The following is a 115,343-nucleotide window of genomic DNA, read 5'->3' as shown; positions in this document are numbered from 1 at the left end:
ATTTAGAAGTGTATTTTCACGGAGGCGTAAACTTTAATCCGTATCGAGAACAATACAAGAAAATCATTCCTAAATCAACTTTTAAATACTACGAAATTTACAATGCATCGGAAGGTTTTTTCGCGATTCAAGATAGAAACCATTCCAAAGAATTATTGTTAATGTTAGATTACGGAATTTTCTATGAGTTTATTCCTATGAGCGCATATCATGGTGAAGATTCTAAAACAATAACACTTGCAGCTGTTAAAAAAGATACAGATTATGCTTTGATAATTACTACAAATGGCGGATTGTGGCGTTATTTAATTGGAGATACCATTCGTTTTACTTCGCTAGATCCTTATCGAATTAAAATTACAGGACGTACAAAACATTATATAAACGTTTTTGGCGAAGAGTTAAATATAGAAAACGTAGAAGATGCTTTAAAACTTGCGTGTGAGAAAGCTTCTGCTGCCATCTCCGATTATACCGTTGGCCCTATTTTTATGCAAGGAAAAGAAAAAGGCGGACATGAATGGATTATAGAGTTTAGTAAAAAACCAGATTCTATAGGGTATTTTTCTGAAGTTTTAGACAATGCTTTAAAGTCTATCAATTCAGATTATGAAGCTAAACGTTATTTGAATATTACTTTAATGGCACCGAAAGTACACCAAGCAAAAGATGGTTTGTTTTATAGCTGGTTAAAGAAAAAGAACAAATTAGGTGGCCAGCATAAAGTACCAAGATTATCTAATTCTAGAGAGTTTGTAGAGGAATTACTAGAGTTGTAAACTCATTCTACTCAATTTGAAAAACGTACTCAAAATATTAATGCTAACTTTAATTTTGGCTTCTTGTAAAAAAAGAACTGAAAAAAGAATGGAATTTCCTAAAGCTGAATTTAATCTAAAAACGGACCTAATAGATTTCAAGAAAAAAATGTCGGAACTGGATACCATCAACGTTTGGTTTGATCATTCAGTTTGTACATATAAAGGAGCAGAAAGAATTGAAATAACAAAAAAATCTAATTTAATTAAGATTCGAACAGCATATAAAGACGAAACTTTCGACAATAATACTGAATGGAAACTCGTGTACGAAAAAGAAATCGCTCAAACAGACACCATTTGGAAAATTGAGGAATTTTTTAAGCGGAATATTAACCGACAAAAATCTGAAAATAAAGATTATGGAACGCTACAAATTTCCCACAATAAAGACAAAATCCATTACTTTACAGATGGTTTAGTCGATTTAAACAACTTTATGAAAGACTATTTTGAAACAATGAAAACATTACATCCAGAAAACATTGATACTATTTATGGTGTAGCAATTGTTTATGAATAAGAAATTAAAACTGACTAAAAACTGCGCAGCGAATCGCATAAAACAATCGCTAAATTAGTTCTTAACTAAAGTCGATTCTATTTATCTCCTTCCAAATTTCCTTGCCCTCTATGCTTTGACTTTCAATTCATAAAAAACATTACTCTTTCACACAATTCTCACAATAAGTTGCTTTCAAATATTTGTTTTCTAATAATTGAAAAGTTACCCCTTTCTCTAAAGAAGAATTAAATAATTTACAGAATCGCTCTTTATTCATTTCAATTGCATTCAGCATAATCGTCCTATAATACTCAGTTTCTACAGCATATTTATCTACAATCGTTAGATTGAGATAGTAAAAGAGCAAATCTTCATCTACCGTAATTGTTCTTACTTTATCATCTAAAACTTCTGTTGCTTCATCTGTATTAGAATAATATGTTAAAAACTGTGCCAAACTCAAATAATCATAATTAGACAGCTTAAAATTTTCATACGTATCCAGAATAAATTCTACCGATGCATCTTTAGCGTCGTATTTTCTTGCACGCATGTTTTTTTCTGCTTTTACAATATGAAAATTCACCAACATTCTATCAATTAAGTTTTGTGTAATGCCGTATGTTTTTAATTTTACAATCTCTTTTCTAAAGTCGTTTTCAATGATTTTTTCCCAGTTATTTTTCCAGATAATAAACTTCACAACGACCAAATTGTACTTGATGTTTTTATTTTTAGGAGCTAATTTTTCTAACTTCTTTAATTCTTCGTAAGAAATTTTGGCATAACTTAAATTTAATACATATTTAAAAATGCTGTTTTTATTTAGAATAGGGACAAACTTTACTTGTTTTGGTACATTTAAACCTTGCAATAAATCGGGAGAACTCTCTAGCTTTAGTTTCTCGAAAATAGAATTCTGTACCACCAAAGCTTCTTTAATATCTTCTTTTGAAACAAGATCATTAAAAGTGTTTACCAACTTTTCTTTAGACATGTTTTGATACTTGTCTTTCTTCTCTAAATCTAAAGTAATTACAGCTTTTCTATGGTTTTTTAAATACGGTTCTAATTCTTTAGAAACGTTACCAACCACTTTTTGTTTGATCATTTTCTTCGGTAATTTTTTAAAGTTCTTGTACGGCGTTTTAGAAACATCATTTAAAAATTCTACCCAGTTTTCTGAAGATGAAATTTCGGTAACCATATTTGGTTGCTGAAAAGTTTGCAACGACGTTACAATACTATTAGCTCGCTTTTCTTGCAACTCTAAATTTATTTCTAAGCTGCCTTCTATAGAAGCATACGCTTTGATGTTTATTTTTTTAATATTGAAATCTGTTAATTTTAAACTGTCGTACAAAGGTTTTATATCTTCAGACGAGTATTCATATTTATTTTTTTCAAACGGAATAACAAATTTTAAGGTCTTGTATTTGGTAATAAATTTATCTGAAGTACTTATTTTTTTATCTTTATAGGTAAGTGAATCTAAATAAACGCCCATATCTAGCAGATCCCAAGGATAGGATTCTAGATTATAAATCCGTTGATACCTGCACAGTATCTTATTGCTTAGAAATAAAATATTAAATTCTAATTCTTCATTTTGTAGCGCTGCAGGAATTGTACCAACCAACGTTTGAAAACTGTTAGAGGTTGTCGCTTTTTTAAAACCTCGCATTAGTTTTTGTGCAAAAACAGGTTTTAAAAGAGTTCCTTTAATTTGAGAAGCTTCTAGTTCTTTATCACACGCATACCTAGCTTTAGACACCACATCGATTGCAACACCGTCTCCAGATTTTTTAAAAACATTTGAAAACCATTTCTTATCATTCGTACTAAAAAAAAGTTTATTCCCTTCTCTTTTTATACTAAAACCAACTTCTTTAGGTTTCTGCTTAAAAGCGTTTGAAAAATAGTTGCATTTCTGTGTTCTTTCTGCATTTGAAGTAGGCATATTAAAACCCAAATTATTTTGTGAACACAAAGCGTTCGAAAAAAATAAGACAACGAAAGGTACTAAATAGTAATTGTTTTTCATAGAAGTTTTCAATTTTGATCGCAATGGTATCAAAAATAGAAAAACTTACCGGTTTCACAAATTAAATCTTACGTTCTACCACGTAATCTATCATTGTTTTTAGAGACCTCTTATATTCAGATTCGGGGAAATCTTCTAAAATTGACAAAGCTTTGTCTTTATAATCGTTCATTTTAGTGGTTGTATATTGGATGCCACCACTATCCTTCACAAAAGCAATTACTTCTTTTACTCTTTTTTTGTCTTTGTTATGTTTCTTAATCGAATTAATTAACCAAGACTTCTCTTTTTTAGAGCAATTATTTAGGGTATAAATTAAAGGCAAGGTCATTTTTTGTTCTTTAATGTCGATACCGGTTGGTTTTCCTATTTTTTCATCAGAATAATCAAATAAGTCATCTTTAATTTGAAAAGCAACTCCAATATACTCCCCAAATTTCCTCATTTTCCGAACACAATCTTGGTTTGCACCAACAGAAGCTGCTCCAATACCGCAACAAGCGGCAATTAAAGTTGCTGTTTTTTTTCTAATAATATCAAAATAAATATCTTCTGTAATGTCTAATTTTCTTGCTTTTTCTATTTGAAGTAATTCGCCTTCGCTCATTTCGCGAACAGCAATAGAAATCAATTTTAGCAAATCGAAATCTTCATTATCTATGGATAATAATAATCCTTTAGACAATAAAAAATCACCTACTAAAACGGCAATCTTATTTTTCCAGAGGGCATTTACAGAGAAAAAACCTCTACGTCTGTTACTATCATCTACCACATCATCATGTACCAACGTTGCAGTATGAATTAACTCTACCACAGCTGCACCTCTGTAGGTTCTTTCATCGAAACCACCATTAGAAACCATTTTTGCAACTAGAAAAACAAACATTGGTCGCATTTGTTTTCCTTTTCTACGCACAATATAATAGGTAATTCTATTTAAAAGCGGAACTTTAGAAAGCATGGAATCTTTGAACTTTTCTTCAAAGAGTTCCATTTCATTTTTAATGGGAAGTTTAATTATTTCTACGGGTCTCATGCTTTACAAAAATAAGAAATATAAACAAGACTTTAACGTTTTTGCCTGCTCCTGAGGTCTAAAAATCTGTTAAGATTTATTTGCCAATTGGCCGCAAGCAGCATCAATATCTTTTCCTCTACTTCTTCTTACATTTACAGTAATGTCATGCATTTCTAAATTAGAAATATAATTATTTATTGCAGAGGAATGTGCTTGTTGAAACTCGCCATCATCAATAGGATTGTATTCTATTAAATTCACTTTACAAGGCACTGCTTTACAAAATGCAACCAAAGCCTTTATATCTTCTTTTTTATCGTTAATTCCGTCCCAAACAATGTATTCATAGGTAATTGCTCTACCTGTTTTTTCATACCAATATTCTAAAGACTCTTTTAAATCTTTTAACGGAAACGTAGCATTAAATGGCATGATCGAAGTTCTCACTTCATCTATTGCAGAATGTAAAGAAACCGCTAAGTTAAATTTCACTTCTTCATCTGCCATCATTTTTATCATTTTTGGCACACCAGAAGTAGAAACGGTAATTCTTTTAGAAGACATTCCTAAACCTTCAGGAGATGTAATCATTTCTATAGACTTCATCATGTTTTTATAGTTCATTAGGGGCTCTCCCATTCCCATAAAAACAATATTTGATAATTTATGATTGAAATATAATCTACTTTGTTTGTCTATAACTACAACTTGATCGTAAATCTCATCCGGATTTAGATTCCGCATTCTTTTTAAACGTGACGTTGCGCAGAATTTACAATCTAAACTACAACCAACCTGACTAGAAACACAGGCTGTTGTTCTTTTTTCTGTTGGAATTAATACAGATTCAACAATTAAGCCATCGTGTAATTTAATTCCGTTTTTAATAGTTCCATCCTTACTTTTTTGCATGGAATCTACTTTAATATGATTGATAACAAAATTTGCCGCCAACATCTCTCTAGTTTCTTTAGAAATATTTGTCATGGCTTCAAACGTATGCAAAGACTTGCTCCAAAGCCATTCATACACCTGATTCCCACGAAAAGCTTTGTCATTATTTTCAACAAAGAAGAATCTTAATTCTTCTTTTGTTAATGCTCTTATGTCTCTTTTTTTAACTTCCATTATTTTGCAAAAATACAAAACCTCGCATTAAAAATGCGAGGTTTTAATGTTTCAATAAAAAATTGAATTATATAATTAGCATAGCATCTCCGTACGTAGAGAATTTATAACCTTCTTTAATTGCTACTTTGTACGCATCCATTACAAAATCAAATCCACCAAAAGCTGCAGCTTGCATAAGCAACGTAGATTTTGGTTCGTGAAAATTAGTAATCATTGCAGTGGCAATACTAAATTCATGCGGAGGAAAAATAAATTTATTTGTCCACCCTTCAAATGCATTTAATTCATGCTTAGAAGAAACAGAAGATTCTACAGTTCTCATTACAGTAGTACCTACAGCACAAATTCTTCTTTTTTCTTTCTTCGCTTTGTTAATCATTGTCGCAGTTGCTTCAGGAATTACAATTTGCTCAGAATCCATTTTATGCTTCGATAAATCTTCTACCTCAACAGCGCTAAATGTACCTAAACCAACATGTAAAGTCATTTCTGCAAAATCTACTCCTTTAATTTCTAAACGTTTTAATAAATGTTTAGAAAAATGCAAACCTGCACTTGGTGCTGCTACAGCCCCTTCATGCTTTGCAAAAATAGTTTGATATCTTTCTTTGTCTGATGCTTCTACCTCTCTATCAATAGCTTTAGGCAATGGTGTTTGCCCCAATTCTAATAATTTTGCTCTAAATTCTTCATAAGAACCATCATATAAAAAACGTAAAGTTCTACCTCTAGAAGTTGTATTGTCTATTACTTCTGCTACTAAACTATCATCTTCACCAAAGAATAATTTGTTTCCGATTCTAATTTTCCTTGCAGGATCTACTAAAACGTCCCACAATCTATTTTCTGCATTTAATTCTCTTAGTAAGAAAACTTCAATTCTTGCACCTGTTTTTTCTTTGTTTCCAAACATTCTTGCAGGAAACACTTTGGTGTTATTCAACATCATCACATCACCTTCATCAAAGTAATCTATAACGTCTTTAAATTGTTTGTGTTCAATAGTTTGTTCTGCCCTATTTAATACCATCAAACGAGATTCATCTCTATGTTCAGCAGGATAAATTGCTAACAATTCTTCTGGTAACTCAAATTCAAAATGCGATAATTTCATATATATGTATCTTCTAAAAGCTGCAAAGATACGATATCGGAATAGGCGTTGTCAAGTGTTTCGCCTTTTAATTTAAACTTCTTCTAACTTAATACCAATTTGTTGCATGTCTTCCCAAAATTTTTGGTATGACTTTGTAACCACTTCTGCATTTAATATTTTAATAGGAACTCTTAATGCCAAAGGTGCAAAAGCCATTGCCATTCGATGATCGTTGTACGTTTTAATCGCAATATTCTTGTTTATTTCTGATGATTTACCTAAGTGTAAACTTTCATTTGTTACAGAAATCGATGCTCCTAAATTTGTTAATTCTTCCTTTAGAGCCTCTAACCTGTCTGTTTCTTTAATTTTTAACGTGTGCAAACCTGTTAAATCACAAGAAATTCCTTCAGAAAAGCAAGTTACTGCAATTGTTTGTGCAATATCTGGCGCATTTTTAAGAGCAATTACTAAGGTTTCTTTCTTTGTAGGTTTCTCTTTTGTTAAGGTAACAAAATTCTGACCAAAAGTAGTTCTTACACCAAAATGTTGATAAATTTCTGCCAAGCAAGAATCTCCTTGTAAACTTTCTTTCTTATATGCCGTTAATTTTATTTCTGAACCAATTTCTGCAGATGCGATTATGGAATAAAAATAACTTGCAGAAGACCAATCTGACTCTACAACAACAGTTTGTTTTTGTATCGATTTCTTCGCAAGTACTTTAATTTTATTTCCTTCGAAACTCGTTTCAATTCCTAATTGATTCAATAAACTTAACGTCATATTGATATACGGAATCGAAGTAATTTTACCTAATAATTCAATTTCGAGTCCGTTTTCTAATTTAGAAGCAACCAGTAACATTGATGAAATATATTGACTACTTACATTTCCGTTAATTTGCACTTTAGCAGTTGTAATATTTTTTCCTTTGATTCTAATTGGCGGATACCCAACTTTGTCTTCATAAGAAATTTCTGCCCCCAAATCTTTTAATGCATTTACCAAAATTTCAATCGGTCTGTTTTGCATTCTTTCTGAACCCGTTAATACCACTTCTCTTCCACTTTTTACAGCAAAATAAGAGGTTAAGAAACGCATTGCTGTTCCTGCATGCCCAATATCTACAATTTCATCTTTGGTAGAAAGTGCGTGTTGCATGTGAATAGAATCGTCTGAATCTGACAAGTTTTCGATTGTAATTTCTGGAAATAAGTTTTGTAAAATCAGTAATCTGTTCGATTCACTTTTAGAACCAGAAATTGTAATTTCTTCCTGTATTTTTTTATCCGCAGTAACATTTAATAATATGTCCATTCTAAAAACTGATTTTATTTCTTATTTTTAAACCTTAAAACAACTAACCAACATGAAAAAATATCTTTTTCTGGCCATTTGCATACTTATATCTGTAAGTGCCAAAGTTAATGCACAAAAAAATAGTACCAAAGTTTCTAGCGAATATTTTAGTGCCACAGAATGGAGAAATATTGGTCCTTTTAGAGGCGGAAGAAGCGCAGCAGTTACTGGCGTTTCTGGTAAAGCCAATCTTTTTTACATGGGTGCTACCGGTGGTGGCGTATGGGAAACCAATGATGCTGGTAATACCTGGCAGAATATTTCTGATGGTTTTTTTGGTGGTTCTGTTGGTGCAGTTGCCGTTTCTGAATCTGACACTAATGTTATTTATGTTGGAATGGGAGAAAAAACTGTTCGTGGCAATGTTTCTTCTGGAGACGGAGTCTGGAAATCTGAAAATGCAGGAAAAACTTGGAGACATGTTGGCTTAAAAAACTCTCGTCACATTCCAAGAATGAGAATTCATCCTAAAAATTCGAATATAGTTTTTGCTGGTGTTATGGGAGATTTATACAAACCAACACAAGAAAGAGGTGTTTATAAGTCTATTGATGGTGGCGAAAACTGGAAAAAAGTATTATTCTCAAATGAAAATTCTGGAGTGATCGATTTAATTATAGACCCAAATAATCCTCGAATTTTATATGCAACTACCTGGAATGTTAGAAGAACGCCGTATAGTTTGTCTTCTGGCGGCGATGGTTCTGCACTATGGAAAAGCACGGATGAAGGTGAAACTTGGACAAACATTTCTACCCATAAAGGTTTGCCAGAAGGAACCTGGGGAATTAGTGGTGTTACCGTTTCACCCGTAAACTCTAATATTGTTTGGGCATTAATAGAAAATAAAAAAGGAGGCGTTTACAAGTCTACAGATGCTGGTAAAACTTGGAAGTTGATCAATTCTGAAAGAAAATTAAGACAAAGAGCTTGGTATTACACGCGTTTATATGCAGATACACAAGATGAAAATATTTTATATGTACTAAATGTTCGCTATCATAAATCTACCGATGGCGGAAAAACATATACGACCTATAATGCTCCTCACGGAGATCATCACGATTTATGGATTGCACCTGAAGACAACCAAAGAATGATTATTGGTGACGATGGTGGTGCACAAGTTTCTTTTGATGCAGGAGAAAATTGGAGTACAATGCATAATCAGCCAACATCACAATTTTATAGAGTTACCACAGACAATCATTTTCCGTACAGAATTTTAGCAGCGCAACAAGATAATTCTACTGTTAGAATATCTCACAGAACTGCCGGTAGATTTATTACAACGTCAGACTGGACTTCTACTGCAGGTGGAGAAAGCGCACATATTGCTGTAGACCCTTTAAATGACGATATTGTGTATGGTGGAAGTTATGGCGGTTTGTTAACTAGAATGAATCATAAAACGGGAGAAACGAGAGCCGTTAATGTTTGGCCAGATGACCCAATGGGACATGGAGCAGAGGATTTTAAATATCGTTTTCAATGGAATTTTCCAATTTTCTTTTCACCGAATAATAAAAAGAAATTATATGCGGCTTCCAATCACTTGCACATTACCGAAAATGAAGGACAATCTTGGACGTTGATTAGTCCGGATTTAACAAGAAACGACCCGAAAACCTTAGGTTCTTCTGGCGGACCAATAACCAAAGACAACACGGGTGTAGAATACTACGGAACTATCTTTGCTGCAACAGAATCTGCTTTAGAACCAGGTTTAATTTGGACGGGTTCTGATGATGGTTTGGTGCATGTTTCAAAAAACAATGGTGAAACTTGGAGCAATGTAACTCCTAAAAAAATGCCAGAATGGATGATGATTAATTGTATAGAAGTGAATCCGTTTATAAAAGGAAGTGCTTATGTGGTAGGTACTAAATACAAGTCTGGAGATTATAAACCATACATCTACAAAACAGAAAACTATGGAAAATCTTGGACTTTAATTGTCGACGGAATTGAAGAAGAAAGTTTTTCAAGAGCATTAAGAGCAGATCCTAAGCGAAAAGGGTTGTTATACGCGGGAACAGAAAAAGGAATGTATATTTCTTTTGATGATGGAGATCATTGGGAATCTTTTCAACAAAATTTACCAATTGTACCTATCACAGATTTGGCAATTAAAAATGATAATTTAATTGCAGCAACGCAAGGAAGATCTCTTTGGATTATTGACGATTTAACACCGTTACACCAATTAAATGCTGCAACTTTAAAAGAAGATATCGTTTTATACAAACCAAAAGATGCGTATAATATGAGTGGCGGAAATGGGAACATTTCTAGAACTGCTGGTACAAATCATGCAGGTGGCGTTGCCGTAAGTTATTTCATCAAAAAAGAAAATGAAAAGGATACCATTTCTTTATCTTTTTATGATTTGAAAAAGAACCTCATCAAAAAATATAGCACAAAACCAGACAAAGAGAAAAAAGAAGAAGAATTAAAAATTGAAGATGGAAATAATATTTTCAATTGGAATATGATGTATACTGGCGCAGAGTCTGTAGAAGGAATGATTCTTTGGTGGGCTTCTTTAAGCGGACCTATGGCATTACCAGGCACTTACAGAGTTGAGTTATCCGTGAATGCTGAAAAATTGAATCAGAATTTTAATATTTTGAGAAACCCAACTTCAGAAGCAACTGAAAGTGATATGAAAGCACAGTTTGATTTTATTAACGACATCAATAAAAAAATGACTGAGATTCATAAAGCATTAAAAAATGTGAAAAAAGTTAGAAATCAGGTTGGTGTATTAAAGAAATCTATAAAAGACTCAAAAAAATATAAGGATTTGTTAGCCTTGGCAGATGATTTGGTAAAAGATCTAACTACAATTGAAGAAACCTTATATCAAACAAAATCTAAAAGCGGACAAGATCCCTTAAATTTTCCAATAAGACTGAATAATAAATTAGCGCATTTAAACTCGTTAACCAGGATAGGAAACTATGCACCAACACAGCAAGCAATCGATTTTAAAAATGAAATTACAAAAGAAATTGATGTTGAACTTGCAAAACTAAACGGCTTGTTTGCAAACGGAGTAAAAGAGTTAAATAGAAAAGTGAAAGAAAGTGATATTGATTTGATTCAGTTAGACTAAATAACTTGTAAAATCTTAAAAATAAAAAAGCGACTTTTCAGTCGCTTTTTTATTTTTACTTCATTTTTTTATTGGTTACATAAAAGCCATAAAAAGCACTTAAAAAAACTTTCAATCCCCAAAAGCTCATCCATTTTCCGTCGGCAAAATTCACTTCATTTACTTTTGCAAAATCGCCAGCAAAAATAGCATTCCAGCTATTCATAAATAAGGAAATTAAAGTTACCATGATAAAGAAAGGAATTGCAACTTTTGCAAAGTTATTCCAAAAAAGTGGTTGTTTTGTTTTTTCTAAAAAAGTCATTCTATTTTAATTTTTGATTGTTATGATGGCGATCGTGATCGCGTTTTGTTTTAATATCTAATTTCTTTTCGAAAGCATCTTGTAAATCGATGCCTGTTTGATTTGCCAAACATAAGACAACGAACATAACATCTGCCAATTCTTCGCCTAAATCTTTATTTTTATCCGATTCTTTTTCACTTTGCTCGCCATAACGTCTTGCAATAATACGTGCAACCTCCCCAACTTCTTCTGTTAATTGCGCCATGTTGGTTAATTCGTTAAAATAACGAACTCCGTGATTTTTAATCCAATCGTCTACTTGTTTCTGTGCGTTTTCTATGTTCATATTTCTTGTCTTGAAGCCTTAAAGGTTTTAAAACTCAAAGATAGTTTTTCTACAATAGTTTGTTTTGTTTCTAAACCTAAAAAATGATAACTTAGCTAACGCCGATTATAGGTCATTAAAACGTCACATAATCGTCTAAAGTTGTACATAATTATGAAAAAGACATTCTACACATTCATTATAACTTTGATTTCATATAATATTTATGCGCAAAACAAAATTGTGAATGAGAGTGATATTCCTAAACTCAATTCAATTATTAAATCATTAGAAAAAACATATCTAGAGAATGAAATTCCATCATTCAAATCCTTACCTCAAACAACAGCTAACTATTTTAAAATAATCACAAAAAAACCAAATGATTTTTTACACTCATTAAACAATGCTGAAGATTTTGAACAACTGGTTAAGGAAAACCCAAGCCTTCAAATTGATCGAGAATTATTAATCATCAAAAATATAGGAGTCAATTATAAAAAAGAAAAAAAAATAGAAATTAAATCTTTTGAAATAGGTCAAAATCAAAGTCATCTAATTAAAATAAACTATAACGATTCCATAAATAATAGTAACATTAAATTTCTCTATTCAATACATAAAGAAACTTGGAGCAAATATAAAGATGCTTCAATCATTCAAGGGTTTTATCTAATCAATAAATTTAAATCTATTAATATTCCTGAAGAATACGCAAATTGGCTATACTACACAGACATTATTGTAAAACCAGAAACATCGATTTTTTACGATAAGAACAAAAAATCGAATAGTTATAGTCCCTACAAAAAAACAGTTATTGACTCATTGGTTAGTTATTACCAAACAAAGACTAACAAACCTCCTTATAGAAAAGAGCAAGATTATACTTCTAGAAGAAAGGAATTAAACGATTGGCAATCAAAAAAAGAAAAATTTTCTGACAGCTTATTTAGAAATGATAAACATTTTAAAAAACTTTTACTTGAAACTTTAACTTATGCTGAAGAAAACAAAGTTTCAAATGGGGATTTAGAAGACTTTACTGCTCAATTAATTTCTAAAAAAAGAGCGTTGAACTTAATGAGACAAAATCAACAAGTTGGTTCTTGCAGTTTTGATAATGGTCCAATAATCCAACAAAAAAGAATTGCCTCAATTTCATCTCAAACTCAAAATTGGGGAGTTTTTATAAAATCATTCTTAAATGTTATGAATGATAATGTTTCTAGAAATGCTAATAGTAATATTGCATCCAATGCTAGAAAAACATACATAAATGAACTTGCAAAATTAAATCTAAGTTTAAACAAAATTTTATTAGGTTCTAATTTAAGGGTTCAAAACACCAACCAGAAACACTATTTTTCTAATGGTAGTAAAATAGCAAAAGCTTATGCAAATTTAGAATCAAAATATCAGAAGTATTTCGAAAATATAATTCTTGAAATAATTAGCAACAAATCAATGGATGCATTTAATAAGCTACATTTTTATAACACTTATAAGAACTATCAATATTTTTTAAAAGACAGTCTTAAAATAAAAAATGTAGAAAATAATATTATAAAATTAATTCCGTTTCTTCCAACTGAAATAAAATCAAGAATAGAATATCCAAATAAACAACTTTATGATTTACTGCATAAAGAGAAAAAAGATTTAGATAATTTTGAAATTATTTCTTCTTATGTAGCTAATATTAGTTCGTATAGCTATAGTGGTGATTGTTGGACAGCAGAATTGGTTGAAAAAGATTCTAATAACAAAATAATATATGACTTAACAATGTCTAATGGAAAGAAAACAACACCTCTTAAAAATTTTATATACAAAAAAGAGAAATTAAAATCGCGTGTTGAAAACCATCCATTCTTACAAGAAATCCTCAATAAAAACCTCGAAAATAAATTATATATAAAGTTTACAAACAATAAGTCATTTGCTAATCATAGAAATAGAATAACAGAAGAAATGCCAAAAGAATTAACATCAACGTTGGATTTTAATAATGCGATTTCTTTGTACATATCATTTCCGAATCGAAAACATGTACGTTTCATTTTACTAAACAGTGACAAATTATTGACTTTAGAAATTCCTAAAGGGTTTGAGTTGTTAGGTTATAAATTCGAGGAATTAATGACTGAAGAAAAGAAATCATTCTTATCAACTTCATATAAAAGTTATAAATTGTTTGACAATAAAGGAAAAATGTTGAATTAAAAAATAACTATGTACAACACCGTGTATAATTAATGGCTTGTTCACTGCCGACTTACGAACATTCCTGCGGAATATTCTATCTGTGATTTATTTACTAATTTAGTTGCTTAACCACGCAACTAATCATACACAAACCGTTAGCGAAAACGAAACCCTACCTCCATTTAATACCACAACCAACACTCGGTTTCTGGTTTTCTAAAATAGCTTTATTCTCCAATAAATTATCCAAAGCACTTCTAATATCTTTTCCGGTAACCGGTTTTCCATTCCCTGGTCTAGAGTTGTCTAATTGTCCGTGATAAACTGCTTTTAAATCAGCATCAAAAACATAAAAATCGGGTGTACAAGCGGCATCATATTCTTTTGCTACTACTTGTGTTTCATCAAACAAATACGGAAAAGGATAGTTTAAATTCTCCGCAACTTGCTTCATGAAATTTGGTGCATCTTGTGGGTAATTTTCAATTTCATTAGAACTAATCGCAATAAAACCAATTCCTTTGGTTTGGTATTCATTTGCCATTTTTATCAATTCAGAATTTACGTGAATTACAAACGGACAATGGTTACAGATAAACATAATTACCGTTCCTTTTTCTCCTTTAGCTTCAGATAAAGAAAGGTTTGTATTATTTACTGTGTTTATTAACCTAAAATCTGGTGCTTTTTTTCCTATTGGAAATTCATTTGATTCTGCTCTTGCCATTTTTTTTTATTTTTCTAAAATTAATGAACACATGTCATTCCGAAATGAGCCTTTTTAGGCGATTGAGGAAGCTCTTCTTAATGATTGGAATTATCTAAAATTTAGACTCCTCCTCATTCTTCGTTCGGAATGACATTTTTAACGATAATTAAACTTTTTAATCCTCTGCCAAAGCTTTCGCACAAATAAAACCACCTGTCCATGCATTCTGAAAGTTGAATCCGCCAGTTACTGCATCAATATTTAAAACTTCCCCCACAAAGAACAAGTTCTTGTGTTTTTTACTTTCAAAACGTTTAAAATTAATTTCTTTTAAATCGATTCCACCAGCCGTTACAAATTCATCTTTAAAAGTAGTTCTACCATTTGCATTGTAAATTCCTTTTGTTAATTGAGTTGCTAATTTGTCTAACTGCGCACTATTTAAATCTGCCCAATTCTGCGTTTTATCAATATCTGAAAACAATACAAAACGCTCCCATAATCTTCTTGTAACCTCTGTAAAAGGAGATTTTAAAATCACAGTTTTTCTAGGTTCTTTCTTTTTTAAATTCAGTAAAACATTTAAAACTTTGTCTGTTGGTCTCGACAACCAATTTACCTCTACGTTGTATTGGTAATTCTTGTCGGCTAGAATTCGTGCACCAAAAGCAGATAATTTTAAAATAGCAGGTCCGCTCATTCCCCAATGTGTAATTAACAAAGGTCCGGATGCTTCTAATTTTGTACCAGAAATATTTACTGTTGCATTCGGCACAGAAGTTCCTAATAAATCTACCAACCTTTTGTCATTGATATTAAACGTGAATAAAGAAGGAACGGGTTCTATGATAGAGTGATCTAATGTTTCGCACAATTCCCATACTTTTTTAGAGCTTCCTGCAGCAATCACTAATTGATCTGCTACAAAATTTTGCTCTTTGGTGTTGACAATCCATTTATCACCTTCTTGATAAACAGAGTTTACACCACAATTTGTTAGTACTTTAATTCCTAAATTATCAACAGATTTTTGAAAACAATCTATAATTGCCTGACTTGTATTTGCTTCCGGAAAAACACGATTATCGTTTTCTATTTTTAACGGAACTCCGCGATCGTCAAACCATTCGAAAGTATCGCCCGTCATAAACTGATGAAAAGGTCCTAACAACTCTTTTTCTCCTCTTGGATAAAACTTCACCAACTCTTTAGGCTCAAAACACGCATGTGTAACATTACATCTTCCGCCACCAGAAATCTTCACTTTTTGTAAGACATCTTTTCCTTTTTCAAGAATAGTAATCTCTAAATCAGGATTATTTTCTTTCGCATTAATTGCTGTAAAATACCCTGCTGCTCCACCTCCAATAATTACTATTTTCTTCATGTTATTTTGTTCTAAAACCTCTCGACTGCGCTCGAGGAGACATTTAATATATTCATTCTCAGGTCGAGCGCAGTCGAGACCTAAATTAGCTACTATAAAATCATTTCTGAATACGAAAGAATGGTTTCATATCCTTTATTTTTAAAATATGCAGGTGATTCCTCGTTTCCTGTGACAAGTACAAAATCGCCCCCCCAAGCACCCAAACTTTTTATTTCTCCAAAATAATTAGAGAATAACGTTTCTTTTACTGGTTTTAATTTGATAATCGAACTAATAATCTGTTCGTGTTCTACAATTAATTTATTAAAATCTATGATTGAATTTGCTTTTAAAAACGCCTCAGAAATACTAGAAACTGCGGCTATTTCTTTATCGAAATTACGTCCGCTTTCTCTAAACTTCGCAATGCCTTCCTTAGAATCTTGTTTCTGATTCAAATGCACAAAAAACAAATTTTCTTTAAAATTAGGATTGAATTCAACCTCTTTTACAATAGGTTTTTTATCTTGAATTTGATAAAATATTGGCTCCTTATTCTGTGCACAAGCAATATCATAACCACTTCCTTTAAAAGAGTTCCATAATAATTGAAACGCATCTACATTTGCCCAAATTGCTATTGAATTTACTAAAGTTGATGATGTTCCTAAACCCCAATTTCTGGGAAATGTAAGATTTGTTTTTACAACAAAACCGTTTTCTGAACTTAAAAAAGCAGGATTTACCCTTTTTGCTTCCTCTAAAATTGCTAACAACGTTTCTGCAATAAACTCGGCATTTCCTTCTTTCTCTGATTTAAAAGTACAATTCACCAAACGTAATTTTGGCAAATCGAAAACTGCTTCGAACCAACATTCGCCAGTGTGTGTAAAACTACCCCAAATTAATTGTGGCTCTTTTATTTTTTCCACCACTAAATCTTGACCAAATTTTGTAGGTATTGCTAAAGATTTTGCACCGTCTAAGACCAAATATTCTCCCGTTAATAAAAGTTTTCCGTTTGAGTAGTAATTCATTAGACCAAGCCAAATTGTTTAAAGTGATGCGTAAAATGTTTTACATGAAATTTCTGCCAATATTCAAAATCTAATTCACCAAAAAATGGGTGATTTTCTGATTGCACTGTTTTAAAGTGTTTTTCAAAATCATTCACTTGTAAAACTAAATCGTCTATGGATTCTTTTATTGTTGCAAATTTTACTGGGTAAGGTTCTTCCGATAACATGGCTGGTTTAAATCCAATTTGCAATTCACCATCGGTCTTTAAGAAAGCCTTTCTCCTTGCAGATTTTTCATCTTCTACAAAATAATCTGCAGGCACCTTTCCGTTAGAAATCTTCATTAAAAAACTTACATGTTCTACCATTTGTTGTCCGTTCATTTTACCAAAAATAGGTTTTGAATCTATTTTTAGATTTGATAATAGACTTCTCACTTCACTTTCATTTGTAAAATCTACCCAATGTACTTTCGCTTTTCTCAATGTTTCAAACTTCGAAACTACAGCAGCATGTGAAACTGTTTTTCCATCGAAAAAAGTTGTTATTTTTTCTTTCTCTATTTTATTTGCACCTAACTGATTTATAATATTCTGTAAATGCATTTTCATGTGTCCATGCTGAATTCCTTTGGTTGTTAATGCTCTTAAGGCTGCAAAATTCTGCGCCAAACCAGCGGTTGCTATAATTGCCATTAACTCTTTAGCAGAAGGATTCTGTAACATTTCTAAAGATAATTTTGCCAAAGGATGCAAAGCAGTAATACCGCCAACAGTTCCTAACGCCAAAGGTACATCTAACCAAAATTTAAAAATACCGTTATCAATAGTGCAATGAGACAGACTTGTGTAGCTTCCTGAACGAGATGCGTATGCATGAACGCCAGCTTCCACAGCTCTAAAATCATTTCCTGTTGCTAAAACTACCGCATCAATGCCGTTCATAATTCCTTTATTATGCGTCACTGCTCTGTAAGGTTCTATTTCTGCAATTTTTACTGCTTGGTAGAATTTTTCTGCAAATTTTTGCGGATTTTTAACGCCTAAGTCTTCAATCTTACAGCTCACTTCTGCCCTTACCAAACATTCTGGCACGTAATTAGACAAAATACTCATGACAATTTCTATTTCATCATTTCTAAATTCAGTCGCAATTGCTTCTAAGCAAGAATTAATAAAATTCGCACCCATAGAATCTTTCGTTTCAAAGGTGATGTGTAATTGATAGTAATTTTCTAGCTTCTCTGTTTTATCAACTAATTTTATATCTAAAATTCCGCCACCACGTTTTTCCATATTTTTAGTGATGGAAGCCGTTGCAGCATATAATGCTATTTTATTTTTATTGAAATACTTTTCTAAGTCTGCTTTTTCACCTGCAAACATAAAATGGACTTGCCCTATTTTCGTGGTCCCAAAAACGGTGGTTTTAAAACCACCTTTTGTACTCCAAAACTTAGCAACCAAAGAAGCTGCAGCAACTACAGAACTTTCTTCGGTAACCATTGGTATTGCATATGCTTCACCATTTATTAAAAAATTTGGCGCAACGCCCATTGGTAGATAGAAATTAGAGATGGTATTTTCTATGAAATCGTCATGCAATTGTTGCAATTTCTCATCAGCATTCCAATATTGCTTTATAATATCGATTGCAGTTGAATTATTCTTTAAATAATTTTCTGCCAACCAATTTATTTTTTCTTCTTTTGTAAACTTAGAAAAACCCGTTATTATCTTACTCATTTCTTATCCTATAATCTATCAACAACAAATATAAATCAATCCATTAAAACTGAACACAATATTCAAGATTTCTCATTTTTTAAAACATATTTTGCGGATTTTTGCGTAAACTTGACAAACTTTTATTAAAACAATTTCTGTAATGAAAAAAACCTTCATTTTAGCAACGATAACATTACTTATGAGTTGTAAAGAAAACACTCCAATAACATCTAATGACACACCAGCAACTAAAGAAGTTACTTTAGAAGAGATTTGGGACGGTACTTTTTCTCCGGAAGGAATGAATGCTTTAAACTCGATGAACGGTGATTTCTATTCTTTGTTAAACACTGATACTTCGGGAAATACAACCGTAGATAAATATAGTTATAAAACTTTAGAAAAGGTAGAAACGATTGTAAACAGCAACAATTTAAAAGAATTAGAGGCTTTTTCTTCTTATAATTTTAGTGCAGAAGAATCTTCTTTAATCTTAGGAACAGATTTTAAAAAATTATACAGACGCTCTTTTACAGGTACTTTCTATTACTATAATATCGGTTCTAAAAAGATAACCTTAATAGGAGAAGATATTCAGGAACCTACTTTTTCTCCTGATAGTAAAAAAATAGCCTACGCTAAAAACAACAATATTTACATTTTAGATGTAACCAACGGTAATAAATTAACGCAGGTTACTAAAGATGGTAAATTAAATTACATTATAAACGGAATTACAGATTGGGTTTATGAGGAAGAATTTGGATTTGTGCAAGCTTTTGAGTGGAGTAAAAATAGCAATTATTTAGCTTTTCTACGTTTTGATGAAACCAACGTTCCTACTTTTTCTATGGATATGGTTGGAAACAAAAATTACCCTGATCAGCAAGTTTTTAAATACCCAAAAGCTGGAGAGAAAAATGCAGATGTTACGCTACACATGTACACCGTTTCTTCTAAAAACACCAAAAAAGTTTCTTTAGGTGATTACGAATATATTCCTAGAATTAAATGGTCTAATGATGCGAATACTTTAGTAGCAACAACTTTAAACCGTCATCAGAATAATTTAAAATTACATAAAGTAAATGCACTTAACAATAACGCAACTCTATTATTAGACGAAACTGACAAGGCATATGTAGATGTTACAGATAATCTTACTTTTTTAAATGACAATAGCTTTATTTGGACCAGCGAAAAAGATGGATTCAATCATATTTATCATTATGATTTCTCTGGGAAATTAATCAATCAGATTACCAAAGGAAAATGGGAAGTAACCAATTACTACGGTTATAATAAAGACAAAAAAACTATTTATTATCAATCTGTAGAAAATGGCTCTACAAATAGAGGTGTGTATTCTATTGATTTAGATGGAAATAACAAAAAATCTTTAAGTGCTAAAGAAGGAACAAATACCGCTTCTTTTAGTAAAAACTTAAATTACTTTATCAATACTTTTTCTTCTTCTGAAATTCCGCCAGTTTATTCTCTATATACTGCTGAAGGCGAAATGCTGAAAGTTATAAAAGACAATGCTGAATTAAAAGAACAGTTGGCATCATATAAAATGAGTAAGAAAGAATTTTCTACCATTTCTATTAATGGAAACGAATTAAATATGTGGATGGTGAAACCCGCAGATTTTGATGAACGCAAGAAATACCCATTATTGATGTTTCAGTATTCTGGCCCAGGATCTCAGCAAGTGGCGAATACATGGAATGCAAGTAATGATTATTGGCACAATATGTTGGCGCAAAAAGGAATGATTATAGTTTGTGTAGACGGACGTGGAACTGGTTTTAAAGGAAGTGATTTTAAGAAATCTACCTATTTAAACTTGGTAAAATATGAAACTGAAGATCAAATTGCTGCTGCGAAAAAATTAGCAGAACGTTCTTATATCGACGAAAACAATATTGGTATTTGGGGTTGGTCTTTTGGCGGACACATGAGTACCAATTCACTTTTAAAAGGAAGTGATATCTTTACAACCGCAATTGCAGTTGCACCAGTTACTTCTTGGCGTTTTTATGATTCTGTTTACACAGAACGTTTTTTAAGAACTCCGCAAGAAAACCCTGGGGGTTATGATGAGAATTCACCTGTAAATTATGCAGACAAGTTAGAAGGAAATTTCTTGTTAGTTCATGGTACTGGAGACGACAATGTACATGTGCAAAATAGTTACCGAATGATAAACTCTTTAATTGAAGCCAACAAACAATTCGACATGTTTATTGTACCAGATAGAACACACGGAATTTACAAAGGAAAAAATATGCGTTTAAATTTATATACAAAAATGACTAATTTTGTAGAAACGCACTTAATAAATAATTAAAATACAACAACAAAAATTAAAGTATAATTATGTTAGACAAAGGAGTTAGTACTACTGTAGAAGATCCGCAATTATTTGGACACCCGAAAGGATTGTTCTATTTATTCTTTGCAGAATTATGGGAACGTTTTAGTTTCTATGGAATGCGAGCGTTGTTAACGCTTTACATGGTAAATGAAATTTTTAAAGCGATTGCCGAAAGAGATACAGCAACTGCCGTAGTGTATGCTTCATACGGTTCTTTAGTATATGCATCAACCGTTATTGGAGGTCAAATTTCTGATAAAATATTAGGAATGCGTAGTTCTATATTCTTAGGAGGAATCTTAATGGCTATTGGTCATTTTGTTTTAGCAATAGAAAATGACCTTGCTTTTTTCTTAGCACTGGCATTAATTGTTGTTGGTAATGGTTTCTTTAAACCTAATATTTCAACATTTGTAGGAGCCTTATACAAAGAAGGAGACGTAAGAAAAGATTCTGGTTTTACCATCTTTTACATGGGTATTAACATTGGTGGCTTTGTCGCACCTCTTTTATGTGGTTGGTTAGCTGCTGAATATGGATGGCATTATGGTTTTGGTTTAGCTGGAATTGGAATGATGGCTGGTTTAATTGCCTTTTGGAGTGGCATCAAAAAGAATGTTTTTGGAGACAAAGGATTACCACCTAGCCAAGAAATATATGAGAAAAAAGTACTTGGTATTCCTCAGAAAACATTAATACCAATTATTGCCGTTTTATTTGTTCCTGTGATTGCCTATTTACTTTCTTCTTGGCAAGCAAATTATGTAAGTGGCATTTTTAAATTTATTGGTTTTGCTGTTTTAGCATATTTAGGTTATATAATGTATAAGTTAGATGTTGTTGCTCGTAAGAAATTATTTATGGCAGTATTAATTACGTTTTTTATGACATTATTCTGGGGTTTCCATGAATTGTCTGGAAGTGTAATTACATTATTTGCTTCTAGAAATGTTGCCTTAGAAGGAATCATGTCGGCAAGTCAAACAAACGCCTTAAACTCTATGTTTATTATTCTTTTAGCAATTCCTATTTCTCTTCTTTGGGGATATTTAGCTAAAAACAAATTAAACCCAAGAACGCCTTATAAATTTGGTTTAGGTCTTCTTTTAGCTGGGGCAAGTTTCTATATACTTTCTATGAGTGGAGCGAGCGCAGATGAAAACGGAATGGTTCCTTTTGCTTATTTATTAGTAATGTACTTTATTATTTCTGTTGGAGAATTATTTATGTCTCCGGTAGGTTTGTCTAAAATAACAGATTTATCTCCAAAAAACATTGTTGCTTTTATGATGGGAGTCTGGTTCTTATCTTCTGCTTTTGCTTTTCAAATAGTAGGTTTTATTTCTGGACAGCTAGCAGTTGAAAGTACAGATGCAAATGTTGGTGGTTTAGACACCTTAAGTGTTTATACAGATGGTTTCCATTTAATTTCACTTTATGCAATTGGTGCAGGTGTAATTGTATTATTACTTTCTCCTTTGATGAAAAAATTAATGGGTAACATACATTAATATAGAAAAATATCATAAAACCTCATAAACTAAAATTTATGAGGTTTTTTTATGTCTTAAAAATAGGTGCTTAAAAAAGTTTATTAGTAAATTTGGCATTACAATTGCACATTATATTCCATGAAAAAATTAGCCTTCCTTTTAATAATTATTGTTTCGATAACAAACCTAAATGCACAAGACACCATTAAATGGTTGTCTTTTGAAGATGCAATCGCACTAAATAAGAAAACACCAAAACCAATTTTAATTGATGTGTACACAGACTGGTGTGGCTATTGTAAAAAAATGGATATGGAAACGTATTCTAATAGCAGAATCATAAAAGTTATAAATAATAATTTTTACGCTGTTAAGCTAGATGGTGAAGAGAAAAAAGACATTGTTTACAATGAACATACTTTTAAATTTCAGAAAAATGGTAGAAGAGGATTTCATCAATTACCTGCAACGTTGTTAAATGGGAAATTGTCTTACCCAACCACTATATTTTTAACCGAAACAGAAGAATTGATACAGAGTATTCCTGGGTATTTAGACAAAAAAACGTTCGAAAAAATAGTAGGTTATTTCTCATCAGACAATTACAAAACTACTAATTGGAAAGACTTTGAGAAAGATTTTAAAAGTAATCTGTAAAGCTACTGTTTCAAACTAAAAGCTCCTTTTTGTCCGGTATAATGAAACGGAATTTCTTCTCTTATTGAAGTAATTTCCCATTTTGTTACAGAACTTTTATAATTAGAACCGTCTGCAATTATGAAACTTGGGTTTAACGTTTTAATCAATCTTGCTAGGTTTATTTTTGGCGAATATTGTAAAACTACAATTGGGGTCTTTAAATTATTTAACTGATAAATTCCTAAACTATCAATTATCAAAACGTCTTGTTCATTAAAATTGAGGTAATTTTTAAAATCTGTTTTCTGTAGATGCTGAATATATTCAGCAATTCTATATGATTTTACCGCTTTAATTTCTTTCGTTTTTACAGTATCTAAATCATGCTGTATTTCTAACTTAGTCCCTTTTCTTTTCCCTATTACAGAAAATCTGCTTTTATGAAATACAATAAAAGCTTCTTGCTCTTTTGAAGTTTTATTTTCATAAAAATACACGCCTTGTAATACTAATATTGACATTATAAAATAAAGCAATTTTTTTATTTTTTTATCAATTAAGAATAAAATTCCAGAAAAAATAAAGAAATAACATCCCAACATCATTAAAAAAGGAATTGCTATTTCTTTAAATAAAAACTGCTCTTGTTGTGAAATCCAACTTACAAACCCGTTCATTAAAGAAATGATAAAACCGTAAATATCTGCTAAAAATTGTGGTAAGATATTTAGTAAAGACATGCATATAATTAAAATTCCGCCAATTAAAACAGCACCTAAAAAAGGAATGATTATTAAATTAGACAACACAAATAACCCAGGAAACTGCTGAAAATAATAAATACTTAAAGGAAGAATACCAACTTGTGCAGCGATAGAAACCGTAAATAATTGCCATATTTTTTTATCTAGCAAAAATCTTGGTTTGTAAATAGCTGCTAATTTTGGTTGTACCCAAACAATACCAAAAACAGCAAGGTAACTTAACTGAAAACCAACATCGAACAGAAACATTGGTTTTACTATTAATAGAAATAACATCGATGAAATTAGCGAAAATTCTACTACTTTTTTTCGTTGAAAAGATTGGCCGATTGCTAAAAAAGTAAACATGGTTACCGCTCTTACTACAGAGGCGGATAAACCGGCTATAAAAGCAAACATCCACAAGAATAAAACAATACAAAAAGCTTTTAAATAAGCGCCGTTTTTAAGTATTTCTAAAGGTTTGAAGAGGAACGATAAAATCAATAAAATAATCCCCACATGCAACCCAGAAACTGCCAAAATATGAATTGCACCTGCATTTGCGTAGTCTGCTAAGAGTCCTTTTGAAATATCTTGTCTTTGTCCTAATAACAGCGCACTAATTACTGCAAATTCATCATTTTTAAAGTTATATTTTAATAAGGATTCTTGAATTTTATCTCGAAATTTTTCTGAAATGCCAATTAAAGAAAAGGACGTATTCGATAGTTTTAAAAACTGAGAATTCTCTAAAAATATTTGATGATGAATACCTTGTTTTGCCAAATAGGATTTATAATCGAATTGATGAGGATTTAAAGGCGGAATTAAGCTTTTAAAAACAGGATTTACAAACAGTTTATCATCAATTTTAAGCCGGAGGTTTAAGCTGTCTTTTTGAATATTTAATAAAATTTCTCCCCTCGTTTCCTCTTCATTTAATTGAACAACCTCGCCTACATATTTCTCATAATAAAAACCAGGTTTTAAAACTTTAGAAATTCTTAAAACTACTTTAGCTTCTTGCTTCGAAAAGTTATTGTAATGGTTTTGATAGTTTCTAGCATCTTGAATATAAACAGCAGAAATGCCTATAAAAAGGTATACAATAAATGCAATAAAAGTGGTGCCTTTTTTCTTCCGAAGGACAAAAAGAAAAACGATTAAAATAGCTATAACAGCGAACAACTTCAGGAAACTGAAAGTCCAAATTTGAGTATAAAATTGAATTCCGATTCCTAAAATTAAAAACACTAAAAAGTGTAAAGGCACATATTTTAATAACCTTTTCATAGCAACGTGAAGTTACTAAAAATAAACTACAGTATTCTATTTACTTTTACGAAGGAGTTTTTCCAGTATTTCTCTGACAATGAAGAAGTAATTACGCCTCTAGAAGTGGTAGAATGTATAAAATGAATTTGATTATTTTTAACGGAAACAACCAACCCAACATGATTAATTCCTCTGCCTTTTTTAGATGTTTTAAAGAAAAGAAGATCTCCTTTTTGGGCATTCTTTAGCAGAATTTTAGTTCCACTTTTTGCCATATTTCTAGAAATTCTTGGCAATTGTACATTTTCTTCTAAATAAGAAATGTAAATAATACCAGAGCAATCCATCCCTCTTTTGGTAGTTCCGCCAAATCGATATTTTACACCTTTGTATTTTAAAGCATTTGAAACTATTTTATCAATTTTAGTTACAGGTACTTTTCTAGTTTTTCTAACTGTTTTTGTCGATGAGCAAGAGGTACATCCCAAAGAAATTAAAAACAACAAAAAAAACCACTTTTTCATTTTTATATACTCGATTTTAAACCTGCTACAATTTGTGTTGCTACATTTTTAGAAGCTCCTTTTCCTCCTAATTTTTTTTCTAAATCAAAATAATTTAAAAACATTTTTTGTCTGTAGGTCGCATCAAGAATGTTTGTCAATTCGCTTTTTAAATTTCTGGTATTAAAATCATCCTGAATTAATTCTTTCACAACTTCTTTATCCATGATTAAATTCACCAAAGAAATAAACTTTAAAGTAATAATTCTTTTTGCTATTTGGTACGAAATGTAACCTCCTTTATAACAAACAACTTGTGGAATTTTAAACAAAGCCGTTTCTAAAGTTGCTGTACCAGAAGCCACCAAAGCAGCGTAAGAAACACTTAATAAATCGTAGGTTTTATTATTGATAAATGCCACTTCTCTCTGACCAATAATTTCTTGGTAAAAAGAAAAATCTTGACTTGGTGCACCTGCAATGACAAATTGATAGTCAGAAAAATCATCTACCAAAGACAACATTACCGACAGCATTTTTGTAATTTCTTGCTTTCTACTTCCTGGTAATAAAGCAATTATTTTTTTATTACTTAGTTGGTGTTCTTTTCTAAAACCAGCTTCAGAAACCTGTATTCTATCTGCAATTGCATCAATTAAAGGATGCCCAACAAAAGTTACTTCGTAGTTGTACTTCTTGTAGAAATCTTTCTCAAAAGGAAGAATTACAAATAATTTATCTACATCTCTTTTAATATCTTTTACTCTACTTGCTCTACTTGCCCAAACTTGGGGAGAAATATAATAATTAGTTTTAAATCCTTTTTCTTTTGCCCATTTAGCAATACGTAAATTAAAACCCGAGTTGTCTATAAAAATGATGACATCTGGGTTAAATGCTGTGATATCTTTTTTACAAAACTTGATAAATCCTAAAACTTTAGGCAGATTTTTTAAAACCTCAAAAAAGCCCATAAAGGCTCTTTCTTTATAATGACTCACTAAATTACCGCCAACAGCTTGCATTAAATCGCCTCCCCAAAAACGAATATCTGCAGTTTTATCTTGCACATATAATTCTTTCATTAAGTTGGCACCATGCAAATCTCCTGAAGCTTCACCGGCAATTATATAATATTTCATAAGTAGTAAGCTTTGTCTCTTTTAAATAAATTTTAAAATCAGCGTTGTTAGCGCAATTAAAATAGTTGCTAATAAAACTCCTTTTGCTTTATTGTCTTCTTTCTTTTTAATGAATATAAAAAATACAAATAAATTAGGAATAGCTGCTAAAGCAAGTACTTTTCCGTACAATTCACCTTCACTTATCATCTGTAAAGTATCATTAAAACTATACTTAGAAAAATATTCTAAATATAAGAAAACACCTCCAAAAGTGGCAAAGAGAGCAACTAAAACTCCTATTAAAAGATCTTTTTTTACAGTTCCCAAGAATTTAATTTTTGAATCATGTGATGAGCTGTCATATCAAATTGAACAGGAACTACAGAAATATAGCCATTTTCTAAAGCATAAATATCTGTGTCTTGTCCTTTGTCTTTATTCACAAACTCACCAGAGAGCCAGTAATATTCTTTTCCTAAAGGATTTTTTCGTTTATCGAAAATTTCTTTCCAATACCCATTTGCTTGTCTGCAAATCTTCACACCTTTGATCTCTTCTTTCTTTAATTTAGGAATATTTACATTTAAAACAATTCCTTCAGGAATACCATTTAACAAGGCATTTAAAGTAATGTTTTTTACAAATTCTTCTGATGCTTTAAAATCTGCATGCCATTTAAAATCAAGCAAAGAAAAACCAATTGCAGGTACACCTTCTATTCCTGCTTCTACAGCAGCACTCATTGTACCAGAATAAATTACGCTAATCGAAGAATTTGCACCGTGATTAATACCAGAAACACATAAATCTGGTTTTCTATTTAGAATTTCATTCACAGCCATTTTTACACAATCTGCGGGGGTACCAGAACACGTGTATTCTAACTGGGGACCATCATCAATAGTTATAGGGTTGCAAGTTAACACATTATCTACCGTAATTGCATGTCCCATTCCGCTTTGCGGGCTATCGGGTGCAACCACAACAACATCTCCTATTTTATTCATTATTTTTATTAAGGCTCTAATTCCGGGAGCAGTAATTCCATCATCATTTGTAACTAAGATTAACGGTTTTTCTTGCATATTTTTTTAATTATATAGATTAAGGGGTTAAAAGATTTCATTGAAATACTAATTTGTAATAGTTCAATTATTTAATCTCTCAACAATACTCACAAATGTAATTCATTTAAACTATTTTCTTTTTAACAATTTGTAAAGAATATAACCATGTATTTTTCTGTAAGTTTGTTAGCAAGCCTGATGAATTTTTATAAAAAAAATCAAAAACAGGCATTATTTTAAAAAAATTGGCATTATTTTAGTATTTCAAGCAATACTAGTACGTAATTTCACACCAAAAATCACGACAAAATATTTATGAAAATCACAAATAAAATTAGCATTACCTTCATCGCATTTTTAATGCTCTTTACTTCTATCAATGCAAATAACGATATAGAAAACTCAGACCCTGAGAAAGATAAGATCTTGGTTTATGTGCTAAAAAACATTTTAACAAGAGGTCATTTTGTTGTAAAAGACATGAATGACGATTTTTCTGAACAGGTTTTTAAAAGTTTTATTGAGGGGTTAGATCCTAGTAAACGTTATTTTACCCAAAAGGATATTAAAGAATTTTCTAAATTTAAGTATGAGATTGACAATCAATTATTAAGAGATGACGTCTCTTTTTACAACCTAGTCTATACTAATTTTACACATAAAATTAAGAATGCCAAATCTTATTACGGCGAATTACTTGCGCAACCTTTCAATTTTAAAAAAAATGAAACCATAGATATCGACTATGACAAGGTTCCGTTTGCTAAAAATGAGAATGAATTAATTAACTACTGGCGCAAACAATTAAAATTAAATGTACTAAGTAGAGTTCAAGACAAGTTAGATAAACAAGAAACAAGAGCTAAAAAAGACAAAGATTTTAAAGAAAAGTCTTTTGACGCATTAGAAAAAGCGGCAAGAGCAGAAGTCTTAAAAAATATGGATGAACTGTATTTACGAATTGAAGAATTAGAGCACGAAGATTGGTTTTCTACTTTTTTAAATAGTGTTGTTGGCGCTTTTGACCCTCACACAACCTATATGGCACCAAGAACAAAAGAACGTTTTGACCAAGATATGTCTGGTAAACTAGAAGGAATTGGAGCGCGTTTGTTAAAAAAAGGAATTTATACAGAAATCTTTGAATTGGTTTCTGGTGGACCTGCATGGAAACAAGGAGACTTAAAAGCAGGTGATATTATTTTAGAAGTTGCACAAGGAGACGAAGAGCCCTTAGATATTGTAGGAATGCGTTTAGATGATGCTATTAAATTTATCAAAGGAAAAAAAGGAACGGAAGTACGATTAACCGTTAAGAAAAAATTAGACGGTTCTACCAAAATAATTTCTATAATGAGAGATGTTGTAGAGCTAGAAGAAACTTTTGTAAAATCTACTATTGTAGAAAAAGACGGTAAAAAATATGGTTTAATTGATTTACCAAGATTCTATATTGACTTTTCTGATACTGACTCTAGAGATTCTGCAAAAGACATGGAAAAGGAAATTGAGCGTTTAAAAACCGAAAATGTATCTGGTTTATTAATCGATTTGAGGAATAATGGCGGTGGCTCTCTAAAAACAGCTATTGAAATTGCTGGTTTATTTATCACAAAAGGTCCTATTGTTCAAGTAAAATATAGAGGGCAAGATCCTGTAGTAAAAAATGACGTAGATCCTAAAATGCAATGGGATGGTGCTGTGGTAGTTTTGGTTAATGAATTATCTGCATCCGCATCTGAAATTTTTGCTGCAGCAATGCAAGATTATGGACGTGCTGTAATTATTGGGGGTAATCAAACCTACGGTAAAGGAACTGTGCAAAGTGTAATTCCTATCAATAATTTTTACCCGAAGTATGAAGAAGATTTAGGTGCAATAAAAATGACAATTCAGAAATTCTATCGCGTAAACGGTGGTTCTACACAAATTGAAGGGGTGTATTCTGATATTGCAATGCCAGATAGATATAGCTATATGAAGTATGGAGAAAGAGATTTAGACGGTGCTTTAATTTGGGATAAAGTTCCGCAAGCAAATTATACAAAAACAAATTCTTATGAAAATTTTGAAGATGTTGTGAATCAAAGTAAAAATAGAATCGCTTCAGACTCTAAGTTTAAGTTGATCAACAATTACGCAAAATGGTTGAAAGAAAAGCAAGCATCCACTTCTTATTCTCTTAATTATAGAGAATTCTCTAAGGAAAGTAAAGCATTAGAAAAAGATTCAAAAAAATACACAGATGCTTTTAAATATGAATCTAATCTTAGTTTTCAATCTCCTAAATACGAATTTCCATTAATGGAAATAGATAGTGTTTTGGCGGATAAAAGAAATGCATGGCATAAGAATTTAGCCAAAGATATTTATGTTGCTGAGGCATTGAACGTTTTAAAAGAATTGAAGCTAAAAAATTCTAGAGAAATAGTAAAGCATTAATTAATAAACAATTTATACTACCTGATGAAATTTCATTTCATCAGGTATTTTTATATTCTAAAATATGAGTTTTAAAGTAACCTTTGCTACTAAATGGTCCGACTTTGACCCAAACAGGCACATGCGCCACACTGCTTATAATGACTATGCTGCAGAAGTTAGAGTACGTTTTTTTGCCAAACACAACTTTTCTATTGATGAGTTCACCAAACATAACCTTGGTCCTATTTTATTTACAGAAGAAACTTCTTTTAGAAAAGAAATTCATTTAGGAGAAAACATCACCGTAAACTTAAAATTACAAGGATTATCTGAAAATAACGAACGTTGGAAAATTGTTCACGAAGTTTTTAACGAAGCCGGAAAATTGTCTGCAATTATAAAAGTTTATGGTGCTTGGATAGATTTAACAAAAAGAAAACTAAGAACACCACCAATTGAAACCAAAGAAATGTTTGATTTTGCTGAAAGAGCCGAAGATTTCGAAGTTATTTCGTTAAAAAAGTAAAGACTATAAATAAACTTCTAGCAATTTACTTTTTTCTGATAAAGATTTCAACTCAATAGTGTCTATTGAAGCTGGTAACAAAATAGTTTCTCCTTTTTTAAGCGAGAAGCTTTTTTTGTTATGGGTTAATTCTAAATCTCCAGCTACACAAATATAAATTACAAAAGAATCTAAATTAGAATAGTCTTTTTGAATCGTTCCTTCAACAATTAAAAAATTAGACGTAAAATAAGGCGAGTGCACCAATTCATTAGACACATTCGTTTTCGCTTCATACGTCGTTTTATAAGTCTCATGACATTCAAAATCGATTACATCTTTTGCCAAATCATTGTGCAAATCTCTTAATTCACCCGTTTTAGCATCTACTCTATTATAATCGTAAATACGATAGGTAATATCTGAAGTTTGCTGAATTTCTGCCAACAAGACACCAGAACCAATCGCATGCACTCTTCCTGTAGGAATGTAAAAAGTATCTCCTTCTGCAACGTTTTCATGATGCATTACTTCTAAAATAGAACCGTCTGCAACATATGCATCATATCCTGTCTTATCAATTTCTTTATCAAAACCAACAATCAACTCTGCATCTTTATCAGCTTCCATTACATACCACATTTCATTCTTTCCGAAAGAATTATGACGTTCTTTTGCAATTTCATTACCAGGATGCACTTGAATAGATAACGGTGTTTTAGCATCTATAAACTTAATTAATAGAGGAAATTCATTCCCAAATTGTTTATAAACCGCTTCTCCTAAAAACTTTCCTTTGTATTCTTCTGTTAAATCTCTAAGTGTTTTTCCTTCAAAAAAACCGTTAGCAACAATAGTTTCATCATTTTCTACATCAGAAATTTCCCAAGATTCACCAATATTCGATTCAGAATACTCTTTATGTAATACTGATTTTAACTTATCTCCTCCCCAAAGTCTGTATTTAAAAAGAGGCGTAAATTTTAAAGGATGTAATTTCATAGCGTTAAATAGATATTTTTAGAAAAAAAAAGACCGAAGTTTTCACTTCGGTCTTATCATTTGTACAGGCGGAGAGACTCGAACTCTCACACCTCGCGGCACTAGATCCTAAGTCTAGCGTGTCTACCAATTCCACCACGCCTGCAACTTTTTCCGAAGATTCGGGATGCAAATATAAACAATACTTCCAAACTACAAACTTGTTCATTATAATTTTTCTACTTTTGATGAAGAAATAAAAAACAATTCAAATGAGTACAATTCAAACGTATATTCAAGAAAACAAAAATCGCTTTTTAGACGAGCTAATCAGTTTATTAGAAATACCATCTGTAAGTGCCGATAAAGCCTACAAAAAAGACGTTTTAAACACAGCCGATTTTGTGCTAGAAAGTCTTAAAAAAGCAGGTTGTGACCACGTAGAAATTTGCGAAACTCCAGGATATCCAATAATTTATGGAGAGAAAATTATTGATAAAAATTTACCAACAGTGCTCGTTTATGGTCATTATGACGTTCAACCAGCAGATCCTATTGAATTATGGACGTCTCCTCCATTCGAACCAGTCATTAAAAAAACAGAAATTCACCCAGAAGGCGCAATTTTTGCAAGAGGTGCATGTGATGATAAAGGACAAATGTACATGCATGTAAAAGCAATGGAATATATGACCTCAACTGGTAATTTGCCTTGTAATGTAAAATTTATGATTGAAGGTGAAGAAGAAGTTGGTTCTGAAAGTTTGGCTTGGTTTGTACCTAGAAATAAGGAAAAGTTAGCAAATGATGTAATTTTAATTTCTGATACTGGAATGATTGCCAACGATATTCCATCAATAACTACTGGTTTGCGTGGTTTAAGTTATGTTGAAGTGGAAGTTACTGGCCCAAATAGAGATTTACATTCTGGTTTGTATGGTGGTGCAGTTGCAAATCCTATCAATATTTTAACAAAAATGATTGCTTCTTTACATGATGAGAACAATCATATTACCATTCCTGGCTTCTATGACAATGTTGAAGAATTATCCACTGAAGAAAGAACAGCAATGGCAAAAGCGCCTTTTTCTTTAGAAAATTATAAAAAAGCTTTAAATATTGACGAGGTTCATGGCGAAAAAGGATATTCTACCAATGAAAGAAATGCAATTAGACCAACTTTAGACGTAAACGGAATTTGGGGTGGCTATATTGGTGAAGGCGCAAAAACAGTAATTGCAAGCAAAGCTTTTGCTAAAATTTCTATGCGTTTGGTTCCTAATCAAGATTGGAGAGAAATTACACAGTTATTTAAAACTCATTTCGAAAGTATTGCGCCAAAATCTGTTACAGTACTTGTAAAGCCACATCATGGCGGACAAGGTTATGTAACGCCAACAGATAATATTGCGTACCAAGCAGCAAGTAAAGCGTACGAAACTAGTTTTGGAAAAACACCAATTCCACAGAGAAGCGGTGGTAGTATTCCTATTGTTTCTTTGTTTGAAAAAGAATTAAAAAGCAAGACTATTTTAATGGGATTTGGTTTGGATTCAGATGCAATTCACTCGCCAGATGAACATTTCGGAGTTTGGAATTATTTAAAAGGGATTGAAACCATTCCGTATTTTTATAAATATTTTACAGAATTATCAACAAAAAAATAAGTAGTCATATGAGAAAATCAACTTTAACTAAGACTTTAATTTGTGGTGTTTTTTCGATACTACTATTAAGTTGTTCCAATTCTAAAGAACAAAAAGAATTTACCGTTGCAGAATACGAAGCCGCAGCGAAACACATGGACAGAGGTTTGTATCGTTTGGTACATAACCAAGTTTCTGGAAGCTCATTTGTAAACGGAAATAAACTTCTGTATTCAACTACAAATAAAGATGGAAAATCATTTATTTTGGTGGATGCAAATTCTAAAACAAAAGAAGCTGCTTTTAACCATGAAAAATTAGCGGAAGCTTTGTCTAAAGAAATGGACAAAGAAATAAAAGCAACTGATTTACCAATTTATAGCGTTTCTTTTTCTGAAGATTTAAAAATGTTGCATTTTACTGCTTCTAGACAAAAATATTCTTATAATTTGGCAGAGAACTCACTCTCTAAAAATTCATCAGAAAGTAAAAATATAAGCAGAAATGAGCATGTTTCTCCTAACGGAAAGTTAGCGGTCTACATAAATAATTTTAATCTTTGGGTTCGTAATTTAGAAACCGACAAGAAAACGCAACTTACTTTTGATGGGATCGAAGATTATGGTTACGCAACTAATAATGCCGGTTGGACTAAAAGTGATGGAGCTGTTTTAAAATGGTCTCCAAATTCTGATAAAATCGCAACATTTCAGCAAGATGCTAGAGGTGTTGGTATGATGTATTTAACGTCTACAAATGTTGGGCACCCAAGATTAGAAGCCTGGAAACATCCATTACCTGGAGATGATAAAATTTTCACCATTGAACGTGTAATTATTCATTTAGACAACAAACCAAAAACGGTACGTTTAAAAATGGATAAAGATTTTCAGAGAGGTTCTACAACAGATCATATTGCAGACTGGAACAATGAATTGTTAGATGCACAATGGAACAAAGAAGGAACGAAGTTTGCTTTTGTTTCTGGTTCTAGAGATCATAAAATTGCACATTTACAAATTGCAGATGCAGCAACGGGTAACGTAGAATCTATTCATAAAGAAGAAGTAGCAACCTATTATGAATCTGGTGTGAATGTAGAAAACTGGAAAGTGTTATTCGATTCTAATGAATTTATCTGGTATTCAGAAAAATCAGATTGGGGGCACATTTATTTGTATGATTTAGAAACTAAAAAGTTAAAAAATCAGATTACTGCTGGTGATTTCTTAGTGAAACAAATCAAAAAAATTGACGAGGAAAATAGACAAATTTATTTTTCTGCAGGAGGAAAAGAAGAAGGGAATCCGTATCACAATTACTTTTACAAAGTAAACTTTGATGGTACTAACTTCATCAATTTAACACCTTCTAAAGGAACACATACTGTAACTTTTTCTACAGATTATTCAATGTTAGTTGATGTGTATTCTACAACTACGAATCCGCCAATTGCTGTTTTAAGAAGTAGCAATGGAGAAAAAATAATGGATTTAGAAACTGCAGATATTTCAGCCTTAAAAGAAAGTAACTGGCAAGAACCTATTGAGTTCAAGGTGAAAGCAAGAGATGAAAAAACAGCTATTTATGGTATTATGTGTTTGCCTTCTCATTATGACGAATCTAAAAAATATCCTGTTTTAAATTATATTTATCCTGGGCCACAAGCTGGTTCTGTTGGTACGTATAATTTTAGACCGGTTTGGAGAGATTTTCAAGCAGTTGCAGAATTAGGTTTTGTGGTGGTTGCTGTAGATGCAATGGGAACGCCAATGCGCTCTAAATCTTTTCATGACGCCTATTACGGAAACATGGGAGATAATGGTTTGCCAGATAATATTACTGCGATTAAACAACTAGCGCAAAAATATAAAGGAATGGACACTGATAGAGTTGGTATTTGGGGACATTCTGGAGGTGGTTACGCTTCTACAAGAGCTGTTTTTGCATATCCTGAATTTTATGATGTGGCTGTTTCTGGTGCTGGAAATCATGATAATAGAAACTACGAAGCAGATTGGGGAGAAAAATGGCAAGGGCTTTTGGTTGATGGAAACATCGAAGGAAAAGTAGATGGAACTACCAATTACGATAATCAAGCAAATCAATTGATTGCAAAAGATTTGAAAGGAAAATTATTAATTACACACGGTTCTATGGATAATAATGTACCTCCATCGAATACCATGTTAGTTGTTGAAGCTTTAATCAAAGCGAACAAAGATTTTGACATGATTTTATATCCGAATCAAAGACATGGTTATGGAGACATGACAAAATACATGACTCGTAAACGTTGGGATTATTTTGTAACGCATTTATTAGATGCAAAACCAGCGAAAGGTTTTCAATTAAAATAAAAAATTATCTATGAAATATTCATTTTATGCATTCGTCATTTTAATTATTTTTTCTTCTTGTAAAGACAAACCACAAGGTTTATTGCAAGAAAAAAGTGAGTTTTCGAGACAGGATACCCTTAGAGGTTCTATTACACCAGAAAGAATTTGGTGGGATTTAACATACTATCATCTAGAAGTAACAGTAAATCCTGATGAAAAATTTATTTCAGGAAAAAACACGATTAAATACAAGGTTCTAAGTGTTTATAATACCATGCAAATTGATTTACAAACGCCTTTAAAAATAACGAAGGTTACGCAAGATGGTAAAGAGTTAGAAGTTATTCATGAAGGAAATGCGCATTTTATTAAACTTACCAAAGACCAGATAATAGGCAATACAGAAAGTGTTGTGGTTCATTATGAAGGAAATCCTAAAGAAGCGATTAGAGCACCTTGGGATGGCGGTTTTTCATGGAAGAAAGACAAAAACGGCAATCACTTTGTGGCAACTTCTTGCCAAGGTTTAGGTGCAAGCGTTTGGTGGCCTTGTAAAGATCACATGTATGATGAAGTTGAAAGTATGCGTATTAGCGTAACGGTTCCGAGTCATTTAATGGACGTTTCTAATGGTCGATTAGAAAGTGTAGAAGATCACGGAGATACAAAGACGTACAATTGGTTTGTAGACAACCCAATAAATAATTATGGAATCAATGTAAATATTGGTGATTATGCTCATTTTTCTGAAATTTTCGATGGAGAAAAAGGAGATTTAGACATGGATTATTACGTGCTAAAATACAATCTAGAGAAAGCAAAAAAGCATTTTAAAGATGCGCCAAGAATGATGAAGGCTTTTGAACATTGGTTCGGACCGTATCCTTTTTATGAAGATGGATTTAAATTGGTAGAAGTACCTTATTTAGGAATGGAACACCAAAGTTCTGTTACCTACGGAAACGAATACAAACAAGGCTATTTAGGTAAAGATTTATCTGGAACCGGTTGGGGTTTAAAATTTGATTTTATTATTGTTCACGAAGCGGGGCATGAATGGTTTGCAAATAATATTACCAATAAAGACATTGCAGATATGTGGATTCATGAAGGTTTTACAAACTATTCTGAAAACTTATTTTTAGACTATTATTATGGTAAAAAAGCATCTTCTGAATATGTAATTGGTCTTAGAGACGCTATTGCTAATGAAGAAACTCTTATTGGAACCTACAATGTAAATAAAGAAGGTTCTAAAGATATGTACAACAAAGGTGGTAACATGTTACACACTTTAAGACAATGGATCGATAATGATGAAAAATGGCGTTTAATTCTTCGAAAAATGAACAAAGAGTTTTATCACCAAACGGTGGAGACCAAGCAAATTGAAGATTTTTTAAGTAGAGAAACTGGTTTTAATTTGAAACCATTTTTTAATCAATATTTAAGAACTATTAAAATCCCTACATTAGCGTATACTATTGAAAACAAGGTGTTAACCTATAAATGGACAAATATTGTTGAAGGTTTTGAAATGCCTTTAAAAGTCTCTATTAATGATAAAGAGAAATGGATTTATCCAACTTCAGAAAATCAAAAAATAAGTTTCGAAATTAAAGACACTGCTTTTAAAGTAGATCCTAATTTTTATATTTTCACAAAAAACTAAGACAAAAAAAAGCCGCTTCTAGCGGCTTTTTTTTATTTAATAAAATATGCTTTTAGAATGTAATCTACTTTCGGGTATTCTGTTCTTAAAAAAGTATTTCCACGTTTGTTAATTTCCCCTTGTTGTCTTCCTAATTTATCGCCATACCCATCATAGAATTTCAGCACATTTTCTTGACCAGAAATCACTTTTGCTACCACAGGAAAACCCGTAACACCAGAATACGCTAAGTTATTTAAACGGTCATTCTTTTTTAAATTGATAAAAATCTGATTCGTTCTTGTTTTTACGCCACCTCTTGCAAATGAAATGGTCATCGAATCGTTTTCCATTACAACAGGTTCATCTTCGATCCCTTTAGTAGACCAACTTTTATTTATCAAAGAATCGTTATGTATTCCAAATTGCGCCACAAAATTTGGCACCACTCTATAAATGGCCACATCATTATAGTACTCATATTTAATTAATTGATACAATCTATCTACCCCTTTTGGAGACCACTCTCTTTTTGCTTCAATATCAAAATTGCCCTGAGTCGTTTCAAATCTCGCTTTAAAGCTAATTGGAGCTTCCTTTTCTAGCCATTTTTCTTTAAATTTTTTAGATGCACAAGCCGATAAAAGCACAACAATTGCTAGCAATATTATTTTATTTTTCATTTCTTTTAGTTGATTTTTCTCTTTAATAGCTGCAAATATAACAAAATCTTAAATCAATCATTAACTCTACGTTTGTAGAATACAGTTTTTAATTCTATGTTTATAGAGTAAAAATAGCTCAATTATGCAATTATCTAAAACTGAAGAACAATTAATGCAATATTTATGGAAGCGTAAAAAAGCATTTTTAAAAGATTTATTAGAAGATTTCCCAGAACCAAAACCTGCAACAACAACCGTAGCTACTTTATTAAAACGAATAAATAACAAAGGTTTTATCAATTATAAATTATTTGGAAAATCGCGAGAATACTATCCGTTGATTAAAAAAACAGATTATTTTTCTAATCATGTGAACGGGTTGATTAAAAATTTCTTCAACGATTCTGCGAGTCAGTTTGCTTCTTTCTTTACAAAAGAAACCAATCTTTCTACAGAAGAATTAGAAGATTTAAAAAAGATAATCGACAGTCAAATTAAAAAGCAACAGAAATGATTATATACATTCTAAAATCTGCAGGTTGTCTCGCGTTATTATTGCTTTTCTATCACCTTGTTTTAGAAAAAGAGAAGATGCACAACTTTAATCGTTTTTACTTATTAGGAAGTGTTTTGTTCTCTTTTTCAGCTCAGATAACAACATTTACTACCTATGTAAAGCAAGAAGTAATAGCTACCACAGCTATAATTATGAAGCCAAATCACATTGATAATTCAGTGTTAATTATAGAAGAAAACACCATTGATTTTTCTCAAATTCTAATAGGCATTTACTGTTTGATTTCTGCACTATTCTTACTTCGATTTAGTTATAATTTATTTAAAATAATTAAGAAAATCCGTATAAATAAAAAAGTAAAACAAGATCATGCTACCTTAATTTTAGTAACAGACAAAATTCTACCACATACGTTCTGGAACTATATCTTTATAAATAAAGCTGCTTATGAAGACGGAGAAATTGAAGAAGAACTTTTTACACATGAATTAACGCACGTAACCCAAAAACACACCTTTGATGTTTTAATTATCGAATTATTACAAGCTGTTTTTTGGATCAATCCGCTTTTTATCTTTTTAAAGAAAGCTGTACAATTAAACCATGAGTTTTTAGCAGACGAAAACGTAATCAATCAACATAAAAATACGTTCCAATACCAGTATTTATTATTGAATAAAGCTGCTTGGAACAACGAATATTACTTGGCCAGTAATTTGAATTATTCACTTACTAAAAAACGATTAAAAATGATGACAACACAAAGTTCACGCAGCATCATCTTGTTAAAAAAACTGGCGGTAATTCCGCTTTTAACAGGGTTTGTCTTCCTCTTTGCAGAAAGAGTTGAAGCACAGGAAAAAGATGAAATTATAGAAGTAGTTGAAGAAACGAAGGAAGTTCAAAAAGAATTATCTGAAAAAGAAATTTATGCAACTTACGTAAATAGAAACGCATACGTAACGTATAAAAATAAGGAAGGAAAAAAAGTTTCTAAGTTATATACTGAATTAACAAATGAAGAAAGGAGAAAGCTTGTACTTCCACCACCTCCTCCAATAAAATTTAAGAAAGTTTTACCTACAAAAAAGCAGTTTGAAGATTTAAAAGATACTAAAAAATATGCAGTTTGGGTTGATGGAAAAGTTGTTAAAAATGAAGTTTTAAATGAATATAAGAATTCAGATTTTGCCAGATATTCTAACAGTTTTGTACACAAAAATGCGAGAAGCAAACGTTTCCCTCAAAAGAACCAAGCAAGTTTAGAAACCACAGAATATTTTAAAGCTCAGAATGCAAAAAGAGTTCAAGACTTTGAAATTTATAAGGAAATTCATGAAAAATTGGGTGAAGCTAAATGGCAAGAATTACCTAATGGAGAAAAAATTAAAATTATTGAAAATCCTAAGATTGAAACAATAGAAGAAAATTATTCTAAACACAATGGAGAAAAAGTTAATACTGGTTTTAAAGATTTAAATGGAGTAAACCATTATTTTGTAACTGTTGGTAATAAAACAAAATACTATAATAAAGAAGGTAAACAAACCAACGAAAAAGGGGGTGCTATTTCCAATAGAAAGGCGAGTTCAAGTAATATAATTCCAGGAAATTATGTCACAAAAATATATTTTGATGGAAAAATATTTTGTGAATTTAATGACGGTAAGTCAAGTAAAAAAGTAACTAAAATAAAGTTAACGTTTTACTTAAAAGAAAACAAATTATATGAATCTAAGAGAAATCAAGAACCTCATTTTATAAAAAGTTTAGAAGGAAGACAAGAAGATTTAAGCATTCAATTTTCAAAATTAGGAATCATGTATTTTAAATTATCAAAATTAGATAAAAAGAAAGCTAAAAGACCAATTCTTCCACATGCCCCATACTTAAAGTTAAAAAAGAATACTAAAGTTTTTTATAAGTTAAGAAGTGAAATGACAGATGTCGATACATTATTAATTCCACCACCTCCTCCTGCGCAAAATGCAAGTAAAGAAGAGGTTTTAAAGGCTAAGGAAACGTATTCAGATTGGAAGAAAATAACCGGTAATGATGTTCCACCTCCAACACCTTCAATAGTAAATAAGCAGGAAAAAGTTACTGTTACCAATTTCGAAATTACTTTTACAAAAAAGAAGAACCGATTAGAGTTAACTTGTTTTATAGGTTGCGCTTGGAAAGAATTAAGCTTCACTACGAACAATATAAAAATCGATAAATTCGGAATGACTAACACATCAAAAAGTAAGAAGTCTGATTTTCTATTTGACTTAAAAAAGGAAGAAAGCAAACTAATACTAAGAGGTCTTAAAGGATCGGCTTGGACAAATTTAAGCTTTTCAATAAATGAAAATCAAACGATAAAAATAAATCAATTTGGTATGACTAATAACTAAGTCAAGCTTTAAATTAAACGAAAAAACGCATCAAATTAATTTTTGATGCGTTTTTAAATTTTTAGATAAAAATACTTTCTGTAAAAATTAATCTACATTGTCATGTAAAAATGAATTGTTAGATTTAAAATCTATATTGTCCTCATCTGATCTAATTGCTGTTTTAGATCGACTTATTGGCGCATTTACATTCAAGTCTAAACCTTGTCTTTTATATGCTGGCTGACGCGAGATTTCATCTACATTTTTATTCAATTGATCATTGAATTTATAGTTAAAACCTTTCATCTTTTGGCGTCTTTCTTCAGCTCTTTTTTGCAATTCAGAAATTGTTAAATCTAAAGGAGATACCTCTTCACTAGAAGTTGCTACCGTATTTATTTCTGCTTGTGGTATTGCTGTTTTTAGTTCAAATTTAATTTCTTCTTCTTCAGCAATTCTTTCTTTTCCAATAATATGAGAGCTTTTTCCAATTGTTGGTTTTGCATCAAAATCCTCTAAAACGTAACGGGTTTCTTTGGGTTTATTTTCAGAAACAACTTCTTCAGATCCATAAACATTAATCTCATTTACGCTTGCAACAGCTTCTTCATTTAAATTAAATTTAATTTCTCCTGCTTTGGTATCTGTATGCGTGTTCAAAGGCAAATCAAATAACAAGTCTGTTTGCGTTGGTATTGGCTCTTCAATAATTTCTTCAACTACTGGAGCTGCATCGGTAATAATAAAATCTTCATCAGAAACTACATCTAGCGAAATTTCATCATAAGAAACAGGCATATTTGCAATAATTGTTGAAGTAGGAATCAAATCCATTCCCATTCTAGGAGTTGGTTTTATCACCTCAACAGCAACATCTTCCTCTAAAGTATGCACCACTTTTTGTGTTGAAACGTTCGAGTTTGGTTGGTCTAAAGTAGTCGCTTTAGACATTGTTTTTTCACCGAAATTATACGTTGCTTTTTGTTCATCTTCTAAGGTGTGCACTATTTTTTTTACTTCTGTATTTGTAATTGTGCTTTGTTGATCTTTTGCAAAACCTGTAGCAACAATCGTTACAGCAATAGAATCACCTAACTCTTCATCTTCACCAACACCCATAATAATATTGGCATCATAGCCAGCTTCATCTTGAATGTAATCGTTAATTTCTCCTATTTCATCTAATGTAACTTCATTGGTACCAGAGACAATTAACAGCAACACATTTTTAGCTCCTGTAATTTTATTATCATTTAATAAAGGAGAATCTAACGCTTTTACAATTGCAGTTTTTGCTCGGTCTTTACCTTCTTCTTTTGCAGACCCCATAATTGCAGTTCCACTATTAGAAAGTACCGTTTTAGCATCATGTAAATCAATATTTTGTTTATAATGATGTGTAATTACCTCCGCAATTCCACGAGATGCTGTAGATAAAACTTCATCTGCTTTAGAGAAACCAGCTTTAAAACCAAGATTTCCATAAACTTCACGCAGTTTATTATTGTTAATTACGATTAAAGAATCTACATTCTGACGTAATTGATCGATTCCTAATTGTGCCTGTGAAGCACGTCTTCTTCCCTCAAAAGCAAAAGGCATGGTTACAATACCCACAGTAAGCACATCCATATCTTTTGCAATTTTTGCAATAATTGGTGCTGCTCCTGTACCCGTTCCTCCACCCATTCCTGCAGTGATAAATACCATTTTTGTTTGGGTATTTAACATTTGCTGAATTTCTTGCATGCTTTCTTTTGCTGCTTGTGCCCCTATTTCTGGATTTGCACCTGCACCTAAACCAGACGTTAAATTGGCTCCTAATTGTATTTTATTAGGAACAGGACTATTCTCTAATGCTTGCGCATCTGTATTACAAATTACGAAGTCTACACCTCTAATTTGTTGCGTGTACATGTGATTTACTGCATTGCTTCCACCACCACCAACACCAATAACTTTTATGGTGTTCGATTGTGTTTTTGGCATGTCAAATGAAATGTTATCAAATTCTGTGCTCATAATAACGTTCTATTATTTTAATATTTTATTTTTTTTCTTTACTCCCTAACTCCTCGTTAGAAATCACCAACTTATTCTATGCTCCTTTTACTCTGCGTTGTCTAAAAAATCTTTTAGACTTTCTGTAAACTTTTCAAAAAAAGATCTTCTCTTTTTAGGTTTTGGTTTTGGTTTTTCTTCTTGAATTAAAGCTTCTTCTTCTATTTCCTGTTCTTTAGGAATTGTAGTTTCTTCAACAACCTCTTCAACAATTTCTTCTTCTTTAGAATCTTTACTTAAACCTTCCATTAACAAACCAACTGCGGTGGCATAAGCAGGACTAGATAAAACATCATCTGAATCGCCTGCTAAATGTTCATTAGGAAAACCTATTCGAGCATCCATACCCGTAATATATTCCACTAACTGACGCAAATGTTTTAGTTGAGCACCACCACCTGTGAGCACAATTCCTGCAATTAATTTACCTTTTGCAGTCTCATGTCCGTAATTTTTTATTTCTAAATACACATGCTCTATAATCTCTTGTACTCTTGCATGTATAATTTTAGATAAATTCTTTAATGTAATTTCCTTTGGCTCTCTTCCTCTTAAACCAGGAATAGAGACAATTTCTGTTTCTTTATTTTCTCCAGGCCACGCAGAACCAAACTTTATTTTCAATAATTCTGCCTGCTTTTCTATAATAGAACAGCCTTCTTTAATATCATCTGTAATTACACCTCCGCCAAACGGAATTACTGCTGTGTGTCTAATAATACCATCTTTAAAAATGGCTAAATCTGTGGTTCCGCCACCGATATCAATTAAAGCAACACCGGCTTCTTTTTCTTCTAAACTTAATACTGCAGATGCAGATGCTAGAGGTTCTAAAGTAATATCACTTAGTTCTAAACCTGCACTTTTTACACAACGACCAACATTTCTAATAGAAGATACTTGCCCTACAACTACATGAAAATTAGCTTCTAAACGTCCGCCATACATACCAATTGGTTCTTTAATGTCTGCCTGTGAATCTACTTTAAATTCTTGTGGTAACACATGAATAATTTCTTCTCCTGGCAACATCACCAATTTATGAACTTGGTTTACTAAATTCTCTATATCTGTATCGTTAATTACTTCTTCTGGATCATTTCTAGTGATATAATCTGAATGGTGTAAACTTCTAATATGCTGACCAGCAATGCCCACTACAACATCTTCTATCTTAATGCCAGAAACGCTTTCTGCTTCATCTACTGCTTGCTGTATGGACTGTATTGTTTGGGTTATATTACTTACAACACCACGTTTTACGCCTAAACTTTTCGCTTTACCAATACCAACAACTTCTATTTTGTCATATTCGTTTTTACGACCAATCATGGCAACAATTTTGGTTGTACCAATATCTAAACCAACAGCTATTTTATTGTTTTCCATTTTGATTTATTTTGTGCACACAACTTGGTTGTGATATTTTAATGTAATCGTTTTATATTCTTGTATCGTTTTATCTGTATACGTTGTATTGTAAAACGCTTTTAACTTGTTAAATTTCATTTCTATGTCACTTAATTTTCCGAAATCTATTTTATAATCTCCACTTCTTACAGAAAACTCATACGCATCAACGTCTGATTTTACAATTCCAACGATTTCTTTATGCAAAAAATCATCTTCTAAAATGGTTGATAATAAAGGCAAAATCACCTGAACATCTTCCTTATTTTTTACACCAGAAACTAACAATACTCTTGCCGAATAATTGCCAGACAAAGGGATGTTTATACCTTGTTTATCAATATAGTAAGAATCTTTACTAGAAATAATTCTTGCTATTGGCGTACGCTGTTTTATGGTAGATTTTAACACACCTCCAATAGTTAAAAAAACGGCTACTTTTTCAACATAAGGGTTTTTAGATACGTTACTCTCTAATTCGTATAAATCTATTACAGATTTTGCTTGGTTTTTAACTGTTGTGTCATTTTGTATTAACAATTTGTTAACCATCGCATGTGTCAAGAAATTATTGTTTCCTTCTTCAAATTTTACTTCAATTTTAGATACTTTTTTTTGTTTATTTCTAACGGATGTAAAACTATATAAAAAGCTCATAAACCCAATTAAAGCAACAAACAACAAGTATTTTAAGATTCTTTTAACCGCCATATCTCTGTTCCTTTAAGAGTTCTTTAGCCACCTCACTTATTGTTACTCCAATATCTCCTGCGCCTAACATAACCACCACTTTTGCAGAAGAATTTTTAATATCTTTTACTAAATTCTTTTTTTGAGACAATTTTTTCTGCGTATTTTCAATTTTACTTAATAACCAATTGGAATCGACTCCTGAAATAGGAGTTTCTCTCGCTGGATAAATATCTAATAACAAAACCTCATCAAACTTTGTTAAAGCGGTTGCAAAATCATCAATAAAATCTCTCGTTCTCGAAAATAAATGAGGTTGAAAAACAACTAATACTTTTTCATTAGGATACATTTCTCTCACAGAATTTGCTACTGCATTTATTTCTGTTGGATGATGCGCATAATCATCAATTAGTACAAAGTTTTCTGTTTTTATTTTATAAGAGAATCTTCTTTTTACTCCTTTAAAAGTTCCTAAATAATTTTTAATTTTTTCTAACGAAATTCCATACACATCTGCCATTGCCAAAGCTGCCAAAGCATTCATAACATTGTGTTGTCCTGGTAAATGAAATGTAATGTTTTTTATTTCTGATGCAGGCGTTTTCACATCAAAAATATAAGTTCCGTTGTCTATTTTAAGATTAAAAGCCTTATAATCTGACACTTCATCAATTGAATATGTTAATCCTTTTAAAGGCAATCCTTTTGCTATAATTAGTGTATCGGTAACTTTATTAGAAAATTCGATGAAAGATGCTGTTAACGCTTCCGGATTTTTATAAATATCTAAATGATCTGCATCCATAGAGGTTACACACGCAATATTAGGACTTAATTGTAAAAACGAACGATCGAATTCATCTGCCTCTACAACGCTTATTTTATCTTCTCCTAAAATTAAGTTCGAATTGTAATTCTCTGCGATTCCACCTAAGAAAGACGTAGCATTCACTTCTGCCATAATATGACCTAAAATAGAAGACGTTGTTGTTTTACCGTGCGTTCCTGCAACTGCCAAACAAAATGTAGTCTCTGTAATTTTTCCTAAAATTTCGGCCCTTTTTAAAACCGTAAATTTAGTATCTACAAAGTAATTATATTCACTATGATTCTTAGGAATAGCGGGTGTATACACCACCAACGTTTTTTTTGTATTCAAAAATGAATTCGGAATATTCTTTACAGCATCTTCAAAATGAATTTCTACACCTAGTTTCTCTAAATCTATTGTAATCTGAGAAGGTGTTTTATCATAACCAGCCACATTTTTTCCATTCGCAGCAAAGTAACGAGCAATTGCACTCATTCCTATGCCACCAATTCCGACAAAATAAACGTTATGTATCTCTTTTAAATTCACTTTTTTAATAATTTTTCAACTTCGTCAACAATCGCTTTTGTTGCATTTGGTAATGCTAATTCTTTCATATTTTCTGATAAACTTTGTTGCTTATCAACATTCTTCAACAAAGCTTCAAAAACATTTGAAAATGTATCTAATTCACTTTCTTTTATCATTAAAGCTGCATGTTTGTCTACCACAGACTTTGCATTTTTTGTTTGATGATCTTCTGCCACATTTGGTGAAGGAACAAACACAACTGGTTTCCCAACAATACACAATTCTGATACGGAACTTGCACCAGCTCTAGAAATAATTATATCTGCCGCAGCATACACAAAATCCATATTATTTATAAATTGATGGACTTGTATGTGCGCTAACTCATTATATTTTTGATACGCTTCAAAATAGAATTTTCCACATTGCCAAATAACCTGAATTTCTTTATCCTTAAAGAAATCTAAATTATCTTCTACCAATTGATTTATTTTTCTTGCTCCTAAACTTCCGCCTAAAACCAAAATAGTTTTCTTTGTTTTATCTAACTTAAAAAAACATTGCCCTTCTTCTCTTTTAGAGTCGATAGACAACAAATCTTGTCGAACAGGATTTCCTGTTTTTATAATTTTATTTAAAGGAAAAAAACGCTCTAAATTGTCATAGGCAACACAAATCTTTTTTGCTTTTTTACTTAGTAATTTATTGGTAATTCCTGGGTATGAATTCTGTTCTTGTATTAAGGTAGGAATACCCTTTCTACCCGCCATAATTAATGTTGGTCCGCTCGCAAAACCTCCTGTACCAATGGCAATATCTGGCTTAAATTCTTTAATTATTTTGGATGCATTCCATAAACTATTCATTAATTTAAAAGGAAACGACAAATTCTCTTTCGTTAACTTTCTTTGAATTCCAGAGATCCACAATCCTTTAATTTCATAACCTGCTTGTGGCACTTTTTCCATCTCCATTTTATCTTTTGCGCCAATAAAAAGGAACCTTGCTTCAGGAAAACGCAGCTTTAATTCATTTGCAATTGCAATTGCAGGATAAATATGTCCGCCAGTTCCTCCTCCAGAAATTAATATGTTAATCGAGTGTTTCATGCAAAATATCTAAAGGGTTATCATCTAAAATATCTTCTTCTGTTTCTTGTTTCGATGCACTTACGCTTAGAATCATTCCTAGTGCAAAACACGTCATCCAAATAGAAGTACCACCACTACTTATTAACGGCAATGTTTGTCCGGTTACAGGAAATAAGTTGGTGGCAACAGACATGTTAATTATCGCCTGAAAAATAATAGGTAAACCAACGCTAATCACTAATAATGTTCCGAAAATTGTGGTCGTTTTTTTCAAAACAACAAATATTCTAAACAGTAATAAAAAATAGATAAGCACAATTACTATCCCTCCAAAAAGACCATATTCCTCCACAATAATTGCATAAATAAAATCTGATGATGATTGTGGTAAAAAGTTCTTTTGAACACTTTTACCAGGACCAACTCCTAAAGTACCACCTGTTACAATGGCTATTTTTGCTTTTTCTACTTGGTAGGCTTCTTTACCTCCTTCTCCAGAAAAACTTTCTATTCTGTTTTCCCATGTTTGAATTCTATTTGGCATTGCATCTGGAAAAGCTTTTACAACCAATATAAAGAAAGACAATGCTATGATACCTGCTCCTAAAATAAAACCAATGTATTTTAAAGGATAACCACCAATAAAAACCATGACTAAAATCATTGTAAAAATAATAGCGGTTGTAGAAAAATTTGCTGGTAAAATCAATATTAAAACTACACTTACTGGCAACCACAGTTGTAGTAAACTTTCTTTAAACTTTATTACTTTTTCTTTATTTCTAGCCAAATATCTAGCTACAAAAACCATTAAAACCAAACCAGCCAATGTAGATGTTTGAAAACCGATACCAACAAACGGAATATGAATCCATCGGCTCGCATTTGCGCCACCAATTGTAGTTCCTTTTGCTAAAGTAAAAATTAACAGAATAATTACCACTGGCAACATTAAAACAGAACCACCAGAAAAATATCTATAGGGTATTTTATGAACTCCATAAATAATTGCAAAACCCATAATTAATAAAACGGCATGTTTTATCAAATACCCAAAAGTAGAACCAGAACCAACAACATACACCAAATTTGTACTTGCGCTGTACACTGGCATGAATGAAAATATTGCCAATGCAGCAACAATTGCCCAAATGGTTTTATCTCCTTTTATATGTTGCAAAATAGTTTTCATTATTACTTCTTTAAATCTTTAGGTTATTGCTTTATTAATGTATTTATTTATAATTATAAAATGGTATTTTATTTTTTACAAATCTCTTACTGCGTCTTTAAATTGACGCCCTCTATCTTCATAATTCTCAAATAAATCAAAACTTGCACATGCGGGCGATAATAAAACGGCATCACCAGATTCTGCTAATTTATGCGCAACTTTAACGGCTTCCTCTGCTCCTGCTGTTTCTACCACAATATCTACCACGTTGCTAAACATGTTTTTTATTTTCTCATTATCTATACCTAAACAAACAATAGCTTTTACTTTTTCTCTAACCAAAGGCAATAAATCATTGTAATCATTTCCTTTATCTACGCCACCAACAATCCAAACTGTTTGTTTTTCCATACACTCTAAAGCATAGAAAGTAGCGTTTATATTTGTTGCTTTAGAATCGTTAATATATTCTACACCTTCCACTTTACCAACATTTTCTAAACGGTGTTCTACTCCTTCAAAATCTTCTAAACTTTCTTTTATTGCCTGCTTTCTAGCATTTAATAATTGCGCAGCCATCGTAGCCGCCATTGCGTTTTTAACGTTATGTTTCCCCTTTACTGTTAAAGCTGATGTAGGCATATTAAAAGTGTCTTTATTTATATTTATTGTAATATTATTATTTTTCAAAAAAGCGCCATATGCTAATTCTTTTTCTATAGAAAATGGTACTAATTTTGCTTTTGTTTTATTCTTTTGTAACCAATTACTAATTGCCGCATCATCTGCATCGTAAATGAGGTAATCGGTTTCTTTTTGGTTTTTTGTAATTCTAAATTTCGAGTCAATATATTTATCAAAATCATACGCATATCTGTCTAAATGGTCTGGCGTAATGTTTGTTAAAATGGCAATATGGCTGTTAAAATCCTCAATTCCGTCTAACTGAAAACTACTTAATTCTAACACATAATTATCATACGATTCTTGCGCTACTTGTTGTGCAAAGCTATCGCCAATATTTCCTGCAATACCTACATTTAAACCTGCACCTTTTAAAATATGATGCACTAATAACGTAGTGGTAGTTTTTCCGTTTGAACCCGTAATTCCTATAATATTTGCATTTGTGTATTTGGCTGTGAACTCAATTTCAGAAATTACTTGTATTCCTTTTTCTTTCAATTTTAAAATTAAAGGAACGGTCTCAGGAATTCCAGGACTTTTCATCACTACATCGGCATTTAAAATTTTGCTTTCTGTATGATTTTTTTCCTCAAAATCTATTTCATTATTTAAAAGAACTTCTTTATATTTTGTTGATATTTCTCCGCTATCTGAAACAAAAACATCATATCCTTTTTGTTTTCCTAAAATCGCGGTACCAACACCACTTTCTCCTCCACCAAGTATGACTAACCTTTTCAAATTATCTTAATTTTAAAGTAACAATTGTTAGTACTGCTAAAAGAATTCCTACAATCCAAAAACGGACTACAATTTTACTTTCGTGGTAACTTATTTTTTGGTAATGATGATGTAATGGAGCCATTCTAAAAATTCTTCTTCCTTCTCCGAATTTCTTTTTTGTGTATTTAAACCAAGAAACTTGCATGATTACAGACAAATTTTCGATTACAAAAATTCCTGCTAAAATTGGCAGTAACAATTCTTTTCTAATAGCAATTGCAATAACCGCTATAATTCCTCCAATTGTTAAACTCCCTGTATCTCCCATAAAAACCTGAGCAGGATACGTGTTATACCAAAGAAACCCAATCAAAGCACCTGCAAAAGCAAGTATAAAAACAGTCATTTCTCCAGAGTTAGGAATGTACATAACATCTAAATAATCTGCGAAAATAATATTCCCAGAAACCCACGCAAAAACAGCGAGTGTTATTACTATAATTGCAGATGAACCTGCGGCTAAACCATCGATTCCGTCTGTTAAATTTGCTCCGTTTGAAATTCCTGTAACGATAAAAACAACGATAAAGATGAAAACAATCCATCCATATTTTTCATAATCATCACCCAAAAAACTAAATGCTTTTGAATAATCTAATTCGTTATTTTTAAAGAAAGGAACCGTAGTTTTGGTAGATTTATGCGCTTCACCAAAAACTTTTGTTCTTCCGTTATCTTGTACAATTTGTTGCTCAATGGGCAATTGTTCTTTTATAGTAACATCATCATGAAAGTAAAGCATAGAACCAACAATAATTCCTAAACCAACTTGCCCTAGAACTTTAAATCTTCCCTTTAAACCTGCTTTGTCTTTTTTAAATACTTTAATATAATCATCTAGAAAACCGATTAACCCCATCCAAACAGTAGTAATTATTAAAATAATTACATAAATATTATCTAACTTCGCTAATAAAAGTACCGGTATTAAAGTGGCTAGAATAATAATAATTCCACCCATTGTTGGCGTACCCGCCTTCTGAATCTGCCCCTCTAAACCTAAATCTCTAACAGACTCACCAACTTGTTGTTTTTGTAAAAAGTTGATAATTCTTTTACCATATATTGCTGATATTAATAATGATAATATAAAAGCCGCTGCAGCTCTAAATGTTATAAACTGAAACACACCGGCTCCTGGGATGCTAAAGTGGCTTTCTAAATATTGAAATAAATAATACAGCATGCTTACTAGTTTTTTAGTTGGTTGAAACAATTTTTCACTTCTTCTAAATCATCAAAATGAGCACGAACTCCATTTATTTCTTGATAATCCTCATGTCCTTTTCCGGCAATAAGTATAATGTCACCAGCTTCAGAAAATTTACACGCTGTTTTAATTGCTTGTCTTCTTTCTAAAACTGTCAATGTTTTTTTATAGTTTTCTGGTGAAACCCCAACTTCCATTTCATCTAAAATGGTTTGTGGATTCTCTGTTCTTGGATTGTCTGACGTAAATATTGCCTGATTACTTAACTGAGAAGCAATGTGCGCCATTTTTGGTCTTTTTGTTTGATCTCTATCACCTCCGCAACCAACAACCGTAATTACTTTTTCGTTACCAGTTCTAATGTCATTGATGGTTTCTAGTACATTTTTTAAGGCATCTGGTGTATGTGCATAATCTACAATTGCGGTTACTCCGTCATTTGAAACTACATATTCAAAACGCCCACTAACACTTTCTAACGCACTAACAATTGTTAAAACTTCTAGTTTTTCTAAACCTAATAATTCTGCAGTTGCAATAATTGCAGTTAAATTATAAATGTTAAAAACCCCTATTAACTTGGCCCAAACTTCAGTTCCGTCCACAGCAATTAAAGTTCCAGATAATTGTTTTTCTAAAATCTTAACTTTAAAATCTGCCAACGTTTTTAAAGCGTAGGTTTTCTTTTTAGCCTTGGTGTTTTGCAACATAAAGTTGCCATTTTTATCATCGATGTTTGTTAATGCAAATGCCGATTTTGGCAAAGAATCAAAAAAATATTTTTTCACATTTCTATATTCCGCAAACGTATCATGGTAATCTAAATGATCATGAGAAAGATTGGTGAAAATTCCACCAGTAAAAGTTAAGCCTTCCGTTCTTTTTTGATGAATTCCGTGAGAACTCACTTCCATAAAACAATAGTCTACACCAGCATCAATCATTTTGTCTAAATACCAGTTAATTGTTACAGAATCTGGCGTTGTGTGTGTTGCTTTAAACTCCGTTTCATCAACCAAAACTTTAACCGTTGACAACAACCCAACTTTATATCCTGCTTTTTTAAATAATTGATATAAAAGGGATGCAATTGTAGTCTTTCCATTTGTACCAGTTACACCAACCAATGGAATCTTAGAAGAAGGATTGTCATAAAAATTTGACGCCATAATTGCCAAAGCAACATTTACATCCTTCACTTGAACATATGTAATTCCTTCCTTTTTATCAGCCGGAAAATCTTCACAAATAATAACAATGGCACCCAAAGTGATTGCTTTATCTATGTATAAATGACCGTCTACAGAAACTCCTTTTTGAGCGAAAAAAACATCTTTATTTTCAACTTTCCGAGAATCGAAAACAAGATTTTTTATAGCAATATCTGTACTACCAAAAACTTGATTTATTGAAACCTTATATAATATGTCTTTTAAATTTTTCAGCCTATGATAATTTTAAGGTGATTGTATTTCCTTTTATTAATTTTTCTCCTTTTTTTAGAGATTGATGTTCTACTTTACCAACTCCAGAAACTTTTACTTTTAAACCAATGTTTTCTAATAAAGACATCGCATCCATACCAGACATTCCTTTTACATTCGGAATTTCAGTATAACTCTTCCCTATATTATCATCGTATTTTAAGTATTCTTTTTCAATGTCCTCAAAATCTACTTTATCGTCTACAGACTGATTGTCTACAGGTGTTGTTGTATAAATTTTTTGAGCAATTTCTTTAAAGACAGGCCCTGCAACCGTTGCACCATAATATCCTTTTTCCTTTTTCGGATCATGAATTACTACAATACACGAGTATTTAGGGTTCTGTGCAGGAAAAAAACCTGCAAACGACGCCACGTAATGCTTATTAGAATACCCAGCCGAAACTGTTTTTCCGTTTTCATCAATATGTTTTGGAAGGTACTTTTTAGCAGTTCCTGTTTTTCCTGCCATAGAAAAATTTGGAGAATAAATATTTCTTCCGGTTCCTTTAACAACTACGTTTTCCATTACTTTTCGAATCTTACTTAAAGTTTCATTAGAAGCAATTTTCGGATTCAAAACAACTGTTTCAAAAACTTTTTCCGTTTTATCCTGTCTTCTTAACTCTCTAATAAAACGAGGTTTCACCATCACTCCGTTATTAGCAACGGCATTATAAAACATTAAGGTCTGCATAGGAGTCACAGAAATTCCGTAGCCCCAAGACATCCATTCTAAAGAAATTTTATTCCATCTTTTATCCGAAGGTTTTGGTACAACAGGCATCCCTTCACCTTTAATCTGAAAACCAATTGGTTTTGTGAATCCGTATTTCTCTAATTTCTCAATAAATTTTTCTGGCTGATGATCGTAATGCTTTTTAATAATCTTTACAATACCAACATTAGAGGAAACTTCAAAAACTCTCGCTGCAGATATTTTACCATACCCACCTCTATGAGAATCTTCTACCTTAGAGCCATGAATGTAAATTCTACCTTTCTCTGTATCTACAACCGTAGATGTATCTATCATTTTATCATCTAATGCCGCCATTAAACTCGCTAACTTAAAAGTAGAACCAGGCTCATGACTTTCCCAAACCGCATAATTTCTTTTTTCGTAATACTTTCCTTTACTTGTTCTTCCTAAATTAGAAATTGCCTTAATTTCTCCTGTTGCAGTTTCCATAACCACAGCACAACCATGCTCTGCCTCAAAAGACTCTAACGTTCTTAACAATGCATGATGTGTAATGTCTTGAATATTTACATCAATCGTTGTAATAATATCATGACCATCAATGGGCTCTTTTTCATTAAAATCTGAAATTGGTTTCCATTGATTTTTAGCAATTTTTTGCTCCCACCTTAACCCATTTTCACCTTGCATATAATCTGCAAAAGCACCTTCAATTCCTGCTTCTCCTCTAAAGTCGTCATAACCAATAGTTCGCTCTGCTATTTTACCTATCGGATGCGCACGTTCTGTTCTATGCTTTGCAATAAAACCACCTTTATAAACGCCCAATTTAAAAATCGGAAATTTCTTCATCTTTAGGTAATCTGTGTACCCTATATTTCTTGCAATTAAAAAATACCGTCTTTTTTTATTTTTAGCACTTCTTAACCTTTTCTGATAATAGCTAGAAGAATGCCCCAACATCGTAGAAAGTTCTTTAGATAAACCAACAATATTTTCTTCAAAAACCTCACCATCTACCGTAACTAAATCCATAAAAATATTGAATTTTGACATCGAGGTTGCTAACAGATTACCATCTGCAGCATACACGTTTCCTTTGTTTGCGTAGATAGTATCTTGTCTTATGGTAAGTTCTGTTGCTAGTTTTCTATATTCATCTCCTTGAACATATTGAAGATTGATAACTCTAAAAATAATAGCCAACAAAAACAAAGTCATAAAAGCAGCTACCAAGTAGAATTTAGTAAGGATGCTTTTTTTGTGAGTTGCCAATTTTAATCGTTTTTATAAGTTACTTTTATTTTCTTTGGTGGGGTTTTAGAAGGCATTAACCCTCTATCTTTTGCTTTTTTTCTAACACTAGACTCCATTTTCATTCTCATTAAAATAGTACCAGTATCTACGTATTCTGCTCGTAATTCTCTTTTTAATTTATTTAATTCAGATATTTTTATTACTTTAATGTCTGCCTTATGTGAACTTGAAATCATTATTAAAAGCAACCCAACTATGAAGATGATAATGCGCCAATTTTTAAAAGCAGATTCATCTGTAAGGAAACTTCCTCTTAGAAAACCATATACACTTTTTTTAATTTTAGACATCTTACTTTTTTAAAGTTGCGATTCTTAATTTAGCACTGCGAGCTCTATTATTTACACTAATTTCTTCTTGATTAGGTATTATCAGCTTCCCAACTTTCTGCATAGGAACATCTATATTCCCAAAAACATCTTTCTCTGGCTCGCCATTAAACATCCCCATTCTTATAAATCTCTTCACCAACCTATCCTCTAAAGAATGATATGAAATCACACTCAATCTCCCTTCCTCTTTTAATAAATTTGGCATTTGTTCTAAAAATTCTTTTAAAACATCTAACTCTTCATTTACCTCAATTCTAATCGCCTGAAATATCTGAGCTAAAATTTTATGTTCTTTTGCATTTGGCAAATACTTCTGCAAAACTTCTCTTAACTGAAAACTAGTTTCAATTTTTTCTTCTTGTCTTTTTTCTACAATTGTTTTTGCTATGTTTCTAGAGTTTCTTAACTCTCCGTACAAAAACAAAATTTCTGCTAACTTCTCTTCGGAATAACTACCGATAATTTGCTTTGCAGATATTTTAGATTTCTGATTCATTCTCATATCTAAATTGCCATCAAAACGGATAGAGAAACCTCTTTCTGCTTCATCAAATTGATGAGAAGAAACACCTAAATCTGCCAAAACACCGTCTACCTTTTTAACGCCGTGAAATCTTAAAAATCTTGAGATGTATCTAAAATTCTCTGGAATTAAAGTAAAACGCGCATCGTCAATTACATTTGCCAAAGCATCTGGGTCTTGATCAAAACCAAATAACCTTCCGTTTTCACCAAGCCTACTCAAAATTTCTTTTGAATGACCTCCTCCACCAAACGTAACGTCTACATAAATGCCATCTGCTTTAATAGCCAATGCATCTACACTTTCTTTTAATAAAACCGGACTATGATATTTCATCGAATTCTGTATTTCCCATTACTTCTTCAGCCAAATCTGCAAAATCTAAAGCAGCGTCATCTATTGCTTTTTCATAATTGTCTTTGTCCCAGATTTCTATAATATCTACTGCTGACGACAAAACAACTTGTTTTTTAATTCCTGCAAAATCACATAAATCTTTTGGAATTAAAATTCTACCAGCAGCATCAAATTCAACTATCTTTACACCTGCTGTAAACCTTCTAATAAAATCATTATTCTTTTTAACAAACTTGTTTAGTTTATTTAATTTATTCATCATTAAATTCCATCCTTCCATCGAATACAACTCCAAACAAGGCTGAAAAACAGCCCTTTTCACTACAAACCCTTCGTTTATAGCTGGTTGCAATTGCCTCTTTAGAGCCGACGCGAACATCACTCTACCTTTAGCATCTGCCCTACATTCGTATGTACCAATTAGATTTATCACAAATAAAAACGTGTTTTAATAGATATCAAAAATATATAATTTTTACCACTTTTTACCACTTTTTACCACATTGTTAATAAATAATCAGTTTTTTGACTAAAAAGAGTAACACTTTTTTCTTAAAATTTGAAACAGAGTGATTTACCAAAACGATATTTATGTTATAAAAAAGAATTACATTTGCGCTCAAGTAAAACGAATTGAATGATGACTGACCAGTTAAAAACCGAAGGGAAATTTACATATGCAGAAGCAGGAGAAGGACCTGCTATTATTGTTTTACATGGATTAATGGGGGCTTTAAGTAATTTTGGCGCCACGTTTAACCATTTTTCAAACAATGGTTATAAAGTTTTAATTCCTGAACTACCCTTATACTCACTTCCACTTATAAAAACAAATGTTAAGAATTTAGCTAGTTTTTTAAAAGAGTTTATGGAGTTAAAAAAAATAGATAATGCTATTTTATTAGGAAATTCTTTAGGAGGCCACATTGGTTTATACTTCACTAAACATTACCAAGAAAAGGTTAGAGCGCTTGTTTTAACAGGAAGTTCTGGTTTATATGAAAAAGCAATGGGAGATAGTTTTCCTAAAAGGGGAAACTATGAATATATTAAAGAGAAAACAAAAGGTGTTTTTTATGATCCAGCGATAGGAACAAAAGAAATGGTAGATGATGTTTTTAAAATTGTGAATGATAGAAGTTCTGTAATACGAACTTTAGCAATTGCAAAAAGCGCTATTAGACATAATATGGCTAATGATTTACCAGAAATGAAACAACCTACATGCTTAATTTGGGGAAAACAAGACATTGTAACTCCGCCAGAAGTAGCTGAAGATTTTCATAAAATTTTACCAGATTCAGATTTATTTTGGATTGACAAATGCGGGCATGCTGCAATGATGGAAAGACCAGAAGAGTTCAATGCAATTCTTCATAAATGGCTTATCGAAAGAAACCTATAATAGAATGAAAATTAAGTCTGCAGAATTTGTAATGAGTAACAGTAATGTTATCAATGCACCAAAAGATAGAATACCAGAATACGCTTTTATTGGACGCTCTAATGTTGGTAAATCTTCATTGATTAATATGTTAATGGAGCGCAAGGATTTGGCTAAAATATCTGGAAAGCCAGGAAAAACTCAACTTATAAATCATTTTAAAATAAATGATGAGTGGTTTTTAGTAGATTTACCAGGATATGGTTATGCTTCTGTTTCTAAAAAGAAAAGAGTAATATTTCAGTATTTTATAGAAAATTATTTCAAAGAAAGAGAACAACTGGTTTGTACTTTTGTTTTGATAGATTCTAGACACGATCCTCAAAAAATAGATTTAGATTTCATGCAGTTTTTGGGTGAAAATCAAATTCCGTTTTGCATTGTTTTTACAAAAGCAGACAAATTAGGAAGCTCTAAGCTAAACAAGCAAATAACTTCTTATAAAAAGAAATTATTACTACATTGGGAAACATTACCTACATCATTTTTAACTTCTTCTGCTTCTCGTTTGGGTAGAGAAGAATTTTTAACTTTTCTTGATGGTGTAAATGAAGATGTTGCCAAAGATTTTAAATAACAAATCACTTTACTTTTTAAGCAACCTATAATGCAATCTACTAAAGAGAATTTACAAGTTTTATTTGAAGACAATCATATAATTATTGTAAACAAAAGAGCTGGTGATATTACCCAAGGTGATAAAACGGGAGACAAACCTTTAAGTGATGTAATTAAAGAGTACGTAAAAGAGAAGTACAACAAACCCGGAAATGTTTTTATTGGAACCGTTCACAGATTAGACAGACCAACTTCTGGTATTGTCATTTTTGCTAGAACCTCTAAAGCGTTAGAGCGTTTAAATAAAATGCTGCGCGATAAAACCATCAATAAAACCTATTGGGCGCTTGTAAAAAGTGCACCAAAGAAAACCGCAGATACTTTAACTAATTTCTTAAAGAAAGACACTAAAAAGAACAAGTCCTTTGTCTACAAAAAAGAAATTGAAGGCAGTAAAAACGCAATTCTACATTACAATGTTATTAAAAAATTAGAAAATTATTTTTTGATAGAAATTGACTTAGAAACGGGTAGGCATCATCAAATTAGAACACAATTATCTCATATTGGAAGCGCTATTAAAGGCGATTTAAAATACGGTTTTCCTCGTTCTAACAAAGATGGAAGTATTAGTTTGCATGCTAGAAAGATAAAATTTATTCATCCTGTTTCTAAAGAAGAAATAGCAGTTACAGCACCTACACCAAAGGACATTATTTGGGACGCCTGTAACTAAAGAGTACTTCTAATTGCTATTTCCTATAGAATAAAAATGTGATTTTAATTAATTTCTAACGAAGTAAATTTAAACGTATTTCCATCAAACAACCCTTTGTCAGATAATTTTAAAGAAGGAATAACCAACAACGCCATAAAAGACAAACTCATATAAGGAGCTCTTAGTTCACTTCCCATTTGCTTCGCCATTGTATCTAATTCAGCATACGCCTTTCCTATTTCTTCTGCAGATAAATCAGACATAATTCCTGCAACTGGCAAAGAAACTATTTTTTCTTCGGATGAATTTACCGCACAAATTCCTCCGCTATTTTCGATTATGAAGTTCACTGCCTTACAAATTGCCTCATCAGAAACCCCAACAGCAATAATATTATGAGAATCGTGCCCAACAGAACTTGCAATTGCACCTTCTTTTAATCCAAAATTTTTGATGAATGCAATTGCCGGTACCTCATTTTTATACCGATTTACAACCGTCATTTTTAAAACATCTGTAGAAATATTAGATACTAAATTACCATCTACAATTAAAGCATCTGCTTCCATTTGATTCGTAACTAATTCACCATCTAAAGCCTCTATAACTCTGATTTTTTCTGATGACGACTCAAATCTAAAATCTTCAACTTTCTTTGTATCCGTATTAAAATTGTTCAAGACTTCAAAAGGAATGGATTTTACAAAACTTTCTCCGTTTTTAGCAACCATTTCCCCATTTATATACGTTTCTAAAACGTTGAATTCTTTTAGATTATCAACCAAAATAAAATCTGCATCATCCCCTTTATTTAGCAAACCAACATCTAAATTATAATGTTTAACAGGGTTTACACAAGCTACTTGTAGTACTTTAAAAACATCTATTCCTTTTGCTATTGCTCTTTCACACAACTGATTGATGTGCCCCAACAACAAATCATCTGGATGCTTGTCATCAGAACAAAACATCATATCTTCAAAATGTTCTGGCAATAAATTAATTAGAGCTTCGAAGTTTTTTGCAGCAGAACCCTCTCTAATAATTACCTTCATTCCTTTTTGAAGCTTCTCTAAAGCTTCATCATAGGTAAAACATTCATGATCTGTAGAAATTCCGGCAGAAATATATTTTGTTGCATCTTCTCCTCTTAAACCTGGAGCGTGACCGTCAATTGGCTTGTTGTTATTTTTTGCATGCTGAATTTTCGCTAAAACTTCGGCATCATCAAATAAAACGCCAGGATAATTCATCATTTCTGCAAGATATTTAATATCAGGATTTTCCATCATCAATTTAATATCCTCAGCATCTATAATTGCACCAGCACTCTCAAAAGAAGTTGCAGGAACACAACTCGGAGCGCCAAAATTAAATTTTAACGGAACTTTCTTTCCGTTTTCAATCATAAAATCGACTCCTTTTATGCCTAAAACATTGGCAATTTCATGCGGATCTGAAACTGTTGCAACGGTACCATGAATTAAGGCAATTTTTGCAAATTCGGAAGGGACCAACATAGAACTTTCTATGTGAATATGCGCATCGATAAAGCCTGGTAAAATAAAATTTTCTTGATTATGATCTACTTCTCGAATATCAAAAATTTTGCCGTTTTTAACTTCCACTTCACCTTTAAAAATTCGTTTGTTTTGTATGTCAACAATATTTCCTTGTACAATCATTTTCAAAATTATTTATCACAAATTTACAAAGAATAAAAGGCGATTTAAAGTTTATTTAGGATAGATTACTTCATCTAAAGCAATATCAAACTCGTTGATATCTTCTATTTTTAAAATAGGTTCAAAAAAATTTAAACCAATCATTTTCGCGTCTTTTCTACATTTTGATAAAAAACGATCATAATACCCTTTTCCGTATCCAACTCTGTATTTTTTTTCATCAGAAATTAACATCGGAACAAAAATAATATCGAGTTCGTTTTCTGCAACTTCTTCAGCATTTACAGGCTCTGGAACTCCGAATTTATTCAATTCTAAAACAGTGTTTTCATCAAAATAAAAATGTGACAAAGAATTGTCTTCAAAATTACATTTGCTTACTACAATTCGTTTTTTTTTACTTCTAAAATAATTAATTAGCGGTTTTGTATCTATCTCCTTAAACTTTTTCATCGATAGAAATAAATGCACGTTTTTAACTTCAGAAATATCTAAACTATAAATTTGTTGGTAGATTTTTTCTTGTAGCTTCTCTATTTTACCTAGAGATAAATCTTTCCTTTTTTGTTTGTAAGTTTCTCTAAGTTCTTTCTTTTTCATACTACAAATTATTTAATTCTGCTTGTACTTTTTTTGTCAATCCTCTAACCACCAAATCATAAGAATGCACTACTAACTCTTTTACCAAGTTATCTGAAACATCACTCGAATTAATTGTTACTGTATTCCAAAGTTTTTTATTCATGTGCCAACCAGGATTAATCCCTTCGTATTGCCCTCGTAATTCTACGGCCCTATTAGGATCGCATTTTAAATTAATTTTCTCCTCCCCTCTTTCCCAATTATTCAAACTTGTAAGCACAAATATTTTCCCCATCACTTTAAAAACTAAAGTTACCTCATCGAAAGGAAAATGCTCTGTAACTCCTTTTTTTGCAATACAAAAATCTCTTAATTGTTCTATATGCATAAACTCTTCAATTTAAAAGCACCTTTTTTATTATTTTAAAAGTATCTTTAACTATCAAATTTACAATTATTTTTTACGATGGAAAATGAATTTCTAGACAACACATCCATAATTAATTATTCTGCTAAAACTTACGAGAAAACTAATTTTTCTGCAATTTCTGAGATACATTTATCTCAAGGAACAAATAACATAGAGTGGCTAAATACTTACGGAATAAAGTATCAAAGTGAATATAAAAAAGTAATTTATCAGAATAAATTAGATGATTTTTTAATTAAATTATTAAGTGATGAAGAGCATCATAATAAAGTAATTATATTAAATAATTTATTATTTATTACCACGCGTGTTTTAATTACTGAAAGCCGGAAGTTAGATTCTGAACAAATGGTTTTTATTGTTTCTAAAGATTTTTTATGGTCTATTCAAGAAAAAAAAGGAGATTATTTTAATTGGATTCGCGAGCGTTTAGAAGGAAATAAAGGAATTGTTAGAAAGAAAAAAGCCGATTATTTATTATTCCTATTACTAGAATCTATTGTAGATAATTACCAAAATACCTATCAAGAAAATGCAGAACTAAGTTCAGATCAATTAAGCTCTGGCAATATAAAACCAACACCAGAATTTACTTCTTTGGTAGAAAAAAGAAAGCAAGAATTGTTTAATTTTAAGAAAGCAACAATGAGTCTAAGAGACACCGTTGTTAAGCTAGAAAAAATGGAAATTGATGGTTTTAACGTTAAGTATTTTAGTGAATTAAAAGAGCAAACTAATAATTTAATTTCTAACATCGATTTTGAATTGCAAGAGTTAGAAAGTAAAATAAATTTAATATTCAGTATACAAGGGCATCGTTTAAATGAAGTGATGAAAACCTTAACAATCTTGTCTGTTATCTTTATTCCGTTAACTTTCTTGGCTGGAATTTATGGAATGAATTTTGAAAACATTCCTGAATTAAAGTCTGAGAATGGTTATTTTATTTTATTAGGAATTATGGTGCTAATTAGTATTCTTTCTGTTTGGTATTTTAAGCGTAAGAAGTGGTTTTAAGACACGAAATTCACCAATTTAAACACAAATATAAAAGGATTATTTTAAATAGAAAATAGCGAAAAGGTTGTATTCTCTAATTTATTCATTCAGAAAAACTTTAAATACTTGTAAACTCTCTTCAGGATTTTCTTCCATAGGAACATGACCAGAATTTTCTAAAACAACTAATTTAGAGTTTTGTAAAATGCTGTCCATTCGTTTTCCATTTCCTAAGGGAATCCAAATATCTTTTGCTCCCCAAATTAATAAAGTGGGTGTTTTTACACTTTTCAACTTGGCCAAATTTTCATTTTCACCTAGTTTAAAATCCGTTTTTGCTCTATCTATAAATGCTTTTCTATTTCCGGCTCTTAAAGACATTTCATGATACCGCGTAATTAAAGCATCGGAAACTTTTGTTTTATCAGCATATACTTGTTCTATATTTTTTCTGATGATAAACTTAGGTGTTACATACAAAAACAACGAATTTAAAATAGGTGTCTTTGCCATTTTAAAGATTGCTGGTTGTGGTTTATTTGTTGGCAAGCCGCTTGCAGCTATTAAAATGAGTTTTTTTATTTTAGAAGGGTATTCTGCCGCATAATTCCAAGCGATATTTCCTCCCAAAGAATTGCCTACTAAATGAAACTTATCAACCTTCATTTTCCTTAAAAATTGATGTAGAAAATTAGTATAGTTTTCAATAGAATAATCAGCATTATTATTTGGACCAGTCAATCCAAAAGCTGGCAAATCCAATCGAATAACTCTGTAGTTTTTTGATAGCTCTTTCGTCCAATCATTCCAAGTATGCAAAGAAGCTGCAGTACCGTGAATTAAAACGATTGGAAACCCTTTTCCTTCATCTCTGTAATGCACTTACATTCCATCAACTTCAACAAATCTGGAATTTTCATTTGCATACGATCCTTTTAACTCTTCTTCAGAAATATCTGCATAAGAACCATTGTAAATAAGAACCAATAAAACGATGATGCTTCCGAAGAAAAATCTTTTTCTAGTGAAGATTTTCTTCATAAACTTACTTTATAATTTTATATAAAATAGGCTTGCTAGGTGTTGCATCATTTTCAAAAGGCGCAATCATTAAGTTTAACAAATACTCTCCATCTTCAACATCATTTGGTACATAGATAAACTCTGTAATGGTAGCGTTCATTCTTATTTCTCCTGCGGTGTTCCAAAAAGCATTGTGTGCTAATAATTTGCCTTCGTCTTTTTCTTTATCTACAGAAGGCAAATCTATCAATAAATGTTTTATTCCTTTTTCGCGCAAATAAATTGCAGCTTCTTCTAATAAATAAGGCGGATTTGTATGCGAGTATTGCATCCTTTTTTTATCTGTTAAATTTGGTATCGTTCTAATTACGACTGCATCTCTTTTTTTATTCTTTAAAGCTGTTTTTAATTGTTTTTCTGAAATCACAAAATCTTCTCCTCTACTTTCTGGCGCAACTGTAACTACCTCTGCGAGAAAAATATAAAATTTTAAATTTTGATTTACAGAGTGTACTTTTTTGGTAATATGCCCAACACATTCTGTATGTGTAACATGAGAATGTGGATTAAAATGAATGTTATTAAAATTAACCACCGCACCTTCTGAAACCAATGCTTTTTCCCCATCAAAATCTACAGGAAAAATTGTTGGTTCTTCTAAATACCAAGCATTTACATTTGTTTTAGATACATCTATAGGAATTGAAATATCTATGGGATTAGATATATTTACTTCTATTTTTCTAGAATTATACTCTATAGTTGCTTTCATATGCGCTAAATTGTTGCTAATTTTTGTGAATAATAAATCCAAATATAAGTTTTAAGTAAACTATATTCAAATAATTTAAAAGAAAACGAAGGAGTTAAGCCTCATTCAACATAAATAAATCGGATGCAATTCCATCTGCTAAAAACTTTCCTTTTTTTGTGGTTTTTAAAACACTGTTATCAAGATACAATAATTCTTCTTTAATATATTTTTCTGATTGCTTTTCTAAGTAGCTTGCATACTTAGTACCAAAATTATTTTCAATTATTGATATTGAAACGCCCCAAATGGTTCTTAAACCCGTCATAACATATTCATTATATCTATCGGTAACAGAAAGCGTTTCTCTCTCTATTGGTAATTTATTTTCTTGAATAGATTTTATATATTTAGGATTGTTTCTCACATTCCAACTACGCTGTTTTCCATCGAAAGAATGCGCAGAAGGTCCGATTCCTAAATAAGATTTTCCCAACCAATAAGAAGAATTATTTTTACTAAAAAAATTATCTTTTCCAAAGTTAGACAATTCATAATGTATAAAACCAGCCTTGTCTAATTCTTCAATTAAAATGTAAAATTGCGCTTGTGCTTTTTCTTCATCTACATTTTTAATTTTCCCTTTCGCAATTAAGGTTTCTAAAGCCGTTTTTGGCTCTACCGTTAATGCGTAGCTAGAAATATGCGGAATGCCAAAACTAAGTGCCTTTTGTATATTTTCTCGCCATTCTTTGTTGGTACAATCTGGAACGCCGTAGATTAAATCTACAGAAATATTTTTAAAATACTGAGTCGCCAAAGACAACGATTTTTTTGCCTCATCAGAATTATGAGCACGATTCATCAATTTTAAATCTTTCTCAAAAAAAGACTGAATTCCGATACTTAATCTATTAATTGGTGATTTAGAAAGTGCAATTATTTTTTCTTCAGATAAATCATCAGGATTTGCTTCTAATGTAATTTCTGGATTTTCTGCAACTTTAAAATTTGCATACACCGCATTTATCAATTCCTGAATTTCTTCAGTATTTAAAACAGAAGGTGTTCCTCCCCCAAAATAAATAGTTTCTATAATTGTTTCTCCTAACTCGTTTTTCCTAATTTCAATTTCTTTAATTAAAGATGAAATCATGTCTTCTTTTTTCTTCAATGAAGTAGAAAAATGAAAGTCGCAATAAAAACATGCTTGCTTGCAAAAGGGTATGTGAATGTATATTCCGGACATAAAATAGTTTTCAGTTTTCAGTATCAGTTGGCAGATCTACTTGACACCAAATTTACTTGAATTATTAATCATATAGTTAATCAGTTTTCCAACCTCTAAATTTTCTGCAGATAAACTATCAAATAAAACGCTATTTATATAATTACATTTTAAAGCAAACATTAACCACGTTAAGGTTTCAGAATTCTCTGCATCAGAATCACTTAATTTACTACAAAAATGTTTGGGATATTGTCTTTTTCTATATGCTTCAGAAATATTTGCAGAAACACTTCTAGAGGATCTTCTAATTTGATCTGTTAAAGAATATTTCTCTTCCTTGGGAAAAGATTTAGATATTTCATAAATTTTCATTGCCAAGGAAAACGATTTTTTAAAAGCTAATAAATCTGTAAAACTCATATCAATTAATTTATTTATAAAATCCAAAACTGCTACTGCTACTAAAAACTAATTTTTATTTTTTAACTCGCTTTTCATTCTGTTTCACAAAACTCGCCCAACCTGTATAATTTTTTCCACCAACAACTTTCCCTGAATTATAAAAGTGACAAACTGCTGCTGCCAAACCATCTGTTGCATCTAAATTTTTAGGCAATGTTTTTAAATTTAATAGCGATTTTAACATCAAAGCAACTTGCTCTTTACTGGCACTTCCGTTTCCTGTAACTGCCATTTTTATTTTCTTTGGCAAGTATTCTGTAATCGGTATTTCACGAGACAAACCTGCAGCCATGGCAACACCTTGTGCTCTACCTAACTTTAACATCGATTGTACATTCTTACCAAAAAACGGCGCTTCAATGGCAATTTCATCTGGATTATACGTATCTATTAATTCGATCGTTCGCTCGAAAATTAATTTCAACTTCAAATAATGATCGTCGTATTTCTTCAACATTAATTCATTCATTTGAATAAACTCCATCTTTTTACCTATCACTTTTATGAGTCCGAAACCCATAATTGTGGTTCCTGGATCAATTCCTAAAATAATTTTTTCTGTCTTCACAATACATTTGTAGGTCATTTCGAACGAAAGAAAGCAATCTTTTAGAAAGAGATTACTTTATAATTCATCCTTGTAATGACGATTATTTGTTACTTTGCAAACAATGAATTATTCGCTAACAGACAAATCTAAACAATTCTTTTGGTTGCTCATAAAACTAAGTATTGTATTTGGTTGTGGATACTTTATTTGGCTCAAACTAACCACCAATAATCAATTAAGTTTTGATCTTTTCTATCAAAATTTGATTAAAAATGACGTTTTTTCGATTAAAAATCTTCTTTTTTTGTTTGCTTTAAGTTTTTTAAATTGGTTTTTAGAAATTCTAAAATGGAAAACACTAGCATCGTTCTGCATTAAAATAACTAAAAAATCTGCGGCAATACAAAGTTTGGCCTCTTTAACAACTTCTTTAATTACACCTAATAGAATTGGCGAATATGGAGCAAAAGCACTCTATTTTGAAAAGCCTTTTCGAAAACAAATTTTAAGTTTGAATTTAATTGGAAATCTTTATCAACTTTTAGCAACACTTTTTTTTGGTGTTTTAGGATTGCTTTATTTTGTGAACAAGCAAAACGTTGACTTGAATTTTAGTAAAATTTTTAATTGGATTCTTATTGGGTTCGCAGCTCTTTTGGTTTTCCTTTTTCTTTGGAAAACTTTACTCAGTAGAAAGAACTTATTTAAAAGTTACACCGTAAAGTTGAGCAGCAAACAACATTTTAAAGTCGCCTTTTTATCCTTTTTAAAATACTTGGTTTTCTCACATCAATTTTATTGTTTATTGCTAATTTTTAACGTAGATATTTCTTACATCAATGCATTTACAGCAATTAGTAGCACATATCTCATTAGCTCTTTCATACCAATGTTATCTATATTTGACGCTATTTTAAAAGGAACAGTTGCTATTTTTATTTTCAGTTTTTTTAAGATTGATGCACTTACAGTTCTAAGTATTACAACACTTATGTGGATTTTAAATTTTGTGCTTCCTGCTAGTTTCGGGAGCTATTTTGTGCTTACTTTTAAAACCAAACAGACCACATGATTTGGATACTTATTTTTCTGTTTTCAGCTTACACAATTCTAATCATTTCTTTAGCAATTGGCTTTCTAAGGATGGATGAATTTAAACCTAAAAACAAAATTCCTAAAACAAGTTTCTCTGTAGTTATACCGTTTCGGAATGAAGTAGAAAATCTACCTCGTTTGTTAAATTCTATTCTAGCTTTAGAATATCCGAAAGAATTGGTCACATTTATTTTTGTAGATGATGCTTCTTCGGATGGTTCTGCTGAACTCATCGAAAAATTTAAGGCTGTCATTTCGAACAAGAAGCAAAGAGAAAGCTCAGACCCCAAACAAGTTCTCGATATAATTTCTAAAAATGGCGAAATCACTCAAACTATCATTCGTTTAATTAGTAATAATAGAACCTCAAACTCACCAAAAAAAGATGCAATTTCAACAGCTGTTGCCATTGCTAAAAATAACTGGATTGTTACCACAGATGCAGATTGTATGTTACCAAAAAAATGGCTTTCAACTTTAGATGCTTTCATTCAGAAAAATAGCCCAGAAATGGTTGTTGCTCCTGTAAACTATATCGTAAATAATACTTCTTTAGAACAATTTCAATTATTAGATTTTATGAGTTTACAAGGAACTACCATTGGTGGTTTTGGTATCAATTTTCCTTTTTTATGCAATGGTGCAAATTTAGCTTACAAAAAAGAAGCGTTCTTACAACTAAACGGATTTATTGGAAATAACACCATTGCAAGTGGAGACGATATTTTTCTTTTTGAAAAGTTTATAGAAGCAGATAAACAAAGAGTTCTGTTCTTGAAGTCTAAAGATGCAATTGTTGTTACGTCTCCTGTGAAAACAATTCCTGACCTCATAAACCAAAGAGTTCGTTGGGCTTCTAAAACGAGTAGATTCAAATCTAATAAAGTAAAATTAATAGGTCTTTTAGTTTTTCTAATAAATGTAAGTGTACTTCTTAGTGTATTTTTATCAGACAATATACTCGTAATTCTTTCTCCATTATTCTTTAAAATAACAATCGATTTATTCTTATTTATACCAACAATGCGTTTTTACAATCATAAAAACGCATTTGTAAAAGGATATCTTTTTAGTAGTATTTTATATCCTTTTTTTAGCGTTTTTATTGTTTTTAAATCTCTTTTTTCTGAATACAATTGGAAAGGAAGAACTTTTAAAAAATAGATTTTCTAAAAGTTGGTAAACAATTATAGCCCACATTGAAATGGCATCCTTTTTTTGTTTTTCTCAAAAAAAGATATAATGAAAAGCTGGAGATGGCTTCTAAAACAAGGCATCTAAAATAGCATCCATTTTAAACCAAAGGATTATTGCAATCACTAATAATAGTATTAAAAATAATCCTTTTGTAGGTTTCGACTCCTTCTTTCTTCCAAATTTTCTTTTAAACTCCATGTAAAAATTATTTTTTATTTACTTGTTTTGTTGCTCTTAACATTTCTCTTTTTCCTGGAGGCCCAGGAATTCGTTCTACAGAAAAACCTACCGCTTGCATCGCTCTTCTAACGCTGCCTTTTGCTGAGTATGTGACTAAGACTCCGTTTTCTTTAATGGCATTATACATTTTTAAAAAGATATCTTCTGTCCATAATTCGGGTTGATTCTGAGCTCCAAATGCATCAAAATAAATTAAGTCAAAAGCATTTTTGTCTGAAATATCTTGAAAAAATTGTTTCCTTTTTGTGAGTTGAAACCGTTCTGAGATAACCTGTTTTTCTTCCCAAGAAATCGCATGCATTTCATCGAAAATAACTTGCTCTTTTGTGGCTTTTAATTCTTTAACGTAATTCAGTTTTAAAACTTCTTCCGAAGAAATAGGATACGCTTCTACCCCAACATAATTAATTTTAATGGCATTTTTTGCTGCTTCTAAAAACGTAATAAATGCATTTAAACCGGTACCAAAACCAATCTCTAAAATAGAAACACTCTTGTTATTTACTATAACTTTATCAAAACCAGCACGTAAAAAAACATGATATGCTTCTTGAATCGCACCATGTTTTGAGTGGTATTGCTCGTTCCAATCTGGTAAATGAATGGTTGTAGAACCATCTGAAGTAATTAAAATTTCTCTTTTCAAACTCGCAACGTTTTTATTTATTAATACACTTTATATTAATTTTATTTGCACCTAATTAGCTAGTTGCTTTCGAAACCACGTTTGTTGCTTAAAATCAATACCTATTTTATATCCGAATAATTCTAAAGAACAATCGTCTTATCTCTCTTTTAATAAAACGCCATTTGCTTCAAAAGCAAACTCTTTTTTAGGTGCTGTTATTTTTGCTATTTCTTCTTTACTTTTCCCTGCATCTTCTGCATAGTGCTGCAAATCTTGTACAGAAGTAATTTGCACAAACGCTTTTCCGGCAACAATTACTTCTTTTCCGTTAGCGTCTAAGGGCATAAAAAATCCGTAATCTTTAAAACGAACCATTGTTTCTGTTTCTTCTGACAAAGGTAATTTCATCCAACATCCTTTTTTGCTACAAACTTCTTTAATTTCAGATGCAAATTTCACGTTTAGAGTATCACCTATATTCATATTTTCAAACTTTTTCAACATCTCTTTAGAAGTCATTGCTTTCTCGTCAGATATTTTATCTCCATAAGAAGCATACGCCAACTCTTGCGCGGGAGCTGCTACTTCTGTACTTTCTTTCTGCCCATCTTTACATGCTGTAAAAACCAATAGTGCAACTGCACAAAACTTAACAACTAATTTCATATCTTCTATTTTTAATAACTTACTTACAAATATAAGAATTTTAACATCAAACCACCTTTTTTAATATTCTATCAAATGAATAAATTCCTTACATTTGTACCGAAAATTAATCAAAAAAATTATGAATTCTAACATAGAAATCAAACATATAGAGAAATCTAAAATAGATACTGTAGACTTTAATAACTTACCTTTTGGTACTGTTTTTTCTGATCACATGCTTACATGTACTTATAAAGACGGAAAATGGCAAGACCCAATTATTGAGCCTTTTGCTCCCATCTCTTTAGATCCTTCTGCGAAGATTTTTCATTACGGACAATCAATTTTCGAAGGAATGAAAGCATACAAAGATGCTGAAGGAAGCACTTTATTGTTTAGACCTTTAGACAATTGTAAACGTTTAAATAAATCTGCAGAGCGTTTGGTAATTCCTCAAATTCCTGAAGATATTTTCATGAATGGTTTAAAGCAATTATTAAAAGTTGATGACGCTTGGATTCCTACAAAGGAAGGAAGCTCTTTATACATAAGACCTTTTATGTTTGCTTCTGGTAATGGTTTTCATGCATCGCCTGCAAATGAGTATAAATTTATGATTTGTACTGCTCCTTCTGGTGCTTATTTTGCTGGTAAAGTAAAAGTTTTAATTGAAGAAAAATATGCACGTGCTGCAAATGGCGGTGTTGGTTTTGCAAAAGCTGGTGGTAATTATGCTGCTCAGTTTTACCCTACACAATTAGCGATTGAAAAAGGTTACAATCAAGTAATCTGGACAGATGACAATACACATGAGTATATTGAAGAAGCTGGTGCGATGAATATTTTTATCAGAATTAATGATACCTTAATTACGAGCCCAACTAACGATAGAATTTTAGATGGAATTACGCGTAAAAGCATCATTAAGATTGCAGAAGATTTAAAAATTAATGTAGAAGTAAGAAAAATTTCTGTTTCAGAAGTTATTGCTGCTGCGCAATCTGGTAGTTTAAAAGAAATGTTTGGTACCGGAACAGCTGCTGTAATTTCTCCAATTTCTGGTTTTGGTTACCAAGAAAAAGATTACGATTTACCAGAATTAGAAAAACCTTTTGCTGCCTTATTAAAGAAAACAATTACAGATATTCAGACTAATAAATCTGAAGACCCTTATGGTTGGAGAATGAAATTATAAAACTACTTTTTATAAAATATAAAAAAGCATCAAGTTAATTCTTGATGCTTTTTTTTGTTAAAAATCGAAACTAGCTCCCGCTCGTTTTTAAGATCAGAATACCTCTTTTAAATAATTGAATGTTGTATTTTTGAAATTTAAAAATTCAATCTTTTCTTATGAAAAAAATAATACTATTCTTCTCTTTATTAATACTTATTTCATGCAATTCACAAGGAAAAAGAGCTTTAATGGGAGAAACTGCATACCAACAAAAACTAAATGCCAGTTATAAAGACGCTACAAAATCACCCTTAAAAAAGAAAGATTTAAAAAATTTTAAAGGCTTAGATTTCTTTCCTATAGATTCCACTTTTATTGTTACTGCAAAATTAATTAGAACAGAAAATGCACCAACTTTTAAAATGGCAACCACCACAGACAGGAAGCCATTGTACAAAGAATTTGGGAAATTAAACTTTACCTTAAAAGGAGAAAATCGTGAACTTACAATTTACCAAAGTCAAGATGATTTAATTGAAGAAGAATACAAAGATTACCTCTTTTTACCCTTTACAGACAACACTTCTGCCAACGAATCTTATGGTGGCGGGCGCTATATGGACCTGATTTTAACAGATATCAGCAAAGAAAACACCCTCGAATTAAATTTCAACAATACCTACAACCCGTATTGCGCTTATAACGACAAATATTCTTGCCCATTAACGCCTAGAAAAAATCATTTAGACATAGAAATTAAAGCCGGAGTTAAAGTTTTTAAGAAATATTAGTTTTAGAAGCTATTTCCTGCTTTTCGTTGTATCTTTTTTATGAAAAATAAAAAAGGATGTCACTACAATCAGGGCTAGAATTGTTTGCTAACTCTATATCTTTATAGAAGTGAACTATTTTTTTGAGTGATTTAGAAATCTTATAAAAAGTCTTAATTATAAAATTACTGTCCATTTTTCATTCAGGATAGCAACCTGAATTTAAACCAAAACAGACCTCACGGGTTTTAAAAAGCCTTTGAGGTTCGTTTTTTTATCATAACTATTAAAATAATAGAAATATTCTTATGAATTGATAGCAATATCTCCTTTTAAATCCAATGCAATCGCATTTTCTAAATCTTGTAAATGCTGTTTTCTTACTCTTAGCTTCGTTTCTGCATGTGCTTTTTTATTCAGTTTAGAAGACATTTCTGCCACCTTAATTGCAGTTGGCAATAAATGATCTTCTGGTACAATAATATCTAGAAAACCAGCAGTAATTGCTTGTTTAGAGCTGTAAATCTCTGCATTATTTACACTTCTATTCAAATACACTTCAGACAAGCGTGCCTTTGCAATAGCAATTCCTGCATGGTGCATTGTCATACCAATCATCACTTCATTTAAACCGATTTTAAAATCGCCTTCTACACCAATTCTATAATCTGCAGAAAGTAGTAAAAACGCTCCTTTTGCAATTGCATGACCAGAACATGCTATTATAATTGGTTGCGGAAAAGATAACATTCTTAAGGATAGTTTAGACCCTTTTGTGACTAGTTCTTTTGCAGCCTCAGGAGATTTTGTCATTACTTTTAAATCAAATCCTCCAGAAAAAATGCCCGCTTTACCTGTTAAAACAACTACTTTATTTTCTTGTTCAGCTTTGTCTAAACTTGCATTTAAACCCGCTACAACTTCATGTGAAATTGCATTTGCCTTACCGTTATTAATCGTAATTATTACGTAATTTTCTTCTGATGTATAGCTAACAAATTCGTTCATTTTATTGATTTTTAAACAAGTTACAATAAAATATGAAACAGCAAAATCTTTGTTTAAAAAAGGAACCTTAAATATAAATATTCTCTTAGTTATTAATTGTTTATTTTTGCCAAATAAAGCAGGTTATATACTCCTTAATTGTTTTATCAGACAAATTTATTTTCCGTAAAAGGATATAAAATATATGAATAAAATTAAAAAATTATTTCTTTCTTTTCAACAAAGCTATTCTTTGCTTTTTCTATTAAAATGGACTTTTATCACTTTATTAATAGGTTTTTTTACAGGTAGTGTTTCTGCCGTTTTTTTATGGTCTTTAGAATGGGCAACAAATTATAGAGAAGCAAATACCTGGATTATTGCCTTGTTACCAATTGCGGGTTTAGTAATCGGTTTGTCTTATCATTATTATGGCGAAAGTGTTGTAAAAGGAAACAACTTATTGCTAGAGGAATATCATTCTCCTAAAAAAGTAATTCCTTTTAAAATGGCTCCTTTGGTCTTTTTAGGAACTATTCTAACCCATTTATTTGGTGGTTCTGCGGGTCGAGAAGGAACTGCAGTACAAATTGGCGGTGCTATTGCAGATCAGTTTACTAAAGTATTCAAGCTTTCTAAATTAGATAGAAAAATTATATTAATAGCAGGTATAAGTGCTGGTTTCTCCTCTGTTTTTGGAACTCCTTTGGCAGGTGCCATTTTTGCATTGGAAGTAATGGTGATTGGAAGAATTAAATTCGATGCTATTTTACCAAGTTTTTTAGCCGCCATTTTTGCAAATTATTTTTGTGAAGTTTGGCAAATAGCTCATCATACTCATTACACAATTTCAACAGTTGCAGAAGTAACGCCAGTAACTGTTTTGTGGGCTTTATTAGCAGGTATTATTTTCGGATTGGTGAGTATGTTATTTTCAAAATCTACACACTTTTGGGGAAGTTTATTTAAGAAATACATTCCTTACCCTCCACTTCGTCCTGTAATTGGGGGTGTTGTTATCGCTGCTACAGTCTACTTTATGGGAACTACAAAGTATATTGGTTTAGGGGTACCGACTATTGTAAATGCTTTTAATGTCGATCTAAATTCTTATGATTTTTTCTTAAAACTATTATTAACATCCTTCACTTTAGGTGCCGGATTTAAAGGAGGAGAAGTAACGCCTTTATTCTTTATTGGTGCAACTCTAGGAAACGTTTTAATCTGGTTTATTCCTTTGCCTATGCCTTTGTTAGCAGGAATGGGATTTGTAGCTGTCTTTGCAGGTGCAACAAATACACCAATTGCATGTACCATTATGGGCATTGAATTATTCGGAATAGAATCTGGTGTTTTTATTGCTTTAGCGTGTACCACTGCCTATTTATTTTCTGGACATTCTGGTATTTACTCCGCTCAAATTATAGGAAGCTCTGAACACATCTTTTATAAAAACGAAAAAGGACGAACACTTACTGAAATAGAAAATCTACGCAATAAGAATTAGTCCTTAAGGATTGAAATTGTATTATTTTACAATTCTAAGTCTTCTACGTCTGTCCAATTTTTCTTTTGCATAACGGTTCCCTTATCTAAAATCATAACTCCAGGGTTTGCTCTAATCATTGTTTTTAGAGTTGTTTCATCACAGAATAAAAACTCAAAAGGTAAATTATACTTTTCTTTAGCGATCATTAAATCATCCGAAAAAGATGCAGAAACACCGTAAACAGTGTAGCCCTTTTCGATTGCTTTCTTAGAAACTTCTTTAATTGCCGGAAATCCTTTTGTGTCAGATTTATCTAAATTGTAGATAATTACCAACATTACTTTTTCCTTTTCCAATAAAACTGGTGTTAAGTCTTGTTGCGCATCCTCTAACATAAAATCGTGCACTGGCGGTATAGAACCATCTGCAGGATACTCCATTCCTTCTTGTAAATTCTTACCAATTGCGTAAGCTCTAAAATCTATAATTGGCAAATGTGTTAATACATGTTGTACAATAAATAAAAAAGCTGCCAATGATAAAAAGGTAATTAATTTAGGGGTTGTCCCTTTAAAAATTGGTTTTATGAGTGCTCCTTTTATCAGTAAAAGAATAATTAATACGATTAAAATTACGTTTTTATAAAAAGTTTCCCAAGGTGTTAATTTAATAGCATCCCCAAAACAACCACAGTCTGTTACTTTATTATAAAAAGCAGAATACCAAGTTAAGAATAAGAAGATTAAGGTTATAATTAACAAACTCCAAACTGTAAATTTTGGTTTGTAACCAATTAAAATCATGACTCCCAATAATATTTCTGCTACAATTAAAACAATTGCAAATGGTAATGCATACGGAATTAAAAACTCCATATTTAAAACCGATTCAGAAAAATATTCTTGAAACTTGTATTGAGAACCTATTGGATCTACCAACTTTACAAAGCCTGAAAAAATAAATAAGGCTCCAACTAATATTCTTGAGATTTGTACTAATATTTTCATATCTTATAATGTATAACTTTTCTTTAAAAATTTCTCAATATAAATTTGTTCCTTTTTATAAAGAGATTGCTTCGTTCCTCGCAATAACCGCAACCTTGTTCCTTTGAAACTTTTTAACTATCTAAATGAATCATCGCAAAAACAGCATAATTAATCATGTCTTGGTAATTCGCATCAATTCCTTCAGAAACCAATGTTTTTCCTTTATTATCTTCAATTTGTTTTACGCGCAATAATTTTTGAAGAATTAAATCGGTTAAACTAGAAACACGCATTTCACGCCAAGCTTCACCATAATCATGATTTTTATTTAGCATTAATTCTTTGGTAACCTTACTGTGTCTGTCATACAAAATGGTTGCTTGTTCTGTGTTTAAATCTGGGTTTTCTACAACGCCATTTTCTAACTGAATTAACGCCATAATAGAATAATTAATAATTCCAATAAATTCAGATTTTTCACCTTCATCCACCTTTCTTACCTCATTTTCTTGCAACTGTCTAATTCTTTGTGCTTTTATAAAAATTTGATCTGTTAGCGATGGTAAACGTAAAATACGCCATGCAGAACCATAATCAGACATTTTCTTTATAAATAAACTTCTACATTCTTCAATTACAGCATCGTATTGTTTCGAGGTATCTTGCATTTTCTCTTGTTAAAAAGTATTTGCTCAAAAATACTAAATCCTGTATGCTTTTCATTTATTTTTGTGAAAGAATTTTAAAACCTATAAATTGAAAAGAATTGCTGTTTTTTGCGGAGCTAGTTTAGGCTTCAATCCAATATACAAAGAAGCTGCCGTAGCATTAGGAAATCATTTTGCGCATCACAAAATTGGTTTGGTGTATGGTGGAGGAAAAATTGGAATGATGGGTGCTATTGCCGACACAATTTTAGCTCATAATGGCGAAGTGATTGGGGTGATTCCGAAGTTACTGGAGAAAGAAGAAGTTGTGCATGCAGCTGTTGAAGAAATGATTGTTTGCAAAAAAATGAGTGAACGCAAAGTAATTATAAGCAAATTAGTTGATGGTTATGTTACACTTCCTGGGGGATTTGGTACGCTCGATGAATTGTTTGAAGCACTTACTTTAGGGCAATTGCATATTGAGCAAAAACCAATTGGAATTTTAAATGTAAGTGGATTTTTCGATGGAGTTTTAGTACAATTAGACAAAATGGTGTCCGAAGGTTTTTTAAAACAAGCCAATAGAGACATGCTAATTGTTGGCACTTCCGTTGAAGATTTAATGCAAAAAATGAATGACTACAAAGCACCACAAATTAGTCATGTAATTCATAAAGTAGTTCGTTAAAATGACCATAAATTGCAAAGGTACTTTAGTAGATTTAGCATCACCAAAAGTAATGGGAATCTTAAATATTACCCCAGATTCTTTTTTTGATGGTGGAAAATATAAAAACGAAGCTGGCATTTTAAATCAGGTTGAAAAAATGATTTTAGATGGTGCAACTTTTATAGATGTTGGCGCGTATTCTTCGAGACCTGGCGCAAAACATATTTCCGAAGAAGAAGAATTGCAACGAATTGTACCTGTCATCAATTTATTGATACAAAATTTTCCTGAGATCATCATTTCTGTAGATACTTTTAGAAGTAGAATAGCACAAGAAACCATAGATGCGGGTGCTGCAATTATAAACGATATTTCTGGCGGAAAAATGGACGAGAAGATGTTTGAAACTGTTGCACATTTGCAAGTTCCATATATTTTAATGCACATGTTAGGCACGCCACAAAACATGCAGAAAAATCCGGTTTATGCAGATATAACCCAAGAAATTATTTCCTTTTTTGCAGCAGAAATTCACAAATTACATCAACTTAAACTCAATGATGTTATTATAGATGTTGGTTTCGGATTTGGAAAAACCAACGCTCATAATTTTGAAATTTTGAAGAATTTAGAACTTTTTAAAAGTTTAGAAGCACCCATTTTAGCAGGAATTTCTCGTAAATCTATGTTGTACAAAACCTTAGATATTTCTGCCCAAGAAGCCTTAAATGCCACCACTTCTGCAAATACAATAGCGCTTTTAAATGGTGCAAATGTTTTACGCGTGCACGATGTAAAAGAAGCGGTAGAAGCTGTAAAAATTGTAAATCAGATTAAATAAACGTCATTGTGAGGTACGAAGTAATCTCTAGACAGTTAAAAGCACTTTTCTTAGAAGCTACTTCCTGCTTTCACTACTCGCTTTTTTTATCCTAAAAAGAGCTCAAACAAACCGTTCAATCAGGGCTAAACTTGTTTGCTTACTAATTTTATTAATTAAAAGCAGCGTATCATTTGGAAGCAAACACTTTTTAGCGATTAAGAAATCTCATATTCATCAAAACAATTACAGCTTCAGAACTATGTTAGTTTGTTAGAAGACTTTAACAATCAAACAACAGCCACAATAATTTTCGGAAAAAAATAAAACTAATCCACAATAGATACCCACTTTTAGTATCTGACGTAGAAATAAATAATTGATACAGTTCTCCTAATTATTTATTAGTATTTTAGCCTAAAATCCGTCTATTTTCTATGTTCGATTTTATTGAATTTTCTTTACTAGATATCTTAGATATTTTATTGGTGGCAACACTACTCTATTATATTTACAAACTTTTAAAAGGTACTGTAGCCATTAATATTGTAATTGGAATTGCGTTTATTTTTCTAATCTGGAAAATTACACAAGCCTTAAAAATGGAAATGCTGAGCGGTATTTTAGGTTACCTGCTTTCTGGTGGTGTTATTGCACTAATTATTGTTTTTCAACAAGAAATAAGAAAGTTCTTGTTAATGATTGGTACTACAAACTTTACCAATAAACGAAGTTTTTTAAAACAGTTAAAATTCTTACAGACAGAAATAAGTTCTGAAGTTGACACCGAAACAGTTATAGAAGCTTGCCAAAAAATGTCTAAAACTAAAACGGGTGCTTTAATTGTTATTGAAAGAACAAATACTTTAGATTTTCTGATAAATACGGGCGATAAAATGAATGCAGTTCTAAACCAAGCATTACTACAAAGTATTTTTTATAAAAATAGTCCGCTTCATGATGGTGCTTTAATTATTAGAGACAATTATATTGTGGCTACAAGAGTTATTTTACCGGTTTCTGATAGTACAAAAATTCCTGCAAGGTTTGGCCTAAGACATAGAGCTGCTATTGGTGTTTCTGAAAAAACAGATGCAGTTTGTATCTTAGTTTCAGAAGAAACTGGCGAAATTTCTTATATTAAAGATGGTGGTTTTGAATTGTACAAAGACTTTGAAGACCTAAATGAAAAGCTTAAAAAAGACTTAATGTAATGTCTTCTCAAACTATTTTAAGAAGCAACATCTAAACTAAACTGCTTGTCATACAAATTCTTATAGTAGCCATTTTTCTTTTCTAATAATTCGGAGTGTGTTCCTTCTTCAACAATTAAACCTTTATCCATTACAATAATTTTATCGGCTTGCTTAATGGTTGCTAATCTATGCGCAATTACAATTGAGGTTCTATCTTTTGTAATGGTTTCCGTAGCATATTGTATCATTTTTTCTGCATGTGCATCTACAGAAGAAGTTGCTTCGTCTAAAATTAAAATACTTGGTTTACTTACATAAGCTCTTAAAAATGCAATTAATTGTCTTTGCCCAGAAGAAAGCATTGCGCCTCTTTCTTTTACGTTATAATCATAACCTCCAGGAAGTGTCATAATAAAATCATGAATTCCTATTTGTTTTGCTGCTTTTTCTACTTCTTCCATAGAAATGGTATCATTTTTTAAAGTTATGTTGTTAAATATTGAATCTGAAAACAGAAAAACATCCTGTAAAACAACAGCAACTTGATCTCTTAAGCTTTCTAACTTATAGGTGTCTATAGCGATATCATCTACACAAATAACACCACTATCAATTTCATAAAAACGATTTAACAAGTTAATTATGGTTGATTTTCCTGCGCCAGTTGCACCAACAATAGCAACTGTTTGTCCGCTTTTAACATCTAAATTTATTCCTTTTAAGACTTCTTCCCCTTTAATATAACTAAACCTTACATCTTTAAAATTGATACTTCCTCGTAGGTTTTTTGCTTCAATTGTTCCGTTTTTAGAAATCGAACTTTCTGTATCAATAATATTAAAAACTCGTTCTCCAGAAACAATTCCCATTTGAAGTTGGTTAAATTTATCTGCAATTTGCCTTAAAGGTCTAAATAACATTTGTGCCATTTGTACAAAAGCCATAACCGTACCGGGTCCTGGAACTGCGCCACCAATTACTTGCTTACTCCCAAACCAAACAATTAAACCGATACCAATAGATGATAAAATTTCTGCAATAGGAAAGAAAATAGAAAAATACCAAATGGTTTTTATGTAGGCTATTTTGTGTTTATTGTTGATATTCTTAAAGTTATCATATTCAATTTTCTCTCGATTAAAGAGTTGAACAATTTTCATTCCTGTAACTCTTTCTTGCACAAATCCGTTTAAATTGGCTACCTGATTTCTAACTTCTTGAAAAGTAGCTTTTATTGCTTTTTGAAAAACTTTTGTTGCATATAATAAAATTGGTAAAACTGCAATTGCAATAAGTGCTAGCTTCCAATTGATAAAAAACATCACAATAATAACAGCAAACATTTGTAAAACATCACTTACAATTGTAAAAACACCACTGCTAAAAAAAGCGGCAATTGTTTCAATATCAGACACAACTCTAGTGACTAATCTACCTACAGAATTCTTGTCGAAGTAAGACATTCTAAATTGAAGAATATGTCTAAAAATCTTTGCTCTAATATCTCTAATAACATGTTGTCCTACCCAATTGGCATAATAAATAAAGGTAAACCTTAAAAGTACTTCTAGCATTAAAACACCAAACATTAATAAAACACTGTTTACTAATCCTTTAGAATCTTTATTTGTAATGTATAAATCTACGGCGTCTTTAAGAATAATAGGCGTTAACAAAGCAACACCAGCCAAAAGAATGGTAGCACTAGAAGCAATAATAAAGTTACGTTTATATCTCTTTGCAAAACTCATAAGTCTTAAAAAGATACCCATATCAAAAGCATTTCCTGTTTTATTTGCCAAAACTTAATATTTTATTTGTGTTAAAAATAATCCTTTTGCGGGTACAGATAAGCCTGCGTTACTTCTGTTTTTACTTTCTATAATTTTTCTAAACGCTTCTATTGAGATTCTGTTTAAACCAACATCTACCAAAGTACCAACTATGGCTCTTACCATATTTCTTAGAAATCTATTTGCTGAAATATGAAAGGTTAATAAATTACCTTCTTGTACCCAAAAAGCTGCAGTTACATCACAATTAAAAGTATATACATCTGTTTTTACTTTAGAAAATGTTTCAAAATCTTCATACTCCAACAATATACTTGCTGCTTCATTCATTTTAGAAACATCTAATTCCTGTGAATGAATTTGCCATGAAAAATCTAACAAAAACGGATTTCTTCCCAACCAGATTCTGTACTCATAACTTCTACTTTCTGCATTAAATCTTGCGTGCTTTTCTTCCTCTACTAAAAACACGTTGTATACAGTAATGTCATTTGGTAAAATTGAGTTCAGTTTATGAACTATATCTCCATGAATGAGTTTTTCTACATTAAAATGCGCAAACATTTGTGATGCATGAACCCCTGTATCTGTTCTTCCTGCCCCAACAACGGCTATTTTTTCTTGTAGAATTGTACTTACAGCATTATTTAATTCTTCTTGTACAGAGATAACATCTGGCTGAATTTGCCAACCATGATACTTTTTTCCGTTATAAGAAAGTTCTATAAAATATCTCAAGAAAATTGTTTTTTGTAGACCGTAAAATTACGGAATTTATTTTGTTATTAGTATTTTTGAAACTGGAAGAGACGTTAAACTTTTCCTACTCCTTTTTAATGAAGAAAATACTATTATTATCGGACACACATAGTTTTATAGATGCACAAATTTTAAAGTTTGTAAAGCAAGCAGATGAAGTTTGGCATGTAGGCGATATTGGCAACTTAGATGTTACCGATACTATTAAAAAACTTAAGCCCTTGCGTGCGGTTTATGGTAATATTGATGATCAAGATGCAAGAGCAGAATTTCCTTTAGATTTAAAATTTGAAGTTGAAAATGTAACTGTTTGGATGACGCATATTGGTGGTTATCCTAATAATTACTACAGACGAATTAAAGAAGAAATTAAAGAAAATCCACCTAAAGTTTTTATTTCTGGTCATTCTCATATATTAAAAGTACAATATGACAAGAAATTAAACTTATTACACTTAAACCCAGGTGCTGCGGGAAACCATGGTTTTCACAAAATTAGAACCATGCTAAGATTTCAATTAGAAAACGGAGAAATTAAAAATTTAGAAATCATAGAATTAGCTACCCGTGGTTAATCACTCCTTTTTCTACAATTGGTAATTCTACTGAGACAACGGTTCCTTTCCCAAGGTTAGATTCTATTAAAAACTTACCGTGCATCATTTGTATTCTAGCATCAATTTGATTTAATCCTAAACCATCTTTATTAGAGATCTCTGTTTTGTCAAATCCAATACCATCATCAGAAATTTTAAAATAAATGCTATTATTTTTCTCATAAAGTTTTATAATAGCATTTTTTGCTTTACTGTGTTTTAATATATTATTTACAAATTCTTGAATAATATTGTATATTTTTATTTCAAAATTTTGATGGTACCTTCTTATGTCAGAAATATCGGTATCAACATATAAAGCAGAATTAGAGTACTTAGAAGCCATATCTTTTAGCGCAAAGTTCAATCCGAATTTTAGTAATACCGCAGAAACCAGTGTGTGAGATAGATCTCTAATTTTTAGAGAGGCTTCTGCAATAATGCTTTGAGTTTTATCTATTTCTATTGGAACATTTCCTTTAAACTGAGATTTAGTTGCAATTAAATGAAGATTCGCAGAAGATAATAATGCACTTACACTATCATGAAGTGTTTCTGCAATTTCTTTTCGCTCAGATTCCTTACCATCTATCGTTGCATTTAAAATTCTTGTTTGAGATTCAGATTTAAGTTTTTCTATATTCTGATTTTGTAATAACTGGGTTTGAGATAATTTTAGTCCTAAATTTTTTTGTTTCAATCTATTTAAACTCAACCAGTAAAGCAACGTTATGATTATAATTGCAGCTGCAATTGCAAATTTCCAGAAAATTTCATTTTGTCGCAACCTTTTATTTTCCTCCTCTTTTTTCACGCCTTCTACATCAAAATTTGCTGTAACCTCCTCAACCATTCTTCTTACTTCCTTGTCTCTTATGCCATCTTCAATTTCATAAGAAAGCTCGAGGTTGTCATAAGCTTCATATTCTTTTAAGTTACGCATTGCCCAAGCTAAGTTGTAATATAGGTCTGCTTTTAGCCTTACGGCAGTTTGTTTATTATCATTTTTTATCAGTTCAATACCTTTTAAATATGTCTCTTTAGACTTTAAAAAATTATTAATAGATAAATAGATATTTCCCAAGTTCACGGTTGCTTTAGCTTCACTTATTTTATTATTTGTTATTTTATGAAGAATAATTGCTTTTTCAGCATATACAATAGCCTTATCAAATAACGAGTCTAATTCATATATTCCAGCTAAATTAGTGTAGGAAGCAGCTTTATATATTATTATTTCGTCATTGACACTTGCTAAGCTATCAATTTTCTCAAAATAATACTTAGCACTATCCCTTTTCATAAGTCTTTGAAATGTACTACCTATTCTTAAATAGGTTTTTGCTATATTTTTTAATGAGTAATCATTGCTTAGATTGTCTAAATATATTTTGCTGTTTAGAACTAATAAAGACTCTTTATAATAGTCTAATGCTCTTTCATGATTATTTGCTTTATCATAGATATCTGCAATAAGTGAAGTAATTTTATAAATGTTGTCCTTATTAGCATGACTTTTAGATTCATCATAAATTTTTAACGCATCCCGCAATGCTTCTATGTAACTTTCTTCTTTATACTTTTTTAAAACCTTATTATATTTTCTGATAAAAACAGAATCTATTTTAAATAGAAATACTGAAGAAGTTTCACTAGTTGAAACCTCTTCAGTACCATATCTATTATTGGGGGCAGCTTTTAATTGGTAGATATTAAAAGAAATATAAAATATGCAAAATAGTGTTTGAATTCTCTTTTTCAAATATATTTTTATTAGAAATTATAAATTTTCCCCACTTTCACCATTATCAACAGCAATTCTAGGCTTTCTTCTAGGTGTTGTTTCTTTAAAAGAATAGCCTTTAGCATTGCTATTATCAATTGTATGGTTTACAAAATCAATTTTCAATGTTAAACCAGCTATCTTAGTCAGGTTTCTAGAAAAATTTGTCTCTCCTGACTTCCCTTCTTCCAAATGAATCTCATAAGTACTCATTTCTTCATTATAAATAAAATCTACACTTACTTTATTCTTCACTTTAAAGTCTAAGTTATATGATCCATCCTCATTACTAGAAATGCTATATTCTGATAACATTCTTGGATTTATATCACTTGTTTTTGCTAAAGAAGTGTTATCATCTTCAATGGTTATATTAGAATTTCTATCTGTTCTAGTATCTATAAAACCAATACTTAATTTATTACCATTAATTAATAATTCTTCAGATTGTTTTTTACTGGTAGTATAATCTGATTTAAACAAATGAAATTCATTTGTATTTGTATCGTGATTTTTAACGATTTCTGATTTTACATTATTTTCTAAATCAAAATCAATTGAATACGCACCAGAAGCATCTCTTTTTACTTTATATGATTTTAACGAATTTGTTGTTTCTGCTTCAGGAAGTAAATTCTCATTACTAGAACATGAAGAAAACATAAATGCAGACACAATAACGAAAGATAATAATTTGATGATTTTCATAATAAAATAGGGTTTATTGAGGTTTCAAAATAGTTGATTAGGGGATTAATATGTAAGAGAAACAATGTATACAAATATCTAGTACTAATATTTGGGGGAATGCATTTAAGTTTTTTAGGGGATAGATATTTTAAATCTAAAACTTAAATAAGGGATAGGTTATACTAACTTAAACTTTACTGCATACATTGCTAATCCTACTGAATTTTTTACATTTAATTTTTTTAATAATTTTTTTCTATATGATTCTACGGTATGATGGCTTATATTCATTTTATCTGCGATCTCACCTGTACTTAATTCTTTTGTTACAAACCGTAAGACATCTTTCTCTCGCTCTGTTAAAGACTCAAACAAAAAGTCTTCTGGCATATCTCCTTTTCTTGCTCTCTGCCCAGAGATACCTTTTAACAACTCATCTTGAATGTCATTACTAAAATACTGTTCTCCATTTGCAACTGCTTTAATTGCTTTGATAATGTGCTCTCCTGCATTGTTTTTAGAGATGTAACCACTAGCTCCTAATCTTAAAACTTCTTGAACAATCTTCACATCATCATAACTAGATAAAACAATTACTTTTTGATTTATTCTTTTCTCGTAAAAATATTTTAAAACTTCAAAACCATCTAAAACTGGCATGGTGATGTCTAATATTAAAACATCTGCTTTGTTCTCCTTTTTTTTAAACCAATCAATTACTTCTTGTCCGGTTAAAGAGAAATCTCTTATCTCAATATCTTCATCAGTATTTATTACAGCGATGATACCTTCAATTAAAATTTTGTGGTCATCAGCTACGTGAACGTATATTTTTTTTCTCATTGTTTACTCTACAAATTTAAACTAGATTATTAGACTGTACAATCCCTGAAAACAGTATGTTTTTAGCATCCCTGAATTCAGGGATACGTATCCCTGAATTCAGGGATACCGAACACCTTAAATAACTGATTATTAGTTTTTTAAAAAACCCTATTTTAAACCCTTTTGGAGTTATAAAAAAAGTAATTTTTTTTTTAAAAAATATTAAAAATCTTATTTAAGGATGTAAAATAAAAAAACCGAGAATAAATCTCGGTTTCTTTTCGCACTAAATATACTAAGATGTTAGTTTTATCGCAATCTATCTACAGATTTTACAAGATCTTCATCCTTTTTAATAGCTTTATTTGCCAAAACAACAAGCAAAATAGCCAAAATTGGTATAAACATCCCAATACCTTTCTCCGAAACAGAAGCTTCTCCAGGTAACGTTAGAGATACATAAATCAATAATCCTAATAAAATAAGGTTTATCAAAATTGTTAAACGACCTACTACAAATTGTAACTTTCTATTTTTGAAAATAAAAATTGCTACAAAAGCAAAAATTGCCGATACTAAAAATAAAACAGGAATCACCTTTAAAAGGTAAGACTCACTCTTTAACAAATCTATGGCAAAAATATCTTTTCCTATAGATTCCCACAAATTAAAAACAAAAATTAAAACTCCAGAAATAAGAGAAGCTAATAATAAATATACCGATTGTATTCTTTGAATCATTTGTAATTTCTAATACTACAAAAGTAGCATATTATTTTTTAAAAAGAAAACCGTCAACTAAATAAATTTTATATATATTTGTTACATAATAACCGCACAAAAAGCTGTTTTGTAGAACTATACTTAATAGCAATATTCAAAAAAACATACAAATCTTACAAAAAGATAAGATTCATACTTTAAACTTAACAATATTAGAATGTTCGAAATCTCAGAACTAAAAGCAAAAACTCTTGCTGAATTACAGGCTATTGCCAAATCTATTGGTCTTACCAAAACTAGTCAATTAAAAAAATTAGATTTAGTATATCAAATTTTAGACACACAAGCTGCAAACCCCTTAAAAGCAAAAGCAGCTGCAACTCCTAAAAAAGAAGAAAAAGAAGTTGAAAAAACAGAAAAACCTAAACGAAAACGTGTTGTTAAAAAGGCTCAAACAGCAGAAAGTACACCAACTTTAGAGAAAACACAGACTGTAGAAAGCACAGAGGTAGTTACAGAAACTTCTCCTGTTGAAAAAACAGCGGATGCTCCTGTTACAGAAAGACCGAAACCAAACCCTAGACCTCAAAGAAAACCGCCTGTAAAAAAGCCGGCAAAAACAGAGGACAAGAAAGAAGTTGTAGTTTCTAAGCAAAAGGAGGAAAAGCAAGAACAAAAACCTGCCAATCCACCGAACAAGCCTCTACAAAACAGAAACAATCCTCCGCAGAAGAATAAAAACCAAAGCAGAGAGAAAGTTAACAATAGTAGAAGTAACGGAAATAAATCTACGAATAGATACAGAGATCCTGATTTTGAATTTGACGGAATTATAGAAAGTGAAGGTGTTTTAGAAATGATGCCAGATGGGTATGGTTTCTTACGTTCTTCAGACTATAATTACTTATCATCACCAGATGATATTTATGTTTCTCAATCTCAAATTAAATTATTTGGTTTAAAGACAGGAGATACTGTGAGAGGAAATGTTCGTCCGCCTAAAGAAGGTGAGAAATATTTTCCTTTAATTAGAGTATCAAAAATTAACGGATTGAATCCTAATATTGTTAGAGATCGCGTTTCTTTTGAACACTTAACACCATTATTTCCTCAAGAAAAATTCAATTTAGCAGAAAAAGGAAGTTCTTTATCAACCAGAATTATCGATTTGTTTTCTCCATTAGGAAAAGGGCAACGTGGTATGATTGTAGCACAACCTAAAACTGGTAAAACCATGTTGTTAAAGGATGTGGCGAATGCGATTGCAGCAAACCATCCAGAAGTGTATCAAATTGTTTTATTGATAGACGAACGACCGGAAGAAGTTACAGACATGAAACGTAATGTTCGTGGAGAAGTTGTTGCTTCAACTTTTGATGAACCTGCAGACAAACACGTAAAAGTGGCCAATATTGTTTTAGAAAAAGCAAAACGTCTAGTAGAATGCGGGCACGATGTTGTTATTCTTTTAGATTCAATTACACGTTTGGCTAGAGCTTATAATACCGTTGCACCAGCATCAGGAAAAATACTTTCTGGTGGTATCGATGCAAATGCTTTACACAAGCCAAAACGTTTCTTTGGTGCTGCAAGAAATATAGAAAATGGTGGTTCTTTAACCATTATTGCAACTGCACTTACAGAAACTGGTTCTAAAATGGACGAGGTTATCTTCGAAGAATTTAAAGGAACAGGAAACATGGAGCTTCAATTAGATAGAAATATTTCTAACAGAAGAATTTACCCAGCAATCGACTTAATTAAATCTTCTACAAGAAGAGACGATTTATTATTAGATGCGAAAACAGTGCAAAGAATGTGGGTTTTACGTAAATACTTAGCAGATATGAATCCTATAGAAGCAATGGAATTTATTAACGATCGAATTAAACTCTCTAAAAATAATGATGAATTCTTAATCTCAATGAACGGATAAGAAGTATCAATATTTTAGAACATAAAATAAGAAAACCTTTTTGAGCAATCAAGAAGGTTTTTTTTATTTAAAACTATTTTCTACTTTCACTACTCGCTTTTACCCCTCATAAAACTAGATAAAAAGGGCTTAAACAATTGACCTGTATTAAGCTGAACGAAAGGTTCAATCATAGCTATAATTGCTATAAACTAAATTAATAACTTACCAAAAGAGCCATTAAATAACTTCTTAGAAGTTGCTAAAACTGAGGCATAAAAAAATCCGTTCAAAGTTAATTGAACGGATTCCTACATTATATCTTAAAGTTTCTTAGTTAGAAACGTACATGTTTGATCTGTTATCCTCTATGTCAGAAGATTTCTTAATTGCTTCATAAATCTTGAAAGTCATTCTTTTTCTTGATTCTGCAATTTTCTTTCTATTTGCTTCATAGTTTGGTAATGCTGTTGGTAATTCTCTTTTATTTAAAATAAATGAAAACACACCTCTATTACCCTCTACGTTAGTATACAATTTATCTAATTCTGCACCATACATAGCACCTACAACTTTAGGCTCTGTACCCACACCAGATAAAGAAGAGCTTTTTAAATTTATATTACTTGCTGTACTAACTGTAGTATTGTTCGCTTTAGCAATTTCTTGTAAAGAACTTCCTTTTAATTTATCAGAAATTAAAACGGCTTTCTTTTCATTTAATAAAATTGGTCTTACCCTATTAATTGCTTTTTCAACAGACATTAAACCTTTTTTAGATTTTGCAGTTACAACCGCAACAACATAGCTTCCTTCTAAATCGAAACGATTAAAACTTCCTTTGTCTGAATCTCCTTTAAAAGCCCAAGAAACAATTTGTCTTTGGTTTCCTAAACCAGGAACATTTTCATCTAAAACTTTTAAACCAACTGCTGGTCTTAAAGTGTAATTATTTTCTTTTGCCAACGCACTGTAATCTGTAGTTTTTGAAATTGCTAAGGCAAACTGTTCTGCTTTCTGAAAGAACTCATTTTCTGTCGCTTCGGAAGGAACAATTTTTCTTGCAAAGGTTGCTAATTTTAAAACTTTTTGATTGTTTTTTGTATCGTCTACACTAATAACATGGTAACCAAAAGGAGTTTCTACAACACCTAAAGAGCCCTTTTTGTTTGAAAAAGTATAATCTCTAAAAGCAGGTGTCATTCTATTGTAATTAAACCAATCTAAATCTCCGCCTTTTGCGCCAGAACCTTTGTCTGAAGAAAAGTCTTTTGCTAAATCTGCAAATTTACTTCCACGTCTTTTAACAACTGTAAGCAAACTATCTGCTAATTGTTCTGCCTGTTCTTTTGTTCTTGTTACATCTTGAGCAGCACTTTGAGAACCAATAAAAGGAATTAAAATGTGGCTCGCTTTTACAGAGTCTGGCATTTTAGTAACTTCGGTAATTTTAGAAATTTTAAAGAAACCTTGGTCTTTATAAGGTCCAAAAACATCTCCTTCATTTCCGTTAAAAATTTTATTTGCTACAGTTTGGTTTATAGACGCATTGTATTTATAGCCTAAATCTAAATTAATATCAGAGTTATTTTCTGCTAAAAATTGTTTGTAATCTGTGGTGTTTTTAAGACCGACTCTAGAATCGTTATTTCTATCTAAAGAATTCTCAATTAATTTTGCTACATTTTGTTTAATTGCGTCTTCATCTTCGGGAGTCGCTGTGATATCAAATCTAACATAAGAAATATCTCTAGTAGCATCTACTCTAAATTGACTTTCGTTGTCTTTTATATAAGTTGCAACTTCAGATTTTTTAATTTGAACTAAACTATCTGCTATACTTGTGTATGGTACGTAAACAAACTGACCGCTTAATTTTGTGTTTTCAATTAAATATTCAGTTTCTCCTTCTTTTAAAGAAGCACCTAAACCTGCAGTAACTAACTTATTATAAGTATTTGTTTCTGCATTCTCTTTAATTTGATTCATATAGTTAGACCAAGCAGACCACATTTCTGGGTTTCCTTCTTTAGTATCTGCTAAAAAAGTCTTGAATTTTCCTTCATCAAATAAACCTGCTTCATTAAGAAACTGAGGGTTGCTATTAACAGATGGCGCATTTATTACTTCGTTCCAAACATCTTGTTCACCAACAGTAATTCCTGCTTCCTCTAATTGATTTTTATAGATTTTTTTTCTTACAATATTATCCCAAACAGCGTTTGCTGCTTGCATTTCAGAAACTCTACTTCCTGCTTGTTGCTTATATAAATCTATCGCTTTTGCAAACTCTTGCGTAGAAATAGTTTCTCCGTTTACTTCACCAACTTCATTTACCTTACTTGAACTAAAGAAATCACCTAATGTAGATGGGTCTAATACAAAAGCAAAAAGTGCTAAACCAATTATAATTATTAAGAACATTGAGCGTTCTCTAATTTTTGATAAAATTGCCATACGTTTTATTTTATTTTCAGTGGGCGAATATACGATTTGGGATTTAATATTGCAACCCATTTTAAATTAAATAAATAGGAAGTTGATTGGAGGTTCTTTAGAAAAATAAAGAAATTTAACTGTCTAATCTTCTGAATCAATAATTTTTAAACAAACAGCGTCTATTTTGGCGCCACTGGTATTTAGAATTCGTATTTCAAAACCTTCTAAATCTACTACTTCATTCTCTTCTGGTATATTTTCTGTATGCTCAATAATAAAACCTCCTAGAGTTTCATAAGCTTCAGATTTAGGGATACTTAAACCATATTCTTCATTCAAATAATCTACTTCTAACCTTGCAGAAAAATTGAATGTAGTCTCATTTATTCTTTCTTCTAAAAATACTTGAGAATCGTGTTCATCTTCAATTTCACCAAAGAGTTCTTCTACAATATCTTCTACGGTAATCATTCCAGAAGTACCACCATATTCATCTACAACAACGGCAACACTCTTACGTTTTTTCATTAAGATATTTAGAATATCATTAATCATCATAGATTCTGGCACAATTTCTACAGGAAGTAAAATTGATTTTATAGTTTTAGGAGCCTTAAAAAGTTCAAAAGCATTTATATATCCTATCACATCATCCATAGAAGTTTTATAAACCAATACTTTAGAAAGACCTGTTTCGATAAAAATATTTTTTAAATTGGTTATTTTTTCATGAATTTCTACTGCAATAATTTCGGTTCTAGGAACCATTACCTCCCTTGCTTTTACGTTATGAAAATCTAATGCATTTTGAAAAATCTGAATTTCAGAATCCATTTCTTCGTCATCATTCCCCGTTTCTAACTGTTCTGAAATATAATTACCTAACTCTTCTTTACTGAATTCTACTTGCTGTTCATCTGCATTCGTTTTAAAGAAAACACGTAAAAAGAAATCTGAAATTAAAGTGATAAACTCAGAGAAAAAGTGAAACAATACATAAAAAAAATAGGCGGGTACTGCAAATATCTTTAGCACTTCATTGGCATAAATTCTAAAAATTGCTTTGGGTAGAAACTCTGCTGTTACAAGAATTACAATTGTAGAAATTATAGTTTGTAATAATAATACAGAAAACTCATTATAGCCTTCTATTGGTAAAATTCTTATTAGAAACCCTCCCATATAGTAACTATAGATTACTAAAGAAATATTATTACCAACCAACATGGTGGTAATAAATTTTGAAGATTTTTGGGTAATTTTATTTAGAATTTTAGGAATAAAACCCTCTCTCTTCTTTTCTAATTCTATGTGTAATTTGTTTGCAGAAACAAATGCAATTTCCATTCCCGAAAAAAAAGCGGAAAGTATAATTGATAAGAGTATAATAATAAGCTCAATTTCCATTCAGAAATTTATAAACTATTTGTTTTGGTTATTTCTTTTTACAACTTTTTTTCTAAAATGTCTTTTCAAGAAAAAGACTAAGGTAATTAAAATTGCAAAACCTAAGAATAAATAAGACCTACTTCTATCGATATTCCATCGAACAATGCCTTCAACCAAGCAAATAAATGCTACCATTAAATATCCATATTGAAAAAATTTCCAAAGTTTATTCATAATTTTATTCTTTTGTTTCTATTATTCCTGTTGTTTTTTTTGCTAAATGTTTGCTTAAGTCTTCTTTACATTCAAAGCCAACGCCTGTTATTGTATCGTTTACTTTATACAAGGTAAATGCTTTTTCAGAGACAAAGTACTTTGTCTTTTGATCCCAAAACAATTGTTCTGTTTCTAATCTAGATTTGTCTGTATGATTTGTAATAACAACATTTCCTTTAATTTCTGATATTTCTGTTTTTGCATAAGATAAGGCATAATTACCAACAATAGTTACAGAATCTTTACCATTATTCTCGAAATTTATAATTTTTATTCCTTTAGGAAATTCATTATAAGGATGGTTTTTTCGATTGCTAAAATCTAAAAGTAAAGGTGTAATTAACTTAGAGGTAATTCTTCCTGAATCTTTATACACATGATATGCCTCTTTTGCTTTTCCAATTGGCAAGTTTTTTTCCTCTAAAAAATTCCGAACTTCTTCTGTACTATTAGAGCAAGAAAAAAGCATTACTGTAAAATAAATTACAGCAATGCTTTTCGTTTGTATTTGTTTATAGTTTTTCAAAAACTATTTTTTTGGTATTCTTACAGTTTCCCCAATCCAACATTTAATTGTGAATTTCCCTCCTGGAGTAGCTGTAGCATTAAATATATCTTTTTGACTTGGTACATTCTGACTGTATATATTAATGTATTTTCTAGCTCTAGAAGAAATACTAGGGTCTACAGATGCAGCTCTTTGCGCCATGTTTAAGGCAGCAACATATACCATTCTTTTTTCGAATAAGTTCTCTCCACAGTTATTAACACTAGACTGGTATAAAGTAGCAATAAATAAGTATGCTCTACCAGAGTTAGGATTAAATTTTATAGCTTCTCTAGCTAAACTTCTAGCTTTACTAAATTGACCTCTATCTTTAGCTGCTTGTGCAAACTTTAATTTATACTTCGCTTTCTTTAAAGGATCTGTTTCTAAGTCAAAAGACTTTTCTCTCATCTCATTTGCACCAGCAGAATCGCCATTATCTTCTAAAACATTTGCTAAGAAAGAATATGCTTCTGGTGATGGTGAAGCTTCTGCATAAGCTCTTACTAATTTTTCGAATAAAGGATCTGCTTGACATCCTTTATTAAACATTCTAGAAACTGCTCTTTTTAACCAAACTGCATCCGATTTATTCGCTTCAAAATCTCTTTCATACAAAGGAACTAAACGTTCACAAGTTGCAATTTCAGAAATAATATTATCTAAACCACCTTCAACAGTACCCAAAGCTTTAGAATTTACTGTATATGCGTGTTTGTATTTTTTATCTCTTTTATCTAAAACTTTAGTTGAATCGTTTAAAGGAACTAATTTTTTAGCATAGTTTTCTAATTTTTTATTTACGTTTTCTAAAACATCATCATACGTATCAAAAACCTTTTGTGGGTTTGTGTCTTTATTTCTATCTGTTACTCCTTGAAAATAGATGTATAAATTTTTAACTCCCATTTTAGTTGGGTCTATACTATATCCCTTTTCTAAGATTGAAAAGATAACATCATCTGAAGCTAATTTATTCTCGAACAGGTACGTACCATAATCACTATGTACTTTTGCAGGGTTAACATCTGGAAAGAATTGTAATCTCTGTTCGTAAACTCTTTTTGCCAAAGCAGGATCTTTTCTAACATCTTCAGCTAAAGTAGAGCCTAATTTATAAATATTTACAGATAAATCTTTATAGTTGTCTAATAAATAAATCCAATTTGTATAAGCATCATCATATTTCTTAGATTGAAAATCTCCCTTAAATAGATTGTACTTAATGGTACACTCTCTATTTGCATCTTGAGCATTTGTTTCTAGTGTTGATATAAATAGCGTTACAGCTAATAAGAACGTAATTTTTTTCATTTTAATAGTTTTATAAGTTAATCTATTTTTCTTTTTTGAAACCAACTCTGCGCACCAGAAGCTGTTAAAGAGAAACTGAGCCTAAAGTTAAAATAGTTTTCTTGAATTAAGTTGTTAGAAGTTGTACCTCTTTGTCCATATTCAAAACCTAAATTAACATTAGATAATTGTTTCAATGGTAAACCTAAACCAAAAGACATGCCAAAATCGTTTATAGAAGTAAAATTCGTACCATTTCCAGAGCCATCTATCGCTAAACCTACATTTTCATATCGCAAACCAGCTCTATAAGTAACTCTATCCCAGTAGCTAGAAATTGAATTTATTTTCGGTAGATAAAATCCACCTAAAGAAATTCTATTTGATTTTTCATAATTAAATGAAGCGTTTGTATTATTTATAAAACCTTCTGGTTGGAGGGCATCTTGATTTTGAAATTCAACACCTACATGCCATTTATCGTATTTACCAATACCAACACCTACAATAGATTTTAGAGGTAACTTATATTTCCCTGAAATTGCTGTTGTAGAAATAGTGTCTCTAGGAATTTCATTACCCGCACCAGTTAATGTTAACGAATATAAGTATTCATCACCAGTGGTTTCTAAATCGTTTCCAAATTTAACAGTAGCACCAGCATTTAAATACAACTTATCTTTTAAAACTTTCTGATATTGAGTACCTAAAGTAATAGAACCTCCCCTAATTATACTTTTTTCTTTATATCTGGTAGCCAAACTAACATTTGCTCTTTGATTTGTTATGCTATTTTCTATATTACCAAAACTATAATCTGCTTCAATACCTACTGCAAACTGTTTTGAAACTTTCATTCCGAAACTACCATAAATTCTATTTACACCGCCTTCACCTGCATATAAAGTAATTGCAGTTAAATCGTTATTAGTATCAAATTTATTATTTGTCAGCGAATATCCAACAGAAGATAAAGGTTGTAACCCAAAAGAAAAGCCAGCTTTATCACCAATAGGAAAACCTAAAGCGATGTAGTTTAAACTTGTAGAAGTAGAACTTTGTTTTGAATCTGCCGTTTTTAAAGTTAAATCATTATTTAAGATTCCTAAAGAATATGTTGTTTGTCTTAAAAAAGCATTTGCTGCAGGATTGGTGAAATTTAAGTATTTGTAATGGTTAAAGGCAACTCCTATCCCGCCCATTGACGTGTTTTCAACCGTTCGGGGAGTATATTGTTCTCCTATTCCAAAAAAAGAATACGGAGAAGAACTTGTTCTTTGCGCTAATAAAGTTGATGATGTTATTAGTAAAAAAACTATTAAAATCTTTCTAATCATTTGTGTCCGTTAAGTTTCAATATTTCATTTAATCCTTGAAGGAGAAAATTTTGAGTGGCAAATATGCTACTTTTTAATTGTTTTGACAAGAAATTTATGTCTCCTCCTGTTAAAACGACTGTTAAATCCGAATATTTCTCGTTATAGCTTTCTATTACGCCACTTATCTCATTTTGTACGCCGTTTAAAACTCCCGAAATAATACTCTCTTCTGTATTTTTTCCGATAAAATCATTCAATTCTAAACTTTCTATCAGCGGTAAATTTGCAGTAAACTTATTTAAAGCCTTGTAACGCATTTTTATTCCTGGTGAAATTGCGCCTCCTAAATACGCTGCTTCACTATTTACAAAATCGAAAGTAATACAAGTTCCTGCATCTATAATTAAAACATTTTTACTAGGGAATTGTTTTACGGCAGCAGCTACTAATGCAATTCTATCTACTCCTAAAGTTTTTGGGGTTTTATACAAATTAACAAAAGGAACTTTAGAAGTTGCAGAAATTACTTGAAAATCTACTATTTGTTTCAACTGAGCCATCCTTTTTTCTGAAATGGATGCCACATTTGAAATAATTCCCTTAGAAATAATATTTTTCTTTACAATTCTTTTAATTTCTGAAATTATTTTTCTCTTATCAAAAACATACAACTCCACGAGTTTATCTTCCTCAAAAACAGCAGACTTAACTCTTGTGTTCCCTATATCAACAACTAAATTCATGCATCAAATTTAGATAATTTTTAAAAAAAAATCACATTTTTTTCATTTTTATTTAGCATATGTCAAAAAACATTGTATATTTGCAGCCGCTAAGGCAATGGTACCTTAGCTCAGTTGGTAGAGCAAAGGACTGAAAATCCTTGTGTCCCTGGTTCGATTCCTGGAGGTACCACTTAAAAACCCTTTAAACGTAATGTTTATAGGGTTTTTTATTTTTAGGGAGCTAAATAGGGTGCTAATAAAAAACATTTACTTCCTTAAGAAACTTTCATAAGATATTCTTCTACAACCTCTTCATTAATACCACTATACTCAGAAAATTCTTGTGCTGTAATAAGTTGGTGTGACTGTTTACCAAAATGTTCTTTCATTTGGTTTATTAACTTTCTTCCAAATTACAGATCAAGTCCAAAAGTTGTGAGATTTTTTAAATTATGCACAAATATTTGTAAGTCTAAAAAAGAAGAAATCTATATTTATAATCGTCATGAAAATTCAATTTAATAAAAATAAATCAAGCACAGAGAGGGTCTTACAATGAAATATATTCGGAATAAAACCTTCAATACTTGCTTAAAACTACTAATAGTAATGGTATTAAATACCTACGAGAAATGACATCACATTTAAAATCATTTTAAAAATAAAATAAATGAAGCTTAAATATACCTTACCTAGTTTGGTTATTGTATTTAGTGCTCCTAATTAGCTCTAATCGTTTTAGTGATAAAACTGTTTTAGATAGCAATTGGTTTAAAGTACACAAATCTGAACGTGTTAGTTCCTCTTTTTTTAGTTACTTAATTTTTAGATAAGAATGATTTGTAACGCAGTAAAGCTTCAACATAATAATAATCGGCATAATTTAAAGGCACATCTATTTCATTATTGTGGGGAATACTTCCTACACTGTGTTTTAAAATAAAATTGTGGTTGGTTCCTAGTTCTGCTGTATACTCTTTAGAAGCAAGTGAACTTAAAATTTTATCTATACTATTTTGGTAATCCTGTTTAGAATATTCATTTAATTCGATTAAAGCAGACACCGTAATGGCTGCTGCAGAAGCGTCTCTAGGCTCATTTGGAATATTTTGGGCATTATAATCCCAATACGGAATGCCATCCTTCGGAGTCTCTTTATAATTAATTATGTAGTTTGCTATATGTTCTGCTAACTCAAGATATTTTACATCTTTGGTATAGCGGTAACAAACCGTATAGCCATATACTGCCCAGGCTTGTCCGCGTGCCCAAGAGCTATTATCCGCAAAACCTTGAGCAGTTTGCTTAGCTCTAACCTCTCCTGTAATCAAATCATAATCTACAACATGGTAACTGCTATAATCTTCTCTAAAATGATTTTTCATGGTCGTATTAGCATGTGAAATAGCAATATCTTTATATGTAGTATCTCCAGTTAATTCCGATACTTCAAAAAGCAATTCGAGATTCATCATATTATCGATAATAACCGGAAACTGCCAATTTCTTTTTGATTGCCAACCATATTCTACGTCCCAGCTTTGTATACAACCTACCGCAGGGTTAAAACGTGTTATCAAAGAATTGCTAGCGGTAAGCATTACGTCTTTAAAAGCTTCATTTTTTGTCAGTCTATATCCATTGCCATACGAACTATTAAACACAAACCCCAAATCGTGATTGTCTGTTCTGTTTTTATGGCCTTCAAATTTATTTTGATATTTATCTGCGGCATTTTTCCATATTGTATCATTAGTATGCTCAAATAAATACCAACAGGTACCCGGGAAAAAACCTTCGGTCCAATCAAAATTTTTGTTCGTCCAATGCATATTTCCTTCTGCCGTTACAGTTCGTGGAATTCTACCTGCTGTCTCAGAAGATTTTAGCAAAAGGGCTGTTTGTTTTTCTGCCTTCTCCAAGATTTGAGCCACATCTATTTTGTTTTCTTTAGCAATAGGTTCACAAGAAAATAAAATAACTAAAGTAAAAATGGCTATGAGCGTTTTAATAAATTTCATGTACAGTCGGTTTTGTTATTAATATTTTATAAGTACTTAAAAATATTTTTTAAATATATCAATTATTTTTAACCCTGTTTTTTAGTATTCAACTTCGTTAAAATTTTGAGCGATAATAGGACTACCTTTAAAAACCTTGTCTCCTTCTGCATCAAAAACGGTCTCTAAAATTCTGGTCGAACTTTTTAAATCCTTCTCTAAGTCCAAATATCCACATTCTACAAATAAAATGAGGGTAAATAATAATAAATATTTTTACTAATTGTCACATCAGTAAATTGGCTTTCTAAACCGCTTAAAGCTATTTTTACCATAGTTAGGAAATATACTTTGTAGATTTTTACTTTTTTCTAACTTTATCTTTAAAACGTTAAATACAAACCGAATTACTCGCTTATCCTCTCAATTACTTTACTAAAAGTGTTTTATAAAGACACAAAAAAGAAGGTTGGTAAAGATTTACATACTATGTAATTAATTATTTGCATAAAAACCAATATTGAATGGTAATTATAGTACCGGAAGACGCACTGCAATCTTAAAATTTTTAATTTCTATTTTTGGTAGCAGTTATAAAAGCGCTAAAACGTCATTTAGAATAGGGTTTGTATTCTTTTTATTCCAAATTACAGAAAGTGTTGTTTTCTGCGGAATCATATCTAACTCAATAAATTTAATTTGATGTCCTCCTTTTTGTGCTAATGATTTTGGCACAATAGAAATTCCGAAATTATTTTCTACCAACTTAAAAATAGAGCTAGAATGTATGGTGTTATGTGATATTAAAGGTGCAAAACCACAATCATCAAAAATTTGCATTACTTTTTCATGATAAGAAGCACTATATGTTGCATCAAAAAGAATAAATGATTCTTCTTTAAATTGTGTTAACATTTTAAAATTACTTTCATTTATACGATGATTTTTAGGCAATACTAAGCAAAAATTCTCTTTTAAAATTGATTTTATCTCTAAAGCCCTAGGAACTCTTTCTAAACGCACAAACCCAATATCCGAAGAAAAAGATAGTAAATCTTCTATTTGTTTCTGATTGTCAATTTCTTTTAAATTAAATAGTATATCAGGATGATTTTTCTCGAACCTCAATAATAAATTAGGAATCACCTCTTGCATTGCAGAACCTACATAGCCTATATTCAATTCTCCCTTTTTACCATCATGTAATAATTTTGCATTGTCTAACGTATGAGAAAGTGTTTTTAATTGCAATGTAAATTCAACTTTTAAATACGCACCAACTTTAGTTAAAACAACCTTTCTGTTATGCCTTTCAAATAAAATAACCCCTAATTCTTCTTCGAACAATTTAATTTGCCTACTTAATCCTGGTTGAGAAATAAATAACTTCTCAGCTGCTTTTCTAAAATGTAACTCTTCTGCAACTGCTAAAAAATAGCGAATGTGTCTTAATTCTATTTGATAACTCATAGTTATTAATTATTACAATAATCGGTATTAAAAAGCATCAAAAGTAATGATAACTTTGTTAAGACTCAATTAATATAAAAAACAATGTTTAATTACGGAATAGATCAACTTACACTGCACAAAATAAAAGAAATAGCAAATGGTAATTTAAAAGCCATAATTGATACTGAAGCGAAAGAAAAAATAATTGCTTGTAGAAAAAAAGTAGACACAATTACCAAGCAAAATAAAGCCGTTTATGGAATAAATACTGGTTTTGGTCCTTTGTGCGATGTTCAAATTTCACCTGAAGAAACAAATCAATTGCAAACAAACTTACTAATTACACATGCGGTTGGCGTTGGTAGTAATATTGATAAAGAATTGTCTAAAATTATGATGATTTGCAAAGTACATGCACTTTGTCAGGGTTTTTCTGGTGTTCGCTTAAAATTAATTGAACGCATTCTTTACTTTATAGAAAACAATTTATTACCAACCGTCCCAGAGCAAGGTTCTGTAGGTGCATCAGGAGATTTAGCACCCCTTTCTCATTTATTTTTACCTTTAATTGGTGAAGGAGATTTTTGGATAAATAATAAAATTACTCCCGCTAAAGAAGTTTTAGAAAAACACAATTTAAAACCTTTAGAATTGCATGCAAAGGAAGGTTTGGGCTTAATAAACGGAACGCAATTTATTTTAGCGCATACCATCACCGGACTTCTAAAAATGGATTATTTATTGGATTTAGCAGATATTTCTGGCGCTATGAGTATTGAAGGTTATAAAGGAAGTTCATCTCCTTTTAGAGAAGAATTACATCAAATAAGACCGTTTAAAGGAAGTATAAAAGTTGCAGAGAGAATGCGAAATATATTTAAAAATTCTCAAAATATTACTTCGCATGAAGATTGTGAGCGTGTTCAAGATCCGTATTCTATGCGTTGTATTCCGCAAGTTCACGGCGCTTCTAGAAATGCGTTTTATCATTTATTAGAATTAGCTGAAATAGAAATGAATTCGGTCACAGACAACCCGATTGTACTAAGTGAAACAGAAGCTATTTCTGGTGGAAATTTCCACGGACAACCTTTGGCTATGGCACTAGATTACTGCTCTATTGCAGCTTCAGAGTTAGGAAACATCGCAGACAGACGCTGTTATTTATTACTAGAAGGTAAGTATGGTTTACCAAGGTTATTAACTAAAAGTGGTGGTTTAAATTCTGGTTTTATGATTCCGCAATACACAACAGCAGCATTAGTAACCGAAAATAAATCGTTATGCTTCCCTCCTTCTGCAGACAGCATTCCTACTTCTCTAGGGCAAGAAGATCATGTTTCTATGGGAAGTATTTCTGGGCGACAATTCAATCAAATTTTAGGAAATCTAGAAAAAATATTAGCAATTGAATTGATGTACGCAGCACAAGCCATGGAATTTAGAAGACCAAATACATTTTCTGAAATCATCGAAAAAAATCATTCAATTATTAGAGAAAAAGTTGATAAATTAGAAGAAGATAGACTTTTAAAAGATGACATCTACAATATGATTCAATTAGTAAAAAACAAAGAATTAATTGTAAAATATAACTAAACATGACATTTAAAGAACATATTTTACAAGGAATTCCTGAAATTTTACCTGCTAAAAAAGACTATCCGAAAGATGCAAATAGAGCTCCGAAAAGGAAAGATATTTTATCTGTGGAAGAAAAACAGCTAGCAATTAAAAATGCATTACGTTATTTCTCTAAAGAATGGCACAAAGAATTAGCAACTGAATTTGCGAATGAATTAAAAGAGTTTGGCAGAATTTATATGTATCGATTCAAACCAGATTATAAAATATTTGCAAGAGCAATTACAGAATATCCTGCAAAAACACAACAGGCTGCGGCCATAATGTTGATGATTCATAATAATTTGAATCCGGATGTTGCACAACATCCAGAAGAACTAATTACCTATGGAGGTAATGGGGCCGTTTTTCAGAATTGGGCGCAATATCTTTTGGTGATGCAGTATTTAGCAATTATGACCGAAGAGCAAACATTGCATTTGTACTCTGGTCATCCAATGGGCTTATTTCCCTCCTCTAAAAATGCTCCTAGAGTTGTGGTTACAAACGGATTGATGATTCCTAATTATTCAAAACCCAATGATTGGGAAAAATTTAATGCTTTGGGAGTTACGCAATACGGACAAATGACAGCTGGTTCATTTATGTATATTGGTCCGCAAGGAATTGTACATGGAACCACAATTACAGTAATGAATGCTTTTCGAAAAATATTAAAGAAAGAAGAAAATCCGAGTGGAAAAATATTTTTAACAGCAGGTTTAGGCGGCATGAGTGGTGCACAGCCAAAAGCAGGAAACATTGCTGGTTGTATAACAATTTGCGCAGAAGTAAATAGAAAAGCAGCTACAAAAAGACATGAACAAGGTTGGGTAGATGTTTTAATTGATGATATAGATATTCTTGTTGAAAGAACTTTAGAAGCTCAAAAAAATAGCGAAGTCGTTTCTATTGCTTTCATTGGAAATATTATCGATGTTTGGGAGAAATTTGACGAAGAAAATATTTTTATTCATATTGGTTCAGACCAAACTTCGCTTCATATTCCTTGGACGGGTGGTTATTATCCTGCTGATATTTCTTACGAGGAGTCCAATATTTTAATAAGAGAAAACCCAGAATTATTTAAAGAAAAAGTACAAGCATCTTTAAGAAGACATGCAAAGTCCATTAATAATCACACAAAAAAAGGAACGTACTTTTTTGACTACGGAAATGCATTTTTACTAGAAGCCTCTAGAGCTGGTGCAGCTGTAATGGCAGAAAATAACATCGATTTTAAATATGCTTCTTATGTGCAAGATATTTTAGGTCCTATGTGTTTCGATTATGGTTTCGGTCCTTTTAGATGGGTTTGTGCTTCTGGAAATTCTGAAGATCTAGATAAAACAGATACCATTGCTGCAACTGTTCTACAAGAATTAATGGAGAATTCGCCAAAGGAAATTCAATTGCAAATGCAAGACAATATCACTTGGATAAAAAATGCAAAATCTAATAAAATGGTGGTTGGTTCTCAAGCAAGAATTTTATATGCAGATGCAGAAGGGCGTATAAAAATTGCAGAAGCTTTTAATAATGCCATTGCAAAAGGAGAAATTGGCGCAGTTATTTTGGGTAGAGACCATCATGATGTTAGTGGTACAGATTCTCCTTTTAGAGAAACTTCTAACATTTATGACGGAAGTAAATTTACTGCAGACATGGCAATACACAATGTAATTGGAGACAGTTTTAGAGGCGCAACTTGGGTTTCTATACATAATGGCGGTGGCGTTGGCTGGGGAGAAGTAATGAATGGTGGCTTCGGAATGTTATTAGACGGTACAAAAGAAGCAGAAGAGAAGTTAAAAAACATGCTTTTTTATGATGTGAATAACGGAATCGCTAGAAGAAGTTGGGCAAGAAATGATGAAGCTATTTTCGCTATTAAAAGAGAAATGAAAAGAACACCCAATTTAAAAGTTACTTTGCCTAATTTAGTGGAAGAAAACCTCTTAAAAGATTTATTTTAATGAATGTACTTTTTATAAATATCAAAGAATTGATTCAGGTTAGAGAGAATTCTGTAGATTTTCTTGCTGGTAAAGAAATGAACATCTTACCAACTATTAAAAATGCCTTTCTATTAGTTGAAAATGGGTTGATTGCAGATTTTGGCTTGATGGAAAATTGCCCTAAAACCAATGTTAAAACCATTGATGCGAAAGATAGAATGATTTTACCCTCTTGGTGTGACTCTCATACGCATTTAGTATATGCAGGCAACAGAGAAGATGAGTTTGTAGATAGAATTAATGGTTTATCTTATGCCGAAATTGCAAATAATGGCGGTGGAATTTTAAATTCTGCTAAAAAACTTCAGCAAACATCCCAAGAAGATTTATACAACCAAAGTAAAGTTCGTCTAGAAGAAATTATTCAATTAGGAACAGGTGCTGTAGAGATGAAATCTGGTTACGGTTTAACAAAAGATGCAGAGCTTAAAATGCTTCGTGTTATTAGAAAATTAAAAGAAAATTATCCAGTAGAAATAAAGGCTACGTTTTTAGGCGCTCATGCAGTTCCTGCGGAATATAAAAATAACAAAAGTGGGTATCTACAAATGTTAATTGAAGATATTCTGCCTACAATTCAGAAAGAAAACTTAGCAGATTTTATAGATATTTTCTGTGAGACAGGTTATTTTTCGGTTGATGATACTAACAGAATTTTAAAAGCTGGAAAAAAACATGGTCTGGTTGGTAAAATTCATGTAAATCAGTTTACTACCATTGGCGGAATTGAAGCCGGAGTTAAAAATAGTGTATTATCTGTAGACCATTTAGAGGAAATGAGAACAGAAGATATAGAGGTTTTAAAAAACACCAAGACAATGCCAGTAGCATTACCAAGCTGTTCTTATTTTTTAAGCATTCCGTTTACCCCTGCCAGAAAAATGATAGACGCTGGTTTGCCATTGGCTTTAGCAACCGATTACAATCCTGGTTCTACGCCTTCTGGAAACATGAATTTTGTAGTTGCTACTGCTTGTATTAAAATGAAAATGACCCCAGAAGAAGCGATAAATGCAGCGACAATTAACGGGGCTTATGCAATGAATTCACTAGATAAAGTCGGTTCAATTACCAAAGGAAAAATTGCAAATTTAATTTTAACTAAGAAAATTAATTCGTACAATTTTATTCCTTATTCTTTTGGAAATCATCAAATTGATAGCGTTTTTTTAAAAGGGACAGAAATTAAAAAATCATAAAAATGGAGTTTTTTAAGGATTTAAAAGTCGATTATAAAGCAGGAAATAAAAATAATTATTCTGGTAGAACTTCTACGCTTAGAAATCAATATTGGCATCAAGAAATAATGGTTTCTCATATTGAAGACTTTGAAATTAATAATTCTACAAATATTGGTATCGTTGGCTACGTTTGTGATGAAGGGGTTCAAAGAAATCAGGGTAGAATTGGCGCTAGAAAAGGTCCAAAAAGCGTACGAAATAAATTAGGGAAACTTCCAATTCATTTTGAGGACAAAAAGATTACAGATTATGGTGATGTAATCTGTCTTGATAATCATTTAGAAGATTGCCAGAAAGCACTTTCTAAAACCATTAGTAAGTTAATTACGAATAGTATTTTACCAATTGCAATTGGTGGCGGACATGATATTGGGTACGCCAACTTTAACGGAATTAAAGACGCTCTAAAATCATCAACAAAAAACAAGATAGGAATTATAAATCTTGATGCACATTTCGATTTAAGAACAGTTGAAACACATCCAAATTCAGGCACACCATTCAATCAGATATTAACCGAAAATAAAAATGCTAGTTATTTTGCAATCGGAATTCAGCAACAATCGAACACGAAAGAATTATTTGAAATCGCAGCAAAAAACAATGTTTCTTATGTTTCAAGTTTTGATTGTGAAACTTTCAGTTCAGCCTTAAAAAGTAAACTAAATACATTTATCGAAAAAGTAGATTATGTATACATTACGATCGATTTAGACGGATTTTCATCAGCTTTTGCTCCTGGGGTTAGTGCGCCTTCTCCACTTGGTTTTACGCCAAATTTTGTCTATCAAGTTTTAACGTTTTTATTCCAAAGTAAAAAAGTAATTTCTTGTGATATCGCAGAGTTAAATCCAGATTTAGATATTGATGATCACACAGCTAGTTTAGCGGCGAGATTGGTAGATTTTATTGTTTTAAATGCATAAAATGGAATGAAATTTCAAATAACCTCTTAATCTATTAAAGAAAATATTGATTATTAAGATGTTCTCAACTGCCCTCGAACAGACATAAATACAACTTTAAAGACTTCTTTTATCAAATTAAAACACCTAATAAAACCTTTTAGAATTTAACTTCTAAAAGGTTTTAAATATTTTTAATTGTATAGAATTACTTCAACATTTGAAGATTACTTACTTCTTGATTCGTTAACTCTCTCCATCTACCTCTTGGTAAATTTTTCTTCGTTAATTCTGCAAAAATTACTCTATCTAATTTATTTACTTTGTAACCAACGTGTTCAAAAATCTTACGCACAATTCTGTTTCTACCAGAATGAATTTCGATTCCTACTTCAGATTTTGGTTGTCCGTCTACATAAGAAATAGCATCTATAAATACTTTCTTCCCTTCAATAATTACTTCTCCACGTAATTTTTCTAAGTCTTTTAACTCTAGTTTTTTATCTAAAGAAGCGTGGTATAATTTACGAACGTTGTGTTTTGGGTGGGTTAACTTTTTAGCTAAATCTCCATCATTTGTAAACATCAACAAACCAGTAGTATTTCTGTCTAAACGGCCAACAGGATAAATTCTTTCCTTAGACGCATTAGAAATCAATTCCATTACTGTTTTTCTACCACGATCATCGTCCATAGTAGTAATGTAATTTTTAGGCTTATTTAATAAAATATATTTCTTTTGTTCTGGCGTAATACTTGTTCCGTCAAAACGAACAACATCATTAGGTTGTACTTTGTACCCCATTTCTGTTACCAAGTTTCCGTTCACCTCTACACTACCATGCTCAATGTATGTATCTGCTTCACGTCTAGAACACATCCCTGAATTGGCAATATATTTGTTTAAGCGAATCCCTGATGATTCATCAGATTTTGGAGTTTCTTTAATTTTGGTAAAAGTTTTCTTAGGACTCTTTCTACTTAACGGAGTGCTCTTTTTACTTGCAGGACCACTTTTTCTACTTAGAGGAGTACTTTTCTTACCTTCTTGTCGTCCTCTCGACGATTTATTATTTGAATTCATTATAAAAATTTTTGCAAAGGTAGTTATTCTAAAACTCTAGTTCAATCTATTCATCACTTTATCTAACAATAGTGAAGTGTCGATAAAGATTAAACATAAAGCACCAATAAATAACAAGAGTTTTAGCGTATTATGAAGCACTCTATAATGGTTTCTAGTTTTTGATTTCCAAAGATAAAAACCTACAAAAACTAGTATGAATAAAGCAAAATAGAAATAATAACGCATGTAACTTATACCCGGATAGCTAAATAAAATGGAGATGGGAACAATGGTAAGCACCAACAACAAAATGGATAGTTGTTTTGTTTTCTTTTCGCCATAAACAACAGGAAAAGTCTTATAATTATTTACAATTGCACCTTTAATATTTTGCAAATCTTTAATTAACTCGCGAACCATAATTACTAAAAACAAGAAAAGTGCATGCACAAATATTATTTTGGAAAAATTATCAAAGTAAACGAAAACAGCAAAAAAAGGTGAAATAGTAAGTATTGTTGCAGAAATTACACTTAGAAACGGATGTTTTTTTAACTTATGAGAATAAAACCAAATAGCAAAAATATAAACTGCAAAGAACAATGCTGCTCTTAAAGAAATTAAAACCCCGAAACCGAAACCAATAAAGTTTAGAAGGAAGTATAGTCTTAATTTGGTAGATTGTTTTACATAGTTTTCTAAGTTCGTTTTAACAGGCCTGTTAATTTCGTCAACTTTTGCATCGTAAAAATTATTAATGATGTAACCACCAGCAACAACAAAAACAGATGCTAAAACTAAAAATAATAGCTGTATATCGAAAACAACATCTTTTAAAGAATTTGTTGGCGAAAAAATAAAAATAGCAGCTAAATATTGGGCAAATATTAAAACTAAGATATTATAGCCCCTTACAGCCGAAAATAGACTAAAAAATTTAAGTATTATTTGTTTTGCTTTTGAAGTACTCATAAAAGCGTTTTTAAAATCTATAAACCAGTTCTAATTTATAATCTTTTAAACTTTTTTGAGCTTTTTCAAAATCTTCCGTAAAACCTAATATATAACCTCCACCACCAGAACCACATAATTTTAAATAGTAGTCATTGGTAGAAAGTCCTTTTTCCCAAACCTTATGAAAAGCTGCAGGAATCATCGGTTTAAAGTTTGTTAATACAATTTTAGATAAAGATTTTACATTTCCAAATAAAGATTTTACGTTTCCTTTTAAAAAATCTTCTATACAAGCATCTGTTGTTGTAGAAAATTCTTCGCTAATCATTTTTCTAAAACCTTCATTTTTCATCTTGTTCATAAAGATGTTAACCATTGGTTCTGTTTCGCCAATTTGTTCTGAATCTAATAAGAAAACGGCTCCTTTTCCTTCTTTTTGAGAAGGAATTCCTGCAGGTTCTATACTGTCTTTAGAGTTAATTAATATTGGCAAGCTCAAATAACTATTTAAAGGGTCTAAACCAGAACTTTTTCCGTGGAAAAAAGATTCCATTAAAGAAAAAACTGCTTTTAAATTTAACAATTTATCTCTAGTTAAATTTTCTAAAACTGTTATTTTATTTGAAGCATATTTGTCATAAATAGAAGCTACTAAAGCGCCAGAACTACCAACACCATATCCTTGTGGTATCGAAGAATCAAAATACATTCCGTCTTCAATATCTTTTTTAAAAGCCACCAAATTAAACGAAACTAAATCGGTTTGTAAACCAGCTAAATACGCATAAAAACGTTCTAGGTTACCGTTAGATTCTAATGATTTTTCTGAAAGGTTTTTTGAACTTTTTAAAGCGCCTCTATATGCATTATAAGGAATTGCCAAACCTTTAGAATCTTTTATAATTCCGTATTCTCCAAACAGCAAAATTTTAGCGTAAAATAAGGGTCCTTTCATAGTTTTCTTTATAACACTGCAAAAATACGAATTTAAATGTTAGTAAGTTATTATTAATTATTCTTATAAAAAGTTTTCCAAACGCCTACTTTTTCACCTTTATCGTATTTCCCTTTTTCCTTTATATTACCATTTTTGTCATAGGTTTTCCACATTCCTGCCCTAAATCCTTCTTCAAATGCACCTATAACTTTCACTTCTCCTGTAGCATAAAACGCTGCATATTTACCATCTTTTTTATTTTCTTCAAAATAAAATTCTTTGGCTTTTTTTCCAGAAATATAATATTCTGTAACAAGCTGTCCTTTATTTTTATCCGTAGAAAAAAAAGTATAGTAAACCGCTTTTTCTTTGGTGGTAAGATTCCCATTAGCATCTAACCATTTTTTTTCTTGCCCAGACATATGCAGTATAGAAAAAAAACTAATACACAATACTGTTAAAATAATTTTCATAAAGATTCTATTGGGTTATGCTTTTTTTGCTCCGAAACCTACCGAGTCATAAATATACTGCTTTTTCTGGCAGTAGTTTGCTAACTCATTTTCTATAAAATGATTTACAGCCTCTTTTTCATTGGCTGGATATAAAACATGCACATTTGCACCAGCGTCTAATGTAAAACAAATATTACTGTCTTTTGCTGCTCTGTATTCCCAGATTTTATTGATAATTTCTAAGGTATTTGGTTTCATCAAAATAAAATACGGATTGCTTGTAAGCATCATTGCGTGCAATGTTAATGCTTCACTTTCTACCAAATTTATAAAATCTTTTACATTTCCTTGTTGAAGTATTTTAGAAATTTTAGTTAAATTTTCATTCGCTTGTTGAAATCTATTTGCTGCATACGGATGGTTGTACATTAAATTATGACCAACAGTACTAGAAACTTGCTTTTCTCCTTTATCTACCAATAAAATTGCATCTTGATAATTTTCAAATATAGTATGAACTTTATAAGGAAACTGAATTCCGAATAGATCTGAACTTCCTTCAATTTCTGGATGATTCCCCCAGACAACCAAAGGCCCTTCGATACTTCTACTTGCACTTCCAGAGCCTAAACGCGCTAGAAAAGAAGCTTTTTGATTGATAAATTCTTGTGTTAAATCTGAATTCAATTCTTGCTCTAAGTTCATTAAACACATTGCAATTGCACTTAAGCCACTTGCTGAAGAAGCGATTCCGCTAGAGTGAGGAAAAGAGTTTTCTGAATTGATTGTCATTTTATAATCAAAAATATACGGACAATATTCTTGCACTCTTTTAAAAAATTCTGCAATTTTAGGCTTGAATTCCTCCTTCTCTCTTCCTTCAAAAAATAAATCGAAAGCGACTTCTTTGGTTGTTTTCTTTTTTACAAATTCTATTGTAGTAATTGTATGACAATTGTTTAAAGTAAAACTAATAGAGGCATTTTTAGGAATTTGAGGATTGCTTTTCCCCCAATATTTTACTAACGCAATATTACTTGGTGTTTGCCATGTAAAACTTGCTTTTTCTATTTTTTCTGAAAGTATTTTTGGAATAAATTGTGCTGTATTCAATGTCTAAAATTTGCATCAAAGATAAAACTATTTCAGCTAAAGTTTAATTGAGTTTTTTAGGTATTTTTGCATTCATGAAAAACAAGAAAGTTTTTTTATTATTGAATGGTGAAAAACCAAATGAATTACCCAATTCATCTAATTATGATATTATTTGTGCAACAGACGGCGCTTATCAATATTTAAAAGAACAAAAGGTTACACCTCATTTTATTTCCGGCGATTTTGATTCTTTAGAAAATATTCCGAAAGAAATTGAAGTGATAGAAACACCAGATCAAGATTTTACAGATTTCGATAAAATACTTCAAATTCTTTTTAACAAAGGATATAAAACTATTGATATCTTTGGCGCGAGTGGAAAAGAACAAGATCATTTTTTGGGAAACCTAAACTCTGCAATTCAATGGAAAGATAAATTAAAAATTATTTTTTTTGACAATCATGGGCGTTACTTTTTAGCAGACAAGAAAACAATAATTAACAACTGTAAGCACAAAACGGTTTCTTTAATTCCGTTTCCTGAAGCAACAGAAATCACTACTAAAGGCTTGCAGTACTCTTTAAATAAAGAAGATTTAGTTTTCGGAAAGAGAATAGGAACAAGAAATAAAGCAATAGAAAATCAAATAGAAGTCAGTTTTAAAACGGGTAGCTTATTTATTTTCGTAAATAATTAAATGATGAGTAGAAAAATAAAATTATTATGGGATTTTAGAGGTGAAGATGCAAAACAAACCGCGAAACACCACACCATTCACTTGAGAGAATTTGCAGATTTAGAGAAATTAAATTTTTATGAAATTGCTGTTTTAGAAATGAATCCAATGCTTTCTTCTGCATTTATTATTGTTGATGAAGCAAATATGAAAATATTTAGAGATGCTTTAAAACCACATCGCGGAGAAATAGCTGAATAAAATGATTTTATCCTATTAAAAAAAACTTTCGAAATATCGTTTTTCTTACAAATAGAGGGTGAAAAGTTATTTGATTTATTTCTATTTTCAAAAAACACTTATTTCACTCAAAACTGATGTAAACAAATAGAGTTACATAGGAATTTAACTTGTGTAAATCCTATAAAACATCAATATATCGAGTGAAATAGCTAGATAATAGCGTGTAAAATTGAAAGTTTATGCAAACATTTTTGTTTGCATAAACTGTTACCGAAATTTAAGAATCTATTTCAAAAAAGTACAAACTTCGCTATAAAATTGCTTCGGATTTTCTGCATGTAACCAGTGACCTGCATTTTTAATTTCCACAATTTTTGAGTTTGGAAAATGTGCTTCTATTATCGGAACTTCATTTTCTGTAATATATGCTGATTTTTCTCCTTTTAAGAACAACGTCTCTTTCTCAAAAATAGTAAATGATGGCAACCCTTCTCCTACTTCTGAATTATTGTTGGTAAGCGATTCTAAATTAAATCGAAATCCTAATTGTCCTTTTTCTACCCAATACACATTTTTTAACAAAAACTGACGCACACCTAATTCAGGAATTAATTCTGCTAGCTTTTTATCTACCTTTCCTCTAGAATTATCTACAGTAAAATCTATGGAGTTTAAACCTGCTAAAATTGCGTTGTGATGTGGCTGGTATTCTCTTGGAGAAATATCTACAACAATTAATTTCTCAACCAATTCTGGATACGTCACTGCAAACAACATTGCCGTTTTTCCGCCCATAGAATGCCCAATTATGCAAACTTTCTCTAATTTATAATATTGAATGTAGCTGTACAAATCTTCCACCAAAACCTCATAATTAAATTCGTCTTCTTGAAAACTTCTTCCATGATTTCTTTGATCTATTAAATGCACTTGAAAATCTTCAGAAAATTGATTTCCTAAAGTTTTCCAGTTATCAGACATTCCGAAATAACCGTGTAAAATTAATAACGGAGTTCCTTCGCCTTTTATAGTTGAATGTAATATTGGGTTTTTAGACATTTAGAATACTAGATTTTTAAACGATTAGATTGACTTGTCATTTCGAAATGAGCTTTTGTAAGCGATTGAGAAATCTGAATACCTTATCTTCAATTATGGGATTCTTTCTTATTCATTTAGAAACGATGTTTACAATTGTTCACTGAGACTACCAACTAAAAACTATTTCAATCGGTGTAAGTACATATTTACAACATTCTCTAAACCTAAATACAAACTTTCTGCAATAAGTGCGTGTCCTATAGAAACTTCAGCCAAATTAGGAATATTCTCTTTGAAGAATTTAACATTCTCTAAGCTTAAATCATGTCCTGCATTAATCCCTAGTCCTAAGTCATGCGCTAAAATAGCCGCTTCTGTATATGGTTGTATTGCTGCTTTGTTTCCTAGATCAAACTGGGTTGCAAATTCTTCTGTATATAATTCTATTCTATCGGCACCGGTTTTTGCTGCAGCTTCAATCAATTTTAAATCGGTATCTATAAAAATAGAAGTTCTAATTCCGTTTTGCTGAAATTCTTTCACTACTTCTTGCAGAAAAGATTGGTATTTTATCGTGTCCCAACCTGCGTTAGAGGTAATTGCAGTAATAGAATCTGGCACTAGAGTAACCTGCGTTGGTTTTGTTTCTAAAACCAAATCTATAAAAGATTGAATCGGATTTCCTTCGATATTATATTCCGTTTTTACCACAGCAACCAAATCTCTGGCATCTTGGTAACGAATATGCCTTTCATCTGGTCTTGGGTGTATGGTAATTCCTTCTCCACCAAAACTTTCTATATCTGCAGCTACTTTTAATAAGTTTGGCACATTTCCGCCACGAGAATTCCTTAAAGTTGCTATTTTATTAATATTTACGCTTAACTTTGTCATTGTCTAAAATTAGACCACAAAGATAAATTATTAAATCATTTTATCCTATATTCGTAAAGCATGAATATTACAGACTATATCTTAAATGAAATAAAACCATTAAGCTTAAAAAGCAGTGTAAAAACGGCTAAAAAATTGTTTGACAACTTTCCTTTTACACATTTTGTTGTGGTGGAAGACAACAAAATTTTGGGCTGTTTTGCACAAGAAGACATTCAGACGATAGAAAATAAAGCGGATGAACTAGTTGCACACACACATTTATTAAATTCTTTTTTTGCAGATGAAAGAGCGACAGTTTTAGAACTTCTAAAGATTTTTGCAGACAACAATACCACTGTTATACCTGTTATAAACAAAGACAAAGAGTATATTGGTTATTATGATTTGTGTGATGTTTTAGACGTTTTTTCTACAAGCCCGTTTATGATTGAAGACAGCGAAACCCTAATTATAGAAAAATTAGAAAGCGATTATTCTATGAGTGAAGTGACTCAAATTGTAGAATCTAATGGCGGTAAATTATTAGGCATGTATATTTCTGAAAAACAACAAGGTCTTGTGCAAGTGACACTTAAAATTAGTACAGAAGACATTCATGAAATTATGCATACTTACAGAAGATATGATTATAAAATAATTTCTACACACGAAAATGATGTGTATTTAGAAGATTTAAAAAACAGGTCTGATTATTTACAAAAATATCTAGAAATGTAATCTTAGTTTGAAAAAATACGTCAACAAAAAATAATAAAAAAAATTAAAATATTTTATAGATTTGAAAAAAGTAGCAGTTTACGGACAATCTTATTCCATTTCAGCAGAAAAAGAAATTCAGATTCTTTTAAGCATTTTAGAGAAAAATAATATTGTTTGTTTTATAGAAGAAGAATTTTATAATTTATTAGTTGAAGGTGCTATTTTAGATAAAAAGTACCCAACATATTCTCATTTTAATGATTTAAATGATTCTTTTGACCTCATGTTTACTTTAGGTGGAGATGGTACAATTCTGCGAGCCGTAACTTACATTAGAGATTTAGGAATACCAATGTTAGGTATAAACACCGGTCGTTTAGGTTTTTTGGCAACCATCAATAAAAAAACAATAAAAGAAAGTGTAGAGCTTATATTAAAAGGAGAATACTCTGTACAAGAAAGAACACTATTATCAATAAAAACAACTCCTAATACAGAGGAGTTTAAGGAACTTAATTTCGCCTTAAACGAGGTAACCATCGCTAGAAAAAACACCACTTCTATGATTGGTGTTAGGACCAACTTAAATAATGAGTATTTAACAAACTATTGGGCAGATGGATTAATTATCTCTACACCAACAGGTTCTACCGGTTATTCTTTAAGTTGTAATGGCCCCGTGATTGCACCAGATTCTAAAAATTTAGTTATTACACCAATTGCGCCCCATAATTTAACAGCTAGGTCTATGGTTATTTCCGATACAACAACGATTCAATTAGAAGTAGACTCTAGAGAGAAAGAATTTTTAATTTCATTAGATTCTAGAATTACTACGGTTGCAAAAAACACAAAAGTTTTCATAGAGAAAGCGCCATTTACTATCAAAAGCATTACCCCAAACAATCAATCTTTTTTACAGACATTGCGCAGTAAATTATTATGGGGAGAAGATACCAGAAATGAAACAAATCTTTAACCAACACGCAACAATAAAAGAGTTAAAAAGTTGTTATTCAAAAAAGACTGAGTATTAACTTTATAAAGCAAATTGAAATTCCTATATTTGCTCGCTATTTTTTAGAATGAAAAAAAGTATATTATGTATCGTATTTATTAGCTTTTCCTCCATTTTAATGGGACAAGTGTATGAAATTGGAGCTTCTTTAGGAGGTACAAATTATGTTGGTGATATTGGTAGAACAAATTACATCTACCCTAATCAATTAGCTGGTAACATATTTTTTAAATATAATTACAATCCTAGAATTGCGCTAAGAGGAACTTTTTCTTATTTACCAATAAGTGGGAATGATGAGCACGCAGACACTGCTTTTAGAAAAAACAGAGGTTTACGTTTCTCTAATACCATAAATGAATTGGCTTTAGGAATGGAGTATAATTTTTATGAATATGATATTTCGGCTGAAGATAAAAGTTGGACGCCTTATCTATTAGTTGAACTTGCGGCATTTAATTACTCTTATGTGAAAGGAAAAAACCCTGCAAATGAGAATATTTATGATAAAAAGACAGGATTCTCAATACCTATAGGTATTGGTTTTAAATCTAAGTTGTCTGGTAGTTTTGCTTTTTCATTAGAAACAAAATTTAGATATACTTTTGAAGATGATTTAGATTATGCCTCAGAAAATAATGCGAATTTTAATATTGAAGGAAATAGTAATGATTGGTATATGTTTACAGGAGTGTCTTTAATATATACCTTTGGGAG

General features: G+C 31.2%; 106 protein-coding genes, 2 tRNA genes and 1 pseudogene (2 of these 109 running past the window's edge). 38 read left to right on the top strand and 71 right to left on the bottom strand.

What is annotated here, in order from left to right; all coding sequences use genetic code 11:
* Positions 1 to 779, top strand: the 3' portion of a protein-coding gene (locus ES045_RS09360) for a GH3 auxin-responsive promoter family protein (RefSeq protein ID WP_147115779.1). 730 nt of this gene lie to the left of the window's left edge; 779 of the gene's 1,509 nt are visible here — the last part of the coding sequence; the start codon falls outside the window, past its left edge; it ends in the stop codon at positions 777 to 779.
* Between the two features lie 40 nt (positions 780 to 819).
* On the top strand, positions 820 to 1,341 hold the full coding sequence (locus ES045_RS09355; protein WP_147115777.1) for a hypothetical protein: 522 nt from the start codon (positions 820 to 822) through the stop codon (positions 1,339 to 1,341).
* A 139-nt stretch (positions 1,342 to 1,480) separates the two neighbouring features.
* Here ES045_RS09355 and ES045_RS09350 read toward each other — a convergent pair whose 3' ends face one another.
* The 5 genes from ES045_RS09350 to ES045_RS09330 all read right to left on the bottom strand — a co-directional run bounded on the left by ES045_RS09350 (position 1,481) and on the right by ES045_RS09330 (position 7,935).
* Entirely contained in the window at positions 1,481 to 3,367 is a 1,887-nt protein-coding gene (locus ES045_RS09350) for a hypothetical protein (protein WP_147115775.1), read from the bottom strand.
* Positions 3,368 to 3,428: 61 nt separating this feature from the next.
* Positions 3,429 to 4,406 carry a polyprenyl synthetase family protein gene (locus tag ES045_RS09345; protein ID WP_147115773.1) on the bottom strand — a complete coding sequence of 326 codons (978 nt, stop codon included), beginning with the start codon at positions 4,404 to 4,406 and terminating at the stop codon, positions 3,429 to 3,431.
* A 69-nt stretch (positions 4,407 to 4,475) separates the two neighbouring features.
* Positions 4,476 to 5,516: a 23S rRNA (adenine(2503)-C(2))-methyltransferase RlmN gene (rlmN, locus tag ES045_RS09340; RefSeq protein WP_147115771.1), complete on the bottom strand. Its 1,041-nt coding sequence runs from the start codon at positions 5,514 to 5,516 to the stop codon at positions 4,476 to 4,478.
* A gap of 67 nt (positions 5,517 to 5,583) precedes the next feature.
* Positions 5,584 to 6,633, bottom strand: a complete 1,050-nt coding sequence (gene queA / locus ES045_RS09335; RefSeq protein ID WP_147115769.1) for a tRNA preQ1(34) S-adenosylmethionine ribosyltransferase-isomerase QueA — start codon at positions 6,631 to 6,633, stop codon at positions 5,584 to 5,586.
* Between the two features lie 72 nt (positions 6,634 to 6,705).
* Entirely contained in the window at positions 6,706 to 7,935 is a 1,230-nt protein-coding gene (locus ES045_RS09330) for a 3-phosphoshikimate 1-carboxyvinyltransferase (protein ID WP_147115767.1), read from the bottom strand.
* Positions 7,936 to 7,987: 52 nt separating this feature from the next.
* On the opposite strand from ES045_RS09330, the gene ES045_RS09325 reads away from it, so the two are divergent.
* Positions 7,988 to 11,095 carry a WD40/YVTN/BNR-like repeat-containing protein gene (locus tag ES045_RS09325; RefSeq protein WP_147115765.1) on the top strand — a complete coding sequence of 1,036 codons (3,108 nt, stop codon included), beginning with the start codon at positions 7,988 to 7,990 and terminating at the stop codon, positions 11,093 to 11,095.
* A gap of 55 nt (positions 11,096 to 11,150) precedes the next feature.
* On the opposite strand, the gene ES045_RS09320 is transcribed toward ES045_RS09325, so the two are convergent.
* Both ES045_RS09320 and ES045_RS09315 read right to left on the bottom strand, forming a co-directional pair.
* The gene (locus ES045_RS09320; protein WP_147115763.1) at positions 11,151 to 11,399 is read right to left on the bottom strand and encodes a hypothetical protein; all 249 of its coding nucleotides are present in this window, start codon (positions 11,397 to 11,399) and stop codon (positions 11,151 to 11,153) included.
* A gap of 1 nt (position 11,400) precedes the next feature.
* Entirely contained in the window at positions 11,401 to 11,727 is a 327-nt protein-coding gene (locus ES045_RS09315; protein WP_147115761.1) for a nucleotide pyrophosphohydrolase, read from the bottom strand.
* Between the two features lie 153 nt (positions 11,728 to 11,880).
* Between ES045_RS09315 and ES045_RS09310 the strand changes: the two genes are divergently transcribed.
* Positions 11,881 to 13,932, top strand: a complete 2,052-nt coding sequence (locus tag ES045_RS09310; protein ID WP_147115759.1) for a hypothetical protein — start codon at positions 11,881 to 11,883, stop codon at positions 13,930 to 13,932.
* A 154-nt stretch (positions 13,933 to 14,086) separates the two neighbouring features.
* On the opposite strand, the gene ES045_RS09305 is transcribed toward ES045_RS09310, so the two are convergent.
* From ES045_RS09305 to ES045_RS09290, 5 genes and pseudogenes are all read right to left on the bottom strand, one after another.
* Positions 14,087 to 14,641 (bottom strand): thioredoxin family protein, encoded by a 555-nt coding sequence (locus tag ES045_RS09305; protein WP_147115757.1) that lies wholly within the window; start codon positions 14,639 to 14,641, stop codon positions 14,087 to 14,089.
* A 157-nt stretch (positions 14,642 to 14,798) separates the two neighbouring features.
* The gene (locus tag ES045_RS09300) at positions 14,799 to 16,010 is read right to left on the bottom strand and encodes an NAD(P)/FAD-dependent oxidoreductase (RefSeq protein ID WP_147115756.1); all 1,212 of its coding nucleotides are present in this window, start codon (positions 16,008 to 16,010) and stop codon (positions 14,799 to 14,801) included.
* A gap of 92 nt (positions 16,011 to 16,102) precedes the next feature.
* Complete coding sequence (locus tag ES045_RS09295; RefSeq protein ID WP_147115754.1) at positions 16,103 to 17,029, bottom strand: GYDIA family GHMP kinase; 927 nt, start codon at positions 17,027 to 17,029, stop codon at positions 16,103 to 16,105.
* Positions 17,029 to 17,238 carry a DUF1569 domain-containing protein gene (locus ES045_RS16635; protein WP_223267225.1) on the bottom strand — a complete coding sequence of 70 codons (210 nt, stop codon included), beginning with the start codon at positions 17,236 to 17,238 and terminating at the stop codon, positions 17,029 to 17,031. Before ES045_RS16635 ends, ES045_RS09295 begins: the two co-directional genes overlap by 1 nt.
* A 249-nt stretch (positions 17,239 to 17,487) precedes the next feature.
* Positions 17,488 to 18,756 (bottom strand): annotated as a pseudogene (locus tag ES045_RS09290) (hydroxymethylglutaryl-CoA reductase, degradative); the annotation flags it as partial.
* A gap of 142 nt (positions 18,757 to 18,898) precedes the next feature.
* Here ES045_RS09290 and ES045_RS09285 point away from each other — a divergent pair.
* From ES045_RS09285 to ES045_RS09275, 3 genes are all read left to right on the top strand, one after another.
* Complete coding sequence (locus ES045_RS09285; RefSeq protein ID WP_189663065.1) at positions 18,899 to 21,091, top strand: S9 family peptidase; 2,193 nt, start codon at positions 18,899 to 18,901, stop codon at positions 21,089 to 21,091.
* A gap of 29 nt (positions 21,092 to 21,120) precedes the next feature.
* Entirely contained in the window at positions 21,121 to 22,629 is a 1,509-nt protein-coding gene (locus tag ES045_RS09280; RefSeq protein ID WP_147115748.1) for a peptide MFS transporter, read from the top strand.
* 120 nt (positions 22,630 to 22,749) lie between these two features.
* Complete coding sequence (locus tag ES045_RS09275) at positions 22,750 to 23,268, top strand: thioredoxin family protein (RefSeq protein WP_147115746.1); 519 nt, start codon at positions 22,750 to 22,752, stop codon at positions 23,266 to 23,268.
* A 2-nt stretch (positions 23,269 to 23,270) separates the two neighbouring features.
* On the opposite strand, the gene ES045_RS09270 is transcribed toward ES045_RS09275, so the two are convergent.
* The 5 genes from ES045_RS09270 to surE are packed head-to-tail and all read right to left on the bottom strand — an operon-like array spanning position 23,271 to position 27,983.
* Positions 23,271 to 25,289 (bottom strand): ComEC/Rec2 family competence protein, encoded by a 2,019-nt coding sequence (locus ES045_RS09270; RefSeq protein ID WP_189663064.1) that lies wholly within the window; start codon positions 25,287 to 25,289, stop codon positions 23,271 to 23,273.
* A 26-nt stretch (positions 25,290 to 25,315) separates the two neighbouring features.
* Positions 25,316 to 25,795, bottom strand: coding sequence for a C40 family peptidase (locus tag ES045_RS09265; RefSeq protein WP_147115744.1), 480 nt, complete (start codon positions 25,793 to 25,795; stop codon positions 25,316 to 25,318).
* Positions 25,796 to 25,797: 2 nt separating this feature from the next.
* Entirely contained in the window at positions 25,798 to 26,916 is a 1,119-nt protein-coding gene (lpxB, locus tag ES045_RS09260) for a lipid-A-disaccharide synthase (RefSeq protein WP_147115742.1), read from the bottom strand.
* Positions 26,917 to 26,937: 21 nt separating this feature from the next.
* A complete protein-coding gene (locus tag ES045_RS09255; protein WP_147115740.1) occupies positions 26,938 to 27,225 on the bottom strand; it encodes a hypothetical protein in 288 nt (95 codons plus the stop codon).
* Complete coding sequence (surE, locus tag ES045_RS09250; RefSeq protein WP_147115738.1) at positions 27,213 to 27,983, bottom strand: 5'/3'-nucleotidase SurE; 771 nt, start codon at positions 27,981 to 27,983, stop codon at positions 27,213 to 27,215. The genes ES045_RS09255 and surE overlap by 13 nt, the downstream gene beginning before the upstream one ends.
* Before the next feature lie 297 nt (positions 27,984 to 28,280).
* On the opposite strand from surE, the gene ES045_RS09245 reads away from it, so the two are divergent.
* Together ES045_RS09245 and ES045_RS09240 are read left to right on the top strand one after the other, a co-directional pair.
* Positions 28,281 to 30,407: a carboxy terminal-processing peptidase gene (locus ES045_RS09245; RefSeq protein WP_147115736.1), complete on the top strand. Its 2,127-nt coding sequence runs from the start codon at positions 28,281 to 28,283 to the stop codon at positions 30,405 to 30,407.
* Between the two features lie 64 nt (positions 30,408 to 30,471).
* Positions 30,472 to 30,915: an acyl-CoA thioesterase gene (locus ES045_RS09240; protein WP_147115734.1), complete on the top strand. Its 444-nt coding sequence runs from the start codon at positions 30,472 to 30,474 to the stop codon at positions 30,913 to 30,915.
* A gap of 3 nt (positions 30,916 to 30,918) precedes the next feature.
* On the opposite strand, the gene ES045_RS09235 is transcribed toward ES045_RS09240, so the two are convergent.
* Entirely contained in the window at positions 30,919 to 31,896 is a 978-nt protein-coding gene (locus tag ES045_RS09235; RefSeq protein ID WP_147115731.1) for a type I phosphomannose isomerase catalytic subunit, read from the bottom strand.
* A 63-nt stretch (positions 31,897 to 31,959) separates the two neighbouring features.
* A tRNA-Leu gene (locus ES045_RS09230) sits at positions 31,960 to 32,041 on the bottom strand.
* Between the two features lie 106 nt (positions 32,042 to 32,147).
* Between ES045_RS09230 and ES045_RS09225 the strand changes: the two genes are divergently transcribed.
* The 3 genes from ES045_RS09225 to ES045_RS09215 are packed head-to-tail and all read left to right on the top strand — an operon-like array spanning position 32,148 to position 37,535.
* Positions 32,148 to 33,542, top strand: a complete 1,395-nt coding sequence (locus ES045_RS09225) for a dipeptidase (RefSeq protein ID WP_147115728.1) — start codon at positions 32,148 to 32,150, stop codon at positions 33,540 to 33,542.
* Positions 33,543 to 33,550: 8 nt separating this feature from the next.
* The gene (locus ES045_RS09220) at positions 33,551 to 35,881 is read left to right on the top strand and encodes a S9 family peptidase (protein WP_189663063.1); all 2,331 of its coding nucleotides are present in this window, start codon (positions 33,551 to 33,553) and stop codon (positions 35,879 to 35,881) included.
* A gap of 10 nt (positions 35,882 to 35,891) precedes the next feature.
* Positions 35,892 to 37,535, top strand: coding sequence for a M1 family metallopeptidase (locus tag ES045_RS09215; protein WP_147115726.1), 1,644 nt, complete (start codon positions 35,892 to 35,894; stop codon positions 37,533 to 37,535).
* A gap of 32 nt (positions 37,536 to 37,567) precedes the next feature.
* On the opposite strand, the gene ES045_RS09210 is transcribed toward ES045_RS09215, so the two are convergent.
* Positions 37,568 to 38,197 carry a peptidylprolyl isomerase gene (locus tag ES045_RS09210; RefSeq protein ID WP_147115724.1) on the bottom strand — a complete coding sequence of 210 codons (630 nt, stop codon included), beginning with the start codon at positions 38,195 to 38,197 and terminating at the stop codon, positions 37,568 to 37,570.
* A gap of 124 nt (positions 38,198 to 38,321) precedes the next feature.
* Between ES045_RS09210 and ES045_RS09205 the strand changes: the two genes are divergently transcribed.
* A complete protein-coding gene (locus ES045_RS09205; RefSeq protein ID WP_147115721.1) occupies positions 38,322 to 38,693 on the top strand; it encodes a BlaI/MecI/CopY family transcriptional regulator in 372 nt (123 codons plus the stop codon).
* Entirely contained in the window at positions 38,690 to 41,095 is a 2,406-nt protein-coding gene (locus ES045_RS09200; protein WP_147115718.1) for a M56 family metallopeptidase, read from the top strand. The genes ES045_RS09205 and ES045_RS09200 overlap by 4 nt, the downstream gene beginning before the upstream one ends.
* 87 nt (positions 41,096 to 41,182) lie before the next feature.
* Here the strand turns inward: ES045_RS09200 and ftsZ are convergent, their stop codons facing one another.
* The 13 genes from ftsZ to ES045_RS09135 all read right to left on the bottom strand — a co-directional run bounded on the left by ftsZ (position 41,183) and on the right by ES045_RS09135 (position 56,677).
* Entirely contained in the window at positions 41,183 to 43,099 is a 1,917-nt protein-coding gene (gene ftsZ / locus ES045_RS09195) for a cell division protein FtsZ (RefSeq protein ID WP_147115716.1), read from the bottom strand.
* A gap of 87 nt (positions 43,100 to 43,186) precedes the next feature.
* Positions 43,187 to 44,527 carry a cell division protein FtsA gene (ftsA, locus tag ES045_RS09190; RefSeq protein ID WP_147115712.1) on the bottom strand — a complete coding sequence of 447 codons (1,341 nt, stop codon included), beginning with the start codon at positions 44,525 to 44,527 and terminating at the stop codon, positions 43,187 to 43,189.
* A gap of 6 nt (positions 44,528 to 44,533) precedes the next feature.
* Entirely contained in the window at positions 44,534 to 45,259 is a 726-nt protein-coding gene (locus ES045_RS09185; protein ID WP_147115710.1) for a cell division protein FtsQ/DivIB, read from the bottom strand.
* Positions 45,249 to 46,601 carry a UDP-N-acetylmuramate--L-alanine ligase gene (gene murC / locus ES045_RS09180; RefSeq protein WP_147115708.1) on the bottom strand — a complete coding sequence of 451 codons (1,353 nt, stop codon included), beginning with the start codon at positions 46,599 to 46,601 and terminating at the stop codon, positions 45,249 to 45,251. Before murC ends, ES045_RS09185 begins: the two co-directional genes overlap by 11 nt.
* Positions 46,598 to 47,692: an undecaprenyldiphospho-muramoylpentapeptide beta-N-acetylglucosaminyltransferase gene (gene murG / locus ES045_RS09175; RefSeq protein ID WP_147115707.1), complete on the bottom strand. Its 1,095-nt coding sequence runs from the start codon at positions 47,690 to 47,692 to the stop codon at positions 46,598 to 46,600. The genes murC and murG overlap by 4 nt, the downstream gene beginning before the upstream one ends.
* Complete coding sequence (locus ES045_RS09170) at positions 47,676 to 48,866, bottom strand: FtsW/RodA/SpoVE family cell cycle protein (protein ID WP_147115705.1); 1,191 nt, start codon at positions 48,864 to 48,866, stop codon at positions 47,676 to 47,678. Before ES045_RS09170 ends, murG begins: the two co-directional genes overlap by 17 nt.
* A 75-nt stretch (positions 48,867 to 48,941) precedes the next feature.
* Entirely contained in the window at positions 48,942 to 50,276 is a 1,335-nt protein-coding gene (gene murD, locus ES045_RS09165) for a UDP-N-acetylmuramoyl-L-alanine--D-glutamate ligase (protein WP_147115703.1), read from the bottom strand.
* A 1-nt stretch (position 50,277) separates the two neighbouring features.
* The gene (mraY, locus tag ES045_RS09160; protein ID WP_147115702.1) at positions 50,278 to 51,504 is read right to left on the bottom strand and encodes a phospho-N-acetylmuramoyl-pentapeptide-transferase; all 1,227 of its coding nucleotides are present in this window, start codon (positions 51,502 to 51,504) and stop codon (positions 50,278 to 50,280) included.
* 5 nt (positions 51,505 to 51,509) lie between these two features.
* Positions 51,510 to 52,973 carry a UDP-N-acetylmuramoyl-L-alanyl-D-glutamate--2,6-diaminopimelate ligase gene (locus ES045_RS09155; RefSeq protein WP_147115700.1) on the bottom strand — a complete coding sequence of 488 codons (1,464 nt, stop codon included), beginning with the start codon at positions 52,971 to 52,973 and terminating at the stop codon, positions 51,510 to 51,512.
* A 1-nt stretch (position 52,974) separates the two neighbouring features.
* Positions 52,975 to 54,936: a penicillin-binding protein gene (locus ES045_RS09150; protein WP_147115933.1), complete on the bottom strand. Its 1,962-nt coding sequence runs from the start codon at positions 54,934 to 54,936 to the stop codon at positions 52,975 to 52,977.
* Positions 54,937 to 54,992: 56 nt separating this feature from the next.
* The gene (locus ES045_RS09145; protein WP_147115698.1) at positions 54,993 to 55,322 is read right to left on the bottom strand and encodes an FtsL-like putative cell division protein; all 330 of its coding nucleotides are present in this window, start codon (positions 55,320 to 55,322) and stop codon (positions 54,993 to 54,995) included.
* A gap of 1 nt (position 55,323) precedes the next feature.
* Entirely contained in the window at positions 55,324 to 56,223 is a 900-nt protein-coding gene (rsmH, locus tag ES045_RS09140) for a 16S rRNA (cytosine(1402)-N(4))-methyltransferase RsmH (RefSeq protein ID WP_147115696.1), read from the bottom strand.
* A complete protein-coding gene (locus tag ES045_RS09135; protein ID WP_147115694.1) occupies positions 56,210 to 56,677 on the bottom strand; it encodes a division/cell wall cluster transcriptional repressor MraZ in 468 nt (155 codons plus the stop codon). The genes rsmH and ES045_RS09135 overlap by 14 nt, the downstream gene beginning before the upstream one ends.
* A gap of 207 nt (positions 56,678 to 56,884) precedes the next feature.
* Here ES045_RS09135 and ES045_RS09130 point away from each other — a divergent pair, with 207 nt between their 5' ends.
* The 3 genes from ES045_RS09130 to ES045_RS09120 are packed head-to-tail and all read left to right on the top strand — an operon-like array spanning position 56,885 to position 58,982.
* Positions 56,885 to 57,649 carry an alpha/beta fold hydrolase gene (locus ES045_RS09130; protein WP_147115931.1) on the top strand — a complete coding sequence of 255 codons (765 nt, stop codon included), beginning with the start codon at positions 56,885 to 56,887 and terminating at the stop codon, positions 57,647 to 57,649.
* 4 nt (positions 57,650 to 57,653) lie between these two features.
* Positions 57,654 to 58,265: a ribosome biogenesis GTP-binding protein YihA/YsxC gene (gene yihA / locus ES045_RS09125; protein ID WP_147115693.1), complete on the top strand. Its 612-nt coding sequence runs from the start codon at positions 57,654 to 57,656 to the stop codon at positions 58,263 to 58,265.
* A gap of 30 nt (positions 58,266 to 58,295) precedes the next feature.
* Positions 58,296 to 58,982, top strand: coding sequence for an RluA family pseudouridine synthase (locus tag ES045_RS09120; protein ID WP_147115691.1), 687 nt, complete (start codon positions 58,296 to 58,298; stop codon positions 58,980 to 58,982).
* 44 nt (positions 58,983 to 59,026) lie between these two features.
* Here ES045_RS09120 and ade read toward each other — a convergent pair whose 3' ends face one another.
* The 3 genes from ade to ES045_RS09105 are packed head-to-tail and all read right to left on the bottom strand — an operon-like array spanning position 59,027 to position 61,619.
* The gene (ade, locus tag ES045_RS09115) at positions 59,027 to 60,649 is read right to left on the bottom strand and encodes an adenine deaminase (protein ID WP_147115689.1); all 1,623 of its coding nucleotides are present in this window, start codon (positions 60,647 to 60,649) and stop codon (positions 59,027 to 59,029) included.
* A 51-nt stretch (positions 60,650 to 60,700) separates the two neighbouring features.
* Complete coding sequence (locus ES045_RS09110; protein ID WP_147115687.1) at positions 60,701 to 61,249, bottom strand: 5-formyltetrahydrofolate cyclo-ligase; 549 nt, start codon at positions 61,247 to 61,249, stop codon at positions 60,701 to 60,703.
* A gap of 1 nt (position 61,250) precedes the next feature.
* Positions 61,251 to 61,619, bottom strand: coding sequence for an MmcQ/YjbR family DNA-binding protein (locus ES045_RS09105; protein ID WP_147115685.1), 369 nt, complete (start codon positions 61,617 to 61,619; stop codon positions 61,251 to 61,253).
* A 78-nt stretch (positions 61,620 to 61,697) separates the two neighbouring features.
* On the opposite strand from ES045_RS09105, the gene ES045_RS09100 reads away from it, so the two are divergent.
* Positions 61,698 to 62,678 carry a CorA family divalent cation transporter gene (locus tag ES045_RS09100; protein ID WP_147115684.1) on the top strand — a complete coding sequence of 327 codons (981 nt, stop codon included), beginning with the start codon at positions 61,698 to 61,700 and terminating at the stop codon, positions 62,676 to 62,678.
* 81 nt (positions 62,679 to 62,759) lie between these two features.
* Here ES045_RS09100 and ES045_RS09095 read toward each other — a convergent pair whose 3' ends face one another.
* The 6 genes from ES045_RS09095 to ruvC all read right to left on the bottom strand — a co-directional run bounded on the left by ES045_RS09095 (position 62,760) and on the right by ruvC (position 66,695).
* A complete protein-coding gene (locus ES045_RS09095) occupies positions 62,760 to 63,542 on the bottom strand; it encodes an alpha/beta fold hydrolase (RefSeq protein ID WP_223267221.1) in 783 nt (260 codons plus the stop codon).
* The gene (locus ES045_RS16630) at positions 63,543 to 63,701 is read right to left on the bottom strand and encodes a hypothetical protein (protein ID WP_223267220.1); all 159 of its coding nucleotides are present in this window, start codon (positions 63,699 to 63,701) and stop codon (positions 63,543 to 63,545) included. It abuts the gene before it with no gap.
* Positions 63,702 to 63,705: 4 nt separating this feature from the next.
* Complete coding sequence (locus tag ES045_RS09090) at positions 63,706 to 64,455, bottom strand: cyclase family protein (protein ID WP_147115930.1); 750 nt, start codon at positions 64,453 to 64,455, stop codon at positions 63,706 to 63,708.
* Positions 64,456 to 64,549: 94 nt separating this feature from the next.
* A complete protein-coding gene (gene hemW, locus ES045_RS09085; protein ID WP_147115682.1) occupies positions 64,550 to 65,683 on the bottom strand; it encodes a radical SAM family heme chaperone HemW in 1,134 nt (377 codons plus the stop codon).
* 36 nt (positions 65,684 to 65,719) lie between these two features.
* Positions 65,720 to 66,085: a four helix bundle protein gene (locus ES045_RS09080; RefSeq protein ID WP_147115680.1), complete on the bottom strand. Its 366-nt coding sequence runs from the start codon at positions 66,083 to 66,085 to the stop codon at positions 65,720 to 65,722.
* A gap of 55 nt (positions 66,086 to 66,140) precedes the next feature.
* A complete protein-coding gene (gene ruvC / locus ES045_RS09075; protein WP_147115678.1) occupies positions 66,141 to 66,695 on the bottom strand; it encodes a crossover junction endodeoxyribonuclease RuvC in 555 nt (184 codons plus the stop codon).
* A 103-nt stretch (positions 66,696 to 66,798) separates the two neighbouring features.
* Here ruvC and ES045_RS09070 point away from each other — a divergent pair, with 103 nt between their 5' ends.
* Both ES045_RS09070 and ES045_RS09065 read left to right on the top strand, forming a co-directional pair.
* Positions 66,799 to 67,749, top strand: coding sequence for a lysylphosphatidylglycerol synthase domain-containing protein (locus ES045_RS09070; protein WP_147115676.1), 951 nt, complete (start codon positions 66,799 to 66,801; stop codon positions 67,747 to 67,749).
* Positions 67,746 to 68,936, top strand: coding sequence for a glycosyltransferase (locus tag ES045_RS09065; protein ID WP_147115675.1), 1,191 nt, complete (start codon positions 67,746 to 67,748; stop codon positions 68,934 to 68,936). Before ES045_RS09070 ends, ES045_RS09065 begins: the two co-directional genes overlap by 4 nt.
* A 99-nt stretch (positions 68,937 to 69,035) precedes the next feature.
* On the opposite strand, the gene ES045_RS16735 is transcribed toward ES045_RS09065, so the two are convergent.
* The 3 genes from ES045_RS16735 to ES045_RS09055 form a co-directional block, all read right to left on the bottom strand.
* Entirely contained in the window at positions 69,036 to 69,167 is a 132-nt protein-coding gene (locus ES045_RS16735) for a hypothetical protein (protein ID WP_262712860.1), read from the bottom strand.
* A gap of 7 nt (positions 69,168 to 69,174) precedes the next feature.
* Positions 69,175 to 69,855: a tRNA (5-methylaminomethyl-2-thiouridine)(34)-methyltransferase MnmD gene (gene mnmD, locus ES045_RS09060; RefSeq protein ID WP_147115673.1), complete on the bottom strand. Its 681-nt coding sequence runs from the start codon at positions 69,853 to 69,855 to the stop codon at positions 69,175 to 69,177.
* Positions 69,856 to 69,993: 138 nt separating this feature from the next.
* A complete protein-coding gene (locus ES045_RS09055; RefSeq protein ID WP_147115671.1) occupies positions 69,994 to 70,503 on the bottom strand; it encodes a DUF4920 domain-containing protein in 510 nt (169 codons plus the stop codon).
* Between the two features lie 121 nt (positions 70,504 to 70,624).
* On the opposite strand from ES045_RS09055, the gene ES045_RS09050 reads away from it, so the two are divergent.
* Together ES045_RS09050 and ES045_RS09045 are read left to right on the top strand one after the other, a co-directional pair.
* Entirely contained in the window at positions 70,625 to 71,680 is a 1,056-nt protein-coding gene (locus tag ES045_RS09050; protein ID WP_147115669.1) for a branched-chain amino acid aminotransferase, read from the top strand.
* 158 nt (positions 71,681 to 71,838) lie between these two features.
* Positions 71,839 to 72,453, top strand: coding sequence for a DUF1684 domain-containing protein (locus tag ES045_RS09045; protein WP_147115667.1), 615 nt, complete (start codon positions 71,839 to 71,841; stop codon positions 72,451 to 72,453).
* Positions 72,454 to 72,738: 285 nt separating this feature from the next.
* On the opposite strand, the gene ES045_RS09040 is transcribed toward ES045_RS09045, so the two are convergent.
* Complete coding sequence (locus ES045_RS09040; RefSeq protein WP_147115665.1) at positions 72,739 to 73,440, bottom strand: crotonase/enoyl-CoA hydratase family protein; 702 nt, start codon at positions 73,438 to 73,440, stop codon at positions 72,739 to 72,741.
* A gap of 184 nt (positions 73,441 to 73,624) precedes the next feature.
* Between ES045_RS09040 and ES045_RS09035 the strand changes: the two genes are divergently transcribed.
* A complete protein-coding gene (locus ES045_RS09035) occupies positions 73,625 to 74,926 on the top strand; it encodes a voltage-gated chloride channel family protein (RefSeq protein ID WP_147115663.1) in 1,302 nt (433 codons plus the stop codon).
* Positions 74,927 to 74,952: 26 nt separating this feature from the next.
* Here the strand turns inward: ES045_RS09035 and ES045_RS09030 are convergent, their stop codons facing one another.
* Both ES045_RS09030 and ES045_RS09025 read right to left on the bottom strand, forming a co-directional pair.
* Complete coding sequence (locus ES045_RS09030; protein ID WP_147115661.1) at positions 74,953 to 75,915, bottom strand: BT_3928 family protein; 963 nt, start codon at positions 75,913 to 75,915, stop codon at positions 74,953 to 74,955.
* 113 nt (positions 75,916 to 76,028) lie between these two features.
* On the bottom strand, positions 76,029 to 76,565 hold the full coding sequence (locus ES045_RS09025) for a DUF1599 domain-containing protein (RefSeq protein ID WP_147115659.1): 537 nt from the start codon (positions 76,563 to 76,565) through the stop codon (positions 76,029 to 76,031).
* An 88-nt stretch (positions 76,566 to 76,653) separates the two neighbouring features.
* Here ES045_RS09025 and ES045_RS09020 point away from each other — a divergent pair, with 88 nt between their 5' ends.
* From ES045_RS09020 to cdaA, 3 genes are all read left to right on the top strand, one after another.
* Complete coding sequence (locus ES045_RS09020; RefSeq protein WP_147115658.1) at positions 76,654 to 77,235, top strand: TIGR00730 family Rossman fold protein; 582 nt, start codon at positions 76,654 to 76,656, stop codon at positions 77,233 to 77,235.
* Position 77,236: 1 nt separating this feature from the next.
* Positions 77,237 to 78,058: a dihydropteroate synthase gene (gene folP / locus ES045_RS09015; RefSeq protein ID WP_147115656.1), complete on the top strand. Its 822-nt coding sequence runs from the start codon at positions 77,237 to 77,239 to the stop codon at positions 78,056 to 78,058.
* A 416-nt stretch (positions 78,059 to 78,474) separates the two neighbouring features.
* Positions 78,475 to 79,251 (top strand): diadenylate cyclase CdaA, encoded by a 777-nt coding sequence (gene cdaA / locus ES045_RS09010; protein ID WP_147115654.1) that lies wholly within the window; start codon positions 78,475 to 78,477, stop codon positions 79,249 to 79,251.
* A gap of 17 nt (positions 79,252 to 79,268) precedes the next feature.
* Here the strand turns inward: cdaA and ES045_RS09005 are convergent, their stop codons facing one another.
* Together ES045_RS09005 and truA are read right to left on the bottom strand one after the other, a co-directional pair.
* A complete protein-coding gene (locus tag ES045_RS09005; RefSeq protein ID WP_147115652.1) occupies positions 79,269 to 81,035 on the bottom strand; it encodes an ABC transporter ATP-binding protein in 1,767 nt (588 codons plus the stop codon).
* A gap of 3 nt (positions 81,036 to 81,038) precedes the next feature.
* Positions 81,039 to 81,764, bottom strand: a complete 726-nt coding sequence (gene truA / locus ES045_RS09000) for a tRNA pseudouridine(38-40) synthase TruA (protein WP_147115650.1) — start codon at positions 81,762 to 81,764, stop codon at positions 81,039 to 81,041.
* Positions 81,765 to 81,862: 98 nt separating this feature from the next.
* On the opposite strand from truA, the gene ES045_RS08995 reads away from it, so the two are divergent.
* A complete protein-coding gene (locus tag ES045_RS08995) occupies positions 81,863 to 82,360 on the top strand; it encodes a metallophosphoesterase family protein (protein WP_147115648.1) in 498 nt (165 codons plus the stop codon).
* Here the strand turns inward: ES045_RS08995 and ES045_RS08990 are convergent.
* The 4 genes from ES045_RS08990 to ES045_RS08975 all read right to left on the bottom strand — a co-directional run bounded on the left by ES045_RS08990 (position 82,347) and on the right by ES045_RS08975 (position 86,420).
* Positions 82,347 to 84,143 carry a tetratricopeptide repeat-containing sensor histidine kinase gene (locus ES045_RS08990; protein ID WP_223267219.1) on the bottom strand — a complete coding sequence of 599 codons (1,797 nt, stop codon included), beginning with the start codon at positions 84,141 to 84,143 and terminating at the stop codon, positions 82,347 to 82,349. The genes ES045_RS08995 and ES045_RS08990 overlap by 14 nt on opposite strands.
* A gap of 18 nt (positions 84,144 to 84,161) precedes the next feature.
* Positions 84,162 to 84,872: a hypothetical protein gene (locus tag ES045_RS08985; RefSeq protein WP_147115644.1), complete on the bottom strand. Its 711-nt coding sequence runs from the start codon at positions 84,870 to 84,872 to the stop codon at positions 84,162 to 84,164.
* A gap of 159 nt (positions 84,873 to 85,031) precedes the next feature.
* Positions 85,032 to 85,697, bottom strand: coding sequence for a response regulator transcription factor (locus ES045_RS08980; RefSeq protein ID WP_147115642.1), 666 nt, complete (start codon positions 85,695 to 85,697; stop codon positions 85,032 to 85,034).
* A 291-nt stretch (positions 85,698 to 85,988) separates the two neighbouring features.
* The gene (locus ES045_RS08975) at positions 85,989 to 86,420 is read right to left on the bottom strand and encodes a DUF4293 domain-containing protein (RefSeq protein WP_147115640.1); all 432 of its coding nucleotides are present in this window, start codon (positions 86,418 to 86,420) and stop codon (positions 85,989 to 85,991) included.
* Positions 86,421 to 86,619: 199 nt separating this feature from the next.
* Here ES045_RS08975 and rho point away from each other — a divergent pair, with 199 nt between their 5' ends.
* Entirely contained in the window at positions 86,620 to 88,338 is a 1,719-nt protein-coding gene (gene rho, locus ES045_RS08970; RefSeq protein WP_147115638.1) for a transcription termination factor Rho, read from the top strand.
* Between the two features lie 312 nt (positions 88,339 to 88,650).
* Here rho and ES045_RS08965 read toward each other — a convergent pair whose 3' ends face one another.
* The 7 genes from ES045_RS08965 to ES045_RS08935 form a co-directional block, all read right to left on the bottom strand.
* Positions 88,651 to 90,774 carry a peptidylprolyl isomerase gene (locus ES045_RS08965; RefSeq protein ID WP_147115636.1) on the bottom strand — a complete coding sequence of 708 codons (2,124 nt, stop codon included), beginning with the start codon at positions 90,772 to 90,774 and terminating at the stop codon, positions 88,651 to 88,653.
* Between the two features lie 123 nt (positions 90,775 to 90,897).
* Positions 90,898 to 92,163 carry a hemolysin family protein gene (locus ES045_RS08960; RefSeq protein ID WP_147115634.1) on the bottom strand — a complete coding sequence of 422 codons (1,266 nt, stop codon included), beginning with the start codon at positions 92,161 to 92,163 and terminating at the stop codon, positions 90,898 to 90,900.
* A gap of 15 nt (positions 92,164 to 92,178) precedes the next feature.
* Positions 92,179 to 92,379: a hypothetical protein gene (locus tag ES045_RS08955; RefSeq protein WP_147115632.1), complete on the bottom strand. Its 201-nt coding sequence runs from the start codon at positions 92,377 to 92,379 to the stop codon at positions 92,179 to 92,181.
* Positions 92,380 to 92,383: 4 nt separating this feature from the next.
* Entirely contained in the window at positions 92,384 to 92,947 is a 564-nt protein-coding gene (gene lptC, locus ES045_RS08950; RefSeq protein WP_147115630.1) for an LPS export ABC transporter periplasmic protein LptC, read from the bottom strand.
* Positions 92,948 to 92,950: 3 nt separating this feature from the next.
* Entirely contained in the window at positions 92,951 to 94,282 is a 1,332-nt protein-coding gene (locus tag ES045_RS08945) for a tetratricopeptide repeat protein (protein ID WP_147115628.1), read from the bottom strand.
* Between the two features lie 17 nt (positions 94,283 to 94,299).
* Positions 94,300 to 95,598, bottom strand: a complete 1,299-nt coding sequence (locus tag ES045_RS08940) for a hypothetical protein (RefSeq protein WP_147115626.1) — start codon at positions 95,596 to 95,598, stop codon at positions 94,300 to 94,302.
* Positions 95,595 to 96,323: a type III pantothenate kinase gene (locus ES045_RS08935; RefSeq protein ID WP_147115624.1), complete on the bottom strand. Its 729-nt coding sequence runs from the start codon at positions 96,321 to 96,323 to the stop codon at positions 95,595 to 95,597. The genes ES045_RS08940 and ES045_RS08935 overlap by 4 nt, the downstream gene beginning before the upstream one ends.
* A 99-nt stretch (positions 96,324 to 96,422) precedes the next feature.
* Between ES045_RS08935 and ES045_RS08930 the strand changes: the two genes are divergently transcribed.
* Positions 96,423 to 96,495 (top strand) — tRNA-Phe (locus ES045_RS08930).
* A 628-nt stretch (positions 96,496 to 97,123) separates the two neighbouring features.
* Here the strand turns inward: ES045_RS08930 and ES045_RS08925 are convergent.
* The 3 genes from ES045_RS08925 to ES045_RS08920 all read right to left on the bottom strand — a co-directional run bounded on the left by ES045_RS08925 (position 97,124) and on the right by ES045_RS08920 (position 99,775).
* Positions 97,124 to 98,326 carry a glycoside hydrolase family 88 protein gene (locus ES045_RS08925; RefSeq protein WP_147115622.1) on the bottom strand — a complete coding sequence of 401 codons (1,203 nt, stop codon included), beginning with the start codon at positions 98,324 to 98,326 and terminating at the stop codon, positions 97,124 to 97,126.
* A gap of 81 nt (positions 98,327 to 98,407) precedes the next feature.
* A complete protein-coding gene (locus ES045_RS16730; protein ID WP_262712859.1) occupies positions 98,408 to 98,533 on the bottom strand; it encodes a hypothetical protein in 126 nt (41 codons plus the stop codon).
* A gap of 363 nt (positions 98,534 to 98,896) precedes the next feature.
* Positions 98,897 to 99,775 carry a LysR family transcriptional regulator gene (locus tag ES045_RS08920; RefSeq protein ID WP_147115620.1) on the bottom strand — a complete coding sequence of 293 codons (879 nt, stop codon included), beginning with the start codon at positions 99,773 to 99,775 and terminating at the stop codon, positions 98,897 to 98,899.
* Between the two features lie 84 nt (positions 99,776 to 99,859).
* Here ES045_RS08920 and hutH point away from each other — a divergent pair, with 84 nt between their 5' ends.
* From hutH to hutG, 4 genes are read left to right on the top strand one after another with little or no spacing between them, the layout of a single operon-like run.
* The gene (gene hutH / locus ES045_RS08915) at positions 99,860 to 101,356 is read left to right on the top strand and encodes a histidine ammonia-lyase (protein ID WP_147115618.1); all 1,497 of its coding nucleotides are present in this window, start codon (positions 99,860 to 99,862) and stop codon (positions 101,354 to 101,356) included.
* Positions 101,357 to 101,358: 2 nt separating this feature from the next.
* Positions 101,359 to 103,356, top strand: coding sequence for a urocanate hydratase (locus ES045_RS08910; RefSeq protein ID WP_147115616.1), 1,998 nt, complete (start codon positions 101,359 to 101,361; stop codon positions 103,354 to 103,356).
* Positions 103,356 to 104,597 (top strand): imidazolonepropionase, encoded by a 1,242-nt coding sequence (hutI, locus tag ES045_RS08905; RefSeq protein ID WP_147115614.1) that lies wholly within the window; start codon positions 103,356 to 103,358, stop codon positions 104,595 to 104,597. The genes ES045_RS08910 and hutI overlap by 1 nt, the downstream gene beginning before the upstream one ends.
* A 2-nt stretch (positions 104,598 to 104,599) precedes the next feature.
* Positions 104,600 to 105,565, top strand: coding sequence for a formimidoylglutamase (gene hutG / locus ES045_RS08900; protein WP_147115612.1), 966 nt, complete (start codon positions 104,600 to 104,602; stop codon positions 105,563 to 105,565).
* A gap of 187 nt (positions 105,566 to 105,752) precedes the next feature.
* On the opposite strand, the gene ES045_RS08895 is transcribed toward hutG, so the two are convergent.
* Genes ES045_RS08895 through ES045_RS08875 form a run of 5 tightly spaced genes read right to left on the bottom strand, consistent with a single transcriptional unit; the run spans position 105,753 to position 110,069 of the window.
* Positions 105,753 to 106,628 carry a pseudouridine synthase gene (locus tag ES045_RS08895; protein ID WP_147115610.1) on the bottom strand — a complete coding sequence of 292 codons (876 nt, stop codon included), beginning with the start codon at positions 106,626 to 106,628 and terminating at the stop codon, positions 105,753 to 105,755.
* Positions 106,629 to 106,664: 36 nt separating this feature from the next.
* Positions 106,665 to 107,582, bottom strand: a complete 918-nt coding sequence (locus tag ES045_RS08890; RefSeq protein WP_147115608.1) for a geranylgeranylglycerol-phosphate geranylgeranyltransferase — start codon at positions 107,580 to 107,582, stop codon at positions 106,665 to 106,667.
* A 10-nt stretch (positions 107,583 to 107,592) separates the two neighbouring features.
* Positions 107,593 to 108,519, bottom strand: a complete 927-nt coding sequence (locus ES045_RS08885; protein ID WP_147115606.1) for a mevalonate kinase — start codon at positions 108,517 to 108,519, stop codon at positions 107,593 to 107,595.
* A gap of 53 nt (positions 108,520 to 108,572) precedes the next feature.
* Positions 108,573 to 108,974: a toxin-antitoxin system YwqK family antitoxin gene (locus tag ES045_RS08880; protein ID WP_147115604.1), complete on the bottom strand. Its 402-nt coding sequence runs from the start codon at positions 108,972 to 108,974 to the stop codon at positions 108,573 to 108,575.
* A gap of 15 nt (positions 108,975 to 108,989) precedes the next feature.
* Entirely contained in the window at positions 108,990 to 110,069 is a 1,080-nt protein-coding gene (locus tag ES045_RS08875) for a diphosphomevalonate/mevalonate 3,5-bisphosphate decarboxylase family protein (protein WP_147115602.1), read from the bottom strand.
* Between the two features lie 74 nt (positions 110,070 to 110,143).
* Between ES045_RS08875 and ES045_RS08870 the strand changes: the two genes are divergently transcribed.
* Both ES045_RS08870 and ES045_RS08865 read left to right on the top strand, forming a co-directional pair.
* A complete protein-coding gene (locus ES045_RS08870) occupies positions 110,144 to 110,749 on the top strand; it encodes a thiamine diphosphokinase (RefSeq protein WP_147115600.1) in 606 nt (201 codons plus the stop codon).
* 3 nt (positions 110,750 to 110,752) lie between these two features.
* Complete coding sequence (locus tag ES045_RS08865) at positions 110,753 to 110,989, top strand: hypothetical protein (RefSeq protein WP_147115597.1); 237 nt, start codon at positions 110,753 to 110,755, stop codon at positions 110,987 to 110,989.
* A gap of 267 nt (positions 110,990 to 111,256) precedes the next feature.
* On the opposite strand, the gene ES045_RS08860 is transcribed toward ES045_RS08865, so the two are convergent.
* On the bottom strand, positions 111,257 to 112,030 hold the full coding sequence (locus ES045_RS08860) for an alpha/beta fold hydrolase (RefSeq protein WP_147115596.1): 774 nt from the start codon (positions 112,028 to 112,030) through the stop codon (positions 111,257 to 111,259).
* Positions 112,031 to 112,192: 162 nt separating this feature from the next.
* Positions 112,193 to 112,906, bottom strand: a complete 714-nt coding sequence (locus ES045_RS08855) for a pyridoxine 5'-phosphate synthase (RefSeq protein WP_147115594.1) — start codon at positions 112,904 to 112,906, stop codon at positions 112,193 to 112,195.
* A gap of 60 nt (positions 112,907 to 112,966) precedes the next feature.
* Here ES045_RS08855 and ES045_RS08850 point away from each other — a divergent pair, with 60 nt between their 5' ends.
* The 3 genes from ES045_RS08850 to ES045_RS08840 all read left to right on the top strand — a co-directional run.
* Entirely contained in the window at positions 112,967 to 113,626 is a 660-nt protein-coding gene (locus tag ES045_RS08850; protein WP_147115592.1) for a CBS domain-containing protein, read from the top strand.
* A 61-nt stretch (positions 113,627 to 113,687) separates the two neighbouring features.
* The gene (locus ES045_RS08845; protein ID WP_189663062.1) at positions 113,688 to 114,587 is read left to right on the top strand and encodes an NAD kinase; all 900 of its coding nucleotides are present in this window, start codon (positions 113,688 to 113,690) and stop codon (positions 114,585 to 114,587) included.
* A gap of 106 nt (positions 114,588 to 114,693) precedes the next feature.
* Positions 114,694 to 115,343 carry the 5' portion of a DUF6089 family protein gene (locus ES045_RS08840; protein WP_223267218.1) on the top strand. It continues 28 nt past the right edge of the window, so 650 of the gene's 678 nt are visible here — the first part of the coding sequence; it begins with the start codon at positions 114,694 to 114,696; its stop codon lies beyond the right edge, outside the window.

It is taken from the genome of Polaribacter sp. IC073, assembly GCF_007997075.1.
In the GTDB taxonomy this organism is placed as follows: domain Bacteria; phylum Bacteroidota; class Bacteroidia; order Flavobacteriales; family Flavobacteriaceae; genus Polaribacter.
This window is presented reverse-complemented; position numbering and strand designations above follow the sequence as displayed.

Bases quoted from the DNA above. Each gene is read 5' to 3' on its own strand.
- ES045_RS09235 (WP_147115731.1), bottom strand. From the start codon at position 31,896: ATGAAATTACATCCTTTAAAATTTACGCCTCTTTTTAAATACAGACTT.
- ES045_RS09330 (WP_147115767.1), bottom strand. From the start codon at position 7,935: ATGGACATATTATTAAATGTTACTGCGGATAAAAAAATACAGGAAGAA.
- surE (WP_147115738.1), bottom strand. From the start codon at position 27,983: ATGCAAGAAAAACCGTTAATCTTAGTTACAAATGATGATGGAATTACT.
- queA (WP_147115769.1), bottom strand. From the start codon at position 6,633: ATGAAATTATCGCATTTTGAATTTGAGTTACCAGAAGAATTGTTAGCA.
- ES045_RS08945 (WP_147115628.1), bottom strand. From the start codon at position 94,282: ATGAAAAAAATTACGTTCTTATTAGCTGTAACGCTATTTATATCAACA.
- ES045_RS08860 (WP_147115596.1), bottom strand. From the start codon at position 112,030: ATGTCTAAAAACCCAATATTACATTCAACTATAAAAGGCGAAGGAACT.
- ES045_RS09045 (WP_147115667.1), top strand. From the start codon at position 71,839: ATGAAAAAAATAATACTATTCTTCTCTTTATTAATACTTATTTCATGC.
- ES045_RS09305 (WP_147115757.1), bottom strand. From the start codon at position 14,641: ATGGCAAGAGCAGAATCAAATGAATTTCCAATAGGAAAAAAAGCACCA.
- ftsZ (WP_147115716.1), bottom strand. From the start codon at position 43,099: ATGAGCACAGAATTTGATAACATTTCATTTGACATGCCAAAAACACAA.
- lpxB (WP_147115742.1), bottom strand. From the start codon at position 26,916: ATGAAATATTATATAATTGCCGGTGAAGCTTCAGGAGATTTGCATGGT.
- ES045_RS09065 (WP_147115675.1), top strand. From the start codon at position 67,746: ATGATTTGGATACTTATTTTTCTGTTTTCAGCTTACACAATTCTAATC.
- ES045_RS08920 (WP_147115620.1), bottom strand. From the start codon at position 99,775: ATGAGTTATCAAATAGAATTAAGACACATTCGCTATTTTTTAGCAGTT.
- ES045_RS08850 (WP_147115592.1), top strand. From the start codon at position 112,967: ATGAATATTACAGACTATATCTTAAATGAAATAAAACCATTAAGCTTA.
- ES045_RS08935 (WP_147115624.1), bottom strand. From the start codon at position 96,323: ATGAATTTAGTTGTTGATATAGGGAACACAAGAGTTAAGTCTGCTGTT.
- ade (WP_147115689.1), bottom strand. From the start codon at position 60,649: ATGATTGTACAAGGAAATATTGTTGACATACAAAACAAACGAATTTTT.
- ES045_RS09205 (WP_147115721.1), top strand. From the start codon at position 38,322: ATGCAATTATCTAAAACTGAAGAACAATTAATGCAATATTTATGGAAG.
- ES045_RS09050 (WP_147115669.1), top strand. From the start codon at position 70,625: ATGAATTCTAACATAGAAATCAAACATATAGAGAAATCTAAAATAGAT.
- ES045_RS08880 (WP_147115604.1), bottom strand. From the start codon at position 108,974: ATGAAAATTATTTTAACAGTATTGTGTATTAGTTTTTTTTCTATACTG.
- ES045_RS09315 (WP_147115761.1), bottom strand. From the start codon at position 11,727: ATGAACATAGAAAACGCACAGAAACAAGTAGACGATTGGATTAAAAAT.
- yihA (WP_147115693.1), top strand. From the start codon at position 57,654: ATGAAAATTAAGTCTGCAGAATTTGTAATGAGTAACAGTAATGTTATC.
- ES045_RS09225 (WP_147115728.1), top strand. From the start codon at position 32,148: ATGAGTACAATTCAAACGTATATTCAAGAAAACAAAAATCGCTTTTTA.
- murG (WP_147115707.1), bottom strand. From the start codon at position 47,692: ATGAAACACTCGATTAACATATTAATTTCTGGAGGAGGAACTGGCGGA.
- ES045_RS09145 (WP_147115698.1), bottom strand. From the start codon at position 55,322: ATGTCTAAAATTAAAAAAAGTGTATATGGTTTTCTAAGAGGAAGTTTC.
- ES045_RS09245 (WP_147115736.1), top strand. From the start codon at position 28,281: ATGAAAATCACAAATAAAATTAGCATTACCTTCATCGCATTTTTAATG.
- ES045_RS09210 (WP_147115724.1), bottom strand. From the start codon at position 38,197: ATGAAAAATAAAATAATATTGCTAGCAATTGTTGTGCTTTTATCGGCT.
- ES045_RS09345 (WP_147115773.1), bottom strand. From the start codon at position 4,406: ATGAGACCCGTAGAAATAATTAAACTTCCCATTAAAAATGAAATGGAA.
- hutG (WP_147115612.1), top strand. From the start codon at position 104,600: ATGGAGTTTTTTAAGGATTTAAAAGTCGATTATAAAGCAGGAAATAAA.
- folP (WP_147115656.1), top strand. From the start codon at position 77,237: ATGACCATAAATTGCAAAGGTACTTTAGTAGATTTAGCATCACCAAAA.
- ES045_RS09100 (WP_147115684.1), top strand. From the start codon at position 61,698: ATGGAAAATGAATTTCTAGACAACACATCCATAATTAATTATTCTGCT.
- ES045_RS09280 (WP_147115748.1), top strand. From the start codon at position 21,121: ATGTTAGACAAAGGAGTTAGTACTACTGTAGAAGATCCGCAATTATTT.
- hemW (WP_147115682.1), bottom strand. From the start codon at position 65,683: ATGTCCGGAATATACATTCACATACCCTTTTGCAAGCAAGCATGTTTT.
- ES045_RS09185 (WP_147115710.1), bottom strand. From the start codon at position 45,259: ATGGCGGTTAAAAGAATCTTAAAATACTTGTTGTTTGTTGCTTTAATT.
- ES045_RS08895 (WP_147115610.1), bottom strand. From the start codon at position 106,628: ATGAATTCAAATAATAAATCGTCGAGAGGACGACAAGAAGGTAAGAAA.
- ES045_RS08980 (WP_147115642.1), bottom strand. From the start codon at position 85,697: ATGAGAAAAAAAATATACGTTCACGTAGCTGATGACCACAAAATTTTA.
- ES045_RS09110 (WP_147115687.1), bottom strand. From the start codon at position 61,249: ATGAAAAAGAAAGAACTTAGAGAAACTTACAAACAAAAAAGGAAAGAT.
- ES045_RS08985 (WP_147115644.1), bottom strand. From the start codon at position 84,872: ATGAAAATCATCAAATTATTATCTTTCGTTATTGTGTCTGCATTTATG.
- rho (WP_147115638.1), top strand. From the start codon at position 86,620: ATGTTCGAAATCTCAGAACTAAAAGCAAAAACTCTTGCTGAATTACAG.
- ES045_RS09215 (WP_147115726.1), top strand. From the start codon at position 35,892: ATGAAATATTCATTTTATGCATTCGTCATTTTAATTATTTTTTCTTCT.
- ES045_RS08865 (WP_147115597.1), top strand. From the start codon at position 110,753: ATGAGTAGAAAAATAAAATTATTATGGGATTTTAGAGGTGAAGATGCA.
- ES045_RS09275 (WP_147115746.1), top strand. From the start codon at position 22,750: ATGAAAAAATTAGCCTTCCTTTTAATAATTATTGTTTCGATAACAAAC.
- ES045_RS08955 (WP_147115632.1), bottom strand. From the start codon at position 92,379: ATGAATAAACTTTGGAAATTTTTTCAATATGGATATTTAATGGTAGCA.
- cdaA (WP_147115654.1), top strand. From the start codon at position 78,475: ATGTTCGATTTTATTGAATTTTCTTTACTAGATATCTTAGATATTTTA.
- ES045_RS09035 (WP_147115663.1), top strand. From the start codon at position 73,625: ATGAATAAAATTAAAAAATTATTTCTTTCTTTTCAACAAAGCTATTCT.
- ES045_RS09300 (WP_147115756.1), bottom strand. From the start codon at position 16,010: ATGAAGAAAATAGTAATTATTGGAGGTGGAGCAGCAGGGTATTTTACA.
- ES045_RS09285 (WP_189663065.1), top strand. From the start codon at position 18,899: ATGAAAAAAACCTTCATTTTAGCAACGATAACATTACTTATGAGTTGT.
- ES045_RS09030 (WP_147115661.1), bottom strand. From the start codon at position 75,915: ATGAAAATATTAGTACAAATCTCAAGAATATTAGTTGGAGCCTTATTT.
- ES045_RS08885 (WP_147115606.1), bottom strand. From the start codon at position 108,519: ATGAAAGGACCCTTATTTTACGCTAAAATTTTGCTGTTTGGAGAATAC.
- ES045_RS09150 (WP_147115933.1), bottom strand. From the start codon at position 54,936: ATGACTTTGTTTTTGTTGGCTATTATTTTTAGAGTTATCAATCTTCAA.
- ES045_RS09220 (WP_189663063.1), top strand. From the start codon at position 33,551: ATGAGAAAATCAACTTTAACTAAGACTTTAATTTGTGGTGTTTTTTCG.
- hutH (WP_147115618.1), top strand. From the start codon at position 99,860: ATGTTTAATTACGGAATAGATCAACTTACACTGCACAAAATAAAAGAA.
- ES045_RS09200 (WP_147115718.1), top strand. From the start codon at position 38,690: ATGATTATATACATTCTAAAATCTGCAGGTTGTCTCGCGTTATTATTG.
- ES045_RS09355 (WP_147115777.1), top strand. From the start codon at position 820: ATGCTAACTTTAATTTTGGCTTCTTGTAAAAAAAGAACTGAAAAAAGA.
- ES045_RS08960 (WP_147115634.1), bottom strand. From the start codon at position 92,163: ATGGAAATTGAGCTTATTATTATACTCTTATCAATTATACTTTCCGCT.
- ES045_RS09090 (WP_147115930.1), bottom strand. From the start codon at position 64,455: ATGAAAGCAACTATAGAGTATAATTCTAGAAAAATAGAAGTAAATATA.
- ES045_RS09080 (WP_147115680.1), bottom strand. From the start codon at position 66,085: ATGAGTTTTACAGATTTATTAGCTTTTAAAAAATCGTTTTCCTTGGCA.
- ES045_RS09240 (WP_147115734.1), top strand. From the start codon at position 30,472: ATGAGTTTTAAAGTAACCTTTGCTACTAAATGGTCCGACTTTGACCCA.
- ES045_RS08890 (WP_147115608.1), bottom strand. From the start codon at position 107,582: ATGAGTACTTCAAAAGCAAAACAAATAATACTTAAATTTTTTAGTCTA.
- ES045_RS09170 (WP_147115705.1), bottom strand. From the start codon at position 48,866: ATGAAAACTATTTTGCAACATATAAAAGGAGATAAAACCATTTGGGCA.
- ES045_RS09025 (WP_147115659.1), bottom strand. From the start codon at position 76,565: ATGCAAGATACCTCGAAACAATACGATGCTGTAATTGAAGAATGTAGA.
- ES045_RS09120 (WP_147115691.1), top strand. From the start codon at position 58,296: ATGCAATCTACTAAAGAGAATTTACAAGTTTTATTTGAAGACAATCAT.
- ES045_RS09130 (WP_147115931.1), top strand. From the start codon at position 56,885: ATGACTGACCAGTTAAAAACCGAAGGGAAATTTACATATGCAGAAGCA.
- ES045_RS08995 (WP_147115648.1), top strand. From the start codon at position 81,863: ATGAAGAAAATACTATTATTATCGGACACACATAGTTTTATAGATGCA.
- ES045_RS08910 (WP_147115616.1), top strand. From the start codon at position 101,359: ATGACATTTAAAGAACATATTTTACAAGGAATTCCTGAAATTTTACCT.
- ES045_RS08975 (WP_147115640.1), bottom strand. From the start codon at position 86,420: ATGATTCAAAGAATACAATCGGTATATTTATTATTAGCTTCTCTTATT.
- rlmN (WP_147115771.1), bottom strand. From the start codon at position 5,516: ATGGAAGTTAAAAAAAGAGACATAAGAGCATTAACAAAAGAAGAATTA.
- hutI (WP_147115614.1), top strand. From the start codon at position 103,356: ATGAATGTACTTTTTATAAATATCAAAGAATTGATTCAGGTTAGAGAG.
- rsmH (WP_147115696.1), bottom strand. From the start codon at position 56,223: ATGAAATATCATAGTCCGGTTTTATTAAAAGAAAGTGTAGATGCATTG.
- ES045_RS08855 (WP_147115594.1), bottom strand. From the start codon at position 112,906: ATGACAAAGTTAAGCGTAAATATTAATAAAATAGCAACTTTAAGGAAT.
- ES045_RS09070 (WP_147115676.1), top strand. From the start codon at position 66,799: ATGAATTATTCGCTAACAGACAAATCTAAACAATTCTTTTGGTTGCTC.
- ES045_RS09295 (WP_147115754.1), bottom strand. From the start codon at position 17,029: ATGAATTACTACTCAAACGGAAAACTTTTATTAACGGGAGAATATTTG.
- ES045_RS09325 (WP_147115765.1), top strand. From the start codon at position 7,988: ATGAAAAAATATCTTTTTCTGGCCATTTGCATACTTATATCTGTAAGT.
- ES045_RS09270 (WP_189663064.1), bottom strand. From the start codon at position 25,289: ATGAAAAGGTTATTAAAATATGTGCCTTTACACTTTTTAGTGTTTTTA.
- ES045_RS16735 (WP_262712860.1), bottom strand. From the start codon at position 69,167: ATGGAGTTTAAAAGAAAATTTGGAAGAAAGAAGGAGTCGAAACCTACA.
- ES045_RS16630 (WP_223267220.1), bottom strand. From the start codon at position 63,701: ATGAAGAAAATCTTCACTAGAAAAAGATTTTTCTTCGGAAGCATCATC.
- ES045_RS09310 (WP_147115759.1), top strand. From the start codon at position 11,881: ATGAAAAAGACATTCTACACATTCATTATAACTTTGATTTCATATAAT.
- ES045_RS09350 (WP_147115775.1), bottom strand. From the start codon at position 3,367: ATGAAAAACAATTACTATTTAGTACCTTTCGTTGTCTTATTTTTTTCG.
- ES045_RS09105 (WP_147115685.1), bottom strand. From the start codon at position 61,619: ATGCATATAGAACAATTAAGAGATTTTTGTATTGCAAAAAAAGGAGTT.
- ES045_RS09040 (WP_147115665.1), bottom strand. From the start codon at position 73,440: ATGAACGAATTTGTTAGCTATACATCAGAAGAAAATTACGTAATAATT.
- ES045_RS16635 (WP_223267225.1), bottom strand. From the start codon at position 17,238: ATGTTATCGGAAGAACCTTACCCAGTAAAATTTGCAACAATAAAAGAA.
- ES045_RS09320 (WP_147115763.1), bottom strand. From the start codon at position 11,399: ATGACTTTTTTAGAAAAAACAAAACAACCACTTTTTTGGAATAACTTT.
- ES045_RS08925 (WP_147115622.1), bottom strand. From the start codon at position 98,326: ATGAAATTTATTAAAACGCTCATAGCCATTTTTACTTTAGTTATTTTA.
- mraY (WP_147115702.1), bottom strand. From the start codon at position 51,504: ATGCTGTATTATTTATTTCAATATTTAGAAAGCCACTTTAGCATCCCA.
- ES045_RS09265 (WP_147115744.1), bottom strand. From the start codon at position 25,795: ATGAAAAAGTGGTTTTTTTTGTTGTTTTTAATTTCTTTGGGATGTACC.
- ES045_RS09055 (WP_147115671.1), bottom strand. From the start codon at position 70,503: ATGAAATTAGTTGTTAAGTTTTGTGCAGTTGCACTATTGGTTTTTACA.
- ES045_RS08965 (WP_147115636.1), bottom strand. From the start codon at position 90,774: ATGGCAATTTTATCAAAAATTAGAGAACGCTCAATGTTCTTAATAATT.
- ftsA (WP_147115712.1), bottom strand. From the start codon at position 44,527: ATGGAAAACAATAAAATAGCTGTTGGTTTAGATATTGGTACAACCAAA.
- ES045_RS08940 (WP_147115626.1), bottom strand. From the start codon at position 95,598: ATGATTAGAAAGATTTTAATAGTTTTTTTACTAATAACATCATCAACT.
- ES045_RS08870 (WP_147115600.1), top strand. From the start codon at position 110,144: ATGAAAAACAAGAAAGTTTTTTTATTATTGAATGGTGAAAAACCAAAT.